100 protein-coding genes, 1 pseudogene and 1 riboswitch are annotated in these 113,921 nt (G+C 63.8%); of the genes and pseudogenes, 50 read left to right on the forward strand and 51 right to left on the reverse strand.

Annotation, left to right across the window (positions count from 1 at the left end; all coding sequences use genetic code 11):
- The 12 genes from hutU to DQ397_RS18335 all read left to right on the forward strand — a co-directional run.
- Nucleotides 1-730 (forward strand): urocanate hydratase (gene hutU / locus DQ397_RS18280; RefSeq protein WP_148921593.1); only part of this gene is annotated, 730 nt, incomplete at its 5' end.
- An 86-nt stretch (nt 731-816) separates the two neighbouring features.
- Entirely contained in the window at nt 817-2,349 is a 1,533-nt protein-coding gene (gene hutH, locus DQ397_RS18285) for a histidine ammonia-lyase (RefSeq protein ID WP_043207115.1), read from the forward strand.
- Between the two features lie 144 nt (nt 2,350-2,493).
- A complete protein-coding gene (locus tag DQ397_RS18290; RefSeq protein WP_043207117.1) occupies nt 2,494-3,891 on the forward strand; it encodes an amino acid permease in 1,398 nt (465 codons plus the stop codon).
- Nucleotides 3,892-3,906: 15 nt separating this feature from the next.
- Nucleotides 3,907-5,112, forward strand: a complete 1,206-nt coding sequence (gene hutI / locus DQ397_RS18295; RefSeq protein WP_043207118.1) for an imidazolonepropionase — start codon at nt 3,907-3,909, stop codon at nt 5,110-5,112.
- Nucleotides 5,113-5,122: 10 nt separating this feature from the next.
- Complete coding sequence (gene hutG, locus DQ397_RS18300; protein ID WP_043207120.1) at nt 5,123-5,926, forward strand: N-formylglutamate deformylase; 804 nt, start codon at nt 5,123-5,125, stop codon at nt 5,924-5,926.
- Nucleotides 5,927-6,105: 179 nt separating this feature from the next.
- Nucleotides 6,106-7,077, forward strand: a complete 972-nt coding sequence (pip, locus tag DQ397_RS18305) for a prolyl aminopeptidase (protein WP_043207123.1) — start codon at nt 6,106-6,108, stop codon at nt 7,075-7,077.
- Nucleotides 7,074-7,511 carry a D-aminoacyl-tRNA deacylase gene (gene dtd, locus DQ397_RS18310; protein ID WP_043207126.1) on the forward strand — a complete coding sequence of 146 codons (438 nt, stop codon included), beginning with the start codon at nt 7,074-7,076 and terminating at the stop codon, nt 7,509-7,511. The genes pip and dtd overlap by 4 nt, the downstream gene beginning before the upstream one ends.
- 264 nt (nt 7,512-7,775) lie before the next feature.
- On the forward strand, nt 7,776-9,497 hold the full coding sequence (locus DQ397_RS18315) for a glucan biosynthesis protein G (RefSeq protein WP_043207342.1): 1,722 nt from the start codon (nt 7,776-7,778) through the stop codon (nt 9,495-9,497).
- Nucleotides 9,490-12,063 (forward strand): glucans biosynthesis glucosyltransferase MdoH, encoded by a 2,574-nt coding sequence (gene mdoH, locus DQ397_RS18320; protein ID WP_043207128.1) that lies wholly within the window; start codon nt 9,490-9,492, stop codon nt 12,061-12,063. The genes DQ397_RS18315 and mdoH overlap by 8 nt, the downstream gene beginning before the upstream one ends.
- A gap of 247 nt (nt 12,064-12,310) precedes the next feature.
- Nucleotides 12,311-13,108 carry a transporter substrate-binding domain-containing protein gene (locus tag DQ397_RS18325; RefSeq protein WP_043207344.1) on the forward strand — a complete coding sequence of 266 codons (798 nt, stop codon included), beginning with the start codon at nt 12,311-12,313 and terminating at the stop codon, nt 13,106-13,108.
- 109 nt (nt 13,109-13,217) lie between these two features.
- Complete coding sequence (locus DQ397_RS18330) at nt 13,218-14,180, forward strand: amino acid ABC transporter permease (protein WP_043207130.1); 963 nt, start codon at nt 13,218-13,220, stop codon at nt 14,178-14,180.
- Nucleotides 14,173-14,907, forward strand: a complete 735-nt coding sequence (locus tag DQ397_RS18335) for an amino acid ABC transporter ATP-binding protein (RefSeq protein WP_043207132.1) — start codon at nt 14,173-14,175, stop codon at nt 14,905-14,907. Before DQ397_RS18330 ends, DQ397_RS18335 begins: the two co-directional genes overlap by 8 nt.
- Nucleotides 14,908-15,005: 98 nt before the next feature.
- Here the strand turns inward: DQ397_RS18335 and DQ397_RS18340 are convergent, their stop codons facing one another.
- The 10 genes from DQ397_RS18340 to ubiE all read right to left on the reverse strand — a co-directional run bounded on the left by DQ397_RS18340 (nt 15,006) and on the right by ubiE (nt 22,820).
- Complete coding sequence (locus DQ397_RS18340; protein ID WP_043207133.1) at nt 15,006-16,610, reverse strand: methyl-accepting chemotaxis protein; 1,605 nt, start codon at nt 16,608-16,610, stop codon at nt 15,006-15,008.
- Nucleotides 16,611-16,707: 97 nt separating this feature from the next.
- Complete coding sequence (locus DQ397_RS18345; protein WP_043207137.1) at nt 16,708-17,415, reverse strand: 16S rRNA (uracil(1498)-N(3))-methyltransferase; 708 nt, start codon at nt 17,413-17,415, stop codon at nt 16,708-16,710.
- Nucleotides 17,412-18,203 carry a twin-arginine translocase subunit TatC gene (tatC, locus tag DQ397_RS18350; protein WP_043207138.1) on the reverse strand — a complete coding sequence of 264 codons (792 nt, stop codon included), beginning with the start codon at nt 18,201-18,203 and terminating at the stop codon, nt 17,412-17,414. Before tatC ends, DQ397_RS18345 begins: the two co-directional genes overlap by 4 nt.
- Nucleotides 18,200-18,577, reverse strand: coding sequence for a Sec-independent protein translocase protein TatB (tatB, locus tag DQ397_RS18355; RefSeq protein WP_043207140.1), 378 nt, complete (start codon nt 18,575-18,577; stop codon nt 18,200-18,202). Before tatB ends, tatC begins: the two co-directional genes overlap by 4 nt.
- A gap of 3 nt (nt 18,578-18,580) precedes the next feature.
- Nucleotides 18,581-18,853, reverse strand: coding sequence for a twin-arginine translocase TatA/TatE family subunit (locus DQ397_RS18360; protein ID WP_043207142.1), 273 nt, complete (start codon nt 18,851-18,853; stop codon nt 18,581-18,583).
- A gap of 163 nt (nt 18,854-19,016) precedes the next feature.
- Nucleotides 19,017-19,352 carry a phosphoribosyl-ATP diphosphatase gene (locus DQ397_RS18370; RefSeq protein ID WP_043207145.1) on the reverse strand — a complete coding sequence of 112 codons (336 nt, stop codon included), beginning with the start codon at nt 19,350-19,352 and terminating at the stop codon, nt 19,017-19,019.
- Between the two features lies 1 nt (nt 19,353).
- Complete coding sequence (hisI, locus tag DQ397_RS18375; protein ID WP_027592414.1) at nt 19,354-19,746, reverse strand: phosphoribosyl-AMP cyclohydrolase; 393 nt, start codon at nt 19,744-19,746, stop codon at nt 19,354-19,356.
- A gap of 73 nt (nt 19,747-19,819) precedes the next feature.
- Nucleotides 19,820-21,430 carry a ubiquinone biosynthesis regulatory protein kinase UbiB gene (gene ubiB / locus DQ397_RS18380; protein ID WP_043207148.1) on the reverse strand — a complete coding sequence of 537 codons (1,611 nt, stop codon included), beginning with the start codon at nt 21,428-21,430 and terminating at the stop codon, nt 19,820-19,822.
- Nucleotides 21,427-22,050: an SCP2 domain-containing protein gene (locus DQ397_RS18385; protein WP_043207151.1), complete on the reverse strand. Its 624-nt coding sequence runs from the start codon at nt 22,048-22,050 to the stop codon at nt 21,427-21,429. The genes ubiB and DQ397_RS18385 overlap by 4 nt, the downstream gene beginning before the upstream one ends.
- On the reverse strand, nt 22,050-22,820 hold the full coding sequence (gene ubiE / locus DQ397_RS18390) for a bifunctional demethylmenaquinone methyltransferase/2-methoxy-6-polyprenyl-1,4-benzoquinol methylase UbiE (protein WP_043207154.1): 771 nt from the start codon (nt 22,818-22,820) through the stop codon (nt 22,050-22,052). Before ubiE ends, DQ397_RS18385 begins: the two co-directional genes overlap by 1 nt.
- A 124-nt stretch (nt 22,821-22,944) precedes the next feature.
- Here ubiE and DQ397_RS18395 point away from each other — a divergent pair, with 124 nt between their 5' ends.
- The 3 genes from DQ397_RS18395 (at nt 22,945) to DQ397_RS18405 (ending at nt 24,616) form a co-directional block, all read left to right on the forward strand.
- Nucleotides 22,945-23,220 carry a polyhydroxyalkanoic acid system family protein gene (locus DQ397_RS18395; protein WP_043207157.1) on the forward strand — a complete coding sequence of 92 codons (276 nt, stop codon included), beginning with the start codon at nt 22,945-22,947 and terminating at the stop codon, nt 23,218-23,220.
- Between the two features lie 174 nt (nt 23,221-23,394).
- On the forward strand, nt 23,395-23,817 hold the full coding sequence (locus tag DQ397_RS18400) for a phasin family protein (RefSeq protein WP_043207160.1): 423 nt from the start codon (nt 23,395-23,397) through the stop codon (nt 23,815-23,817).
- Between the two features lie 10 nt (nt 23,818-23,827).
- Entirely contained in the window at nt 23,828-24,616 is a 789-nt protein-coding gene (locus DQ397_RS18405) for a phasin family protein (protein WP_043207162.1), read from the forward strand.
- A gap of 112 nt (nt 24,617-24,728) precedes the next feature.
- Here DQ397_RS18405 and DQ397_RS18410 read toward each other — a convergent pair whose 3' ends face one another.
- The 14 genes from DQ397_RS18410 to gshB form a co-directional block, all read right to left on the reverse strand.
- Nucleotides 24,729-25,343, reverse strand: coding sequence for a TetR/AcrR family transcriptional regulator (locus DQ397_RS18410; protein ID WP_043207165.1), 615 nt, complete (start codon nt 25,341-25,343; stop codon nt 24,729-24,731).
- A 4-nt stretch (nt 25,344-25,347) separates the two neighbouring features.
- Nucleotides 25,348-27,030 carry a class II poly(R)-hydroxyalkanoic acid synthase gene (phaC, locus tag DQ397_RS18415; protein ID WP_043207167.1) on the reverse strand — a complete coding sequence of 561 codons (1,683 nt, stop codon included), beginning with the start codon at nt 27,028-27,030 and terminating at the stop codon, nt 25,348-25,350.
- Between the two features lie 68 nt (nt 27,031-27,098).
- Nucleotides 27,099-27,956: a poly(3-hydroxyalkanoate) depolymerase gene (gene phaZ, locus DQ397_RS18420; RefSeq protein WP_043207169.1), complete on the reverse strand. Its 858-nt coding sequence runs from the start codon at nt 27,954-27,956 to the stop codon at nt 27,099-27,101.
- A 60-nt stretch (nt 27,957-28,016) separates the two neighbouring features.
- A complete protein-coding gene (gene phaC / locus DQ397_RS18425) occupies nt 28,017-29,696 on the reverse strand; it encodes a class II poly(R)-hydroxyalkanoic acid synthase (protein WP_043207173.1) in 1,680 nt (559 codons plus the stop codon).
- Nucleotides 29,697-30,047: 351 nt separating this feature from the next.
- Complete coding sequence (locus tag DQ397_RS18430) at nt 30,048-30,425, reverse strand: gamma-butyrobetaine hydroxylase-like domain-containing protein (protein ID WP_043207175.1); 378 nt, start codon at nt 30,423-30,425, stop codon at nt 30,048-30,050.
- A gap of 143 nt (nt 30,426-30,568) precedes the next feature.
- Nucleotides 30,569-31,912, reverse strand: coding sequence for an ATP-dependent protease ATPase subunit HslU (gene hslU / locus DQ397_RS18435; RefSeq protein WP_043207178.1), 1,344 nt, complete (start codon nt 31,910-31,912; stop codon nt 30,569-30,571).
- Nucleotides 31,913-31,988: 76 nt separating this feature from the next.
- Nucleotides 31,989-32,519 (reverse strand): ATP-dependent protease subunit HslV, encoded by a 531-nt coding sequence (gene hslV / locus DQ397_RS18440; protein ID WP_043207181.1) that lies wholly within the window; start codon nt 32,517-32,519, stop codon nt 31,989-31,991.
- Between the two features lie 192 nt (nt 32,520-32,711).
- Nucleotides 32,712-33,983, reverse strand: coding sequence for a dihydroorotase (locus tag DQ397_RS18445; protein WP_043207184.1), 1,272 nt, complete (start codon nt 33,981-33,983; stop codon nt 32,712-32,714).
- Complete coding sequence (locus DQ397_RS18450) at nt 33,980-34,984, reverse strand: aspartate carbamoyltransferase catalytic subunit (RefSeq protein ID WP_043207186.1); 1,005 nt, start codon at nt 34,982-34,984, stop codon at nt 33,980-33,982. Before DQ397_RS18450 ends, DQ397_RS18445 begins: the two co-directional genes overlap by 4 nt.
- Before the next feature lie 12 nt (nt 34,985-34,996).
- Nucleotides 34,997-35,515 (reverse strand): bifunctional pyr operon transcriptional regulator/uracil phosphoribosyltransferase PyrR, encoded by a 519-nt coding sequence (gene pyrR / locus DQ397_RS18455; protein ID WP_043207188.1) that lies wholly within the window; start codon nt 35,513-35,515, stop codon nt 34,997-34,999.
- 51 nt (nt 35,516-35,566) lie between these two features.
- Nucleotides 35,567-35,992 (reverse strand): Holliday junction resolvase RuvX, encoded by a 426-nt coding sequence (ruvX, locus tag DQ397_RS18460; protein WP_043207190.1) that lies wholly within the window; start codon nt 35,990-35,992, stop codon nt 35,567-35,569.
- Nucleotides 35,992-36,561 carry a YqgE/AlgH family protein gene (locus DQ397_RS18465; RefSeq protein ID WP_043207193.1) on the reverse strand — a complete coding sequence of 190 codons (570 nt, stop codon included), beginning with the start codon at nt 36,559-36,561 and terminating at the stop codon, nt 35,992-35,994. Before DQ397_RS18465 ends, ruvX begins: the two co-directional genes overlap by 1 nt.
- 119 nt (nt 36,562-36,680) lie before the next feature.
- On the reverse strand, nt 36,681-37,580 hold the full coding sequence (locus tag DQ397_RS18470) for an energy transducer TonB (RefSeq protein ID WP_043207195.1): 900 nt from the start codon (nt 37,578-37,580) through the stop codon (nt 36,681-36,683).
- A gap of 140 nt (nt 37,581-37,720) precedes the next feature.
- Nucleotides 37,721-38,674, reverse strand: coding sequence for a glutathione synthase (gshB, locus tag DQ397_RS18475; RefSeq protein ID WP_043207196.1), 954 nt, complete (start codon nt 38,672-38,674; stop codon nt 37,721-37,723).
- Nucleotides 38,675-38,913: 239 nt separating this feature from the next.
- On the opposite strand from gshB, the gene DQ397_RS18480 reads away from it, so the two are divergent.
- The 7 genes from DQ397_RS18480 (at nt 38,914) to DQ397_RS18510 (ending at nt 48,840) form a co-directional block, all read left to right on the forward strand.
- A complete protein-coding gene (locus DQ397_RS18480) occupies nt 38,914-39,315 on the forward strand; it encodes a PleD family two-component system response regulator (RefSeq protein WP_043207200.1) in 402 nt (133 codons plus the stop codon).
- A 49-nt stretch (nt 39,316-39,364) separates the two neighbouring features.
- Nucleotides 39,365-39,730, forward strand: coding sequence for a twitching motility response regulator PilH (pilH, locus tag DQ397_RS18485; protein ID WP_043207202.1), 366 nt, complete (start codon nt 39,365-39,367; stop codon nt 39,728-39,730).
- Nucleotides 39,727-40,281 carry a chemotaxis protein CheW gene (locus tag DQ397_RS18490; protein ID WP_043207204.1) on the forward strand — a complete coding sequence of 185 codons (555 nt, stop codon included), beginning with the start codon at nt 39,727-39,729 and terminating at the stop codon, nt 40,279-40,281. The genes pilH and DQ397_RS18490 overlap by 4 nt, the downstream gene beginning before the upstream one ends.
- Before the next feature lie 71 nt (nt 40,282-40,352).
- Nucleotides 40,353-42,356 (forward strand): methyl-accepting chemotaxis protein, encoded by a 2,004-nt coding sequence (locus tag DQ397_RS18495; RefSeq protein ID WP_232092099.1) that lies wholly within the window; start codon nt 40,353-40,355, stop codon nt 42,354-42,356.
- 10 nt (nt 42,357-42,366) lie between these two features.
- On the forward strand, nt 42,367-47,658 hold the full coding sequence (locus DQ397_RS18500) for an Hpt domain-containing protein (RefSeq protein WP_043207209.1): 5,292 nt from the start codon (nt 42,367-42,369) through the stop codon (nt 47,656-47,658).
- Nucleotides 47,651-48,112: a chemotaxis protein CheW gene (locus tag DQ397_RS18505; protein WP_043207211.1), complete on the forward strand. Its 462-nt coding sequence runs from the start codon at nt 47,651-47,653 to the stop codon at nt 48,110-48,112. Before DQ397_RS18500 ends, DQ397_RS18505 begins: the two co-directional genes overlap by 8 nt.
- Before the next feature lie 110 nt (nt 48,113-48,222).
- Complete coding sequence (locus DQ397_RS18510; RefSeq protein WP_043207212.1) at nt 48,223-48,840, forward strand: hemolysin III family protein; 618 nt, start codon at nt 48,223-48,225, stop codon at nt 48,838-48,840.
- Here DQ397_RS18510 and DQ397_RS18515 read toward each other — a convergent pair.
- Both DQ397_RS18515 and DQ397_RS18520 read right to left on the reverse strand, forming a co-directional pair.
- On the reverse strand, nt 48,837-49,556 hold the full coding sequence (locus tag DQ397_RS18515) for a 16S rRNA (uracil(1498)-N(3))-methyltransferase (RefSeq protein ID WP_043207214.1): 720 nt from the start codon (nt 49,554-49,556) through the stop codon (nt 48,837-48,839). The two genes, DQ397_RS18510 and DQ397_RS18515, sit on opposite strands and share 4 nt — an antisense overlap.
- Before the next feature lie 144 nt (nt 49,557-49,700).
- Nucleotides 49,701-51,107: an adenosylmethionine--8-amino-7-oxononanoate transaminase gene (locus tag DQ397_RS18520; protein WP_043207215.1), complete on the reverse strand. Its 1,407-nt coding sequence runs from the start codon at nt 51,105-51,107 to the stop codon at nt 49,701-49,703.
- 231 nt (nt 51,108-51,338) lie between these two features.
- Here DQ397_RS18520 and DQ397_RS18525 point away from each other — a divergent pair, with 231 nt between their 5' ends.
- The 3 genes from DQ397_RS18525 (at nt 51,339) to DQ397_RS18535 (ending at nt 54,612) form a co-directional block, all read left to right on the forward strand.
- A complete protein-coding gene (locus DQ397_RS18525) occupies nt 51,339-53,177 on the forward strand; it encodes a flavin monoamine oxidase family protein (protein WP_043207217.1) in 1,839 nt (612 codons plus the stop codon).
- A gap of 270 nt (nt 53,178-53,447) precedes the next feature.
- A complete protein-coding gene (locus DQ397_RS18530; protein ID WP_043207219.1) occupies nt 53,448-53,999 on the forward strand; it encodes a cytochrome b in 552 nt (183 codons plus the stop codon).
- Nucleotides 54,000-54,033: 34 nt separating this feature from the next.
- Nucleotides 54,034-54,612 (forward strand): YceI family protein, encoded by a 579-nt coding sequence (locus DQ397_RS18535; protein ID WP_043207221.1) that lies wholly within the window; start codon nt 54,034-54,036, stop codon nt 54,610-54,612.
- 65 nt (nt 54,613-54,677) lie between these two features.
- Here the strand turns inward: DQ397_RS18535 and DQ397_RS18540 are convergent, their stop codons facing one another.
- The 5 genes from DQ397_RS18540 to ahcY form a co-directional block, all read right to left on the reverse strand.
- Complete coding sequence (locus tag DQ397_RS18540) at nt 54,678-56,576, reverse strand: DEAD/DEAH box helicase (protein ID WP_043207224.1); 1,899 nt, start codon at nt 56,574-56,576, stop codon at nt 54,678-54,680.
- A 217-nt stretch (nt 56,577-56,793) separates the two neighbouring features.
- Nucleotides 56,794-57,582 (reverse strand): ABC transporter substrate-binding protein, encoded by a 789-nt coding sequence (locus DQ397_RS18545; protein WP_043207226.1) that lies wholly within the window; start codon nt 57,580-57,582, stop codon nt 56,794-56,796.
- 48 nt (nt 57,583-57,630) lie between these two features.
- A complete protein-coding gene (locus DQ397_RS18550; protein ID WP_043207228.1) occupies nt 57,631-58,707 on the reverse strand; it encodes a hypothetical protein in 1,077 nt (358 codons plus the stop codon).
- Between the two features lie 93 nt (nt 58,708-58,800).
- The gene (metF, locus tag DQ397_RS18555) at nt 58,801-59,646 is read right to left on the reverse strand and encodes a methylenetetrahydrofolate reductase [NAD(P)H] (RefSeq protein ID WP_043207230.1); all 846 of its coding nucleotides are present in this window, start codon (nt 59,644-59,646) and stop codon (nt 58,801-58,803) included.
- A gap of 157 nt (nt 59,647-59,803) precedes the next feature.
- Nucleotides 59,804-61,213: an adenosylhomocysteinase gene (gene ahcY, locus DQ397_RS18560; RefSeq protein WP_043207233.1), complete on the reverse strand. Its 1,410-nt coding sequence runs from the start codon at nt 61,211-61,213 to the stop codon at nt 59,804-59,806.
- A 21-nt stretch (nt 61,214-61,234) separates the two neighbouring features.
- Nucleotides 61,235-61,330: riboswitch (S-adenosyl-L-homocysteine riboswitch) on the reverse strand.
- A gap of 179 nt (nt 61,331-61,509) precedes the next feature.
- On the opposite strand from ahcY, the gene DQ397_RS18565 reads away from it, so the two are divergent.
- Nucleotides 61,510-61,911 carry an acyl-CoA thioesterase gene (locus DQ397_RS18565; RefSeq protein WP_043207235.1) on the forward strand — a complete coding sequence of 134 codons (402 nt, stop codon included), beginning with the start codon at nt 61,510-61,512 and terminating at the stop codon, nt 61,909-61,911.
- Between the two features lie 32 nt (nt 61,912-61,943).
- On the opposite strand, the gene DQ397_RS18570 is transcribed toward DQ397_RS18565, so the two are convergent.
- Entirely contained in the window at nt 61,944-63,179 is a 1,236-nt protein-coding gene (locus tag DQ397_RS18570) for a sodium:proton antiporter (RefSeq protein ID WP_043207237.1), read from the reverse strand.
- A 214-nt stretch (nt 63,180-63,393) separates the two neighbouring features.
- On the opposite strand from DQ397_RS18570, the gene DQ397_RS18575 reads away from it, so the two are divergent.
- Both DQ397_RS18575 and DQ397_RS18580 read left to right on the forward strand, forming a co-directional pair.
- Complete coding sequence (locus DQ397_RS18575) at nt 63,394-64,227, forward strand: EamA family transporter (RefSeq protein WP_043207239.1); 834 nt, start codon at nt 63,394-63,396, stop codon at nt 64,225-64,227.
- A 30-nt stretch (nt 64,228-64,257) separates the two neighbouring features.
- Nucleotides 64,258-64,644, forward strand: a complete 387-nt coding sequence (locus tag DQ397_RS18580; protein ID WP_043207241.1) for an MAPEG family protein — start codon at nt 64,258-64,260, stop codon at nt 64,642-64,644.
- A 109-nt stretch (nt 64,645-64,753) separates the two neighbouring features.
- Here the strand turns inward: DQ397_RS18580 and DQ397_RS18585 are convergent, their stop codons facing one another.
- On the reverse strand, nt 64,754-65,905 hold the full coding sequence (locus DQ397_RS18585) for a murein transglycosylase A (RefSeq protein ID WP_148921594.1): 1,152 nt from the start codon (nt 65,903-65,905) through the stop codon (nt 64,754-64,756).
- Between the two features lie 116 nt (nt 65,906-66,021).
- Here DQ397_RS18585 and DQ397_RS18590 point away from each other — a divergent pair, with 116 nt between their 5' ends.
- Nucleotides 66,022-66,468: a cytochrome c gene (locus tag DQ397_RS18590; RefSeq protein ID WP_043207244.1), complete on the forward strand. Its 447-nt coding sequence runs from the start codon at nt 66,022-66,024 to the stop codon at nt 66,466-66,468.
- Nucleotides 66,469-66,604: 136 nt separating this feature from the next.
- Here the strand turns inward: DQ397_RS18590 and DQ397_RS18595 are convergent, their stop codons facing one another.
- The 5 genes from DQ397_RS18595 to DQ397_RS18615 all read right to left on the reverse strand — a co-directional run bounded on the left by DQ397_RS18595 (nt 66,605) and on the right by DQ397_RS18615 (nt 71,620).
- On the reverse strand, nt 66,605-67,000 hold the full coding sequence (locus DQ397_RS18595) for a DUF1090 domain-containing protein (RefSeq protein WP_043207246.1): 396 nt from the start codon (nt 66,998-67,000) through the stop codon (nt 66,605-66,607).
- A 121-nt stretch (nt 67,001-67,121) separates the two neighbouring features.
- Nucleotides 67,122-67,517, reverse strand: coding sequence for a DUF1090 domain-containing protein (locus tag DQ397_RS18600; protein ID WP_043207250.1), 396 nt, complete (start codon nt 67,515-67,517; stop codon nt 67,122-67,124).
- 60 nt (nt 67,518-67,577) lie between these two features.
- Nucleotides 67,578-69,248 (reverse strand): NAD-dependent DNA ligase LigB, encoded by a 1,671-nt coding sequence (ligB, locus tag DQ397_RS18605; RefSeq protein ID WP_043207252.1) that lies wholly within the window; start codon nt 69,246-69,248, stop codon nt 67,578-67,580.
- Nucleotides 69,249-69,416: 168 nt separating this feature from the next.
- Nucleotides 69,417-70,607 (reverse strand): methionine adenosyltransferase, encoded by a 1,191-nt coding sequence (gene metK / locus DQ397_RS18610; RefSeq protein ID WP_043207253.1) that lies wholly within the window; start codon nt 70,605-70,607, stop codon nt 69,417-69,419.
- A gap of 20 nt (nt 70,608-70,627) precedes the next feature.
- Complete coding sequence (locus DQ397_RS18615; RefSeq protein WP_043207256.1) at nt 70,628-71,620, reverse strand: metalloregulator ArsR/SmtB family transcription factor; 993 nt, start codon at nt 71,618-71,620, stop codon at nt 70,628-70,630.
- Between the two features lie 249 nt (nt 71,621-71,869).
- Between DQ397_RS18615 and tkt the strand changes: the two genes are divergently transcribed.
- From tkt to DQ397_RS18655, 8 genes are all read left to right on the forward strand, one after another.
- Nucleotides 71,870-73,867 carry a transketolase gene (tkt, locus tag DQ397_RS18620; RefSeq protein WP_043207258.1) on the forward strand — a complete coding sequence of 666 codons (1,998 nt, stop codon included), beginning with the start codon at nt 71,870-71,872 and terminating at the stop codon, nt 73,865-73,867.
- Between the two features lie 148 nt (nt 73,868-74,015).
- Entirely contained in the window at nt 74,016-75,077 is a 1,062-nt protein-coding gene (gene epd, locus DQ397_RS18625) for an erythrose-4-phosphate dehydrogenase (RefSeq protein ID WP_043207260.1), read from the forward strand.
- Between the two features lie 12 nt (nt 75,078-75,089).
- On the forward strand, nt 75,090-76,253 hold the full coding sequence (locus DQ397_RS18630) for a phosphoglycerate kinase (protein ID WP_043207267.1): 1,164 nt from the start codon (nt 75,090-75,092) through the stop codon (nt 76,251-76,253).
- Between the two features lie 32 nt (nt 76,254-76,285).
- Nucleotides 76,286-76,501, forward strand: a complete 216-nt coding sequence (locus tag DQ397_RS18635; protein ID WP_043207346.1) for a hypothetical protein — start codon at nt 76,286-76,288, stop codon at nt 76,499-76,501.
- Between the two features lie 79 nt (nt 76,502-76,580).
- Complete coding sequence (locus tag DQ397_RS18640; RefSeq protein ID WP_043207270.1) at nt 76,581-76,910, forward strand: MliC family protein; 330 nt, start codon at nt 76,581-76,583, stop codon at nt 76,908-76,910.
- Between the two features lie 99 nt (nt 76,911-77,009).
- Nucleotides 77,010-78,074, forward strand: coding sequence for a class II fructose-bisphosphate aldolase (fba, locus tag DQ397_RS18645; RefSeq protein ID WP_043207275.1), 1,065 nt, complete (start codon nt 77,010-77,012; stop codon nt 78,072-78,074).
- A 104-nt stretch (nt 78,075-78,178) separates the two neighbouring features.
- Complete coding sequence (locus DQ397_RS18650; RefSeq protein WP_043207282.1) at nt 78,179-78,679, forward strand: M48 family metallopeptidase; 501 nt, start codon at nt 78,179-78,181, stop codon at nt 78,677-78,679.
- A gap of 12 nt (nt 78,680-78,691) precedes the next feature.
- Nucleotides 78,692-78,988, forward strand: coding sequence for a helix-turn-helix domain-containing protein (locus DQ397_RS18655; protein ID WP_043207283.1), 297 nt, complete (start codon nt 78,692-78,694; stop codon nt 78,986-78,988).
- Nucleotides 78,989-79,022: 34 nt separating this feature from the next.
- Here DQ397_RS18655 and DQ397_RS18660 read toward each other — a convergent pair whose 3' ends face one another.
- Complete coding sequence (locus DQ397_RS18660) at nt 79,023-79,475, reverse strand: GNAT family N-acetyltransferase (RefSeq protein WP_043207347.1); 453 nt, start codon at nt 79,473-79,475, stop codon at nt 79,023-79,025.
- A 224-nt stretch (nt 79,476-79,699) separates the two neighbouring features.
- On the opposite strand from DQ397_RS18660, the gene DQ397_RS18665 reads away from it, so the two are divergent.
- Nucleotides 79,700-80,437 (forward strand): ABC transporter substrate-binding protein, encoded by a 738-nt coding sequence (locus DQ397_RS18665; RefSeq protein WP_043207284.1) that lies wholly within the window; start codon nt 79,700-79,702, stop codon nt 80,435-80,437.
- Between the two features lie 47 nt (nt 80,438-80,484).
- Here DQ397_RS18665 and yccS read toward each other — a convergent pair whose 3' ends face one another.
- The 6 genes and pseudogenes from yccS to DQ397_RS18695 form a co-directional block, all read right to left on the reverse strand.
- Nucleotides 80,485-82,668 (reverse strand): YccS family putative transporter, encoded by a 2,184-nt coding sequence (yccS, locus tag DQ397_RS18670; protein ID WP_043207349.1) that lies wholly within the window; start codon nt 82,666-82,668, stop codon nt 80,485-80,487.
- Nucleotides 82,669-82,797: 129 nt separating this feature from the next.
- Nucleotides 82,798-84,012, reverse strand: a pseudogene (locus tag DQ397_RS18675) (NAD(P)/FAD-dependent oxidoreductase); the annotation flags it as partial.
- A gap of 88 nt (nt 84,013-84,100) precedes the next feature.
- Nucleotides 84,101-85,438: an ATP-dependent RNA helicase DbpA gene (gene dbpA / locus DQ397_RS18680; protein ID WP_238556595.1), complete on the reverse strand. Its 1,338-nt coding sequence runs from the start codon at nt 85,436-85,438 to the stop codon at nt 84,101-84,103.
- Nucleotides 85,439-85,550: 112 nt separating this feature from the next.
- On the reverse strand, nt 85,551-86,978 hold the full coding sequence (gene mdtD, locus DQ397_RS18685; protein ID WP_043207291.1) for a multidrug transporter subunit MdtD: 1,428 nt from the start codon (nt 86,976-86,978) through the stop codon (nt 85,551-85,553).
- A 92-nt stretch (nt 86,979-87,070) separates the two neighbouring features.
- On the reverse strand, nt 87,071-88,402 hold the full coding sequence (locus DQ397_RS18690; protein WP_043207295.1) for a TldD/PmbA family protein: 1,332 nt from the start codon (nt 88,400-88,402) through the stop codon (nt 87,071-87,073).
- Nucleotides 88,402-89,844 carry a TldD/PmbA family protein gene (locus DQ397_RS18695; protein WP_043207297.1) on the reverse strand — a complete coding sequence of 481 codons (1,443 nt, stop codon included), beginning with the start codon at nt 89,842-89,844 and terminating at the stop codon, nt 88,402-88,404. The genes DQ397_RS18690 and DQ397_RS18695 overlap by 1 nt, the downstream gene beginning before the upstream one ends.
- Nucleotides 89,845-90,047: 203 nt before the next feature.
- Here DQ397_RS18695 and DQ397_RS18700 point away from each other — a divergent pair, with 203 nt between their 5' ends.
- Nucleotides 90,048-90,440, forward strand: a complete 393-nt coding sequence (locus DQ397_RS18700) for a hypothetical protein (protein WP_052352384.1) — start codon at nt 90,048-90,050, stop codon at nt 90,438-90,440.
- Nucleotides 90,441-90,517: 77 nt separating this feature from the next.
- Here DQ397_RS18700 and putA read toward each other — a convergent pair whose 3' ends face one another.
- Nucleotides 90,518-94,471 carry a trifunctional transcriptional regulator/proline dehydrogenase/L-glutamate gamma-semialdehyde dehydrogenase gene (gene putA, locus DQ397_RS18705; protein ID WP_043207299.1) on the reverse strand — a complete coding sequence of 1,318 codons (3,954 nt, stop codon included), beginning with the start codon at nt 94,469-94,471 and terminating at the stop codon, nt 90,518-90,520.
- A 354-nt stretch (nt 94,472-94,825) separates the two neighbouring features.
- Between putA and putP the strand changes: the two genes are divergently transcribed.
- The 7 genes from putP (at nt 94,826) to DQ397_RS18740 (ending at nt 103,643) form a co-directional block, all read left to right on the forward strand.
- Nucleotides 94,826-96,304 (forward strand): sodium/proline symporter PutP, encoded by a 1,479-nt coding sequence (gene putP / locus DQ397_RS18710; protein ID WP_043207301.1) that lies wholly within the window; start codon nt 94,826-94,828, stop codon nt 96,302-96,304.
- A 161-nt stretch (nt 96,305-96,465) separates the two neighbouring features.
- On the forward strand, nt 96,466-97,302 hold the full coding sequence (locus DQ397_RS18715; RefSeq protein ID WP_043207307.1) for a 23S rRNA (adenine(2030)-N(6))-methyltransferase RlmJ: 837 nt from the start codon (nt 96,466-96,468) through the stop codon (nt 97,300-97,302).
- A 176-nt stretch (nt 97,303-97,478) separates the two neighbouring features.
- Complete coding sequence (locus tag DQ397_RS18720) at nt 97,479-99,236, forward strand: carbamoyltransferase (protein ID WP_043207308.1); 1,758 nt, start codon at nt 97,479-97,481, stop codon at nt 99,234-99,236.
- Nucleotides 99,220-100,350, forward strand: coding sequence for a glycosyltransferase (locus tag DQ397_RS18725; protein WP_043207309.1), 1,131 nt, complete (start codon nt 99,220-99,222; stop codon nt 100,348-100,350). The genes DQ397_RS18720 and DQ397_RS18725 overlap by 17 nt, the downstream gene beginning before the upstream one ends.
- Entirely contained in the window at nt 100,350-101,246 is an 897-nt protein-coding gene (locus tag DQ397_RS18730) for an antimicrobial resistance protein Mig-14 (RefSeq protein ID WP_043207311.1), read from the forward strand. Before DQ397_RS18725 ends, DQ397_RS18730 begins: the two co-directional genes overlap by 1 nt.
- Nucleotides 101,243-102,658 carry a PIG-L deacetylase family protein gene (locus DQ397_RS18735; protein WP_043207313.1) on the forward strand — a complete coding sequence of 472 codons (1,416 nt, stop codon included), beginning with the start codon at nt 101,243-101,245 and terminating at the stop codon, nt 102,656-102,658. Before DQ397_RS18730 ends, DQ397_RS18735 begins: the two co-directional genes overlap by 4 nt.
- A gap of 28 nt (nt 102,659-102,686) precedes the next feature.
- Complete coding sequence (locus DQ397_RS18740; RefSeq protein WP_043207315.1) at nt 102,687-103,643, forward strand: glycosyltransferase; 957 nt, start codon at nt 102,687-102,689, stop codon at nt 103,641-103,643.
- 128 nt (nt 103,644-103,771) lie between these two features.
- On the opposite strand, the gene DQ397_RS18745 is transcribed toward DQ397_RS18740, so the two are convergent.
- Nucleotides 103,772-104,377 carry a toluene tolerance protein gene (locus DQ397_RS18745; RefSeq protein WP_043207317.1) on the reverse strand — a complete coding sequence of 202 codons (606 nt, stop codon included), beginning with the start codon at nt 104,375-104,377 and terminating at the stop codon, nt 103,772-103,774.
- Between the two features lie 224 nt (nt 104,378-104,601).
- On the opposite strand from DQ397_RS18745, the gene msbA reads away from it, so the two are divergent.
- Nucleotides 104,602-106,410 carry a lipid A export permease/ATP-binding protein MsbA gene (msbA, locus tag DQ397_RS18750; RefSeq protein ID WP_043207321.1) on the forward strand — a complete coding sequence of 603 codons (1,809 nt, stop codon included), beginning with the start codon at nt 104,602-104,604 and terminating at the stop codon, nt 106,408-106,410.
- 130 nt (nt 106,411-106,540) lie between these two features.
- Nucleotides 106,541-107,962, forward strand: a complete 1,422-nt coding sequence (hldE, locus tag DQ397_RS18755) for a bifunctional D-glycero-beta-D-manno-heptose-7-phosphate kinase/D-glycero-beta-D-manno-heptose 1-phosphate adenylyltransferase HldE (protein WP_043207322.1) — start codon at nt 106,541-106,543, stop codon at nt 107,960-107,962.
- 90 nt (nt 107,963-108,052) lie between these two features.
- Here the strand turns inward: hldE and DQ397_RS18760 are convergent, their stop codons facing one another.
- The 4 genes from DQ397_RS18760 to DQ397_RS18775 all read right to left on the reverse strand — a co-directional run bounded on the left by DQ397_RS18760 (nt 108,053) and on the right by DQ397_RS18775 (nt 111,592).
- A complete protein-coding gene (locus tag DQ397_RS18760) occupies nt 108,053-109,003 on the reverse strand; it encodes a hypothetical protein (protein ID WP_043207323.1) in 951 nt (316 codons plus the stop codon).
- Nucleotides 109,004-109,040: 37 nt separating this feature from the next.
- Complete coding sequence (locus DQ397_RS18765; protein ID WP_043207324.1) at nt 109,041-109,853, reverse strand: aldo/keto reductase; 813 nt, start codon at nt 109,851-109,853, stop codon at nt 109,041-109,043.
- On the reverse strand, nt 109,850-111,025 hold the full coding sequence (locus DQ397_RS18770; RefSeq protein ID WP_102081291.1) for an FAD-binding oxidoreductase: 1,176 nt from the start codon (nt 111,023-111,025) through the stop codon (nt 109,850-109,852). The genes DQ397_RS18765 and DQ397_RS18770 overlap by 4 nt, the downstream gene beginning before the upstream one ends.
- A gap of 234 nt (nt 111,026-111,259) precedes the next feature.
- Complete coding sequence (locus DQ397_RS18775) at nt 111,260-111,592, reverse strand: multidrug efflux SMR transporter (RefSeq protein WP_043207325.1); 333 nt, start codon at nt 111,590-111,592, stop codon at nt 111,260-111,262.
- Between the two features lie 88 nt (nt 111,593-111,680).
- Here DQ397_RS18775 and DQ397_RS18780 point away from each other — a divergent pair, with 88 nt between their 5' ends.
- Entirely contained in the window at nt 111,681-112,571 is an 891-nt protein-coding gene (locus DQ397_RS18780) for a LysR family transcriptional regulator (protein ID WP_043207326.1), read from the forward strand.
- Between the two features lie 51 nt (nt 112,572-112,622).
- Nucleotides 112,623-113,891 (forward strand): lipid IV(A) 3-deoxy-D-manno-octulosonic acid transferase, encoded by a 1,269-nt coding sequence (waaA, locus tag DQ397_RS18785; protein WP_043207327.1) that lies wholly within the window; start codon nt 112,623-112,625, stop codon nt 113,889-113,891.
- Nucleotides 113,892-113,921: the final 30 nt, after the last annotated feature.

A 113,921-nucleotide genomic window follows, 5' to 3' on the forward strand; every position in this document is an offset into this window, starting at 1 on the left:
AATGGGCGTGCCGACCTTCGACTACGGCAACAACATCCGCCAGATGGCCAAGGAAGAAGGCGTGGCCAATGCCTTCGACTTCCCAGGGTTCGTGCCGGCTTACATCCGTCCGCTGTTCTGCCGCGGTGTCGGCCCGTTCCGCTGGGCGGCGCTGTCCGGCGACGCCGAGGACATCTACAAGACCGACGCCAAGGTCAAGGAACTGATCCCGGACGACGCCCACCTGCACCGCTGGCTGGACATGGCCCGCGAGCGCATCAGCTTCCAGGGTCTGCCGGCACGTATCTGCTGGGTTGGCCTGGGCCTGCGCGCCAAGCTGGGCCTGGCGTTCAACGAAATGGTCCGCAGCGGCGAGCTGTCGGCACCGATCGTCATCGGCCGCGACCACCTGGACTCCGGCTCGGTCTCCAGCCCGAACCGCGAAACCGAAGCCATGCGTGACGGCTCCGACGCCGTCTCCGACTGGCCACTGCTCAACGCCTTGCTCAACACCGCAGGCGGCGCCACCTGGGTTTCGCTGCACCACGGCGGTGGCGTGGGCATGGGCTTCTCCCAGCACTCGGGCATGGTCATCGTCTGTGACGGTACCGACGAAGCGGCCGCGCGTATCGCTCGCGTGCTGACCAACGACCCAGGGACTGGTGTGATGCGTCACGCCGATGCCGGCTACCAGATCGCCATCGACTGCGCCAAGGAGCAGGGCCTGGACCTGCCCATGATCACGGGCTGATCGACGTTCCTTTGGTAATTGCCGAACAACGTTGATACTGAAAACAAGAAGGGGCCTGCGGGCCCCATGCGAATTGGAGTAGCGAAGTGACCGAACTGACTCTCAAGCCCGGCACCCTGACCCTGGCCCAACTACGGGCCATCCATGCAGCGCCCGTGCGCCTGCAACTGGATGCCAGCGCCGACCAGGCCATCGACGCAAGCGTTGCCTGCGTCGAGCAGATCATTGCCGAAGACCGCACCGCCTACGGCATCAACACCGGTTTCGGCCTGCTGGCTTCGACCCGCATCGCCAGCCATGACCTGGAAAACCTGCAGCGCTCGCTGGTGCTGTCCCACGCCGCCGGTATCGGCGCGCCGTTGGACGACGACCTGGTGCGTCTGATCATGGTCCTGAAGATCAACAGCCTCAGCCGCGGCTTCTCCGGCATCCGTCGCAAGGTCATCAACGCGCTGATCGCCTTGGTCAACGCCGAAGTCTATCCACACATCCCGCTCAAGGGCTCGGTCGGCGCCTCTGGCGACCTGGCACCGCTGGCGCACATGTCGCTGGTCCTGCTGGGTGAGGGCAAGGCACGTTACAAAGGTCAGTGGTTGCCTGCCACCGAGGCTCTGGCCGTCGCCGGCCTGGAGCCGCTGACCCTGGCTGCCAAAGAGGGCCTGGCCCTGCTCAACGGCACTCAGGCGTCCACCGCCTACGCCCTGCGCGGCTTGTTCCATGCCGAAGACCTGTACGCCGCAGCCATCGCCTGTGGCAGCCTGACCGTCGAAGCGGCCCTGGGCTCGCGTTCGCCGTTCGACGCACGTATTCACGAAGTCCGTGGCCAGCGCGGCCAGATCGACACCGCGGCCTGCTTCCGTGACCTGCTGGGCGACTCCAGCGAAGTGTCCCGCTCCCACGAAAACTGCGGCAAGGTCCAGGATCCGTACTCCCTGCGTTGCCAGCCGCAAGTCATGGGCGCCTGCCTGACCCAACTGCGCCAGGCCGCCGAAGTGCTGGCGATCGAGTCCAACGCTGTGTCGGACAACCCGCTGGTCTTCGCTGCCCAGGGTGACGTCATTTCCGGTGGCAACTTCCACGCAGAACCTGTGGCCATGGCCGCCGACAACATCGCCCTGGCCATTGCGGAGATCGGCGCGCTGAGTGAACGCCGCATCTCGCTGATGATGGACAAGCACATGTCCCAGCTGCCGCCGTTCCTGGTGGAAAACGGCGGCGTCAACTCCGGCTTCATGATCGCTCAGGTCACCGCGGCCGCCCTGGCCAGCGAGAACAAGGCCCTGTCGCACCCGCACAGCGTCGACAGCCTGCCGACCTCCGCCAACCAGGAAGACCATGTGTCCATGGCGCCGGCCGCCGGCAAGCGTCTGTGGGAAATGGCCGAAAACACCCGTGGCGTCCTCGCCATCGAGTGGCTGGGCGCCTGCCAGGGCCTGGACCTGCGTGAAGGCCTGAAGACCTCCGCCAAGCTGGAGCAGGCCCGTCTGGCCCTGCGCCGTGAAGTCCCGCACTACGACCGTGACCGCTTCTTCGCGCCGGACATCGAAGCCGCTGCCGAGCTGCTGGCCAAGGGTTGCCTGACCGGCCTGCTGCCAGCTGGCGTACTGCCCAGCCTGTAATACCCTCGGGGCCGCTCGCGGCCCATCGCAGGCTTCGCCAGCGCCCGCAGGATCGCAACTGCCTGGAGGCGCTGGCGAAGCCTGCGATGGGAGGCGAAGCGGCCCTTGTAGCCATCACCGGCAGAACAATAATAAGGGTGCGAAATGCAAGAAGGTCTCAAGCGCGGGCTAACGGCTCGGCACATTCGTTTCATGGCGCTCGGTTCCGCGATCGGTACCGGGCTGTTCTACGGTTCGGCATCGGCCATCCAGATGGCCGGCCCGGCAGTGCTGCTGGCCTACTTGATCGGTGGCGCGGCGGTCTTCATGGTCATGCGGGCCCTCGGCGAGATGGCCGTGCACAATCCGGTGGCCGGCTCCTTCGGTCACTACGCCAGTACCTACCTCGGCCCCATGGCGGGCTTCATCCTCGGCTGGACCTACGCCTTCGAGATGGTCATCGTCGCCATCGCCGATGTCACCGCGTTCGGGATCTACATGGGCTTCTGGTTCCCGGAAGTAGCCCGCTGGATCTGGGTGCTGGGCATCGTCTTCATCATCGGCGGCCTTAACCTGTGCAACGTCAAGGTTTTCGGTGAGATGGAGTTCTGGCTATCGCTGCTCAAGGTCGGCGCCATCGTGGCGATGATCCTGGCAGGTTTCGGCATCATGATCTTCGGCATGGGCCAGGCCAGCACTGGTGCCACTGTCGGTGTGAGCAACCTGTTCAGCCACGGCGGCTTCATGCCCAACGGCATCAGCGGTCTGATCGCCTGTTTCGCGGTGGTGATGTTCGCCTTTGGCGGCATCGAGATCATTGGCGTCACCGCCGGTGAGGCGAAAGATCCTCAACGCGTCATTCCCAAGGCGATCAACGCTGTACCGCTGCGTATCCTACTCTTCTACGTGCTGACCCTGTTCGTACTGATGTGCCTTTACCCGTGGCCGCAGATCGGCAGCCAAGGCAGCCCGTTCGTGCAGATCTTCAGCAACCTGGGCATCGGCTCGGCGGCCGCGGTGCTGAACATCGTGGTGATTTCGGCGGCCGTCTCGGCCATCAACAGTGACATCTTCGGCGCTGGCCGCATGATGTATGGCCTGGCCCAGCAAGGCCATGCGCCTCGCAGCTTCGGCAAGCTGTCCAAGCACGGCGTGCCGTGGATGACCGTGCTGGTGATGGGCGCTGCGTTGCTGATCGGCGTGGTGCTCAACTACGTGATCCCAGAGAACGTGTTCCTGCTGATCGCCTCGATCGCCACCTTCGCCACCGTGTGGGTATGGCTGATGATCCTGATGAGTCAGGTGGCCATGCGCCGCAGCATGACACGCGAGCAGATCGCCGAGCTGAAATTCCCGGTACCGTTCTGGCCTTATGGGCCGGCAATGGCCATTGCCTTCATGTTGTTCATCTTTGGTGTGCTCGGTTACTTCCCGGACACTCAGGCCGCGTTGATCGTCGGCGTGATCTGGGTGGTATTCCTGGTGGCCTCCTACCTGCTGTGGTGCAAGCCACGGGCAGGGCAGGGCCAACGGGTTCGCGAGCCGGCCGAGCTGCACCGCTAGTCAAGGAGAACGCTTATGAGAACCCTCTGGCAGCACTGCCACGTGGCGACAATGGCCCAGGGCCTTTACTCGATCATCGAGGACGCCGCGATCGTCACCAACGCCGGGTTGATCGAGTGGATCGGCCCGCGTGGCGAGGTGCCCGTGGTCGATGCCGAGCGCACGGTGGACCTGGGCGGCGCCTGGGTCACCCCGGGCCTGATCGACTGCCATACCCATGCGGTGTTCGGCGGCAATCGCAGCGGTGAGTTCGAGCAGCGCCTGCAGGGCGTCAGCTATGCCGAGATCGCGGCCAACGGCGGCGGTATCGCCAGCACCGTACGGGCGACCCGCGCGGCCAGCGAAGACGAGCTGCTGGCCAGTGCTCGTCAGCGGGTCAAGGCGTTGATGCGCGATGGCGTGACCACCTTGGAGATAAAATCCGGCTACGGCCTGGACCTGGCCAACGAGCGCAAGATGCTCAGGGTCGCTCGGCGTCTGGGTGAGGAGCTGCCATTGACCGTGCGCAGCACCTGCCTTGCCGCCCACGCCCTGCCGCCAGAATATGCTGGCAGGGCGGATGACTACGTTGCGCATATCTGCGACGAAATGCTCCCGGCCCTGGCCGAAGAGGGCCTGGTGGACGCCGTCGATGCCTTCTGCGAACACCTGGCGTTCTCGCCGGCCCAGGTCGAAAAAGTCTTCATCAAGTCACGTGAACTGGGCCTGCCGGTCAAGCTGCATGCCGAGCAGTTGTCGTCGCTGCACGGCTCGAGCCTGGCGGCACGCTACCAGGCGCTGTCGGCCGACCACCTGGAGTTCATGACCGAGGAAGACGCCATCGCCATGGCCGAGGCCGGCACTGTCGCCGTGCTGTTGCCGGGCGCGTTCTACTTCCTGCGCGAAACCCAGTTGCCGCCGATGGATGCCTTGCGCCGCCATGGCGTGAAGATCGCCCTTGCCAGCGACCTCAATCCGGGCACCTCGCCCGGGCTGTCGTTGCGCTTGATGCTGAACATGGGTTGCACCTGCTTCCGTATGACGCCTGAAGAAGCCCTGGCGGGCGTGACCGTGCATGCGGCCACGGCCTTGGGGTTGGGCGAAAGCCATGGCTCGCTTGAGGTGGGCAAGGTCGCGGATTTCATCGCCTGGCAGATCGAGCGCCCGGCGGATCTGAGCTATTGGCTCGGCGGCGACCTGCCCAAGCGGGTGGTGCGCCTGGGTCATGAGATATCCAACTGAGTGAGGGCACATGGACAAGGTATTGAGTTTTCACCAGGGCCAGCTGCCGCTGCTGATCAGCATGCCTCACGCAGGCCTTGGCCTGACCGACGCCGTGCGTGACGGCTTGGTCGAGCAGGCGCGCAGCCTGCCAGACACCGACTGGCACATCCCACGTCTGTACGATTTCGCCAGGGACCTGGGTGCCAGCGTGGTGGCCGCCCAGTATTCGCGGTTCGTCATCGACCTGAACCGCCCGGATGACGACAAACCGTTGTACGCCGGCGCCACCACAGGCCTGTACCCGGCGACGCTGTTCGAGGGTGAGCCGTTGTTCAAGGCGGGCCAGGAACCCTCAGCTGATGAGCGCAAAGGCTACCTGGAGCACATCTGGCGTCCTTACCACGATACGATCCGCCAGGAGCTCGCGCGCCTGCGCGAGATTCACGGCTATGCCCTGTTGTGGGATGCCCACTCGATCCGCTCGGTCATCCCACACCTGTTCGACGGCAAGCTGCCGGACTTCAACCTGGGGACCTTCAGCGGCGCCAGCTGTGACCCGGTCCTGGCCGAGCGTCTGCTGGGTGTCTGCGCGCAGGCCCAGGGCTATACCTGCGTGCTCAACGGGCGCTTCAAGGGTGGGCACATCACCCGTCATTACGGCGAACCGTCGAACCACATCCATGCGGTGCAACTGGAGCTGGCGCAGAGCACCTATATGGAAGAGGTCGAGCCGTTCAAGTACCGCGAGGACCTGGCCCAGCCGACCCAAGTGGTGCTCAAGCAGTTGCTCGAGGCCGTCCTGGCCTGGGGCAGGGAGCGCTACGGGCGGTAAGTCCGCTGTCCTGTTCGCCGGTCTACCCGCTTCCACAGGTTCATCGCCAGAGCCGTGGAAGCGGGGATTCCCGCGAACGGCCCCGCACACATCCACCTGTTTCACCGTGACACATGCTCAAAGCGCAATTCAGGTTTATGATGCCAGGCGGCAGATTAAATCCTCACACGGAGTGCGCAATGCAGACCCTGTACCCGCAGATCAAACCCTACGCCCGGCACGATCTGGCCGTGGAAGCACCGCATGTGCTGTATGTAGACGAAAGCGGATCGCCAGAAGGTCTGCCGGTGGTATTCATCCACGGTGGCCCCGGCGCGGGCTGCGATGCCCAGAGCCGTTGCTACTTCGACCCTACCCTCTACCGCATCATCACCTTCGACCAGCGCGGCTGTGGCCGATCGACTCCGCATGCGAGCCTGGAAAACAACACCACCTGGCACCTGGTCGAGGACCTGGAGCGCATCCGTGAGCACCTGGGCATCGACAAGTGGGTGCTGTTCGGCGGCTCCTGGGGCTCCACCCTGGCCCTGGCCTATGCCCAGACCCACCCCGAGCGGGTCCATGGCCTGATCCTGCGCGGCATCTTCCTGTGCCGCCCGCAGGAGATCCAATGGTTCTACCAGGAAGGCGCCAGCCGCCTGTTCCCCGATTATTGGCAGGACTACATCGCGCCGATTCCGCCGGAGGAGCGGGGCGACTTGGTCAAGGCCTTCCACAAGCGCCTGACCGGCAACGACCAGATTGCCCAGATGCACGCGGCCAAGGCCTGGTCGACCTGGGAAGGCCGGACCGCGACCCTGCGTCCCAACCCTCTGGTGGTCGATCGCTTCTCCGAGCCGCAGCGCGCGCTGTCCATCGCGCGTATCGAGTGCCACTACTTCATGAACAACGCCTTCCTCGAGCCGGACCAGTTGATCCGCGACTTGCCGAAGATCGCCCATTTGCCGGCAGTGATCGTCCATGGTCGCTATGATGTGATCTGCCCGCTGGATAACGCCTGGGCGTTGCACCAAGCCTGGCCCAACAGCGAGCTGAAGGTGATCCGCGACGCAGGCCACGCCGCCTCCGAGCCGGGGATCACCGACGCCTTGGTGCGCGCTGCCGACCAGATGGCCCGGCGCCTGCTCGACCTGCCTCTGGAAGAAGCATGAAAGGGCTGCTGCAGCGCGTACGCGGTGCGCGCGTCGAAGTAGAGGGCCAGATCGTCGGCTCGATCGATCAGGGCCTGCTGGTGCTGGTGGCCGTCGAGCCGGGAGATACCCGTGAGCACGCCGACAAGCTTCTGCACAAGCTGCTCAACTACCGGGTATTCAGCGACCCCCAGGGCAAGATGAACCTGTCCCTTAAGGACATCGGCGGCGGCCTGCTGCTGGTGTCCCAGTTCACCCTGGCCGCCGACACTCGCAATGGCATGCGTCCCAGCTTCTCCACCGCTGCGCCGCCTGCGCTCGGCGTCGAGATATTCGACTATCTTCTTGAGCGGGCCCGCGCCGCCCATGGCGATGTCGCCAGCGGCCGATTCGGGGCGGACATGCAGGTGCATTTGGTCAATGATGGCCCCGTAACATTTATGTTACAAATATGAGGTTAAAAAAACCCCTTGTTTGAAGGAAAACAAGTGGGTTTGTACGATAAATAGTTGTTTCAGCCTGATGCGTTGTAACGCGCCCTGCTGGATAATCGCGCGCTGCGTGAGCCTACGTTCGTAGGCTCGTTTCACTCTGACTCGAGCACTGTCTGGAACCGTTTGGGGAATCATTAGGCCCTTACGGGGTCCGAACAGTGCTCGCCAACCCGGCATTGGTCGCTGGCCGTTGGTTTCATGATCTGTTTTCGGCGAGGGTTGCTCGTGATTGTTAGTCCCTGTATTGCACAAAGAATCCCCGGAAATCGGCTTCGCAAGGCCCTGGCGGCAGGCGTCGCGCTGGTTGGCCTGATGAGCGCTGGCCAGCTTTGGGCATTCAATCTTGACGATGTTGCAGCCAAGGCAAAGGATCTCGCCGGTCAGAAGTACGAAGCACCGAAGAGCAACCTGCCAGCGGTCTTCCGTGACATGAAGTTCGGGGACTACCAGAAAATTCGTTTCATCCAGGAAAAGGCCGAGTGGGCCAAGGACAAGACGCCGTTCAAACTGTCCTTCTACCATCAGGGCATGCACTTCGACACGCCGGTGAAGATCAACCAGGTCACCGCCACCAAGGTCGAAGAAATCAAGTACGACCCGAGCCGCTTCGAGTTCGGTGACGTCCCGCACGACCCCAAGACCGTCGAAAACCTCGGCTATGCCGGTTTCCGCGTGCTCTATCCGATCAACAAGGCCGACAAGCAGGACGAGATCATGACCCTGCTTGGCGCCAGCTATTTCCGCGTCGTCGGCAAGGGCCACGTGTATGGCCTGTCCGCCCGTGGCCTGGCCATCGACACCGCGCTGCCGTCGGGCGAGGAATTCCCGCGCTTCACCGAGTTCTGGGTCGAAAAGCCAAAGCCGACCGACAAGCACCTGGTGATCTACGCCCTGCTGGATTCGCCACGCTCCACCGGCGCCTACAAGCTGACCCTGCGTCCAGGCAGCGATACCCTCCTGGACGTCAAGTCCAAGGTCTTCCTGCGTGACCATGTCAGCCGCCTGGGCGTTGCCCCGCTGACCAGCATGTTCCTGTTCGGCGCCAACCAGCCGTCCAAGGTCCTCAATTACCGCCCGGCCCTGCACGACTCCGAGGGCCTGTCGATCCACGCGGGCAACGGCGAATGGCTGTGGCGCCCGCTTAACAATCCCAAGCATTTGGCCGTGAGCAGCTTCAGCGTGGAGAACCCCCGTGGTTTCGGCCTGCTGCAGCGCCAGCGTGAGTTCAGCGCCTACGAAGACCTCGACGACAACTACCAGAAGCGTCCAAGCGCCTGGGTCGAGCCGCGTGGCGACTGGGGCAAGGGCACCGTCGACCTGGTCGAGATCCCGACCGCCGACGAGACCAACGACAACATCGTGGCCTTCTGGAGCCCAGAAAAGCTGCCTGAGCCTGGCAAGCCGATGGAGTTCGAGTACCGCCTGCGCTGGACCATCAACGAGTCCCAACTGCACTCGCCAGAGCTGGGCTGGGTCAAGAAGACCATGCGCTCCACTGGTGATGTGAAACAGTCCAATTTGATCCGCGAAGCCGATGGCAGCGTGGCTTTCCTGGTCGACTTCGAGGGGCCGACCCTGGCCGCCCTGCCGGAAGACACCGCCCTGCGCAGCCAGGTCAGCGTCGGCGACAACGCCGAGGTGGTCGAGAACAACCTGCGCTATAACCCTGAAACCAAGGGCTGGCGCCTGACCCTGCGACTGAAGGTCAAGGATCCGAGCAAGTCCACCGAGATGCGCGCCGCACTGGTGCGTGACGTTCCGGTGGAACCGGCCAAACCGGCCAAGGAAGGCAAGCAGGACAAGGCCGCAGCCAAGCACGCCAAGGCCGAGAAAGCCGCCAAGGCTGAACAACCTGCCGCCGATGCGGCACCCACCAACGGGGCACCGGCCACCACCGAAAAAGTGATGACCGAGACCTGGAGCTATCAGTTGCCTGCCGATGAGTAACTCAAGCGCACGGCCAGAATCGCTTGGCGAATACCTGGCCCACCTTCCCCTGAGCGATGAGCAGCGCGCGGAACTCGCCAGCTGCCAATCGTTCAGTGAGCTGCACCAACGCCTGGCGGCCCGACCGGCCGCCAACCCCGCCGAGGCCGTGCAGGCCTCGGTGGGCCCACGCCTGACCGTGGGTAGCGCCGCCGAGCTCGAGGACGCCGAAATGCTCGGCGTCGACGGCAGCGGCCGGCTGTGCCTGAAGATCGCACCGCCGATCAAGCGTACCCGCGTAATCCCCGAGCCATGGCGCACCAACATCCTGGTGCGCATGTGGCGCCGGCTCACTGGGCGCACCAATGCACCGCAACCGCCCAAGCGCGAGTTGCCACCGGCCCGCTGGCGCCGGGTCGGCTCCCTACGCCGCTATATTCTCCTGGCCTTGATGATCGGGCAGACCCTCGTTGCCGGCTGGTACATGAAGGGCATCCTGCCGTACCAGGGCTGGTCGTTCGTTTCGCTCGACGAAATCATGGCCCAGTCGCTCTGGGAGTCGGTGGTGCAGGTCTGGCCCTATGCTTTGCAGACGAGCATCCTGATCCTCTTCGGCATCCTGTTCTGCTGGGTGTCGGCGGGCTTCTGGACCGCGCTGATGGGCTTTCTCGAATTGCTCACCGGTCGTGACAAGTACCGCATCTCCGGCAGCAGCGCCGGCAACGAGCCGATCGCGCCCCAGGCGCGTACCGCGCTGGTCATGCCGATCTGCAACGAAGACGTGCCACGGGTGTTCGCCGGCCTGCGTGCGACCTTCGAGTCGGTGGCCGCCACGGGCGACCTGGACCGGTTCGACTTCTTCGTGCTCAGCGACACCAACGACACTGACATCGCCGTGGCCGAGCAACAGGCCTGGCTGGACGTGTGCCGTGAGGCCAAGGGCTTCGGCCGTATCTTCTATCGCCGCCGCCGTCGTCGCGTGAAGCGCAAGAGCGGCAACCTGGACGACTTCTGCCGTCGTTGGGGGGGCGAGTACAAGTACATGGTCGTGCTCGACGCCGACAGCGTCATGAGCGGTGAGTGCCTGACCAGCCTGGTACGCCTGATGGAGGCCAACCCGGACGCCGGCATCATCCAGACCGCGCCCAAGGCCTCGGGCATGGATACCCTCTATGCGCGCCTGCAGCAGTTCGCCACCCGCGTCTATGGGCCGCTGTTCACCGCCGGCCTGCACTTCTGGCAACTGGGCGAATCGCACTACTGGGGCCATAACGCGATCATTCGCATGAAGCCCTTCATCGAGCATTGCGCCCTGGCGCCATTGCCGGGCAAGGGTGCGTTCGCCGGTGCGATCCTCTCCCACGACTTCGTCGAGGCCGCGCTGATGCGCCGTGCCGGCTGGGGTGTGTGGATCGCCTATGACCTGCCGGGCAGCTACGAAGAACTGCCGCCGAACCTGCTCGATGAACTCAAGCGCGACCGGCGCTGGTGCCACGGCAACTTGATGAACTTCCGACTGTTCCTGGTCAAGGGCATGCACCCGGTACACCGCGCGGTGTTCCTGACCGGTGTCATGTCGTACCTGTCGGCGCCATTGTGGTTCTTCTTCCTGGTGCTCTCGACCGCGCTGCTGGCGACCAACACGCTGATGGAGCCGCAGTACTTCATCGAGCCGTTCCAGCTCTACCCGCTGTGGCCGCAATGGCATCCGGAGAAGGCCATCGCGCTGTTCTCCACCACCGTCGTGCTGCTGTTCCTGCCCAAACTGCTCAGCGTCATCCTGATCTGGGCCAAGGGCGCCACGGAGTTCGGGGGGCGCATCAAGGTCACCGTGTCGATGCTGATCGAGATGCTGTTCTCCATGCTGCTGGCGCCGGTGCGGATGATTTTCCACACCCGCTTCGTCCTGGCCGCGTTCCTCGGCTGGGCGGCGACCTGGAATTCGCCGCAGCGTGACGACGACTCCACGCCGTGGAGCGAGGCAGTCCGTCGCCACGGTCCGCAGACGCTGCTGGGCATCGCCTGGGCGGCCTTGGTGGCTTGGCTGAACCCAAGCTTCCTGTGGTGGCTTGCGCCGATCGTGGGCTCGCTGGTGCTGTCGATTCCGGTCTCGGTGATTTCCAGCCGTACGCGCCTGGGCCTGGCGGCCAAGGACGAGAAGCTGTTCCTCATCCCCGAGGAATACGCGACGCCGCAGGAGCTGCTGGCGACCGACCAGTACACCCATGAGAACCGCTGGCATGCCCTGCACGACGGCTTCGTTCGTGCGGTGGTCGACCCACGGCAGAACGCCCTGGCGTGCGCCATGGCTACCGCACGCCATGGTCAGGCCGCGCCGATCGAGGCGTTGCGCATCGAGCGTGTGGCCAAGGCCCTGGAAGTCGGGCCCAAGGGCCTGGATGGCAACACCCGCCTGGCGCTACTGAGCGACCCGGTGGCGCTCTCGCGCCTGCATGAGCAGGTATGGGCATCGAACAACGAGGCCTGGATCGGGGTATGGCGCAGCTCCATCACCAACGATCCACACTCGCCGCTGCTGCCGTTGCACCCGGAAAACCAGGCCCAGCCTTCACTGGTCGGCGCCTGATTCCCCAAGGGCCGCTTTGCGGCCCTTTTCCCAGGCTTCGCCAGAGTCCTCCGGTGTCTTCACCGAACCTGTGGAGGCTGCTGAAGCCTGCGGCCAGGGCCTGTGTCTCTATTTTGGCCAACAATGTCCCCCCCGGCTCTAGGTCCTAGGCCGCGCATGCGTTAGCATCCCTCTCGATATTGCGTATCGGTCTATCGACCTTTCCAACAATAAAATTCGCAACACTTTGCTAGGGGACTTGGTAATGATGAAGAAATACCTGTCGCGACTGCTGGTCGGTGTCACCGCACTGGTCGCCGTCACCGCCGCCCAGGCGGGCGCCATCGAAGACGCCGTCAAACGCGGTACCTTGCGGGTCGGTATGGACCCGACCTACATGCCCTTCGAAATGACCAACAAGCGTGGCGAGATCATCGGTTTCGAGGTGGACATCCTCAAAGCCATGGCCAAGTCCATGGGCGTCAAGCTGGAAACCGTCTCCACCGCCTATGACGGCATCATCCCAGCCTTGCTGACCGATAAGTTCGACATGATCGGCAGCGGCATGACTCTGACCCAGGAGCGCAACCTGCGCCTGAACTTCAGCGAACCCTTCATCGTCGTCGGCCAGACCCTGCTGATCCGCAAGGAACTCGCGGGCGAGATCAAGTCCTACAAAGACCTGAACAACGAGAAGTACCGCATCACCTCCAAGCTCGGCACCACCGGCGAGATGGTTTCCAAGAAACTCATCAGCAAGGCCAAGTATCACGGTTACGACAACGAGCAAGAGGGCGTGATGGACGTGGTCAACGGCAAGGCCGATGCTTTCGTCTACGACGCCCCGTACAACGTGGTAGCGGTCGAGAAGGCCGGTGCCGGCAAGCTGCTGTTCCTCGAAGAGCCGTTCACCTACGAGCCGCTTGCCTTCGGTCTGAAGAAGGGCGACTACGACAGCATCAACTTCATCAACAACTTCCTGCACCAGATCAAGAACGACGGGACCTACGATCGTATTCACGACAAGTGGTTCAAGAACAAAGACTGGCTGAAGGACATGGAATAAGCAGTAGCTACAAGCCGCAAGCTGCACGCTGCAAGATGAAACAGAGCCTACGCTTGGCCTGTTCTTGCCGCGTGTTGCTTGCGGCTTGCCGCTTTCTGGAGTACCCCAATTGATCAAGCACAAGAAAGCCCAGTGGCCCTGGCACGGGTTGACCGCGCTGGTCCTGGTGGGGCTGGCGTTCAGCCTTTACCTGGCCACCTCGATGATTTCCTACGAGTGGCGCTGGAACCGCGTTCCCCAATATTTCGCCTACCAGGCCGAAGAAGCGCAGCGCGCCGCTGAAAACGGCTCTGTCGAAGACATCACCCTCTCGGGCGACACCGCCCGCGTGACGCTCAAGGATGAAGGCGGCGGTCAGCAGGTCGTCACCGTCGCCAAGGACAGCCTGCTGCTGAGCCGTGGCGATGACGTCGCCGAGGGCGACCAGATCGGCGTGACCCGCCAGTGGGCCATTGGCCCCTTGACCTGGGGCCTGTGGACCACCCTATGGATCTCGGTAGTGTCCGGCGCCTTGGGCTTGGTGATCGGCCTGTTCGCCGGTTTGTGCCGGCTGTCGAACAACCCGACCCTGCGCGATCTTTCCACCGTCTATGTCGAGCTGGTACGCGGCACACCGCTGCTGGTGCAGATCTTCATTTTCTACTTCTTTATCGGCACCGTGCTCAACCTGTCCCGGGAGTTCGCGGGGGTGGCGGCGTTGGCGTTGTTCACCGGCGCCTACGTAGCCGAGATCGTGCGCGCCGGTGTGCAGTCGATCGCCAAGGGGCAGAACGAAGCGGCACGCTCGCTGGGCCTGAACGCCAGCCAGTCGATGCGTCACGTGATCCTGCCCCAGGCGTTCAAGCGCGTGCTGCCACCGCTGGCCGGCCAGTTCATCAGCCTGGTCAAGGACACCTCGCTGGTCTCGGTGATCGCCATCACCGAACTGACCAAGAGCGGCCGCGAGGCTATCACCACCTCGTTCTCGACCTTCGAGATCTGGTTCTGCGTGGCAGGCCTGTACCTGCTGATCAACCTGCCGCTGTCGCACATGGCCAGCCGGCTCGAGCGGAGGCTTGCGCAAAGTGATTGAAGTCCGTGATCTGGTAAAAGTCTTCGACACCCGTGGCCAGGTGGTGCGCGCGGTGGACAACGTCTCCACTCGCGTGGCCAAGGGCGAAGTGGTGGTGGTGCTTGGGCCGTCAGGCTCGGGCAAGTCGACCTTCCTGCGTTGCCTGAACGGCCTGGAGCATTTCGACGATGGCCATGTGTCCATCGACGGCCTGCAGCTGGATGATCCGAAGACCGACATCAACGCCTACCGCCGCGAAGTCGGCATGGTGTTCCAGCATTTCAACCTGTTCCCGCACATGACGGTGCTCGAGAACCTGTGCCTGGCCCAGAAGGTGGTGCGCAAACGTGGCAAAGCCGAGCGCGAAGCCAAGGCGCGCGCGCTGCTGGAGAAGGTCGGCATTGCCCAGAAAGCCAACGAATACCCTTCGCGCCTTTCCGGTGGCCAGCAGCAGCGCGTGGCCATCGCCCGAGCCCTGGCGATGGAGCCGAAGGTGATGCTGTTCGATGAACCCACCTCGGCGCTGGACCCGGAAATGGTCGGCGAGGTACTGGATGTCATGAAGACCCTGGCCCAGGAAGGCATGACCATGGTCTGCGTGACCCACGAAATGGGCTTTGCCCGTGAAGTGGCCGACCGCGTGCTGTTCTTCGACCACGGCAAGCTCCTCGAAGACTCCCCGCCCCAGCAGTTCTTCGCGGCTCCCAAAGACCTGCGCGCCCAGGCCTTCCTGCGTCAGGTGCTGTAGAGCGGGGAGCAAGCTTCACGCGGCATGAAAAAAGCCGAACCGAGATGGTGAACTCATCTCCGTTCGGCTTTTTCTTGTGCTTGCAGCTTGCAGCTGTTTTACAGCCGGAAGCGTGCTACCAGCCCCTGAAGGTGTGTCCCCAGGCGCGCCAGTTCGACGCTGGAGCTCGCGGTTTCCTCACTGGCTGCCGATGTCTGGTCGGAAATGTCACGTACGTTCATCACGCTGCGGTTGATCTCCTCAGCCGTGGCGCTCTGTTGCTCGGCTGCTGTGGCGATCTGCTGGTTCATCGCCTGGATCGACGAGACGGTGCGGGTGATGGTTTCCAGAGAACCTCCGGCGCGACGGGTCAATTCGACGCTGCTGTCGGTCAGGGCGCGGCTGCCATCCATCACCCCCGCCACGCGCTGGGTGCCGCTTTGCAGGCTGGCGATCAGTTCCTCGATTTCCTCGGTCGATTGCTGGGTGCGCTGGGCGAGGCTGCGCACCTCGTCTGCGACCACGGCGAAACCACGACCGGCTTCACCTGCACGAGCGGCCTCGATGGCCGCGTTGAGCGCCAACAGGTTGGTCTGCTGGGCCACCGACTTGATGACGTCCAGCACGCTGCCGATCTTGTCGCTCTCGGCCTTGAGCTGGTTCATGGCCTCGCTGGAATTGACCACTTCGCTGGCCAGGCGCTCGATCTGGGCGATGGCTTCACCGACCACGCGATCGCCTTCACGGGCCTGCTGATCGGCCATCAGCGCCGCCTCGGAGGCCTGCTCGGCGCTGCGGGCGACCTCATGCACGGTGGCGGTCATTTGGTTCATGGCAGTGGCGACCTGATCGGTCTCGACCTTTTGATTGTTGACCCCGGCGCTAGTCTGTTCGGTCACCGCCGACAGCTCCTCGGCCGCGCTGGCGATCTGGGTGACGCCGTCACCGATGCCGCTGATCAGCGTCCGCAGGCCTTGGTTCATGCGTTTCATGCTCGCTTGCAGCTGGCCCAGCTCGTCGCGGCGCTCGATCGATTGGTCGTCCTGGCTGAGGTCGCCATTGGCCACGCGCTCGGCGGCCGCGAGGATCTGGCGCAGCGGCACGATGATCTGCCGGGTGATGGTCCAGGCGGCCAGCAGACCCAGCAACAGGGCGAGGGCGGTGGCGGCGGCCAGCATACGCTTGGCTTGGCGGGTACCTTCGTCGCGTACCTTGGTTTGCGAGACTGTCATGGCCGCGCTGGACTCGAGCAGCACGTTGCCTTGCGTGGCCATGTGCTGCAGCGCCTGTTCGATTGCGGTTTGCGCGCTGTCAGGTTGTGTCGCGCGGCGCTGGTCGGCCTGCTGGAGCTGCTCGTAGCCTTGGCGGTACTGGCGCACAGCTTCCAGCTGCTGCTCTAGGCGCTGGTGATCGACAGGTTGTTCGATTTGCCCGAGCATCGCCTGCACTTGCTGCTCGAGCTTGTCCAGGGTCTTGTCCAGCTCGGTGAGCGAGGCTTGGTCGTGACGGGTCGTATAGTTCAGGCGGGCGATACGCAGCTCCTGGGTGGTCTGGTAGATCAGCGAAATGTTGCCCAGCTTGTCGCCGCGGTTGGTGACGTTGTCGATACCTGTCCAACCTGTGGCAGTGATCGCCAGGGTCAGCAGCAACACCAGGCCAAAGCCAAAGCCCAACTTGCGATTGACGCTCATGTTCCCCAGAAAATGGGCAAACCCTTGATACATGCTTCACTCCCCCGTCGGCTTGGTCGCATTTTTGTCATGCTTCCAAGGCCATCGGCTTGCCGGGGGGAAACTTGATGGGAGGTGTTTGACCCGCTCGTCAGAAAATGCGCGACAGCAATGCCGTCACGGCGGTCTCCACACGCAGGATACGATCGCCCAGCTGCACCGGCGCCAAGCCTGCTTTGCCCAGCAGATCGACCTCATAGGGGATCCACCCGCCTTCCGGGCCGATGGCCAGGGTCACAGGCGACTCCACGGCGCGTGGACAGGCCGGGTAGGGGCCTGGATGAGCGACCAAGCCAAGCGTACCGGCCGCGATGGCAGGCAGACGGTCTTCGACGAACGGCTTGAAGCGCTTCTCGACGATCACCTCGGGCAGCACGGTGTCACGGGCCTGCTCCAGGCCCAGGATGAGGTTCTCGCGGATCGTCTCGGGGTTCAGGAAGGGCGTTTGCCAGAAGCTCTTCTCGACCTTGTAGCTGTTGACCAGGATCAGCCGTGGAACCCCCAGGGTGGCGACGGTTTGGAACAGGCGACGAAGCATTTTCGGGCGTGGCACGGCCAGCACCAGGGTCAGCGGTAGCTTGGCCGGGGGCGGCTGGTCGAAGGCCACCTGCAGCTCGGCTTCATGCCCTGCCAGGCGCAGCACCGTGGCCTTGCCCATCAAGCCATTGACCTGACCGACGCGCAGGGTATCGCCCACTTCGACGCCGTGGATCTCCTGCATGTGAGTGAAGCGCCGGTCAGCCAGCACCACGCGATCGGCCGCGATGAAGTCGGCCTCTTCAAGTAACAGCAGGTTCACGGTTGGGTCGCTGGCGGCTGGTCGTTGTGGTCATCCGAGGCCGCTTCTTCGGCCTGGCTGCGCTTGCGGATCAGGCTGCCGCACAGCACGCCGACCTCGAACAGCATCCACATGGGCACGGCGAGCAGGGTCTGGGAGAAGATGTCCGGTGGGGTCAGGATCATGCCGACCACGAAGCAGCCGATGATGACGTAGGGGCGGATCTTCTTCAGGTACTGCACATCGACTACGCCGATCCACACCAGCAGCACCACTGCCACCGGGATCTCGAAGGCGACGCCGAAGGCGAAGAACAGGGTCATGACGAAGTCCAGGTAACTGGAGATGTCCGTCATCATCGACACGCCCTCGGGCGTGGCGCTGGCGAAGAAGCCGAAGATCAGCGGGAACACCAGGAAATAGGCGAACGCCATACCGGCATAGAACAGGATGATGCTCGAGACCAGCAGCGGAATGGCGATGCGCTTTTCATGGCGGTACAGCCCCGGTGCAATGAAGCCCCAGATCTGCTGGAGGATGAACGGGATGGCCAGGAACAGCGAGACGATCATCGTAAGCTTGAACGGCGTCAGGAACGGCGAGGCCACGTCTGTGGCGATCATCGTCGCGTTGGCCGGCAAGTGTGAGCGCAGCGGCGCCGAGACCAGGGTGTAGATCTGCTGGGCGAAGGAGAACAGCCCGGCGAAGATCAGGAAGATGGCGGCTACGCAGCGCAGCAGGCGGGTACGCAGTTCGGTCAGGTGCGAAACCAGCGGCATCGGCTGGTCGTGTTCCGGTCTATCGCTCATGGGGCTCGTGGCGGCTGCGGCGGCTCAGTGGGGGCGGCAGGGGATACCGGGGCGCTGCTGCCGGGAGCGGCAGGGGTGGTCGATGGCGCCGGTGTTTCGCTGTTGCCGATGGATGGCGTGGCTGGCCTGCTCGGATCGAGGATGCGCTTGGCTTGTTCCTCCATCTGCAGGATGTGCTCATTGTGCAGTTGGCGGCGGATCTCGTCGGCACCGATCTCGCGCTCGACTTCCGTCTTGATGGCGTTGAAGCTGCGCTTGAGTCGGCCGATCCACAGGCCTGCGGTACGCGCGGCACCAGGCAGGCGCTCGGGACCGAGCACCAGCAGGGCGACCAGACCGACGAGCAGCAGCTCGCTGAAGCTGATGCCGAACATGGGTCAGTCTTTCCGCTGCGGCTCTTGGACCGGCTGGGCCTGGCCTTCGATAGTCTGGCCCTGGGGCTGCTGGGCGGTGTTCTGCACGGGGGCTGCGGGCTGGGCCGGCGGCGGGGTCTGCTCGGCCGGTTTGTTTTCTTCCTCGTTCATCGCCTTGCGAAAGCCCTTGATCGATTCGCCCAGGTCGCTGCCCAGGTTCTTCAGCTTCTTGGTGCCAAAGACCAGGATTACGACGACCAGCAGGACGATCCAGTGTTTCCAGTCAAAAATACCCATTTCGTACTCCTGAAATTTACAGGTACAGCGAATTTTTCTGACAGCGCGGCCCCTGTAGGAGCGGGTTCACCCGCGAACACCGGCCAAGCCAGTGCTCTCTACCGCGTTGCATTCTTCGCGGGGAAACCCGCTCCACAGGGACGCGCTGCGCCCCGGGAATACATCAGTTGGAAGGCTGGCGTGCGGCCTTCTCGTCATGCCCGGAGAGCCCGAAGCGGCGCTCCAGTTCATCGAGCACGGCCTGTGGGTGTTGGCCCAGCGCGCTGAGCATCACCAAGCTATGAAACCACAGGTCGGCGGTTTCGTAGATGACATCGCCGTAATCCTTGCTGATGGCGGCATCCTTGGCGGCGATGATGGTTTCGACGGACTCTTCGCCCAGTTTCTCGAGGATCTTGTTCAGACCCTTGTGGTACAGGCTGGCCACGTAGGAGCTGTCGGGCGCCGCTTGCTTGCGTTGCTCGAGTACTTCGGCAAGGCGGTTGAGGGTGTCGCTCATGTCAGTGTCCTGCGCTGTAGATGGCATCCGGATCCTTGAGGACCGGGTCGACGGTTTTCCACTGGCCGTCTTCGAAGACGCGATAGAAGCAGCTTTCGCGGCCGGTGTGGCAGGCGATATGGCCCAATTGCTCGACCATCAGGATGATCACGTCGGCGTCGCAGTCCAGGCGCATTTCGTGCAGCTTCTGCACATGGCCGGACTCCTCGCCCTTGCGCCACAGTTTGCCACGTGAGCGCGACCAATAGATGGCGCGTTGCTCGGCAGCGGTCAGGGCCAGGGATTCGCGGTTCATCCAGGCCATCATCAATACGCGTCCGGTCTTATGGTCCTGGGCGATCGCCGGCACCAGGCCATCGCTGTTCCACTTGATCTCGTCCAGCCAGTCTTTCATCGTCGACTCCAAATCCGGACCCACGCCTGTGTCGGGCCCCTTGCGCTAGTGTGCCAGCCAGCCGCGCGGCTGGCTATTGGCGCACGATCAGGTAGAGCCCGGCCGCCAGCATCAGCCACGCTGGCCAGGCCGCCGGGGCGCTGAGGCTGGCCGCCCCGGCCGCCAGGGTGGCACCGCCGCCGAGCAGGCCGGCACCGAGCAGACGTAGAGCCCAGCGGTCGCCCTGGCGGCGGCGTTCCGGCAGTTGCGGATCGTTCAGGTGCGGCTGCGACAGACGCTCGAGCAGGTCGCGGGTCATGTCGGCCAGGTGCGGCAGTTGCTCTACCTGGCTTTGCAGGTTGCCGAACACTGCCTTGGGGCTCATGCGATCACGCATCCAGCGCTCCAGGTACGGCTTGGCGGTGCTCCACAGGTCGAGGTCGGGGTAAAGCTGGCGGCCCAGGCCTTCGATGTTGAGCAAGGTCTTCTGCAGCAGGACCAGCTGCGGCTGGACTTCCATGTTGAAGCGTCGGGCCGTCTGGAACAGGCGCATCAGTACCTGACCGAAGGAGATGTCCTTGAGCGGTTTCTCGAAGATTGGCTCGCACACGGTACGGATAGCCGCCTCGAACTCATTGACCTTGGTCTGCGCCGGTACCCACCCCGAATCGATGTGCAGTTGGGCGACGCGGCGGTAGTCGCGCTTGAAGAAGGCGATCAGGTTACGCGCCAGGTAATCCTGGTCCTCCGAGGTGAGGCTGCCGACGATGCCGCAGTCGATGGCGATGTACTGCGGGCTCCAGGGCTTGACCGTGCTGACGAAGATGTTGCCCGGGTGCATGTCGGCGTGGAAGAAACTGTCGCGGAACACCTGAGTGAAGAAGATCTCCACACCACGCTCGGCGAGCAGTTTCATGTCAGTGCGCTGGTCGGCCAGGGTCGCCAGGTCGGTGACCGGCACGCCGTAGATGCGCTCCATCACCAGCACCTTGGGGCGGCACCAGTCCCAATACACCTGGGGTACGTACATCAATTCCGAGCCTTCGAAGTTGCGGCGCAGCTGGCTGGCGTTGGCTGCCTCGCGCAGCAGGTCGAGCTCATCGAAGATGGTCTTTTCGTAGTCGCTGACCACTTCCACCGGGTGCAGGCGTCGGGCGTCGGCCGAGACCCGCTCGGCGCCCTTGGCGATCAGGAACAGCCAGGCCAGGTCCTGGGCGATCACCGGCTTGAGGCCAGGGCGCACCACCTTGACCACGACCTCTTCACCGCTCTTGAGGCGTGCGGCATGCACCTGGGCCACCGACGCCGAGGCCAGGGGCTCGACGTCGAAGCGGCTGAACACTTCGCCGACCTTGGCGCCCAGCTGCTCCTCGATCAGCGCCACGGCCTGCTTGGGGTCGAATGGCGGCACGCGGTCCTGCAGCAGCATCAGCTCATCGGCGATGTCGGTGGGCAGCAGGTCGCGGCGGGTGGACAGCAGTTGGCCGAACTTGATGAAGATCGGCCCCAGGTCCTGCAGGGCCATGCGCAGGCGTGCACCGCGGCTGAGCTCGGACGGTTTGCGCGGGAGCCAGCGCCAGGGCAGCAAGGCGCGCAGGCTCATCAGCCACCAGGGCAGGGGAAGGTCGAACAGCAGGTCATCGAGGCGGTAGCGGATCACGACGCGCTGGATGCGCAACAGACGGCGGACGGCGAGCAGCTTCATGCGTTATCGCTGGTATCAAGGGATCGGGCGAGGCGGCGCAGGCGCGCCTCGAGGCGTTCAACGTCGACCTTCAGGGCATCGAGCTCACTGAAGGCCGCTTCGGCTTCGCGCCGGCCGACCAGGGTGCGGGACTCTTCGGCCAGGTACTCGGAGAGGTTCTGGCTGAAGCGTGAAAGGCCCTGGCGGGTCCAGCGGGCGCGCAGGCGGATATGCCCGGCGAGCAGTGCAGTGGCGACCGGCCCCAGCCAGCGCGACAGCTCGTATTCCCAGTCCAGTTCCAGGTCCTGGAGCACACCGACCAGGTCCAGCAGCACGGCGCTGTCGCCATGCAATTCGACCTGAGGGCTGTGCAGCACGGCGGTCTTGTCCTTGGCGAAGGCCAGTTGGGCGAGGCTGCCGGCCGGCGCGCGCAGGCTGCAATCGACCTCGCCTTCCCAGTGAGCAGCGAGCATCAGGCCTTGTTCATCGGGCAGGATGTACAGCTGCAAGGCCGGCTGGCGGCAGTCGATCTCGATCACCTTGCCTTCGAGCGCAGCCAGGCGCGGCAAGGCCGTGCTGTCCATGCGCAGGACCCGGTTGAGCCCATGCTCGACGCTGGCGAGCAGGCCGGCCAGGAGCATCAGGGTTTGATTCCCCGGTGCACGGCAACGATGCCGCTGGTCATGTTGTGGTAGGTGACGCGGTCGAAGCCGGCCTCGACCATCATGGCCTTGAGGGTTTCCTGGTCGGGGTGCATGCGGATCGATTCGGCCAGGTAGCGGTAGCTTTCCGAGTCGTTGGTGATCAGCTTGCCGGCCAGTGGCATGAAGGCGAACGAGTAGGCGTCGTAGGCCTTGGACATGAGCTTGTTGGTGGGTTTGGAGAACTCCAGCACCAGCAGGCGACCGCCGGGCTTGAGGACGCGCAGCATCGAGCGGATGGCTTCGTCCTTGTGGGTGACGTTGCGCAGGCCGAAGGCGATGGTCACACAGTCGAAGTGGTTGTCCGGGAAAGGCAGCTTCTCGGCGTCGGCCTGGACGAACTCAATATTGCCGGCCACGCCACGGTCGAGCAGGCGGTCACGGCCGACCTTGAGCATCGACTCGTTGATGTCGGCGAGCACCACTTGGCCGGTGGGGCCTACCAGGCGCGAAAACTTGGCGGCCAGATCGCCCGTGCCACCGGCGATGTCCAGCACCCGGTTGCCGCTGCGCACGCCCGACAGCTCGATGGTGAAGCGCTTCCACAGGCGGTGCATGCCCCCGGAAAGCACATCGTTCATCAGGTCGTACTTGGCGGCTACCGAGTGGAAAACCTCGGCGACTTTCTTCGCTTTCTGGCTCTCGGGTACGTTTTGGTAGCCGAAGTGGGTGGTGGGTTCGGCGTGGTCGCCTTTGCGCTGGTCGTTCATATCGCTTCACCGAAAAAAATTACGGCCATTCTAGGGGCAACGGGCGGATTTGTCTTGGCGGGGTGCTCCGTGGAATGGGCGCGGGCATAATGGCGTCATTGTGTTGATATCCAGGATTGCCCGCATGACCCAGATCAGCGTTGAACGCAAACACTCCCTCGGCCGCGAGGCCGCCCGCGCCAAGGCCGAGGTGCTGGTGGACCGGCTGACCCGCGAGTACGACCTCAAGGCAAGCTGGCAGGGCGACCGCGTCGATGTGTCGCGCAGCGGTGCCAATGGCAGCGTGCATATCGGCGAGGACACCATCCGCGTGGAGCTCAAGCTTGGGATGATGCTGTCGATGATGAGCGGCACCATCAAGGGCGAGATCGAGCGAGCGCTGGACAAGGCCCTGGCCTGACGGCCCTCCGAGTACCAAGCTGCAAGAAAAAGCAGAATCGCGTACGGCGGGATTTTGCTTTCTCTTGCAGCTGCGCTCTTAGGGTGAGGATTCTAATTTTCCGCCCTACCTTATGCTCAAGCCCGCGTTCCATGGGCAGTTCCTCCATTCCCTCAAGCGAGTGAGGTGCAGAGCATGGCCAAAGTGAACCTGAAGAAAAAAGACGACGCCCCAGGCAGCACCTTGGGCGAGGTGCGCGGCTACGCGCGCAAGATCTGGCTGGCGGGCCTGGGTGCCTATGCCCGTGTCGGCCAGGAAGGCTCGGACTACTTCAAGGAGTTGGTCAAGGCCGGCGAAGGCGTCGAGAAGCGTGGCAAGAAACGCGTCGACCAACAGCTCGACGCCGCCAACAACCAGATCGACGAAGCGACCGTGCAGGTAAGCCGTGTTCGGGGCAAGGTCGAGATTCAACTCGACAAGATCGAGAAAGCTTTCGATGCACGGGTCGCCCGCGCCTTGAATCGCCTCGGCATACCGTCTAAACATGACGTTGAAGCGTTGTCCATCAAACTCGAACAGCTGACCGAGTTGCTCGAGCGTGTCGCGCGCAAACCATAAGGAGAGCAGGATGGCTGGCAAGAAGAACACCGAGAAAGAAGGCAGCTCCTGGGTCGGCGGGATCGAGAAGTACTCCCGCAAGATCTGGCTGGCTGGCCTGGGTATCTATTCCAAGATCGACCAGGACGGCCCGAAGCTGTTCGAGTCGCTGGTCAAGGATGGTGAAAAGGCCGAAAAACAAGCCAAGAAGAATGTCGATGACGTGAAGCAAAGCGCCAAGTCGTCCACATCCTCTCGTGTCTCCGATGTGAAAGAGCGCGCGTTGGGCAAGTGGAGCGAGCTGGAAGAAGCCTTCGACAAGCGCCTCAATAGCGCCATCTCGCGCCTGGGCGTACCAAGCCGCAACGAGATCAAGGCCCTGCACCAGCAGGTCGATAGCCTCACCAAGCAGATCGAGAAACTCACCGGTGCTTCGGTGACGCCAGTGTCCAAGGCTGCTGCCAGCAAGACCGCCGCCAAGCCTCTGGCGAAAGCGGCTGCCAAGCCTGCGGCGAAGACGGCTGCGGCGAAACCGGCCGCCAAGCCGGCTGCGAAGCCTGTAGCCAAGGCGGCTGCCAAGCCTGCGACGAAGAGCGCTGCGGCAAAACCGGCTGCCAAGGCGACTGCCGCCAAACCTGCGGCCAAACCCGCTGCGGCGAAGAAGCCCGCGGCGAAAAAAGCACCCGTCAAGCCCGCGGCAGCCAAGCCAGCCGTGCCGGCCGCCAGCGCCGCCCCCGCTGCAACCGCCGCTCCGGCACCCGCCGCTGCGCCGGCCAGCAGCACGCCATCGGCACCGGTGAACGCCGCTACCCAGGCCTAATACCGCGTCGCCCCTTTCGCGGGTAAACCCGCTCCCACAGGTTCAGCGTCGAACCTTGTGGGAGTGGGTTTACCCCCGAATGCGTCAGGCCAGGCAACGCATCGCGTGCGCCTTACCCCTCCAGGTATCTCCCCGCCAGCTGTTCGGCAGCCCCGCGTGCAGGGCCTACCAGATGTGGCGCCACCAGCATCATCACTTGATACACCACGATGCCCACGTCCCCTTCACGCCCAAGCACCCGCTGGTAATCGAGCGAAAACATCAGGGTCAGGGTGATCTGCTCCACCAGTTGCCCCAGCGCTTGCGTGTCGCTGCTCACAAGGCCTTGGCTCTTGAGGCTGGCGAGCAGGGCCGCCAGTGTGCGCTTGAGCGCATTGATCAGGCTGCGCATGCCGCGGGCCAGCTTCGGCAGGCGTCCGGTCAGGTTCGACAGGTCTTGGAACAGAAAACGGTACTGGGCCATGTGCTCGACGATCAGGTGCAGGAACAACCAATAATCCTCGGCGTCCAGGCGCACGCCCAGGGGTGGGTCCAGCAGCGGCATGAGCGCTTCCTCGAAGCGCTCGAAGAGCCCCAGCACCAACGGCTCCTTGCCATGAAAGTGGTAATAGAGGTTGCCCGGGCTGATGCCCAATTCGTTGGCGATCTCCAAGGTCGAGACGTTGGGTTCGCCCTGGCGATTGAACAAGTGCAAGGCGCATTCGAGGATACGGTCGCGGGTCTTCATCGTGTCAGCGTGCCCTGACATAGCTGCCCGGAGCCGGGCCCAGCGGTGGATAGCTGGCGTTGCCCAGCTCGGTCGCGGGGGCTTTCAGGCGCCCGGAGCGCTGGCCGATCCACTCCAGCCATTGGGGCCACCAGCTGCCTTCGTGGCGTGTGGCGTCGTGCACCCAGGCACGTGGGTCGCTCGACAGCGTGGGGTTCTCCAGGAAATGCGCCTTCGGGTTGCCAGGCGGGTTGATGATGCTCTGGATATGGCCGCTGTTGGCCAGCACGAAACGGCGTTTGCCACCGAGCAGCAAGGCCGAGCGGTACACCGCGTCCCACGGGGTGATGTGATCGTTGTTGCCGGCAACGGTGAAGCTGTCCAGGGTGACCTGGCTCAGGTCGATCGGTGTCCCGCACACCTGCATGCCGTTCGGGTAGGTCAAGGGGTTGAGCTTGAAGAAGTCCAGCAGCTCGCCATGAAACGCCGCGGGCAAACGCGTGTTGTCGGCGTTCCAGTAAAGGATGTCGAAAGCCGGTGGTGTCCTGCCCAGCAGGTAATTGTTGATCCAGTAGTTCCAGATCAGGTCGTTGGGCCGCATCCACGCGAAGATCCGCGCCACCTCGCCGCCATCGAGCACACCGCGCTGGTACGAGCGGCGCTTGGACGCCTCGATGGTCTGCTCGTCGGCGAACAGGCTCGCCGGGCTGTCGAATTGGCTGTCCAGCAGGCTGACCAGGTAGGTGGCGCTGCGTACCCGGCGCAATTGGCCCTTGGCCTGCAAGTGGCCCTGCAGGGCGGCCATGGTCAGGCCACCGGCGCAGGCGCCCATCAGGTTGGGGTCGCGGCTGCCGCTGATGCTGCGGCAGGCGACGAGGGCCTCTTCCAGCGCTTCCACGTAGCTGGACAACCCCCATTCGCGATGGCGTGGATCGGGGTTGCGCCAACTGACCATGAACACCTGCAGGCCGTTCTTGAGCATGTACTGCACGAAGCTGTTGGTCGGCCCAAGGTCGAAGATGTAGTACTTGTTGATCTGCGGCGGAATGACCATCAGCGGTCGGGCGTACTGTTTTTCGCTCATCGGCTTGTACTGGATCAGCTCCAGCAGCTCATTGCGAAACACCACGGCGCCAGGGGTGGCGGCGAGATTCACGCCCACCTCGAAAGCGCGCTCGTCCACCTGGCGCGGCAGGCCGTCGTTATGACGCAGGTCGTCGAGCAGGTGGGCCACGCCGCGGACCAGGCTCAGGCCGCCGGTGTTGAAGATTTCCTTGACCGCCAGAGGGTTGAGCAGCGAGTTGCTCGGAGCCAGGGCATCGTTGAGCAGGTTGAACAGAAAGTGGACACGAGCGCGGTCATCGTCGTCCAGCGTACTTTCCTCGATCCATTGGCGAGTTTGTTTCTGCCAGGCCAGGTAGGCCTGCAGCCCGCGACGGTAGAAAGGGTTCTGGCTCCAGGTCGGGTCGCTGAAGCGGTTGTCGCGCGGGTGGGGCTGGTGCGGGCTGTCGCCGAGCATCACCCGGGTCAGTTGACCGCCCAGGGCAAGCAGATGATGGGCGGTGTGCAAGGGGTTGCGCAGGCCAAGACGGCCGACATTGCGCAGTGTCGAGAACAGATCGCGCCCGCGCAGGCCGGTGATCGCGTTCTGTACATTGATGCTCGTGGCGGGGACCGGTGTCGTCCCTTTTACCGGTTTATCTGTCATCCCACACTCCGTCGTAAGGCCTCATCCACGTTCGTCTCGCGTAACCATCACCACCGGTGGGGCAGGGTTCAGCCGCCAGGGCCAGGGGCCGGGCGAGGATGCATGACCGCGCGCTGGCGCTCCTGCTGAAGGAATTTCATGATGATCGGCGCCACGGCTTCGGCCCGGGTAATCAGGAACAAATGCCCGTCGTCGATGATGTGCAGCTGTGCGTTGGGAATACGCCAGGCCAGCAGACGCATGTTGATCAGCGGAATCAACGGGTCATCGTCGCCGGCCAGTACCAGTGTCGGCTGCTGGAGCTTGTGCAGCCAGTGGATACTGGTCCAGCCAAGGCCAGCGAACAGTTGCCAGTAATAACCGGTCTTGCCGCCCGAGCGCACCTTGGCCGCGTGGTGCAGGGCCAGGTCGGGGTCGCGGCGAAAACCACCGCCATAGATCAACGGCGCGATGCGGATCACATGGGAGGGCTGCACATAGCGCCGGGGGCTGGCCATCATCATCAGCACCTTGGGCTTGCCCGGCACCATGAAGGCCCCAGCAGCGGTCGCGGCGAGGATCAGCTTCTTGCAGCGCTCGGGGTAATCGTGGGCGAACTGCTGGGCCAGGGCGCCGCCCCAGGACACGCCGATGACATTGACCTGGCCATAGTCGAGGTAGTCGAGCATGCGCGCAGTCAGCTTGGCCAGGCCTGGGAAGCGGTAAGGGCGGCTGGGCGTGGACGAGCCGCCGACACCCGGCACATCGAAGGCGATGACCTCGATGTCCGGGTCCAGCGCCTCGATGAACGGGAACACCAGCTCCAGGTTGGCGCCGATGCCATTGAAGATCAACAAAGGCGTCAGATGCGGCTTGCCGGGGCGGACCGCGGTGCGGATGGACTGGTTGTCCAGCTCGACTGTCCTGAATATGTAGGGTTGCGGCATGCACGGAACTCTAGGTCAAAAAGACGCCATGACGCGACCAAGCGGCCATGGCGACAGGTCTCATCGTTCGTGGACGTACGTCCCCGGTGCGGCTTCGCCTGCGGTGTAGGCGCGATTGCCCAGGCGGGTCGGCGCCTTTTTCAGCTCACCTGCGCGTTCACCCAGCCAGGCTTGCCAGTGTAGCCACCAGGAGTCGGCGTGCTTGATCGCGTTTTCCTGCCAGGCCACGGGATCGTCCGGGCGGTCTTCACCGGTCATGAAGCGCGCCTTGGGATTGCCGGGCGGGTTGAGGATGCTCTGGATATGCCCGCTGTTGGACAGCACGAACTCGATCTTGCCGCCGAACAGGTGCGCCGAGCGGTAGCAGGACTGCCACGGGGTGATGTGGTCGGCAGTGCCGGCGACGCTGTAGATGTCGCAGTGGACCTTCTTCAGGTCGATGGCGGTACCGCACACTTCCAGGGCGTCGGCGCGGGTCAGCGGGTTGTTCTTGAACATCTCGATCAGGTCGCCGTGGAAGGCGGCGGGCAGGCGCGTGGTGTCGTTGTTCCAGAACAGGATGTCGAAAATCGGCGGCTCGTTGCCGAGCAGGTAGTTGTTGACCCAGTAGTTCCAGATCAGGTCGTTCGGGCGCATCCAGGCGAACACCTTGGCCATGTCGCTGCCTTCGAGCACGCCGGCCTGGTAGGAGTGGCGCTTGGCGGCTTCGAGGGTCTGCTCGTCGACGAACAGCGCGACCTGGGTGTCCATGGTGGTGTCCAACACACTGACCAGCAGGGTCAGAGCGTTGACTTTGTTCTCGCCCAGCGCCGCGTAGTGGCCGACCAGCGCGGTGCAGGTGATGCCGCCGGAGCAGGCGCCGAGCATGTTCAGGTCCTTGCTGCCGGTGATCGACAGCACCGCGTCCACGGCTTCCTTGAGTGCATCGATGTAGGTCGACAGGCCCCATTCGCGCTGAGCCTTGGTGGGGTTGCGCCAACTGATGATGAAGGTTTGCTGGTTCGAGCGCAGGCAAAAGCGCGCCAGGCTTTTTTCCGGGCTCAGGTCGAAGACATAGAACTTGTTGATCTGTGGCGGCACGATCAGCAGCGGACGGGCGTGCACCTGTTCGGTGATGGGGCTGTACTGGATCAGCTCCAACACGTCGTTGCGATACACAACGGCCCCTTCGCTGGTGCCCAGGTTCTTGCCCACTTCGAAGGCGTCCATGTTCACCTGGCTGGGCATGCCACCGTTGTTGACCAGGTCCTTCGCCAGGTTGGACAGGCCATCGAGCAGGCTCTTGCCGCCGGTCTCGAAGAAGCGCTTGACCGCTGCCGGGTTGGCCAGGGTATTGGTCGGGGCCATGGCCTCGGTCATCAGGTTGATGACGAACTGCCCGCGGCTGACATCCTGAGGGGAGAGGTCGCTGTTGCCGATCCAGTCCTGCAGCTCCTTGCGCCAGGCCAGGTAGGTCTGCAGATAGCGGCGATACAGTGGGTTCTGGCTCCAGGCCGGGTCATTGAAGCGGCGGTCATCGCCACTGGGCTGCAGGCTGGACTTGCCCAGCAGCACGTTCTTGAGTTCCAGGCCAAAGTGCGCCACGTGCTTGGCGCTGTGCAGCGGCTGGCGAACGGCCTGGCGCAAGACGGTGCGCGCCGATGTCAGCAGATCCTTGCGACGAATGCCGATGACCGGGTTCAGGCCCAGGGTGTTCTCCGAGGCCTGCCGCTGCAACTCATCGTTGTTCTTGTTACTCATCTACGACGCTCCGTTGTCCTGAGACGAGTACCGGTTGGCTGTGGCGGGTACACAGACGATTGCCCGGTACTGCTGCTCGGGTGACCAGTGATAAGAAACAGCGGTGCTGCGACCGGATGCGTCAGGCGATGAGCTGCGGGATTTTCTGCGTGTGAAGACAGCCTGCTTTCGCTCGCGACCTCTACATACCGGCCCGACCCTGCCCGCGCGTTCGACGATGCAGGGAACTTGCCAGCTCCATTGGTTACCCGACTTTCATGTAATGCGCAAGACAGCTCGTGCATGAGCTGTCTGTAGGGCATTCAAACAGATGAGATTAGAAAACGCGCTCTAAAGCGTGGAAGTCTTGCACTAGAGCATGAGTTTGACGACGGATTCGGCCGGGTCGCGGGATTTGCCGGCTTTGTGCAACTCATCGAGGTACTCGGTCCACAGCTGCTCCTGGCGTAGGCACAACTGCTCGAGGTACTCCCAGGTGAACAGGCCGCTGTCGTGGCCGTCATCGAAGATCAGTTTCAGGGCGTATTGCCCGGCAGGTTCCAGGCCCGTAAGGCCGACGTTGATCTTGCCGAACTGCAGGATGGGATTGCCGTGGCCCTGGACCTCGGCGGAGGGGGAGTGCACCCGCAGGAATTCGGCGGGCAGGTGATAGACCTCGCCGGGGGCGTAAGTGAGGCTGAGGGTCTTGGAGGCTTTGTGCAGGTTGATGGCGGTGGGCAGGCGGGCCATGGGGGAATCTCTCGGGAGCTGATAAGGCAAGCTTCCAGCTTCTTGTGGAGGGATTCAAGGGCCCATTCGCGGGTGAACCCGCTCCCACAAGGTCACTGCAATCCTTGTGGAGCGGGTTACCCGTGAAGAAGGCGACGCTGGGCTTACAGGATGTAGCGCGACAGGTCTTCGTTCTGCGCCAGCTCACCGAGGTGGCTGTTCACGTAGGACGCGTCGATGCGGATCGGCGCTTCGTCATGGGCGCTGGCCAGGTCGCCCGCGCTGAACGACACCTCTTCGAGCAGGCGCTCGAGCAGGGTGTGCAGGCGGCGGGCGCCGATGTTCTCGGTCTTTTCGTTGACCTGATAGGCGATCTCGGCCAAGCGCTTGATGCCGTCGGCGGCGAACTCGATGTTCAGGCCTTCGGTCTTGAGCAGCTCGCGGTATTGCTCAGTGAGCGAGGCGTGCGGCTCTTGCAGGATGCGCTCGAAGTCTTCCGGGGTCAGCGCCTTGAGCTCAACGCGGATCGGCAGACGGCCTTGCAGCTCAGGTACCAGGTCGCTTGGCTTGCTCAGGTGGAACGCGCCGGAGGCGATGAACAGGATATGGTCGGTCTTGACCATGCCCAGCTTGGTGTTGACGGTGCAACCTTCGATCAGCGGCAGCAGGTCGCGCTGCACGCCTTCGCGGGAGACATCGGCGCCGCCGACGTTGCCGCGCTTGGCCACTTTGTCGATTTCGTCGATGAACACGATGCCGTGCTGCTCGACCGCTTCCAAGGCCTTGGCCTTGAGCTCTTCCTCGTTGACCAGGCGGCTGGCTTCCTCGTCACGTACCATCTTGAGCGCTTCCTTGACCTTGAGCTTGCGCGCCTTGCGCTTGCCCTTGCCCATGTTGGCGAACAGGCTTTGCAGCTGGTTGGTCATTTCTTCCATGCCGGGTGGCGCGGCGATCTCGACACCCATGGACTCGGCCACTTCGATCTCGATTTCCTTGTCGTCCAGCTGGCCTTCGCGCAGGCGCTTGCGGAACAGCTGGCGGGTGTTGGAGTCGCTGCTCGACTGGGAGGCTTCCTCGGCGAAGCTGCTGACCCGGGCCTGGGGCAGCAGGGCGTCGAGGATGCGGTCCTCGGCAGCGTCCTCGGCGCGGTGGCGCACGCGGATGATCTCCTGCTCGCGGAGCATCTTCAGCGCGGCATCGGCCAGGTCGCGGATGATCGATTCGACGTCACGGCCGACATAGCCCACTTCGGTGAACTTGGTGGCTTCGACCTTGAGGAATGGCGCGTTGGCCAGTTTGGCCAGGCGACGGGCGATCTCGGTCTTGCCCACGCCGGTTGGGCCGATCATCAGGATGTTCTTGGGGGTGACTTCTGCGCGCAGCTCGGCCGGCAGCTGCATGCGGCGCCAGCGGTTGCGCAGGGCAATGGCCACGGCGCGCTTGGCGTCGTCCTGGCCGATGATGTGGCGGTTGAGTTCGTGAACGATCTCGCGGGGGGTCATGGACATGATGAAAATGGTCCTTGATCAGAGTGGGTCAGCGTGGAAAAGCCCTGTCACCGGGACCGGGCGCCAAAACAGCTGATCACTCGGCCAGGTCCTGCTCCTCGATGGTCAGGTTGTGGTTGGTGAACACGCAGATGTCACCGGCGATGTTCAAGGCGGTCTCGGCGATCTCGCGAGCCGAGAGGTCGGTCTTGTTCAGCAGGGCGCGCGCAGCGGCCTGGGCGTAGGCACCGCCGGAACCCATGGCGATCAAGCCGTCTTCGGGCTCGACCACGTCACCGTTGCCGGTGATGATCAGGGAGGCATCCTTGTTGGCCACGGCGAGCATGGCTTCCAGGCGGCTCAGGGAACGGTCGGTGCGCCACTCCTTGGCCAGTTCGACGGCGGCACGGATCAGGTGGCCTTGGTGTTTTTCCAGCTGGCCTTCAAAACGCTCGAACAAGGTGAAGGCATCGGCGGTGGCACCGGCGAAGCCGGCGATGACCTGGCCGTGGTACAGGCGACGGACTTTCTTCGCGTTGCCTTTCATCACGGTATTGCCGAGGGAAACCTGGCCGTCGCCGCCCATGACGACTTTGCCGTGGCGGCGGACTGAAACGATGGTAGTCAAGGGAGAGTCTCCACGCAGCGGGGCGAAAATGCCTGTTGCAGACTCATATGGGGGTGGGGGGAAGGATTTCAACCGGGGGGGATGAATGGTCGTGCCGGGCAGGGCCATCGGTGTTGCCCATTCGCGGGTAAGCCCGCTCGCACAGGCGCTAGGATCCCTGTGGAGGCGGGCTTACCCGCGAAATGGATTCGCTCAGGCCTCGTGGCAGACGTGCCCGTCGACCAAGGTATAACGCACCGCGCCCGGCAGGCAGTGGCCGATGAACGGGCAGTTCTCGCCGCGCGAGAACCATTGCTCGCCCGCGACCGTGGAAGCGTTCGGGTCGAACAGCACCAGGTCCGCCGCTGCGCCGACCTTGAGCTCGCCGGCCGGCAGACGCATGGCCGCCGCCGGGCCGCTGCTCAGGCGGGCCAGCAAGGTCGGCAGGTCGAGCAGGCCGTCTTCGACCAGCGTCATGGCCAATGGCAGCAGCAGCTCGACGCTGCTGATCCCAGGCTCCGTGGCACCGAACGGTGCCAGTTTGGCGTCACGCTCGTGGGGTTGGTGGTGGCTGGAGATCGCCTGGATCACACCCGATTTGACCGCCTCGCGCAGCCCATCGCGGTCGGCGGCGGTGCGCAGCGGCGGTTGCACGTGATAAAGGCTGGAGAAGTCGCGCAGCGCCTCGTCGGTGAGAATCAGCTGGTACAGCGCCACATCGGCGGTGACCGGCAGGCCAAGCTGCTGGGCCTGGGCGATCAGTCGTGCACCGCGGGCGCTGGTGATCTGGCTGAAGTGCGCGCGTACGCCAGTTTGTTCGACCAGCAGTAGGTTTCGCGCCAGGGCCACGGTCTCGGCAGTCTCGGGGATGCCCGGCAGGCCGAGGAAGCTCGCCATCGGGCCTTCGTGGGCCAGGCCGCCCTGGGCCAGGTCGCGGTCCTGGGAGTGGAAAACCACGGTCAGGTCGAAGGTGGCGGCATATTCCAGCGCGCGGGCCAGGGTGCGGTTGTTCGGGATTTCCTTCAGGCCGTTGCCGAAGGCCACGCAGCCGGTGTCGCGCAAGGCGACCAGCTCGGCCAGTTGCTCGCCTTCCAGGCCCTTGGTCAAGGCGCCGATCGGGTAGACCTTGCTGTTGGCCGCTTCACGGGCGCGGTCGAGGATCAGTTCGGCCACGGCCGAGGTGTCCAGCACCGGTTTGGTCTGCGGCGGGCAGCACAAACTGGTGACACCACCGGCGACCGCAGCGCGGGTCTCGCTGGCGATGTTGCCCTTGCGGCTGTATCCCGGCTCGCGCAGGGAGACGCCGAGGTCGACCAGGCCCGGGGCTGCCACCAGGCCGTCGGCCTGGATCGTGCGGTTGGCAGTGAAGCCGGCGGGTGCTGCACCGATGGCCGCGATGCGACCGCCGTCGAGGTGCAGGTCAGTGATGGTGTCCAGGCCGCTGGCAGGATCGATGACCCGGGCGCCGATAATGCTGATGGTCACTGGGCGTTCTCCTGGTCGAATTGACGTTGCGCGGTCTGGCCGCTCATGGCCATGGACAGCACGGCCATGCGCACGGCGATGCCGTAGGTCACCTGGTTGAGGATCACCGAGTGCTGACCGTCGGCTACCGCCGACTCGATCTCCACCCCACGGTTGATCGGACCGGGGTGCATGACGATGGCATCGGGCTTGGCGCCGGCCAGGCGTGCGGTGGTCAGGCCGAACAGGCGGTAGAACTCGCCCTCGCTGGGCAGCAGGCCGCCGGCCATGCGTTCGCGCTGCAGGCGCAGCATGATCACCACGTCGACATCTTTCAGGCCCTGGGCCAGGTCGGTGTAGACCTTCACTCCGTACTGCTCGATACCCACCGGGATCAGAGTCTTGGGGCCGACCACGCGGATGTCGGGGCAACCGAGGGCCTTGAGCGCCAGCATGTCGGAGCGGGCCACGCGCGAGTGCAGGATGTCGCCGACGATGGCCACCGAGAGGTTCTCGAAGCTGCCTTTGTGGCGACGGATGGTCAGCATGTCGAGCATGCCCTGGGTCGGGTGCGCATGGCGGCCGTCACCGCCGTTGATCACGGCGACTTCCGGGCAGACATGCTCGGCGATGAAGTGGGCGGCGCCCGAGTCGGAGTGGCGCACGACGAACATGTCGGCGGCCATGGCTTCGAGGTTACGCAGTGTGTCGAACAAGGTCTCGCCCTTGCTGGTCGAGGAGGTCGACACGTTCAGGCTGATCACGTCCGCCGACAGGCGCTGGGCGGCCAGCTCGAAGGTGGTGCGGGTACGGGTGGAGTTTTCGAAGAACACGTTGCAGACGGTCTTGCCGCGCAGCAACGGGACTTTTTTCACGGCCCGGGCGCCGACTTCCAGGAAGGAGTCGGCGGTGTCGAGGATCTCGGTCAGCAGTTCGCGGGGCAAACCGTCGAGCGAGAGAAAGTGGCGCAGCTGGCCCTGGTCATTGAGCTGCAGCGGGCGCTTGGCGTCGAATGGCGTCATCGCGAGGGACTCTTAAAGGGCGGAAGCGGTGGCGAGGTCCTGGCGCTCGAGGACGAGCGGTGCCGGTCCGGTCAATTTTACCCGTTCAGTGGGCGCCAGTTGCAAGGTGGCGCCCAGCACGTTCGGGCGGATCGGCAATTCGCCGGCGTCCAGGTCCAGCAGGCAGACCAGGGTGACGCTGGCCGGGCGGCCATAATCGAACAGTTCATTGAGCGCGGCGCGGATGGTGCGACCGCTCATCAGCACGTCGTCCACCAGCACCAGGTGCTGGCCTTCGATTTCGAAGGGCAGCTCGGACGGACGCACTTGCGGGTGCAGGCCGTTCTGGCTGAAGTCGTCGCGGTAGAAGGACACGTCCAGGGTGCCCAGCGGGCTGCTGTCGCCCAGCTCCTGCTGCAGGGCCTGGGCTACCCATACGCCGCCGGTGCGGATGCCGATGAAGCGCGGCTCGGTGATAGTGCGACGGGCCAGGTGGGCGCGAAGGTCGACGGCCATCTGCCGGATCAGGTCGGCGGGATTGGGTAGGCTCATTGCGTGCTCCTCGGAAGGGGGGCGCCGGGCTGGGCCGGCGGCGAAGCGGATTTAAGTATTGGCCTCCAGCCAGCCCTGCAGGAGCAGGGCGGCGGCAATGGCATCGACCGGGTTGTCGCGGTAGCTGCCATGGCGCATGCCTCGGGCCATCTGCTCGCCCTTGGCTTCGAAGGTGGTCAGACGCTCGTCATGAGTGTGCACAGGCAGGTTGTAGCGGCCATGCAGGCGCCGGGCGAACTTCTCGGCCCGGGCGCTCATTTCGCTGGGCGTGCCGTCCATGTTCAGCGGCAGGCCGACGACGATGGCGTCGGGCTTCCATTCGGTGATGAGCTTTTCCACCTGGGCCCAGTCCGGGACGCCGTTCTGGGCTTTAAGCGTGCACAATTCGCGGGCCTGGCCGGTGACCACCTGGCCGACGGCCACGCCGATCTGTTTGCTGCCATAGTCGAAGCCCAGCAGCAGGCGCAGCTCGGCCATCAGGCGTGACCCGCTTGGCTGGTCAGCAGGCTGAGGTTGATCCCCAGGCTGGCGGCGGCTGCCTCGAGGCGCTGCTCGCTGGCCAGTCCGAAGATGATCTCGGCGTCGAAGGGGCAGTTGAGCCAGGCGTTGTCGGCAAGCTCGGCTTCCAGTTGGCCGGCTTCCCAACCGGCATAACCCAAGGTGATCAGGCTCTGCTTGGGCCCTACGCCTTCGGCGATGGCGAACAGCACGTCCTGGGAGGTCGAGAGCGACAGCCCCTGCAGCTCCACCGTGGCCTGATAACTGCAGTCGCTGCTGTGCAACACGAAGCCGCGATCGGTCTGCACCGGGCCACCCTGGTAGATCGGCACCTGCAGGGTGCTGGCCGGTGGCTCCTCATCCGGGCGTAGCTGCTCCAGGATGTCGGCCAGGTTCAGCTCCTGCGGGCGGTTGATCACCAGGCCCATGGCGCCGTTGGCGTTGTGCTCGACAATATAGGTGAGGGTCTGGGCAAAGTTCGGATCGACCATGTGCGGCATGGCGATCAGGAACTGATGCTTGAGGTAGCTCGGGCTGAGGGTTTTCATGAGTGATAGTGTGGCGTCAGCTGGGCTCGGCTTCAAGCTGCAAGCTTCAAGCGGCAAGAAAAAGCACGGCTGTGCATGCCCGCGCTTTTTTCTTGCCGTTTGAGGCGTGTGACGTGCGGCTAGTTACTGGACAACCGGTCCCCGCGGGCGAAGCGCCAGGTACGGATGATCTCCAGGCGGTCGAACTCCGCCAGGTCGCCTGTGAACGGTGCAAACGGCGCAGCCAGACGGACGATGCGTTGGGCCGCCTGGTCGAGCACCGGCTGACCAGAGGATTCGAGCACCAGCACTTCGTACAGCGAGCCGTCGCGGTTGATCGAGACCATCATCCGCAAGTTGCCGTAGATCTGTTGGCGTCGCGCTTCTTCGGGATAATTGAGGTTGCCCACGCGCTCCACCTTCTTGCGCCATTCTTCCTTGTACCAGGCGCCTTTGTCGCGCATGGTCGAGGCTGCGTTGAGGCGATGGATGCGCGGGCGCTTGGCATACATCTGCTGTTCGTTGGACAGCTCCGCCTCGAGGCTGGCGATCTGGCTGGAGAGCTGCGAACTGTCGAAGTCCGGCACCGCTGCCTGGGGCTTGGGCTGCGCCTTGCTTTCCTTGGGCTTGGGCTCGACCTTCTGCACCTTGGGCGCCTTGGTGGCCACCGCGGACTTCTGCGGCGGGGGCGGGGTTTCCTGGCGAGCGGCTGGCGGTGGGGTGATCTTGTTGATCTTGCTGTCCTGGAAGGGCGCGACCTCGGTGGTCTTGGGTACGGCTTTCTTTTCCAGGGTGCCGCTGCCTTGCTGGTTGTCCTGGGCCTGGAAGTCGGCCTTCTCGGGCGGCTTCTCGCTCTTGAAGGTGGCCAGGGTGATGTCCATCGTGTGGCGGATTTCGCTGGGCTTGCTGATGGTGAAACCCACGCCGAGGATCAGCGCCAGGTGCACCAAGGCAGCCAGGAACAGGGTGAAGCCAAGCCGGTCCACCGGGCGGACGCGGGGTGGGAGCAGGTCGGCAGGGATGTCGGCAGGCAGCGTCATCAGGTATCCAAGGGCAGCTTCGAATCACAAGCTGCAAGCTTCAAGTAAAAGCGGCCCGGTGCAGGCCTGCCCGTACGTGCAGCTTGCAGCTTGAAGCTGCGCATCATACCCCACTGCGTGGCATTGCCACGTGTCCTCGGTCAGCGCGCCTTGAGCTTGCGATCAATGGCGTCCATCAGCTGGGCCCCGATGTGGGTGTCGTAGGCGGCGTCGATTTCGCGAATGCAGGTCGGGCTGGTGACGTTGATCTCGGTCAGGTAGTCGCCGATCACGTCCAGGCCGACGAACAGCAGGCCCTTCTCGCGCAGGGTCGGGCCAACTTGGGCGGCGATCCAGCGATCGCGCTCGGTCAGCGGGCGGGCTTCGCCTCGACCGCCAGCGGCCAGGTTGCCACGGGTCTCGCCGCTGGCCGGGATGCGCGCCAGGCAGTAGGGCACCGGTTCGCCGTCGATCATCAGGATGCGCTTGTCGCCGTCCTTGATCTGCGGGAGGTATTCCTGGGCCATGATCTGCTGGGTGCCATGCTGGGTGAGGGTCTCGAGGATCACCGACAGGTTGGGGTCGTCCTTGCGGTGGCGGAACACCGAGGCACCGCCCATGCCGTCCAGCGGCTTGAGGATCACGTCGCCACGGCTGTCGGCGAACTCACGCAGGATGTCCACGCGGCGGCTGACCAGCGTGGGCGCCATGCACTGCGGGAACTGGGTGGCGAACAGCTTCTCGTTGCAATCGCGCAGGCTCTGCGGGCGGTTGACCACCAGCACGCCTTCGCGCTCGGCCTGCTCCAGCAGGTAGGTGCTGTAGACGAACTCCATGTCGAAGGGCGGATCCTTGCGCATCAGGACCACATCCAGCTCGCTCAGGGCGCTGTCCTGCTCCTCGCCCAGTTCGAACCAGCGGGCCGGATCGGCGAACACCTTCAGGGGGCGCATCTGGGCCCGGGCCTGGCCCGCGCCCAGGTAAAGGTCGCGCTGCTCCATGTAGAACAGGCTCCAGCCACGTTCCTGGGCCGCCAGCAGCATGGCCAGCGAGCTGTCCTTTTTGTAGGAGATGGACGCGATAGGGTCCATGACAATCCCGAGGCGAACGCTCATGGGGTGGTTCCTCTTGGCGGCGCGGGGCCGCGGTGATTCGAAAGAAAAGTGGCTCAGGGTGGCGCCGGGAGCGCCGATGGTCAAGGGGTTCGGCGGATGGAATGGCTATCCGGAGTGTGCTAAAAGTGCAGCTGCAAGCCTTGAACTACAAGCCTTGAGAAAAACCAGCCATGCGTCGGCGCGCTTTTTCTCGCAGCTTGATGCTTGCAACTGCAGCTAATTCCCACTGGTAGGCAACTATGGAACAACCCCTGAAGGTGATGGTGATCGACGATTCGCGCACGATCCGCCGCACCGCACAGATGTTGCTCGGCGAGGCCGGCTGCGAGGTGATCACCGCCAGTGATGGTTTCGATGCCCTGGCCAAGATCGTCGACCACAAGCCCCAGGTCATCTTCGTCGATGTACTGATGCCTCGCCTGGATGGCTACCAGACCTGCGCGGTGATCAAGCAGAACAGCACCTTCAAGGATACCCCGGTCATCCTGCTGTCCTCGCGCGACGGCCTGTTCGACAAGGCCCGCGGTCGGGTGGTCGGCTCAGACCAGTTCCTGACCAAGCCATTCAGCAAGGAAGAACTGCTCGATGCGATCAGGGCTCATGTGCCCGGTTTCGTCGTGCAAGAACAACACGCACCCTGACACCGCCGCGCCTGGCGGCGTCTTCTTTTCCTTTAAATGGGGAAACAGCATGGCCCGAGTTTTGATCGTCGACGATTCGCCGACAGAGATGTACAGACTGACCGCCTGGCTGGAGAAGCATGGCCACCAGGTGCTCAAGGCCGACAACGGCGCCGATGGCGTGGCCCTGGCCCGTCAGGAGAAACCCGACGCGGTGCTGATGGACATCGTCATGCCGGGCATGAATGGTTTTCAGGCTACCCGTCAGCTGAGCAAGGACCCTGAGACCCGCGCCATTCCGGTGATCGTGGTCACCACCAAGGACCAGGAAACCGACCGGGTCTGGGCCACACGCCAGGGCGCGCGCGACTTCCTGACCAAGCCTGTGGAAGAGGCGGCCCTGATCAGCAAACTCAAAGAAGTGCTCGGGGCTTGACCACCCGCCCCCATGGCGCGTCGCTGACCGCCTTCGAGTTGTTGCTGGACATCGACCGGCGTTGTCGCCTGTTGGTAGCGGACCAGCCCTTGCAAGACACCCGCTTGCAGCAATGGAGCGGCATTGGGTTTCGCATTGCCGGGCAGTGGTTCGTGGCCCCCATGGGCGAAGTCGCCGAGGTCCTGCATGAGCCGCGCACTAGCCGGGTCCCCGGCGTGCAGCCCTGGGTCTGCGGTGTGGCCAATCTGCGTGGCCGGCTGCTGCCGGTTATGGACTTGAGCGCCTTCTTCGGCCTAGGCCCTGCGGCGGCGGGCAAGCAGCGGCGTGTGTTGGTGCTGGACCACGAAGAACTGTTCGCCGGCCTGTTGGTGGACGAAGTCCTGGGCCTTCAACACTTTGCCCTGAGCAGTCTGGAGCTGTCGCCACCGCAGCCCTTGCTGCGTGCCGCGGCGCCCTTCGTCCAGGGGCATTTTCCCCGTGAACGCAATTGGGCGATCTTCAGCCCGTTCGCCCTGGCCCAGGCGCCAGGCTTTCTCGACGTGGCGTTGTAGAGGATGCTTCGACCGTGAACAAACCCGCCACCCCCGTCGCTCCGGTTGCCGAAAGCCAGCGCAGCCGCAGTATTGCGCAGATCACCGCACTGTTTTTGGTGCTCATCCTGGCGATCATCCTGCTGTTCGCCAACTTCGCGTACCTCAATACCCAGTCCAACTACGACAAACAGTACATCGGCCACGCCGGCGAGTTGCGCGTGCTGTCCCAGCGCATCGCCAAGAACGCCACCGAAGCGGCGGCCGGCAAGGCCCTGGCGTTCAAGCTGCTGTCCGATGCGCGCAATGACTTCGAGCGGCGCTGGCGTTATCTGCGCGAGGGCGACAAGGCCACCGGGCTGCCGCCGGCGCCGCTGACCGTGCGGGACGAGATGGACGCGGTCCGTCAGGACTGGGACAACCTGCGCAAGAATACCGACACCATCCTGGCCAGCGAGCAGACCGTGCTGTCGCTGCACCAAGTGGCGGCAACGCTGGCCGAGACCGTGCCTCAGTTGCAGGTCGAATACGAAAAAGTAGTGGAGATCCTCCTGCAGAGCGGAGCGCCGGCGAGCCAGGTGGCGGTGGCCCAGCGTCAGTTGCTGTTGGCCGAGCGCATTCTGGGTTCGGTCAATACCGTGCTGGCCGGCGATGACACCTCGGTACAGGCCGCCGATGCCTTTGGCCGCGACGCCAGCCGTTTCGGCCAGGTGCTCGAAGGCATGCTCGGCGGCAACCCGGCGATTCACGTGACCAAGGTCGAGGACGCCGATGCTCGCGCCCGCCTCGCGGAGATCGCCGAACTGTTCCAGTTCGTCTCCGGGTCCGTGGACGAGATCCTCGAAACGTCGCCTGAACTGCTGCGCGTGCGCGAGGCGGCCGGCAATATCTTCAGTCTGTCGCAAACCTTGCTCGATGAAGCCTCGCACCTGGCCAACAGCTTCGAGAACCTGGCCAGCGGGCGCACCCTGGCTACTGTCGGTGGCTATCTGCTGGGGTTGGTGGCGCTGGCTTCGATCATCCTCATCGGCCTGGTGATGGTGCGCGCCACCCACCGCCAGTTGCGCGAGACCGCCGAGAAGAACGAGCGCAACCAGCAAGCGATCATGCGTCTGCTGGATGAGATCGAGGAGCTGGCCGATGGCGACCTCACCGTCACGGTGTCGGTCACTGAGGACTTCACCGGCGCCATTGCCGATTCGATCAATTATTCGGTCGACCAGTTGCGCGACCTGGTGGCCACCATCAATCACAGTGCCGAGCAGGTCGCCGCCGCCGTGCAGGACACCCAGAACACAGCGCGCCAGCTGGCCAAGGCCTCCGAACACCAGGCCGAGCAGATCAGCGAGGCGTCCCTGGCGGTCGGCGACATGGTCGAGTCGATCGACCGTGTGTCCTCCCACGCCTACGAATCGGCCAAGGTGGCCGAGCGTTCGGTGGCCATTGCCAACAAGGGCAACGAGGTGGTGCACAACACCATCCACGGCATGGACAACATCCGCGAGCAGATCCAGGACACCGCCAAGCGGATCAAACGCCTGGGCGAGTCTTCCCAGGAGATCGGCGATATCGTCAGCCTGATCGACGACATTGCCGACCAGACCAACATCCTTGCGCTCAATGCCGCGATCCAGGCCTCCCTCGCTGGCGAGGCCGGGCGTGGTTTTGCGGTGGTCGCCGACGAAGTTCAGCGCCTGGCCGAGCGCTCCTCGTCGGCTACTCGGCAAATCGAGGCGCTGGTGCGGACCATCCAGGTCGACACCAACGAGGCGGTGATCTCCATGGAGCAAACCACCGCCGAGGTGGTGCGCGGTGCGCGCCTGGCCCAGGACGCCGGGGTGGCGCTGGCCGAGATCGAAGGCGTATCGCAGACCCTCGCCGAGCTGATCCACAGCATCTCCGACGCAGCCCAGTTGCAGACCTCCTCGGCCGGGCAGATCTCCCACACCATGGCGGTGATCCAGCAGATCACCGCCCAGACCTCGGCCGGTTCCAGCGCCACCGCCGACAGCATCCGCCACTTGGCGCGCATGGCCAGCGAGATGCGTCGTTCGGTCTCCGGTTTTACCCTGCCGGCACCCGCCGAGCGGCGTTGAGGAGCGACAGATGGCTGCTTCAGCAGTGAGCCCCGAGCGCCACGACACCGTCGCCCTGGCGTGGGTCAAGGCGCCGATCCTCGATTGCCTGGGCCAGGCCCGTCAGGCCCTGGAGCGATTCGCCAGCGAACCGGGCGATCCGGCGATGCTGGCTTTCTTCGTCGACAACCTGCATCAGGTCCAGGGTTGCCTGCGCATGCTCGAACTGCGCGGTGCAGCGCACCTGGCCGAGGAGCTGGAGCTGCTGGGCCGGGCCATGGCCGATGGTCAGGTCAGCCCCCGAGGCGATTGTCTGGGTGCGCTGTTCCGCGGGCTCGAGCAATTGCCGCCGTATCTGGAACGGCTGCGCGGCTCGCGACACGACCTGCCGTTGGTGGTGGTGCCGCTGCTCAACCAACTGCGCGGCTGCCGTGGCGTCGAGCCGTTGCCCCAGGGCAGCCTGGTCGGCGGCGTGGCGCAGCGTCTGGCTGGGGCGGCGGACCTGGCGGATTTGGACCTGTCCCTGGGCAACTGGCGCGAACATTTGCAGGCCGGCCACGGACGCGACGCCCTGCGCTCGGTGGTGACGGCACTGTGCGATGACCTGATGCGCATCAAGGACCGACTCGATCAGTACATGCGCGGCGATCGTGAGCAGCGTGAGCAACTGGAGGCCCTGCTGGCGCCGTTGCGCCAGGTCGCCGATACCTTGGCGGTGCTCGCCTTCCAGCAGCCGCGTCGGGTGATCATCGACCAAGTACTGGTGCTGCAGGCCCTGGCCCAAGGCGAGCAGGCGGTGGACGACGCCGTGCTGATGGATGTGGCCGGCGCCCTGCTGTACGTGGAGGCCACCCTCAACGGCATGGTCGGCCCGCTGGAGGAAACCGGCCAGGGCGGCCTGCCGGGCGCGGACCTGACGGAGATCCGCCAGCTGGTACTCAATGAGTCCCTGGCGGTGCTGCAACAGGCCAAGGACTTGATCGGCGATTGCCTGGAGTCGGGCTGGCCGGCAGAACGCTTGCAGCCGCTGCCGGGGCTTTTGCACCAGATCCGTGGCGCGCTGACGATGCTCATGTGGCCGGAGGCCGCCGAGGTGTTCGGTGGCTGCGCAGGTTATGTGCAGGGTTGGCTGTCGCATCTGGAGCAGCCGCCACCTGCAGACGAGCTGGCGCATCTGGCCGAAGCCTTGAGCGCTGGCGAGTGCTATGTGCAATGGCGGGTGGCCGATCCGCTGGTCGATGCCCAACCATTCATCGACAGGGCGCGGGCCAGCCTGGCGGCGCTGGGTGTGTCGTGCGGGCAGGCCGAGGCTCGCGTCGAGTTCGAAGCGGTCGATGAAGAATTGCGGGATGTCTTCCTCGAAGAGGCCGGCGAGCTGCTTCCGGAAATCGAACGCCACTGGCTGCGTTGGCGCGCCGACAATGCCTTGCGCGAGGCCCTGGTCGAGGTGCGTCGAGCCCTGCATACCCTCAAAGGCAGTGGTCGCATGGTCCATGCCGAGGCGCTGGCCGAGCTTGCCTGGGGCGCCGAGCACTTGCTCAACCGTGTACTGGAAGGGCGGATCACCCTTGGCGCCGAAGGGGTGCTGGCCCTGCAACAGGTGTTCGTCCGGCTCCCGGACTTGCTCGCCGACTTCGCGGTGGGCCATCTGCCGTCGCGGGTCGAGGTCGAGCCGTTAGCCGGCCACTTGCATCATCTGGCGATCAATGATGTGCCGGCGCCGGCGCCGGCGCAGGTCGACGGGCTCGACCCACAATTGTTGGCGATCTTCGGCAACGAGGCCCAAGGCCATCTCGCCAGTCTGGAGACGTTCCTGCGCGATGCCGATGGCCATGGCACGCCCGTCAACGACAGCCTGCAGCGCGCACTGCATACCTTGAAGGGCAGCGCGGCGATGGCGGGCGTCATGCCGATCGCCGAGCTGGCCACCGCCTTCGATCGACTGGTGCGTGAGTACAAAGGCCACGAACTGCCCTTGCAGGTGGCGGAGCTGGAGTGGCTGGAGGCGGCCCGCGCCTTGTTCCACCTCGGCCTTGCGCAACTGGGTAGCACGCCGTTGGCCCCTATCCCGGGGGCGGCGCAGTTGATCGAGGAGGTCGGGCAGTCGGTGGATGTGCGCCTGGCCTTCCTGCAGCAGGACCCACAGCACAGCCATCGACCCAAGCGCGATCCGCAGCGAATCGCCGCGTTCCTGACCCAGGGTATGGATATCCTGCTCGAGGCCGAGGCGCTGCTGTCGCGTTGGCAGGCGCAACCCGGCGACCGCTCGGTCTTGGAAACGCTGCTGGACGAGTTGACCACCCTCGGCCAGTCGGCGTACCTGGCCGAGTTGTGGCAGGTGGATGAAGTCTGCGAGGCGTTGCTTGACCTGTATGGCGCGGTGGAAGAGGGCAGTCTGGCCGCCAGCCCGCGATTCTTTGCCCTGGCCCAGCAGGCCCATGAGGCGCTGCTCGACATGTTCGACGAAATAGCTGCCGGCCAGGCGCTCAGCGCCCGCGTCGATTGCATCGCGGCCATGCGCGGCCTGTTGGACGACGCCCTGGACCCCGGGATCATGGGCGTGGTGGGCCAGGATGCGGTGGCACCGCTGGCGGTCTACCCGACAGCGAACGATCCTGCATTGGTGCAACTGTTCCTCGACGAGGCGGGCGATATCCTCGATGGCGCCGACCAGGCATTGGCGCAATGGGCTCAAGACCCGGACAACCACTCGGCACTGTCGACCCTGCAGCACGACCTCCAGACCCTCAAAGGCGGTGCGCAGATGGCTGGCGTGGGTGCGGTGGAGGTGTTGGCCCACGCGCTGGTCGCGCTTTACGAGGGCCTGGTGGACCGCCGCCTGGGGGCTACTGCCGAGCTGCTCGATCTGTTGCGGCGCGGCCACCAGACCCTCGGGCAGATGCTGCACGCGCTGCGCGAAGGGCAGGCGCCGGCTTCGGCAACGGCGCTCCTGGGCGAGCTGCGCGAGTACCGCCATGCCCCACCTGCGCCTGCTGCCGCCGAGGCAGCGGCGGACGAAGCCCAACGCTCGAGCGATAACGAACTGCTCGAGGTCTTTCTCGAAGAAAGTTCGGATATCGTCGAAAGCGCCGCTGCGGCCCTGGCGCGCTGGCAGGCCGATCCGCGTAACAGCGTCGAGGTGGAGAACCTGCTGCGTGATCTGCATACCCTCAAGGGGGGCGCGCGGATGGTCGAGATCGCCGCTATCGGCGATCTGGCCCATGAACTGGAATTCTTGTACGAACTGCTCGCCGCCGGCCGCTTGCCGCCGAGCCCGGCGCTGTTCTCCTTGCTGCAAAACTGCCATGACCGTCTGGCACACATGCTCGACGCCGTGCGCCTCGGCCAGCCCCTGCACGCAGCCACGGCGCTGATCGACTATATCCGCAACTTCAGCAGTGCCGCGTTGACCGACAGCGCGGCCGGCCAGGTCCCGGTCGAAGCGCCGTCGCCGGAGGCGCCGGCCGCCGCGCCGGAGCGCGCGCCGGGCGACATGGTCAAGGTGGACGCCGAGCTGCTGGACGATTTGGGCAACCTGGCCAGTGAGCACTCTGTTATTCGCGGGCGCATCGAGCAGCAGGTCAACGATGCCCAATTCGCCCTCAACGAGATGGAAACAACGCTCGAGCGCATGCGCGACCAGCTGCTGCGCCTGGATATCGAGACCCAAGGACGGATGTCCAGCCGCTACCAGGCCGAGGGCGATGCGTACGAGGATTTCGACCCGCTGGAGATGGACCGCCATTCCCAGTTGCAGCAGTTGTCCCAGGCGTTGTTCGAGTCGGCTTCGGACCTGCTCGACCTCAAGGAAACCCTCGCCCAGCGTGCCCAGGAAGCCTACAGCCTGCTCCAGCAGCAGGCGCGGGTGAACAGTCAATTGCAAGAAGGTCTCACGGCCACCTTGATGGTGCCCTTCGAACGCTTGGTACCGCGTCTGCAGCGGGTGGTCCGCCAGGTGGCCAGCGAGCTGGGCAAGCAGGTCGAACTGGTGGTGGGCAACGCCGAGGGCGAGCTGGACCGCAGCGTGCTCGAGCGCATGGTGGCGCCTCTGGAGCACATGCTGCGCAACGCCGTGGACCACGGCCTGGAGTCGCGCGAAGCGCGTCTGGCGGCGGGCAAGCCGGAACAGGGCACCATCCATCTGAACTTGCTGCACGAAGGCGCCGATATCGTCATCGAGATGAGCGACGACGGGGCCGGAGTGCCCCTGGAGGCGGTGCGCAACAAGGCCATCAAGCGTGGCCTGCTGGACCCGCAAGCATACTTGAGCGATCACGAGATCCTGCAATTCATCCTGCGTCCGGGCTTTTCTACCGCTGAGAAGATCACCCAGATCTCTGGCCGAGGCCTGGGGATGGACGTGGTGCATGAGGAGGTCAAGCAGTTGGGCGGCTCGATGAGCATCGAGTCGAGCCCGGGCAAAGGCGCGCGATTCTTGATCCGCTTGCCGTTCACCGTGTCGGTGAACCGAGCGCTGATGGTGCACCTGGGCGAGGAGCAGTACGCAATCCCGCTCAATACCATCGAAGGCATCGTGCGCGTGCCGCCCGCTGAGCTTGAGGCTTGTTACCAGCTGAGCGCACCGCGCTATGCCTATGCCGGTCACGAGTACGACCTGCGCTATCTCGGGGAGGTGCTCCAGGGCGGTGTGCCTCGGCCAAGTCTGCTGGGGCAAAGCGTGCCATTGCCTGTGTTGCTGGTGCATTCCCAGGAGCAGTCGTTCGCCATCCAGGTGGACAGCCTGTCGCCAAGCCGAGAGATCGTGGTCAAGAGCCTGGGGCCGCAGTTCGCGGCGGTGCCTGGGCTGTCCGGCGCGACCTTGCTGGGGGATGGCCGGGTAGTGCTGATTCTCGATTTGCTCGGCCAGTTGCGCGGGCAGCAGCGGCGTCTGGCGCGCCTGCCGGGTGGCTACGGGGGGCCGCGTCCGGTGTTTGGCCCGGCACCGCGTCAGCGTCTGCTGGTGATGGTGGTGGACGACTCGGTCACCGTGCGCAAAGTCACCAGTCGTCTACTGGAGCGCCACGGTATGAGTGTGCTGACGGCCAAGGACGGTGTGGATGCCATGGCCTTGCTGGAGGAGCACCGCCCCGATGTGCTGCTGCTGGACATCGAGATGCCGCGCATGGACGGCTTCGAGGTGGCCACGCGCATCCGCCGCGATGTCCGTCTGAAGGATCTGCCCATCATCATGATCACCTCGCGTACCGGCCAGAAACACCGCGACAGGGCCATGGCCATCGGCGTCAACGACTACTTGGGCAAGCCTTATCAGGAGTCGGTCCTGTTGCAGAGCATCGCCCATTGGAGCCAACCCCATGCTTGAATACATCGCCGGCCAGCGCAGCAGCCTGACCGGTCTGCTACTGCCTTTGAGCGACCGCACCCTGGTGCTGCCCAATGTGGCGGTGGCCGAGCTGATCGGCCAGCGCACCTTCGCCTGCCAGGCGGGCGACCCGGCCTGGCACCTGGGCTGGATCGACTGGCGTCAGCAGCGCTTGCCGCTGATCGGCCTGGAGGCCGCCTGTGGCGGCGAGACCGTTTGTGGCGAGCGGGCACGGGTGGTGGTGCTCAACGCGCTGGGCGATACCGGCCTGCGCTACCTGGCGTTGCTACTGCAGGACATCCCACGCTCCTGCAAGCTGGACAGCCAGCTCAACTATGTGGATGTCCCCTTGGCGAGCCTGGAGCTGGCGGCGGTGCAGGTCGGCGAGCAGGTGGCGCGGGTACCTGACTTGGCGGCGCTGGAGCGCATGGTGCGTGACGCGGATCTTCACTAGCTTCAAGTTGTAAGCTTCAAGCGGCAAGCTAGCTGTGTCGGGGGCGTCCCCGTGCTTTGCTTGAGGCTTACAGCTTGAAACTTGAAGCTGTCAGGGAGGTCAGTGTTTGCATGTATTACGGTGAACGCTTCAACGCCTGGACGCACCTGGTCGGTGCCGTGCTGGCCTGTATCGGTGCCATCTGGCTGATCGTCGTGGCCGGATTGCAGGGCGATCCGTGGAAGATCGTCAGCTTTTCCATCTACGGCAGCACTCTACTGCTGCTCTATAGCATCTCAACGCTCTACCACAGCACCCGTGGGCGGGCGAAGGTGATCATGCGCAAGCTCGATCACCTGTCGATCTACCTGCTCATCGCCGGCAGCTACACGCCGTTCTGTCTGGTCAGCCTGCGCGGCCCCTGGGGCTGGAGCCTGTTCGGCGTGGTCTGGGGGCTGGCCTTGATCGGCATGCTCCAGGAGATCAAGCCGCGCTCCGAGGCGCGGGTGCTGTCGATCATCATCTATGCGGTGATGGGCTGGATCGTCCTGGTGGCGGTCAAGCCGTTGCTGCAGAGCCTGGGCGGCGCCGGCTTCGCCTGGCTGGCGGCCGGCGGTGCGTTCTACACCATCGGCATCCTGTTCTTCGCCTTCGACAGCCGCTTTCGCCATTGGCATGGCATCTGGCACCTGTTCGTCATCGCCGGCAGTCTCATGCACTTCGTCGCGGTGTTCTTCTACGTGCGTTAGAAGTCGCCCCACAGCTGCTGGGCCACCGACAGCGCCACGACCGGCGCGGTCTCGGTGCGCAGTACCCGTGGGCCAAGGCGTGCGGCGTGGAAGCCGGCGGCCTTGGCCTGGTCGACTTCGGCGTCGCTCAAGCCGCCTTCGGGGCCGATCAGGAATGCCAGGCGGCCGGGGTGTGCATGGCTGGTCAGCGGTTCAGCGACCGGGTGCAGCACCAGGTTGAGGTCGGCCTCGGTATCCTTGAGCCATTCGGCCAGGGTCACCGGCGGGTGGATCACCGGCAGCGTCGAGCGGCCGCACTGTTCGCACGCGCTGATCGCCACTTGCCGCCAATGGGCCAGGCGCTTGTCGGCGCGTTCGTCCTTCAGGCGCACTTCGCAGCGTTCGCTGACGATTGGCGTGATCGCGTTGGCGCCAAGCTCGGTGGCCTTCTGGATCGCCCAGTCCATCCGCTCGCCGCGGGACAGGCCCTGGCCCAGGTGGACATGCAATGGGGACTCGGCCTGGCCGGGCAAGGCCTGGTCCAGGGTGACGCGCACGGATTTCTTGCCGACGTCGAGCAACTGGCCACGAAACTCCTGGCCACTGCCGTCGAACAGTTGCACAGCGTCTCCGGGCGCCATGCGCAGCACGCGGCCAATGTAGTGGGCCTGGGCTTCGGGCAACTCGTGCTCGCCGAGGCTCAGGGGGGCGTCGATGAAGAAGCGGGACAGTCTCATGGCTTTGCTCAGGAAATGAAATGGACATCGTCCCCGTGGAAGTGGCGTTGGGCCGCTGCGATTTACTGGCGAATGCGAGGGGAAATCCTCGATCCGCATTCGCAGATGAACCCGCTTCCACAGGGGGCGAGGCGAGCCTCAGGGTTAGCCCGGATCGCGGAAGTCGGGGTGGAAGTTGGCCGGCACCGCCACGCTGACGCTGTCGCGGGTGGCGATGTCGATGCCTTCGCTGGCCACTTCGGCGAGGAAGTCGATTTGCTCCGGGGTGATCACGTAGGGCGGCAGGAAATACACCACGCTGCCCAGCGGTCGCAGCAGCGCGCCGCGGGTCAGGGCGTGTTCGAAGACCTTCAGGCCGCGCCGCTCCTGCCAGGGGTAGGCAGTCTTGCTGGTTTTGTCCTGGACCATCTCGATGGCCAGGACCATACCGGTCTGGCGGATCTCGGCGACATGGGCGTGGTCGGCCAGGTGCGCAGTGGCGCTGGCCATGCGTGCCGACAGGGCCTTGTTGGCCTCGATCACGTTGTCTTGCTCGAAGATGTCCAGCGTCGCCAGGGCCGCGGCGCAGGCCAGCGGGTTGCCCGTGTAGCTGTGCGAATGGAGGAACGCCCGCAGGGTCGGGTAATCGTCGTAGAACGCCTGGTAGACATCATCGGTGGTCAGGCAAGCGGCCAGCGGCAGGTATCCGCCGGTCAGGGCCTTGGATAGGCACAGGAAGTCCGGGCGGATCCCGGCCTGTTCGCATGCGAACATCGTCCCTGTGCGGCCGAAGCCTACGGCGATTTCGTCGTGGATCAGGTGCACACCATAGCGGTCGCAGGCCTCGCGCAGCAGCTTGAGGTATACCGGGTGGTACATGCGCATTCCGCCAGCGCCCTGGATCAGCGGTTCGACGATCACGGCGGCGATGCTGGCGTGGTGCTCGGCCAGGGTCTGTTCCATGAGCGCGAACATGTTGCGTGAGTGCTCTTCCCAGCCCATGCCTTCGGGGCGCAGGTAGCAGTCCGGGCTCGGCACCTTGATGGTGTCGAGCAGCAACGCCTTGTAGGTCTCGGTGAACAGCGGCACGTCGCCCACCGACATGGCGGCGATGGTTTCTCCGTGATAGCTGTTGGTCAGGGTGACGAAGCGCTTCTTGTTCACCTGGCCTTTGTTCTGCCAGTAGTGGAAGCTCATCTTCAGCGCCACTTCGATGCACGACGAGCCGTTGTCGGCATAAAACACCCGGTCCAGCCCCGCCGGTGTCATGGCCACCAGGCGTTCGGACAGCTCGATTACCGGCTGGTGGCTGAAGCCGGCCAGGATCACGTGCTCGAGCTGATCGACCTGGTCCTTGATGCGCTGGTTGATGCGCGGATTGGCGTGGCCGAACACATTGACCCACCAGGAACTGACGGCGTCCAGGTAGCGCTTGCCTTCGAAGTCCTCCAGCCACACGCCTTCACCACGGCGGATCGGGATCAGCGGCAGCTGCTCGTGGTCTTTCATCTGGGTGCAGGGGTGCCAGAGGACCTTGAGGTCACGTTGCATCCACTGTTGGTTGAGGCCCATGGGCAGATCTCCTGGCGGGGCGTGCTGAGGCCGACAAGCCTAAGCAATGGGGCCGCGCAGGACAACCGACGCGCAGCGCATGATTGCGCCGAAAATTAAATTTCCTGTGCTGGCAAGCACTTGATGTCACTACGCTGGCAGGGTCTGGAGACCTGACGTATTCTTAACGCATCTCGTCCCAGGGGCACTCTCCCCCTCTTTTCTGTCACTTCTGATCCGGAGTTCGCCAACATGGCTGCTGCTTGGGTGCGCCTGTGCGCGTTGGTATTGATTGGTGTCTCCAGCGGTGCCGCGCTGGCCAAGGACACGAGCCCCACGGCGATCGTCGTGGGTGGGGGCCTGGCAGGCCTGACCGCGGCCTATGAACTGCAGAACAAAGGCTGGCAGGTCACGCTGCTGGAGGCCAAGTCCGGCATGGGCGGCCGTTCGGGCCTGGCCACCAGCGAGTGGATCGGCAACGGCAAGAGCCAGCCGGTGCTCAACCAGTACCTGGACCGTTTCAAGCTTGAAACACTGCCCGCCCCTGAATTCGTACGCACCCCCGGCTACCTGATCGACGGCGAGTATTTCAGCGCCAGCGATCTGGCCACCAAGCAACCGGCCACCGCCGATGCGCTCAAGCGTTACGAGAAGACCCTCGATGATCTGGCCCGTTCGATCGAGGACCCGCTGAACCCGGCCGCCACCAGCACCTTGTTTGCCCTCGACCAGATGAACGTCTCCACCTGGCTGGACAAACTGCAACTGCCTGCCACGGCACGGCAATTGATCAACCAGCAGATCCGCACCCGTTACGACGAGCCGTCGCGTCTGTCGCTGCTCTATTTCGCCCAGCAGAACCGGGTCTACCGCGGTATCAGTGATCGTGACCTGCGCGCTGCGCGCCTGCCAGGCGGCAGCCCGGTGCTGGCGCAGGCCTTCGTCAAGCAACTCAAGACCATCAAGACCAGCTCGCCGGTCACCTCGATCGTCCAGGACAGCAAAGGCGTGACGGTCAAGGTCGGCAGCGTCGGCTACCAGGCCGATTATTTGGTCATGGCCGTGCCGCTGCGCGCCCTGGCGAAGATCCAGATGACCCCGGGGCTGGACAGCCAGCACCTGGCGGCCTTGAAAGGCACCAACTACGGTTGGCGCGACCAGATGATGCTCAAGTTCAAGAAACCCGTCTGGGAAAGCCGTGCGCGCATGTCCGGCGAAATCTTCAGCAATGCCGGCCTCGGCATGTTGTGGATCGAGCCGGCGCTCAAAGGCGGCGCGAATGTGGTGATCAACCTCTCGGGTGACAATGCCCGACTGCTGCAGGCCTTTGGCGACAAGCAGATGGTCGATCAGGTGCTGATTCGACTGCACGCGTTCTATCCGCAGGCCCGGGGCGCGTTCACCGGCTACGAAGTGCGCCGCTACAGCACCGACGCCGGTACTGGCGGCGCCTATCTGGCCTATGGCCCAGGCCAGATCAGCAAGTACTGGCGCCTGTGGGAGCGTCCGGTGCAACGCATAGCCTTCGCCGGCGAGCACACCGATGCACTCTACCCTGGCACCCTGGAAGGCGCGCTGCGCAGCGGCCAGCGTGCTGCCAGCCAGGTGCAGGACCTGGCGGCCGGCAAGTCGTTCGATCCGGCCAAGGCTGCACCGGTTGCCGCCGCCGCAGCGGGCGCGGTTGCCGCCAAGGACAAAGGTGGATTCTTCTCCAACCTGTTCGGCGGATCGTCCGGCAAGGCACCTGCCAAGGCGGACGCGGTGAAGGCAGAGGAAGCCAAGCAGGACAAGCCAGGCTTCTTCTCGCGCCTGTTCGGTGGCGGCGACAAGCCCCAGGCCAAAGCTGCACCGATCGCCAAGGCTGACGAGGTCGCACCGGTGGTAGCGCCGGAACCTGAGCCTGCCCCAGCGCCAGTGGCCAAGGAGGAGCCCGTCAAGCCAGCGGCGAACAAGGTTGCACCTGCCAAGCCCGCCCAGGCCCACAAGCCGTCCGCCAAACAGGCCCACAAGCCCGCGCCGGTGAAAAAGACCACGGCCAAATCCGAGCCTGTGAAAAAACCACTGGCCAATACCCAGGCCAAGGCTGGCTGAGGACTCGGGCCCCTCGCGGTGAGCCGCTTCTTTTTGGGTAAACCCGCTCCCATTTGGATTGCGTTGTTTTAGGACATTGCAACCGATTGCGAGCGGGTTTACACCGCACTACGACAACCCGCCGCTGAACATCTATCGTTAATGTTTTCTTAATAGGAAACTTCCAAAATACCTATCGTATTTGTCGATAATCCCAAGCGAATTTTTCCGCTTTCTTTCGATACGTTACGCGTTAGTCTGTGCACAGCTTTCACGGAGAATCACGCCAACATGCAACTGCGCAACTCTGCTTCTCGCTACGGCCTGGTCAGTATCGTCATGCATTGGGGCGTGGCCCTGGCGGTCTTCGGGTTGTTCGGCCTCGGCCTGTGGATGGTCGGCCTGGACTACTACAGCCCCTGGCGCAAGTCCGCGCCCGATCTGCACAAGAGCATCGGCCTGGTGCTGTTGGCGGTGATGGTGCTGCGTGTACTTTGGCGTTTCGTCAGCCCGCCACCGCCGGCACCTGCCAACCATGGCGCATTCACCCGCCTGGCCGCGAAGCTTGGCCATGCGGTGCTGTACCTTGGGCTGTTCGCCGTGATGATTGCCGGGTACCTGATTTCCACCGCTGATGGGGTGGGCATCCCGGTATTCGACTGGTTCGAGGTTCCGGCGCTGGTCAGTGACCTGCCCGATCAGGCGGATACCGCCGGAGCCATTCACCTCTACCTGGCCTGGGGGCTGGTGATTTTTGCCATCCTGCATGCCTTGGCAGCTCTGAAACACCATTTCATCGACCGTGACGCGACCCTGAGCCGTATGCTGGGCCGCAAAGCTTGACTCTCTACCTCAATTGCATAGGAAGGAAGTAAGGATGTTCAAAAAGACTTTTGCCGCACTGGCGCTCGGTACCGCACTGCTCTCCGCCGGCCAGGCCATGGCTGCCGAGTACAAGATCGACAAGGAAGGCCAGCACGCGTTCGTCGACTGGAAGATCAGCCACCTGGGTTACAGCTTCATCCACGGTACCTTCAAGGACTTCGACGGCAACTTCACTTGGGACAGCGCCAAGCCTGAGGCCAGCAAGATCGCCGTCAATCTGAAGACCGCGAGCCTGTGGTCGAACCACGCCGAGCGTGACAAGCACATCGCCAGCGCTGACTTCCTGGACGTTAAGAAGTACCCGGAAGCCAAGTTCGTCTCCACCAGCGTCAAGTCGACCGGTGAAAAGACCGCTGACGTGACCGGCGATCTGACCATGCACGGCGTGACCAAACCTGTCACCTTCAAGGCAACCTTCAATGGCGAAGGCAAGGATCCATGGGGCGGCGAGCGTGCCGGCTTCAACGCCACCACCACGCTGAACCTGAACGACTTCGGCATCAAAGGCCCAGGCCCGTCCTCCCAGACCCTGGACCTGGACATCAGCGTCGAAGGCGTGAAGCAGAAGTAATTCGCTTTGCCCTGACGAAAAACGCCGCCCATTGGGCGGCGTTTTCGTTTGCGCGAGTGCTGGGCTCAGCCCTTGCGGGTCAGCAAAGCAGGACGCTCACCGCGTGGGCGGCTCGGCAAGTCATCGAGTTGCTCCGGTGTCGGATAGCGATCGAGCTTGGACTCCTTGCGGATGATCACCGGCTGATGGGTTTCACGCGGGCTGCGAACGGCTGGCTCTTGGCGGGAGAAGTCGTCACGGCTCGAGGAGCGGTTGCGGCCGCCGCCATTATTGTCGCGGCGTGCACCGCCGTTGTTGTTGCGGGTGCGTTTCTCGCCGGAACCTTGCCCCTGGCTCTGACCTTGGCCTTTGCGCTGGCCGCCGCCATTGTTGCGTGGCTGGCCGCTGCCGTTGCGTTGGCTCTGCCCTTGGCCTTGACCCTGGCCGCCTGGACGACGGTTACGGCCTTGGTTCTTGGCGTTTTGGTAGGGGCTGACGTAGTCGGCGCGGTTGCCGAAGTTGTCGATGTCGTCGTCCAGGAATTCTTCTGGATCACGGTCCACCGGAACCGACGGCATGCCGCTCTGGCCTTGGGCCGCTTGCTGCTGGCGGGGTTTCTTGTTGCGCGGCTTGCGCTGTTGCTGGGATTTCTCGCCTGACTTTTCCTGCTCGGCTGGCTTCTCGGCGGCGTGCTGCTTGGCCTTGCCTTTATCCTTGCCTTTGTCCTTGCGACCGCCGCTGCCGTCCTTGCTGCCTTCGGCGCGCTGCTGATTGCGGCCACCACGACCGTTGTTCTGCGGACGTTCGCGCACTTCCGGCTTCTCGGCTTCCACCTGGCTTGGGTCGAAGCCCATCAGGTCGCCGTCCGGGATCTTCTGCTTGGTGACCCGCTCGATGCTCTTGAGCAGTTTTTCTTCATCCGGCGCGACCAAGGAGATGGCTTCGCCCGAACGGCCCGCTCGACCGGTACGGCCGATGCGGTGGACGTAGTCTTCCTCGACATTAGGCAGCTCGAAGTTGACCACGTGAGGCAGTTGGTCGATATCCAGGCCGCGGGCGGCGATATCGGTGGCGACCAGCACGCGCACGGTGTTGGCCTTGAAGTCGGCCAGGGCCTTGGTGCGGGCGTTCTGGCTCTTGTTGCCGTGAATCGCGGCAGCGCTCAGGCCGTGCTTTTCCAGGTACTCGGCCAGGCGGTTGGCGCCATGCTTGGTACGGGTGAATACCAGCACCTGCTCCCAGGCGCCGAGGGTGATCAGGTGGGCCAGCAGGGCACGCTTGTGGCTAGCCGGCAGGCGATAGACACGTTGCTCGATACGCTCGACCGTGGTGTTCGGCGGCGTGACTTCGATGCGCTCGGGGTTGTGCAGCAGCTTGTCGGCAAGGTCAGTGATGTCCTTGGAGAAGGTCGCCGAGAACAGCAGGTTCTGACGTTTGGCCGGCAGGCGGGAAAGGACCTTCTTGACGTCGTGGATGAAGCCCATGTCGAGCATGCGGTCGGCTTCGTCGAGCACCAGGATTTCCACATGGGACAGGTCCACGCTGCCTTGGCCGGCCAGATCGAGCAGGCGGCCCGGGCAGGCGACCAGGACATCGACGCCCTTGGCCATGGCCTGGATCTGCGGATTCATGCCGACGCCGCCAAAGATGCAGGCGCTGATCAGGTTCAGATCACGGGCATAAACCTTGAAGCTGTCGTGTACCTGAGCTGCCAGCTCGCGGGTCGGGGTCAGCACCAGTACGCGAGGCTGACGCGGGCCGTGGCGCTGGGACTTGTCAGGGTGGCCACCGGGAAACAGACGCTCGAGGATCGGCAGTGCAAAACCGCCGGTTTTACCAGTACCTGTCTGGGCAGCGACCATCAGGTCGCGACCTTGCAACACGGCGGGAATGGCCCGCTGTTGCACCGGAGTGGGCTGGGTATAGCCCGCAGCCTCGATAGCGCGGACAAGAGCCTCGGAGAGACCGAGGGAAGCAAAGGACATGGGCAATCCTGTTCTCGTGGGGGCTGGGCCCGATGGGATGATCTGCCTGGCGCGACGGGCATCGGCGAGATGCGATCGCGTCCGGTCCAGCTGGGCATTCACTGCGCATCCGGGAGGCGGCGGGCGGCACTGGGTGCGTTGCCGACGGGTCGAGATGCCTGTTGCGAGGCCGAGCGTCCGGGCGTGAGCCGGGCGGGAAGGCCCGAGTATAACAGAGCTATCGCGCTCTGCTGTGTTCGTGCTGCTCAACGGCGTCAGGAATATTGCCGAGGTCGCTGTCGTAACGGGCATTGATGGCCGCATACGCAGGGTCTTGCTTGAAGCGTCGCAGCTCGTCGGCGAACGCCTGTGCCAAGCGTTCCCTTCCGGGTTTGTTCGCAAGTCCCAGGTATTGAGGGTGTCGGCTGATTACCAAGGGTAGCTCCTGAACCTGTCCCTCGAGCCCCAATTGCCGCCGCAACAGGCGCCCCGCACGGCGGTCTGTCACCAGTAGATCGATGCGCCCGAGCATCAACTTGCCGAAATTCGCCTCATGGGTGGGCGCCGGCTCTCGACGAAACAGGAAGGACTCGCTGAACGCCCGGCTGTAGGTGTAGCCCGGCGAGGTCCCTACGGTAAGGCCCGCAAGGTCTTTCAGGCGTTCGATGGCGTGAGGCCTGGCGTCGGCCTGGAACAGCACGAACTCAACCTCCGAGAGTGCCTCGTCCGGGTAGACCATGAACGGTTTGCGCGAATCGACCTGGAAGATGTCCAGCACACCGTCGGCCGCACCTTGCTCCACCATGGCGAGACAGCGTTTCCAGGGCAGCAGTTGCCAGTCGACATCGATGCCGAGTCGCTTGAGCACTTCGTTGGCGACTTCGTAGTCGATGCCTTTGGGCTGGCCTTCGTGCCAGTAGATATAGGGCGCCCAGTCATCGCTAACCAAGCGCAGGCGCTCCGCCTTGGCAAACGGGCTCAGGCAGACGAGCAGCAGGGCGCAAAGAAGGGGGGTTAAGTCAGGCATGGCGGCAGCGTACGTCCAATGTGTGTCCGAGGCCAGTGAAGCCTGTCGTCAGCCTTTGTCAGGCTTGAGCAGATGATCCCGCACGTCCTGATACTTGCTCCCCAAAGACAGACGTAAGCCAGGGTGGTGCAGCAATTGGTGCAGTTGTTCGCTGTTCAGGCGCCCTTGGCGTTGCTGAAGATTTTCCAGTGCCTTGTCCCACCAGGCGGAGGTACAGGCCCGATCGAATTCGTTGGCATAGGGGTAGCAGCCGTACAGCAACTCCCGAGCAAATTGGCGTTGGTGGCGGGGCAGTGTCAGGCTCAGGGCCTTGTATCCCAGGCGATGCAAGGTGGGCGGTTTTGGCAGGCGGTCGTTGACCAGGGCTACGTCGGCCAGGGCGGCCTCGCCCAGAGGGTCATCCCCGTGCTTGTGCAACCAGGCCTGGATCTTGGCGCGGAACAGGTCCTTGCGGCTCCAGTAGTGGTGGATGACGTCGGTGCAGTCGGTCAGCGTCAGCGTGCGATAGGCCGCCACGGCCAGACAGAACTCTTCGAGAGTATAGGCGTTGGGGACGATGGGGTGGAACTCGTCCATCAGCGCGATCGATTGGTCGAGTGCTCCTGAATCCTCTGCCGCAAGGCCGATGACGCCGGAGTTGACCAGGTTCATGTGGTCATCCGCCAGGCCGCGCGCGTGCAGGATGTTGCGCAGGCCTTGGTACAGGTCGGTGTTCGGGTTTTCGCCATAGCGTGCGCAGATGGCGTTGCACAGCAGATGGCCGGGCTTGACGCGACGCAGCAGTTCCATCGGCGATTGGCGGAAGAACGTGTCGGTGTCGATCAGCACCGCCTGGGAATGCTGCTCGAGGGCCTGGCGTAACAGAACATGCTTGCTGCGAAAATGGTAGCCATGGGGTTGGGCCCAGGCCGCGCGCGTGGCATCGCAAATAAGGTGAACGGTGACCGGGAGTTTCGCGTAGGGCGCGGGGTCGTCGGTATGGACCTGGATGTCCAGGGCTTGGCTGCCGGACTCTTTCAGCTGGGCGAGGGCGCTGATGATGCTGAAGCAAGCTTCCTGATGGTAGGTCTTTGCACCGAACGCTAGATAGATGAGCTGAGGTGCCGAGGAAGGCAAAGGCTGCATGGGCGGCTCGCTAACAGGTCTAAGGCTGGATGAAAGGTTTTAGCCTAATACCTAAGCCTTAAAGCTGCCTTAAGGACCTGTTAGCGAAATATGTCAGCGCGGCAGCTTCAGGTTGTTCCAGATCGCCAGGCTCGGCTCGGCCTGGTTCAACGTGTAGAAGTGCAGGCCCGGTGCGCCGCCTTGGAGCAACTGCTCGCACATGCGGGTGATCACCTCTTCGCCGAACGCCTGGATGCTGGCGGTGTCGTCGCCATAGGCTTCCAGCTGCTTACGAATCCAGCGGGGGATCTCAGCACCGCAGGCGTCGGAGAAGCGCGCCAGCTTGCTGTAGTTGGTGATCGGCATGATGCCGGGCACGACCGGGATGTCCACACCCATCTTCTGCACGCGCTCTACGAAATAGAAGTAGCTCTCGGCATTGAAGAAGTACTGGGTGATGGCGCTGTTTGCACCGGCCTTGACCTTGTGCACGAAGTTGGTGAGATCGGACTCGAAATTGCGCGCCTGAGGGTGCATCTCCGGGTAGGCCGCGACTTCCAGATGGAAGTGATCGCCGCTTTCCTGGCGGATGAACTCGACCAGGTCGCTGGCATAGCGCAGCTCGCCATAGGCCATGCCCATGCCCGACGGGAGGTCGCCGCGCAGGGCAACGATGCGCTTGATGCCTGCTGCCTTGTACTGGGCGATCAGGGCGCGCAGCTCTTCCTTGCTGTCACCGACGCAAGACAAGTGTGGCGCGGCAGGAATCTTCACTTCGCTTTCCAGCTGCAGCACCGTGTTCAGGGTGCGATCGCGGGTGGAACCACCGGCACCGTAGGTGCAGGAGAAGAAATCGGGGTTGTAGCCCGCCAGCTGGCGAGCGACCGCCATCAGCTTTTCATGGCCGGCATCGGTCTTGGTGGGGAAAAACTCGAAACTGTAGCGGCGTTCTTGTGACATCACTCGTTCCTCGTGCAGCCCGCCTCACGCGGCAAGCTGCAAGTAAAAGCCAGATCGGTGATGGCCGATCTGGCTTGGCATCGTTCAAGATTCCTTAGCCTGGGCTTCAAGCGGCATCGGCGCGCTCTGCCGCTGCTTGCCGCTTGAAGCTTGCCGCTTAGTAGCGGTAGGTGTCCGGCTTGAACGGGCCTTCGACGGTCACGCCGATATATTCGGCCTGCTGCGGGGTCAGCTGGGTGACCACGCCGCCGAAGCCGCGGACCATTTCCAGGGCCACTTCTTCGTCGAGTTTCTTGGGCAGTACTTCCACGGTCAAGCGCTCGGCCTTTTGTGCGGCAGGCAGTTGGGCGAACTTCTGCTCGAACAGGAAGATCTGGGCCAGCACCTGGTTGGCAAACGAGCCGTCCATGATGCGGCTTGGGTGGCCAGTGGCGTTGCCCAGGTTCACCAGGCGGCCCTCGGCCAGCAGGATCAGGTAGTCGTCGTTCTGCGGATCGAAGGTGCCAGCGCCGGTACGGTGGATCTTGTGAACCTGCGGCTTGACCTCTTCCCATGCCCAGTTCTTGCGCATGAAGGCGGTGTCGATCTCGTTGTCGAAGTGACCGATGTTGCAGACAACGGCGCGCTTCTTCAGGGCCTTGAGCATGTTGGCGTCGCAGACGTTGACGTTACCGGTGGTGGTGACGATCAGGTCGATGCGGCCCAGCAGGTCTTTGTTGATGCCGGCCTCGGTGCCGGTGTTGATACCGTCCTTGAACGGCGAGACGACTTCGAAGCCGTCCATGCAGGCCTGCATGGCACAGATCGGGTCGACTTCGGTGACCTTGACGATCATGCCTTCCTGACGCAGGGACTGGGCCGAGCCCTTGCCCACGTCTCCGTAGCCGATCACCAGGGCTTGCTTGCCCGACAGCAGGTGGTCGGTACCACGCTTGATGGCGTCGTTGAGGCTGTGACGGCAACCGTATTTGTTGTCGTTCTTGCTCTTGGTGACCGAGTCGTTGACGTTGATCGCCGGAACTTTCAGCTCGCCCTTGGCCAGCATGTCCAGCAGACGGTGCACGCCAGTGGTAGTTTCTTCGGTGATGCCGTGGATCTTCTCCAGCATCGCCGGGTACTTCTTGTGCAGGATTTCGGTCAGGTCACCGCCGTCGTCCAGAACCATGTTGGCGTCCCATGGCTGACCGTCCTTGAGGATGGTCTGCTCGATGCACCATTCGTACTCCTGCTCGGTCTCGCCCTTCCAGGCGAAAACCGGAATGCCGGCGGCGGCGATGGCGGCAGCGGCCTGGTCCTGGGTCGAGAAGATGTTGCACGACGACCAGCGCACCTCGGCACCCAGGGCGACCAGGGTCTCGATCAGCACGGCGGTCTGGATGGTCATGTGGATGCAGCCCAGGATCTTGGCGCCTTTGAGCGGTTGCTCAGCCTGGTACTTGCGACGCAGGCCCATCAGCGCGGGCATTTCCGATTCGGCGATGATGACTTCCTTGCGGCCCCAGTCGGCCAGGGAAATGTCGGCGACCTTGAAGTCGGAAAAACCTGCAGGCGTGTTTACAGCGCTCATCGAGAGCCTCCATTCGTAGTGTGCGAATGGGCGCCGTTGTGCGTTAGGCGTCCGCAGTGCGGACAACGCCCCAACCGAGCCTGACAGGCCGAGCCTGCTGCAGCGCCCCTCGGATGGGTGGCGGGATGGCCCCCGCGGCGGGTGGCCATGTGAATCGGCAGGGATTATAGCCGTGGCGTCGTGCCACGCCCAAGGTTTTCTGTCGCTTAATCGAGACGATAGTCGATGTTCAATGGAGAGGTGCCAAAGGCTCTGCCATCATTACCCTACGTTAGCCAAGCAGGTCAGGAGTACCGATGAATTTCCACACCCGCAAATGGGTAAAACCCGAAGACCTCAATCCCAACGGCACCCTGTTCGGTGGCAGCTTGCTGCGCTGGATCGACGAAGAGGCGGCGATCTACGCCATCGTCCAGTTGGGCAACCAGCGCGTGGTCACCAAGTACATGTCGGAAATCAACTTTGTCAGTGCCTCGCGTCAGGGCGACATCATCGAGCTGGGCATTACCGCCACCGAGTTCGGCCGTACGTCCATCACTCTCAAGTGTGAAGTGCGCAACAAGATCACCCGTAAAAGCATCCTGACCGTCGACAAGATGGTCTTCGTCAACCTGGGCGAGGACGGCCTGCCGGCCCCCCATGGGCGAACCGAGATCAAGTACATCCAGGACCAGTTCCCCGATACCGCGGTGGAATGACATCGGGGGCCGCGAAAGCAGCCCCAAAAGCCTCAAGGCTGTGCAGTAACCCCGCGCACCACCCGCCCGATGCTCAACCCCTGCACCAGGATCGAAGACAGCACCACGATGTAGGTGATCGACAGCAGCAGGTCACGCTCGGCGCCAGCGGGCAGCGACAGCGCCAGGGCCACCGACACTCCGCCGCGCAAACCTCCCCAGGTCAGTACGCGGACAGTCCCCTTGGGCACGCTGCGCCAGCGGCGCAGCAATACGATCGCAGGCGCCACGGTCAGCAGGCGCGACAGCAGCACTGCCACGGCCAGCACGCTCCCGGCGGCCAGGTGCAGCCAGTTGAACGGCAGTAGTAACAATTCCAGGCCGATCAGGGCGAACAGCAGGGCATTGAGCATGTCGTCGATCAATTCCCAGAAACCGTCCATGTAGCGACGGGTCATGTCGTTCATCGCTAGGTTGCGCCCCAGGTTGCCGATGATCAGGCCGGCCACCACCATTGCGATCGGCGCCGACACATGCAGCTCGTAGCACATGGCCGAGCCGCCGATCACCAATGCCAGGGTCAGCATCACCTCGACCTGGTACTGCTCGACGCTCTTGATCATGCGATAGGTGGCGTAACCAATCACACCGCCAAAGGCGATCCCGCCAATGGCTTCTCGGGCGAACAGCAAGGCGGTGTCGGCAAAGCTTGGCGCCTCGCCGAGCTGGACGATGCCCAGCAGGACGGTGAATACCACCACCGCCGTGCCGTCATTGAACAGCGACTCGCCCACGATCGTAGTCTTGAGTGGCTTGGAGGCATTGGCGGTACGCAGTGCGCCGAGTACGGCGATCGGGTCGGTGGGGGAGATCAGCGCGCCGAACAGCAGGCAGTAGATCAGCGGCACGTTCCAACCGAACATCGAGAAAACCCAATGGGCCAGATAGCCGATGACCAGCGTGGCGATCAGTACTCCGAAGGTGGCCAGCAGGCCGATCGGCCAGCGGTAGCTGCGCAAATCGGCAAGGTTGACGTGCAGCGCGCCGGCGAACAGCAGGAACGACAGCATCCAGTGCATCAACAGATCGTTGAAATCGATCTGGTTCATCAGCCCCTCGACGCGCGCTTCCAGGCCGGGGAAGCCGATCAGGCTCAGGCCTTGCAGGATCAAGGAGAACAGCAGGGCGGTGACCATCACGCCGATGGCCGGCGGCAGGCCGATGAAGCGGTAATTGACGTAGGTGAGGAGGGTGGTCAGGCAGATAAAAGCGGCAACAAGTTCAAGCATCCGAAATCCTGTGACAGTGGCTTCCAAGTCGTTACCCGAAATGCTCGGGCAGTTCTTTGATGGCCTGGTGAGCGTTTCGGGACACACCTTATGACCCGATCCGAAAGATTCGTTCCGCCGGACAGGGCGCTGATTCCTACATTAGGACTGGAAATAGATATAGTGTCGGACAATCAGGCCAACGAGGGCCTGGACTCTGTGCAAGGACCCTCCCGTGTTGGCAACTTCGCTGGTTTTGGTCGCGGCCCTGCTCCACGCGACTTGGAATACCCTGATCAAATTCAGTGGCGAGCGTTTGCTGGTGATTGCCAGCATGGACCTGGTAGCCCTCGCCTTCGCCGTGGCGGCGGTGGCGTTCGTAGACATTCCTCCGGCGCACATCTGGCCTTGGTTGCTCGCATCGGCGCTGGCCGAGCAGCTGTACCGCTTTTTGTTGATCCAGGCGTATCGGGTTGGCGATCTGGGGCTGGTCTATCCTCTGATGCGCGGCCTGTCGCCCTTGGTGGTGCTGGGGCTGACGCTGGCCTTTGCCGGAGAATCGCTCAGCGACAAGCAGATCATTGGCATCCTGCTGATTCCGTGCGGCATGGCCTGCCTGCTCTGGCAGGGCGGCGGCGGGGATCGGCTGCCGTGGTCGATGCTGCCAGTGGTCGCGCTGATCGGTCTGTGCATCGGTTGCTACACCTGGTTCGACGGCAGGGCCGTGCAAATCTGGGGCAAGCCGTTGGATTACCTGGTGTGGTTGACCTTGCTCAGTGCTTGGCCGTTTCCGTTGCTGGCAAGCGTGGCGCGGCGGGCGCCGTTCGTGTTGTTCTGGCGCACCCAGTGGCGCCTGGGGTTGGCGGTGGGGTTGTGCGTGTTGTTGAGCTATGCCCTGGTGCTATGGGCCATGCACCTGGGGTCGGTTGCCGAAGCGGCGGCATTGCGGGAGCTGAGCGTGATCCTCGTGGTGCTGCTGGGCATGCGCTACCTCAAAGAACCTTTTGGCGGGCCAAGACTCCTAGCTTGCGGGCTGGTCCTGGCTGGCATGCTGGTGATGAAGCTCTGAAACCGATCATTTGAACAAGGAGTCCTTTCCATGACCGTTGCCCTGTGGTGCATCCTGATTGCCATGATCCTGCCGCCGCTGTGTGGGTTGACGGCGAAACTGAGCAGTGGCCGTTTCGGCTTGCGTGAAAACCACGATCCGCGCGCCTTCCTCGATACCTTGTCGGGCCTGCCACGCCGTGCCCATGCCGCCCAGCAGAACGGCTTCGAGGCCTTTCCCGCTTTTGCTGCCGCGGTGCTCGTTGCCGATATCGTCGGTAACGCGGAGCAGGTGACGCAGGATGTACTGGCGGTGCTGTACATCACCAGTCGCCTACTCTTCATCATCTGCTACCTGGCCGACCTGGCCATCCTGCGTTCACTGGTGTGGTTTGCCGGGCTGGCACTGATCATTGCGTTTTTCGTGGTTTCCATCTGAAAGCGTGTCGCGCTCTTCGCGGTTAAACCCGCTCCCCCATGGCACTGTGGGTCTTGAGGTCTGTGCAGGCTTGTGGGAGCGGGTTCCGCCGCGAAGCATCCAACCCTGATCAAGGGACTTTCGGCACCTCAGGCAGCGCCGCGCCCTTGGGCCACAGCATCCAGATCTGCCCTGGCTGCTTCATGTTCCCTGCCAGTTCGCCGGCCTGCGGGCCAGTTCCCCAGAACAGGTCTGCGCGGACCTCGCCGGTGATGGCGCCGCCGGTGTCCTGGGCGCCCACCGGACGCACCACCGGGCTACCATCCGGACGGGTAGTGGACAGCCACAGCAGGCTGCCCAGGGGGATCACCTTGCGATCGATGGCGACGCTGTAACCGGCGGTCAACGGCACGTTCAACGAGCCGCGCGGGCCTTCATTGCTGTCTGGACGGGTGCCAAAGAATACGTAGCTGGGGTTGCTGGCCAGCAGCTCGGGAACCCGCTGCGGGTTGGCCTGGGCCCAGGCGTGAATGCTGCCCATGGTCACGTCTTCTTTCTTCAACTGGCCTTGCTCCACCAGCCAGCGACCGATGGGACGGTAGGGATGGCCGTTCTGGTCGGCGTAGCCCAGGCGCAGTTGGCGTCCGTCTTCTAGCTGAATGCGCCCGGAGCCTTGGACCTGCAGGAATTGCAGGTCCATCGGATCGGTCAGCCAGGCCAGTACCGGCGCTTTCACGCCGTCGCGGTTGATCACTTCAGCGGTGTCGTAGGGCTTGAGCACGCGGCCATCGAGGCGCCCGCGCAGGCGTTTGCCTTTTAGTTCCGGGTAGATGCTGGCCAAGTCGACCACGATCATGTCTTCGGGAATACCGTACACCGGCACGTGGGCGGTCTCGGTACGGCTGAGGCTTCCGGGGTAGACCGGTTCGTAGTAACCGGTGATCAGGCCGTGGGCGTTGTTCTGCGCTGAACGCAGGCCGTAGACCGATAGGTTCTGCTGTAGGAAGGCACGGATCTGGGCGGCGTCTTCAGGCATGCGGGCCGCGGCCTCGCAGGTAGCGGCCCAGACCGGGTCACGCTTGAGCTTTTCGCATCCATTGCGCCAGGCCTGGAAACCGGCCAACAGGTCGTCGTCGCTGACGCTTGGCAGGTCTTGCCAGGTGGCCGGGGCGTAGGTCGCCACGGCGTGGGGTTCGGGTTTGGCATTCTCGCCGCCGTTGCAACCGGCCAGCAGGGCCAGGGTGGGAAGCGCCCAGGCAAGGTGGCGCAGAGCAGATCTCATGGTTGAATCCTTGAATGGGCGGCCTGTACGGCTGCCCATGTTTTTCGTGGGGGTATTGGTCTTTGTCGAGCAGGCGAGGATACTGTCGGCCCTTTCCCTCTGCCAATGTGACCGTGATGTTGAAATGTTTCACCGTTCTGCTGTTGGTCGGCCTGTCCCTGGCGGCCTGTGACCGTGTCGATCCTAACTCACCACTGGGTCAGCGCAAGGCGATCTTCAAGCAAATGCTCAAGACCAGCGAGGATATGGGCGGCATGCTGCGGGGACGATTACCGTTTGACGGCGCCCGGTTCGCCGAGGGTGCGGTGAAGCTCGATGGTCTGTCCCGCGAGCCGTGGCAGCATTTTCCGCAGGTCAAGGATGAGGGTGACAGCAGCGCGCGGCCTGAGGTGTGGGAGCGTCAGGCGCGTTTCCAGGATTTGGCTCGGCAATTGGAAGGGGTGACGGGCGAGCTGGTCAGCGTGACCCGTGACCAGCCGCTGGAGGCGGCAAGCCTGAAGGTGCCAATGGACAAGGTCGAGGCCGCATGCAAGGCCTGCCACACGGAATTTCGCAATCATTGATTGCCCGCATGGCCGGGCTTGAGGCTGCTTCCCGCAATGCCTGCGGGAAACTGCGAAGGGCCGCGCAACGGCCCCGATATGCAGGGGCACAACTACCGTGCACTGCCCCTCTCAGCGGTAGCCCAGGGAGCCGATGTCACTTGTCCAGCTCCAGCTCGGCCTGCTTGAGTTCAGCCTGGGACTCTGCAAGCTTGCGCTCGCGCTTGGCGATCTTGTCCTTGTCGCCCTTGGCATGAGCCTCGGCGAGGTCTGCCTTGCGTTCAGCCACTTCCGCCTTGGCCTCGGCGACCTTGGCTTCACGCTCGTGTTTCAGGCCGGCATCGGTGCAGTGGGCGGCGTTTTCCTTCAAGGCTTTTTCCAGGCCACGGATTTGACCCCAATTGTTGTGCTTGCGGGCGTATTCGAGCTGGTTCTCGATGGCGCTGCGTTTGGCCGCGCAACCGGTCAGGCCTGGGGCGGGCTGCGCTGCCTGCGCAGTGCCAGCGGCCAGGCCGAGGATGGCCAGAATTGTCAGGGCGGAACGGGCTTTCATGAACACTTCCTTCAATAGCAACAAAATTTGTAGGGGATAGTGCCTACAACCGTTTGCCGAGTGAACCCTGGAAACGGGTGCTACATCGCTTTCAGAAAAAACCTACTCCGGCGTGACTGACTCAGCGCTCCAGTCCATCGACGGCTTCTTGCAGCTCCTTCTTGGCCTCGGCGAGCTTTTCCTTGCGCTTGTTGATCTTCTCCGGGTCGCCTTTCTTCATGGCCTTGTCCAGGTCCTTGGTGCGCTGGTTCACTTCGTGGCGGGCCTCGAGGACCTTCTGCTCACGCTCCTTGCGCAGGCTGGAATCGGTGCAGTGTTCGGTGACTTCGGCCAGGGCCTTTTCCAGGCCGGCCTGCTGCTCGCTGTTGCCATGGCTGCGCGCTTGTTCGAGCTGTTCGCTGATAGCCTGGCGCTTGGCCGCGCAGCCGGTCAGCCCAGGCTGCTCTTCGGCGGCCAGCAGAGGGCTGGCGGCGATGCTGAGCAAGGCGGACAGTGCAAGAGACGAAAGCAATTTCATCGGGGACTCCATTCGAAGGCAGGACAGCGGAAAACGAAATGCTGCCCTGATCTGACGAAATTAGAAACCCTGGATTGCGTGTGCGCGCAATTGCATGGCCAGCAGGGCCAGCGTTTCATCCGTGAAGAACGCCTCCAGTTGCGCGGCGCGACCAGGGCCGATACCGGGCTCGGCCAGCCATTGTTCACGGCGCTTGGCCGCGAGGGTCTGCCAATCCGGTCCCAGTGGGAGGTTGCGCGGAGCCGGGACACCGAGGGCCCGCAACCAGCGCTCGAACGGTTGCTGCCGAGCATTGGCAAAGGCTTGCAGCAACTGCCCTGCACGCGCCGTGCCGATGCCCGATATGCGCTGCAGGTCGTCGCGCTCCAAGGCCAGCCAGTCATGCAGGCTGCTCACGGCCCCGCTTTCCACCAGGCGCGCCCAGGTGGCGGAGCCAAGGTTGGGCATCTGCAAACCCTGGCGGCCGCTCAACCAGGCCAGGCGGGCGAGGAACTGCTCCTTGCAGGTGTCGTCGGGCCGCCAGCAACTGAGTGGATGGTGCTGTGTGGCGTCCGGCGGCGTCACAGGCTCCCGGTGCGTCGAGCGGTGCACCACGCTTTCCAGTCGCGGCACGGTCAGCCCGGCCAGGGTGATCGCCACTTGGTCACCAGGGCGTATGTCCAGCCGCTGCCAGCGGGCCAGCGAACCGAGGCTGACCAGGCTGATGCGGCGGTCATCCAATACGACCGGGTGCAGGTGCAGCATGGGCGTGATGCGACCGGTCCGTCCTACCCGAAAGCGCACCTCGCGCACCTCGGCCAGGGCTTGTTGGAATGGGTACTTCCAGGCCGCTATCCAGGAGGGCGGCTTGGCCCGCCAGCGTTTGGCCGGCGGCCGACTGTCCTGGCGCAGAATCACGCCATCGGTCGCGAAGGGCAGGGCTGAGCGGCACCAATGCTGGCGCCAGTGCGAGGCTTGGTCGAAGGTCTCGATGGCGACGCTGTAGCGCTGGCTATCGGCAAAGCCGAGCTGCGCCAGCCGTGACAGGCGGTCGGCCTGACGGGGCGGCCCATCGGGCCAATCCCAAACGAACAGACCGATGCCGCCACCTTGGGCATCATCCAGGCTCTTGCGCGCCAGGAGGCCTGCCACCGTACCGCGGGCGTTGGCGCTGCCGGCCAGAGCTTGCGTGTGATTGTCCCGACGCCAGTAGAGTTCGCCCTGCAGCACGAGGTCGATCGGCTCCGGCAGTTGCCGAGTGATGCCGCTCAGGTGGGGAATATGGCGACTCCAATCATGTCCCAGAAGGCCATCACCGCGGCTGAGCAACTGCACCAAGCGCCCTTCGCGGTACACCAACGACGCTGCGACGCCATCCACCTTCGGTTGTATCCAGACATCGCGCTTGCCTTGCAGCCAAGCTACCACTGCCTGTTCATCGGCCAGTTTGATCACGCCGGTGTGAGGTATCGGGTGAGGTAGGGCGCCGCGGGCGCTGGCCAGCGGATCATCGCTGCCTGGCAGGTCGAAGCAGATTTGCAACGCGTGCAGGCGCTGCCGGCTCTGGTCGTAGAGTTCGTCCGCCACGGGTGAATGGCCTTGGCGGTGGTACTGGTCGTCCCAGGTGGCCAGGGTTTCGCGCAGTCGGGTGATTTCCTCGTGGGCACGGGCCGGGGGCCAGGATGGACAGGCGTCGGCTTGACTGACGATCGGCAGAAGTATGAGCAATGCAGCGATGAGCATTGGGGGCATGGCCAGCATCCTTGCTTGGCAGGAGGGAATGCTCAGCCTAGGCAATCGCAGGCCAGGGCGGCGGGCGGAGTTGTCAGTCGATATGTCACGAAAAAGCCCCTGCCGATCACTCGGCAGGGGCTTTTTTTTGCAACCTGTGGCGTGCGGCATGCAATCAGCCGCTTACCCTTACAGGCCGGCTGCGGCGCGCAGGGCGTCGACGCGGTCGGTGCGTTCCCAGGTGAAGGTGGTGAAGGTGTCGTTGCCGACGGTCTTCTGCTGTGGGATACGGCCGAAGTGACCATAGGCAGCGGTTTCCTGGTACATCGGGTGCAGCAGGTCGAGCATGGTGGTGATGGCGTACGGGCGCAGGTCGAAGCACTCGCGGACCAATTGTACGATCTTGTCGTCGGCGATCTTGCCGGTGCCGAAGGTGTTGATCGAAATGGAGGTCGGCTGGGCCACGCCGATGGCGTAGGACACCTGGATCTCGCAACGGTCGGCCAGGCCTGCGGCAACGATGTTCTTGGCCACGTAGCGGCCGGCGTAGGCTGCCGAGCGGTCGACTTTGGACGGGTCCTTGCCGGAGAACGCGCCGCCACCGTGACGCGCCATACCGCCGTAGGAGTCGACGATGATCTTGCGACCGGTCAGGCCGCAGTCGCCCACTGGGCCACCAATGATGAAGTTGCCGGTCGGGTTGATGTGGAACTGGGTGTCCTTGTGCAGCAGCTCGGCAGGCAGGGTGTGCTTGACGATCAGCTCCATGACGGCTTCACGCAGATCTTTGTAGGAGACTTCCGGGTTGTGCTGGGTCGACAGGACCACGGCATCGATACCCACGACCTTGCCGTTTTCGTAACGGCAGGTGACCTGAGACTTGGCGTCCGGACGCAGCCACGGCAGCAGGCCGGACTTGCGCGCTTCGGCCTGGCGCTCGACCAGGCGATGGGAGAAGCAGATCGGGGCAGGCATCAGGACGTCGGTTTCGTTGCTGGCGTAGCCGAACATCAGGCCCTGGTCGCCCGCACCCTGGTCTTCCGGCTTGGAGCGGTCGACGCCCTGGGCGATGTCCACCGACTGTTTGCCGATGATGTTCATCACGGCGCAGGTCGCGCCGTCGAAGCCGACGTCGGAGCTGTTGTAGCCGATGTCGATGATGACTTTGCGCACCAACTCCTCCAGGTCGACCCAGGCGGAGGTGGTCACTTCACCGGCAATGATGGCGACACCGGTCTTGACCAGGGTTTCGCAAGCAACGCGGGCGTATTTGTCCTGGGCGATGATTGCATCAAGGACCGCGTCCGAAATCTGGTCGGCGATCTTGTCCGGATGCCCTTCGGACACGGACTCGGAAGTGAAAAGGGAGTATTCGCTCATCTCGACGGGTTCCTAAAAATTTACCGATGGTGAGTGTCGCCAGTCGTCCGCTGGAAATGGCGGACCTGAATCTGGAAACCGTTACGCAAGCCCACATAGAGGCTGTCCCCGGGTACTAGCCCCGCTACCCGGGCCCAACGGGCCAGGTCTTCCTGCTCGAAGCCCAACCAGAGATCGCCGCAGGCTTCCCGCGCCCAGCTCTGATCATGGCTACACAGCTCGGTGACCAGCAGGCTGCCGCCCGCTTTCACCCGTTTGGCCAGCAGGCGCAGGGCCAGGGCCGGGTCGCTGAAATGGTGCAATACCATGTTCAGCACTACGCAGTCGGCTTCCACATCCGTTGCACCCAGTGCATCGGCCAACTGCAGGTTTACATTATCCAGCCCTTCGCGCTCGCAGACCTGGCGGGCCAATTCGAGCATGGTCGAGCTGTTGTCCAGGGCCGTGACCTGATTGAAGCGCCGTGCCAGGTCCGGCAGGAAGCCGCCATCGCCTGGACCGACTTCCAGCGCGCTGGCCTCGGGGCCGAAACTCAGATTGTCGAGCAGAGCCAGCAGGCTGTCGCGGTACTGCGGCAGGCCGGCGATCAGGTCTTGCTGGGCGCGAAACTTTTCTTCCACGCGCAGGAAAAAGTCCTGGCTGGTGGCGGCGCGGCGTTGTTGCACCTGGGCGATACGGGCCTGCACGTCCTGCGTCAGGGCCAGGCCGTCCACCTCTTCGAGCAGGGCTGCGTGCAGGCGACCGCCCAAGCGCAGGCTGTCGGGCAAGGCGCGGCGGTAGAAGATCGCATTGCCCTCGCGGCGCGTGGCCACCAGTTCAGCTTGGGCCAGTACCTTGAGGTGATGGCTCATGCCCGATTGGCCGATGTCGAAAATCTGTGCGAGCTCCAGCACGCCAAACGAGTCGCTGGCCAGCGCGCGCAGCACGTTCAGGCGCAGCGGGTCGCCGCCGGCCTTGCACAGGGCGGCCAGCTCGTCGCTGCGTTGAGGGGTGATGGGCGCGCTTTGGTTCATGAGGCGGCAGTCTAGACAGGGGATGCTGTCGTAGCAATAGCAATATCAAAAAGTTTTGATATTGGCGATGAGCTGCGGTCTGCAGGGGGCAAGCTGCAAGGTTGGAGCAGATCGGGCGCCGATCTGCCTCTGCTTGCAGTGTCGAGCTTGTCGCCTGTGGCTGGAAAAGTTTGCCCCCGGCCCCGCCTGTGGGCGAAAATGGCGGCCTTTTTCGTTTCACTACCTTTTCAATCCCCAGGAGACTCAGCGATGCCCAGCCGTCGTGAACGTGCCAACGCCATTCGTGCCCTCAGCATGGATGCCGTGCAAAAGGCCAACAGCGGCCACCCAGGTGCCCCCATGGGCATGGCGGATATCGCCGAAGTGCTTTGGCGCGATTACCTGAAGCACAACCCGAGCAATCCGAAGTTCGCCGACCGCGACCGCTTCGTGCTGTCCAATGGCCACGGCTCGATGCTCATCTACTCGCTGCTGCACCTGACCGGCTACGACCTGTCGATCGACGACCTCAAGGCCTTCCGTCAACTGCACAGTCGCACGCCGGGTCACCCGGAGTACGGCTACACCGCAGGCGTCGAGACCACCACCGGCCCGCTGGGCCAGGGTATCGCCAACGCCGTGGGCTTCGCCCTGGCGGAAAAAGTCCTGGCGGCCCAATTCAACCGTGAAGGCCACACCATCGTCGACCACCACACCTACGTGTTCCTGGGCGACGGCTGCATGATGGAAGGTATCTCCCACGAAGTCGCGTCCCTGGCCGGCACCTTGGGCCTGAACAAGCTGATCGCCTTCTACGACGACAACGGCATCTCCATCGACGGCGAAGTGCACGGCTGGTTCACCGACAACACCCCGGCGCGCTTCGAGGCGTACAACTGGCAGGTGATCCGCAACGTCGATGGCCATGACGCCGACGAGATCAAGACTGCCATCGAGACCGCCCGCAAGAGCGATCGCCCGACCCTGATCTGCTGCAAGACCATCATCGGCTTCGGTTCGCCCAACAAGCAGGGCAAGGAAGACTGCCACGGCGCGCCGTTGGGCAACGATGAAATCGCCCTGGCCCGCAAGGAACTGAACTGGAACCACGGTCCGTTCGAGATTCCGGCCGACATCTACGCAGAATGGGACGCCAAAGCCGCCGGCGCCAAGCTCGAAGCCGACTGGAACCAGCGCTTCGACGCCTATGCCAAGGCCTACCCTGAGCTGGCCGCCGAGTTCAAGCGCCGTGAACGCGGCGAGCTGCCGGCCGACTTCGCCGAGAAGGCCCAGGCCTACATCAACGAAGTCGCCGCCAAGGGTGAAACCATCGCCAGCCGCAAGGCCAGCCAGAACGCCCTGAATGCCTTCGGCCCGCTGCTGCCTGAGTTCCTCGGCGGCTCGGCTGACCTGGCCGGCTCCAACCTGACCCTGTGGAAAGGCTGCAAAGGCGTCAGCGCCGATGACGCCAGCGGCAACTACGTGTTCTACGGTGTGCGCGAGTTCGGCATGACCGCCATCATGAACGGCGTCGCCCTGCACGGCGGCCTGGTGCCTTATGGCGCGACCTTCCTGATGTTCATGGAATACGCCCGCAACGCGGTACGCATGTCCGCCCTGATGAAGCAGCGCGTCATCCATGTCTATACCCACGACTCCATCGGCTTGGGCGAAGACGGCCCGACCCACCAGCCGATCGAGCAGCTGACCAGCCTGCGCAGCACGCCGAACCTGGACACTTGGCGTCCAGCCGACGCGGTGGAATCCGCCGTGTCCTGGAAGCAGGCCCTGGAGCGCAAGGACGGCCCATCGGCGTTGATCTTCTCCCGTCAGAACCTGCAGCACCAGGAGCGCGATGCCCAGCAGATCGCCAACATCAGCCGCGGCGGCTACATCCTCAAGGATTGCGCCGGCGAGCCTGAGCTGCTGCTGATCGCCACCGGTTCCGAAGTGGGGCTGGCGGTCCAGGCGCATGCCAAGCTGACCGAGCAGGGCCGCAAGGTGCGTGTGGTTTCCATGCCGTGCACCAGCGTGTTCGACGCCCAGGACGCCGCCTACAAGCAGTCCGTTCTACCGCTGGAAGTCGGTGCGCGTATCGCCATCGAGGCTGCCCACGCGGACTTCTGGTACAAGTACGTGGGCCTGGAAGGCCGCGTCATCGGTATGACCACCTACGGTGAGTCGGCGCCGGCCTCCGCACTGTTCGAGGAATTCGGCTTCACCCTGGAGAACATTCTGGGTACCGCTGAAGAGCTGCTGGAAGACTGATGTAAGGATCTGCGGGCGGTGTCGCCCCGATTCGCGGGCAAGCCCGCTCCCACGGTGGTCGTGTATCCCTGTGGGAGCGGGCTTGCCTGCGAATGCCACACCGCAATCCCGCAGGCTGCTGACAATAGATCTGTTCCGTGAGTATCGAATGCCCCATCCGCGTCCCTACAAAGTTGCACTCAACGGTTACGGCCGTATCGGTCGTTGTGTCTTGCGCGCACTGTTCGAGCGAGGAGCGGACGCTGGCTTCGAGATCGTCGCGCTGAACGACCTGGCCGATCAGGCCAGCCTCGAATACTTGACCCGTTTCGACTCCACCCACGGGCGATTCCCTGGCGAGGTGAGGGTTGACGGCGACTGCCTGCACATCAATGGCGACTGTGTGAAGGTCCTGCGCAGCGCCATCCCGGAGGGCATCGACTGGGCGGCGCTGGGCGTCGATCTGGTGCTGGAGTGCTCCGGGGCCTACAACACTCGTGCCGATGCCCAGCGCTTTCTCGATGCCGGCGCGCCGCGGGTGCTGTTCTCCCAGCCGATGTCCAGTGAAGCGGATGTCGACGCCACGGTGGTCTATGGCATTAACCAGGACTGCCTGAGCGGCGAGGAGCGCCTGGTGTCCAACGCCTCCTGTACCACCAACTGCGGCGTGCCGCTGTTGCGCGTGCTGGACCAGGCGTTTGGCATCGAGTATGTGTCGATCACCACCATTCACTCGGCGATGAACGACCAGCCGGTGATCGATGCCTATCACCATGAGGACCTGCGCCGCACCCGTTCGGCATTCCAGTCGGTGATCCCGGTGTCCACTGGTCTGGCGCGCGGCATCGAGCGCCTGCTTCCGGAACTTGCCGGTCGAATCCAGGCCAAAGCCGTACGCGTGCCGACCGTCAACGTCTCGTGCCTGGACATCACCCTGCAGACCGCCCGTGATACCAGCGCGGCAGAGGTCAACCGGGTGTTGCGCGAGGCTGCGCTGAACGGCCCGCTGAAAGGGCTGCTGGCCTATACCGAGCTGCCCCACGCCAGTTGTGATTTCAACCATGACCCGCATTCGGCCATCGTCGATGCCAGCCAGACCCGTGTTTCCGGCCCCCGCCTGGTGAACCTGCTGGCCTGGTTCGACAACGAATGGGGGTTCGCCAACCGTATGCTCGACGTTGCCGGTCATTTCCTGCACGTCGTCCACCAAACCCGCACCAAACAGCCCTGAAGGACTGCATTCATGACCGTGTTGAAGATGACCGACCTCGACCTGCAAGGTAAGCGCGTACTGATCCGCGAAGACCTCAACGTCCCTGTGAAAGACGGTGTGGTAGCCAGCGATGCGCGTATCCTGGCCGCGCTGCCGACCATCAAGCTGGCCCTTGAGAAGGGTGCTGCCGTCATGGTCTGCTCGCACCTGGGTCGCCCCACCGAAGGCGAGTTCTCCGCCGAGAACAGCCTCAAGCCGGTGGCTGATTACCTGAGCAAGGCCCTGGGCCGCGACGTGCCGCTGGTCGCTGACTACCTGGACGGTGTCGAGGTCAAGGCCGGTGATCTGGTGCTGTTCGAGAACGTGCGCTTCAACAAGGGCGAGAAGAAGAACGCCGACGAGCTGGCGCAAAAGTACGCCGCCCTGTGCGACGTATTCGTCATGGATGCCTTCGGTACCGCCCACCGCGCCGAGGGTTCGACCCACGGGGTTGCCAAGTTCGCCAAGGTTGCGGCTGCAGGCCCGCTGCTGGCGGCCGAACTCGATGCCCTGGGCAAGGCCCTGAAAGCCCCGGCCAAACCGATGGCCGCCATCGTCGCCGGCTCCAAGGTCTCCACCAAGCTGGATGTGCTCAACAGCCTGAGCACGGTCTGCGATCAACTGATCGTCGGTGGCGGCATCGCCAACACCTTCCTCGCCGCGGCGGGCCACAAGGTCGGCAAGTCGCTGTACGAACCTGACCTGGTCGACACCGCCAAGGCGATCGCCGCCAAGGTCAGCGTGCCGCTGCCGGTGGACGTAGTGGTTGCCAAGGAGTTCGCCGAGAGCGCCGAAGCCACCGTCAAGTCCATCGCCGATGTGGCCGATGACGACATGATCCTGGATATCGGCCCGAAGACTGCCGAACAGTTCGCCGAGCTGCTCAAGTCGTCCAAGACCATTCTGTGGAACGGCCCGGTCGGCGTGTTCGAGTTCGACCAGTTCGGCAACGGCACCAAAGTGCTGGCCAAGGCCATCGCCGACAGCGCCGCCTTCTCCATCGCCGGTGGCGGTGACACCCTGGCGGCCATCGACAAATATGGCGTAGGCGCTGATATCTCCTACATTTCTACCGGTGGCGGCGCGTTCCTCGAATTCGTCGAAGGCAAGGTCCTGCCCGCCGTGGCTATCCTGGAAGAGCGGGCCAAGGCCTGAGTATGGCGGCGCCTGGCAAAGGGAGCGACCTGATGGTCAAGCAATTGCCTGTGATGATCCTGGCCCTGTTGCTGGGCGCCTGCTCCAGCAAGTCTGCCGATACCGAGCCGTCGCAGCCGCCCAAGGGCGGCTGCTACCAGTCTCAGTGGCAGGCGGAAACCGCGCCGGTCATCAACAAGCGCATGGGCCCGGAGGGCCTGGAAAAGTACGACGACGAACACCAGCGCCAGGCGCCGGGCTGCCCTTGATCGGGCGCCAGGCAACCAAGGTTGGGTTTTGTGGTCTTGGATTAGGGGCCGCGTAGCGGATCCACGACGAGGTTTTTGGATGAAAGCGCTTCTGGCCGCATTGGCCCTGGCGACCCTGGCAGGATGCTCGCTGCTGCAACCGGCCCCATCCGCTCCGGCGGACAACTGGACCCGCTGGGTCTGCGACAGCCAGGCCGAAGTGCTCTGGCGATTCGCCGATGCGAGCCAGGATGCGGTCGACGTACGCCTAGGCGGCGGCGACCAGGTCTACCGGCTCAAGTCCGAGCCGGGCGCCTCGGGCGCGCTGTACAGCGACGGGGTACTTGCCTTCCACGCCAAGGGCGACGAAGGCCTGGTGTATTGGGTGGCGACCAACGATCTGATTGGGCGGGGCTGCAAGGCACCGTGACTGGCCGGGCCGCGACGGTGGCCCACACTACTTGAACAGCAACCGCCCCTGCGGCAGGCTTGCACGAAACAACGACGCTTGTCGGGAGAGAGATACACAATGGCACTCATTAGCATGCGCCAGATGCTGGACCACGCCGCCGAGTTCGGCTACGGCGTTCCGGCTTTCAACGTCAACAACCTCGAGCAGATGCGCGCCATCATGGAAGCTGCGGATGCCACCGACTCCCCGGTCATCGTCCAGGCCTCGGCCGGCGCCCGCAAGTACGCTGGTGCCCCGTTCCTGCGTCACCTGATCCTGGCGGCGATCGAAGAGTTCCCGCACATCCCGGTGTGCATGCACCAGGATCACGGCACCAGCCCTGACGTCTGCCAGCGTTCCATCCAGCTGGGCTTCAGCTCGGTGATGATGGACGGCTCGCTCAAGGAAGACGGCAAGACCCCGTCCGACTACGAGTACAACGTTCGCGTCACTCAGCAGACCGTGGCATTCGCCCACGCCTGCGGCGTGTCCGTCGAAGGCGAACTGGGTTGCCTGGGCAGCCTGGAAACCGGCCAAGCCGGTGAAGAAGATGGTATCGGCGCCGAAGGCACTCTGGATCACAGCCAGATGCTGACCGACCCGGAAGAAGCCGCCGACTTCGTCAAGAAGACCCAGGTCGACGCCCTGGCCATCGCCATCGGCACCAGCCACGGCGCCTACAAGTTCACCAAGCCGCCAACCGGTGACATCCTGGCCATCGACCGGATCAAGGAAATCCACAAGCGCATTCCCAACACCCACCTGGTCATGCACGGTTCTTCCTCGGTGCCGCAGGAATGGCTGAAGGTCATCAACGAATACGGCGGTGACATCAAGGAAACCTACGGCGTGCCGGTCGAAGAAATCGTCGAAGGCATCAAGTACGGCGTGCGCAAGGTCAACATCGATACCGACCTGCGCCTGGCCTCCACGGGTGCCATCCGTCGCTACATGGCTCAGCACCCGAGCGAGTTCGACCCACGCAAGTTCTTCGCCGAGACCGTGAAGGCCATGCGTGATGTCTGCATCGCCCGTTACGAAGCCTTCGGTACCGCCGGCAACGCCTCCAAGATCAAGCCGATCTCCCTGGAGGGCATGTTCCAGCGTTACGCCAAAGGTGAGCTGGCCGCCAAGGTCAACTGATCCTGCCATGAACGAGGGGCCGTTTCGCGCTGGCGAAACGGCCCCTCGTTCATATTGGATGCGGATCGGATACACTCGCGGTTCTTCTCGCTGAACGCCGTGCAATGACCGCATTACGCTACCTGCAAGCCTACCCGCCTCACCTGCAAGAGCAGGTCCGCCAGATAATCGCCTCCGATCGCCTGGGCGATTACCTGCGCCAGCGCTACCCGGATCGACACGACGTACAGAGCGACAAAGCGCTGTACAGCTATGCCCAGGACTTGAAACAGCAATACCTGCGCAGTGCGCCGAATCTGGACAAGGTGCTGTTCGACAACCGCCTGGATCTGACCCATCGCGCCTTGGGCCTGAACACTGCTGTCTCCCGTGTGCAGGGCGGCAAACTCAAGGCCAAGATGGAAATCCGCATCGCCTCGCTGTTCAAGGACGCGGCGCCCCAGTTTCTACGCATGATCGTGGTGCACGAGTTGGCGCACCTGCGCGAGCGGGACCACAACAAGGCGTTCTACCAGCTCTGTCAGCACATGGAGCCGGACTATCATCAATTGGAATTCGACCTGCGCGTCTACCTGACCTACCAGGAGCTGCCGGGCACCACCTGAGGATCGAGCAGCATGGATGTGAGCAAGACCAAGAGCAGTTTCTACCGGCGTCTCTATGTGGCCTGGTTGATCGACAGCCAGACCGCAACCAGTGTTCCGGCGCTGATGGAGGCTACCGGCATGCCTCGTCGCACCGCACAGGACACCATCGCCGCACTGGCCGACCTGGATATCGTTTGTGAATTCGAGCAGCAGGCCGGGGCGCGTAATCACGCCGGGCACTACCGCATCCACGATTGGGGTGCCATCGACAAGCAGTGGATCATCCAGCACCTGCGCAAGATCAGGGACGTGCTGGGGTATCCATGACCTGAGCGCCCCAGCCGCTCGATGCCCTCTCGCCTCAAGCCTTGCGCATACCGATATGCGCAATGCCATCCTCCAGGTACTGCTCTCCCGCCACCTCGAATCCATGCCGCGCATAGTAGGCCTGCAGATGTGCCTGGGCCGACAGGTAGATCGGTGTCCCAGGCCAGCAGTGCTCGGCGCACTCCAGCCCCTTGAGCAACAGCTGATGGCCCAGGCCGCCACCGCGCGCGGCGGGGGCGGTTACCACCCGGCCAATGACCACGTCGCCGCCTTGGGATTGGGGGTCGAGCAGGCGCAGGTAGGCCACCAAGCGGTCTTGTTCCCAACCCATCAAGTGCAGCGTATCTGCGCAAAGGTCCTGGCCGTCGACCTCCTGGTAGGCGCATTGCTGCTCCACCACGAAGACTTCAGTGCGCAACTGCAGGATGGCATAGAGTTGCTCCTTGCCAAGGTCGGTATGGTGCTTGCAGATCCACTCGATGGACATGGGTATGAACTCTTTGAAGGGGCGGTCGATCATCGCAAATCCCGGCGCTGGCGACGAGTCAGACATTGCCCAAAAACGGCTTCAACTGCATTCGGCCAAAATAGAGGCTATTTGATGTCATTTGTCGGCTGCCGTCCGAGAGGGCTTTGTGTAATCTGCCCATCCTGTAGTAGTGCGGATCGCCACCATCAGAGTGGATCACCCACCTGCGAAAGGACTCGAGCATGCGGCCATTGCTTTGCGCGCTTGGTTTACTGTTGATCGTGCTGGTCACTCCCGCCGTGGCGGCCGAGAAGTTGCGTCTTGTGGCCGACAGTTGGCCGCCGTTCACAGACAGCGACTTGCCCGGCGGCGGCCTGGCCACCAACATCGTCACCGCGGCACTGACCCGTGCTGGCTACATCAGCAATGTCGAGCAGGTGCCCTGGGCCAGGGCCTTGATGGGTATCGGCGAAGGCCGCTACGACATCTTGGTCAACACCTGGTACAACGACTCGCGCACGCGTCTGGGCGCATTTTCCAAACCCTATCTGGTCAACCGCATCCGCCTGCTCAGGCCGCAAGATACGCCTTTGAGCTACCGTCAGCTGGCCGACCTCTACGACTATTCCATTGCCGTGGTACGCGATTACGCCTATTCCCCGGAATTCGACGCCGACGCCCGTTTGCACAAGGTGGCGGTGCGCAACTTCTCCTCGGCGGTGCGCATGCTGGCGGCGGGCAGGGTCGACCTGACGGTGGAGGACGAATTCGTCGCGCGCTACAGCCTGCAACGCGAGCCGAAGGAGGTGCGTGAGGCCGTGACCTTCGTAGAGCCCGCGTTGGGCGAAAACAACCTGCACATCCTCGTCAGCCTCAAGCATCCCCATCATCAGCAGATCATCGAGCGCTTCGACCGCGCCATCGCCGCGATGAAGGCCGATGGCAGCTATGCCCGTCTGTTGCGCCAACACGGGTTCTGATCCGCCTCAGCGCCCTCTGGCTTCAAGAGCGGGTTGGCCTGGGAGCGTCAGCCCGTTGGGCTTTCCTTGATCAGGTGCGCCGCCAGGGTACGCAGCGGCCCGAGTTGGCGGCAGATCAGCGCCAGTTGGGTTTGCACCAGACGCTGATGTTCGTCCAACTCTTCGGGCATCTGTTCCAAGGCGCCGGCCAGGGCTTCCTCGGCATCGCTGTGGATGGCCACGGGCAGGCGGGCGGCCAGTCCATTGGCGATCTCATCGAGGCTGTTGGCCAGGCTCTGGCCGGCGCCATCGATCAACTGCTCGTGAACCTCCGGCGGCAGCGCCGTGTCGCGGTGTGCACCGAGCCCGGAGAGGTAGCTGAGCAGGGTGTGCGAGAGCACCAGGAAGCGGAAGCCCACATCGGCTTCCTTACGGAAGTGCCCAGGCTCCATGAGCATGTTGGCCAGTGTGGTCGACAGTGCCGCATCGGCGTTGTGGGCGTTGCGCCGGGCCAGGCGATAGGCCAGGTCGTCGCGCTTGCCATGGGCATATTGCTGCATGATCTGGCGCAGGTAGGCACTGGCGCAGGTCAGCGTATTGGCCAGCACTTTGTTCAGGCGCCGCCCCTGCCAATCCGGCAGGAACAGGAACACCGCCAGGATGGCAATCAGGCTGCCCACGAGGGTATCGAACAGGCGTGGCAGGAACAGGCCGTAGCCATCGCCGATCTGGTTGAAGCAGAACAGTACCATCAGGGTGATCGCCGCCGTGGCCAAGGTATAGCGGGTGGTTCGGTTGACGAAGAACACCACCCCGGCGACCACCGCGAACATCGACTGGATGACCGGGCTGGGGAACAGGTCGAACAGCGCCCAGCCCACCGTGAGGCCGACAGCCGTGCCCACTACGCGCTGCACCAGCTTGCGGCGGGTCGCACCATAGTTGGGCTGGCAGACGAACAGGGTAGTCAGGATGATCCAGTAGCCTTGGGTCGGGTGGATCAGGTGCACCATGCCGTAGCCCACCGACAGCGCCAGGGACAGGCGCAGGGCATGGCGGAACAACAGCGAAGTGGGCGTCAGCTGCGTGCGCAGGCGGCTCCAGACATCCTTGAGGTTGCGTGGCGAGCGGTCGAGCAGGCTGCTGTCGCTGGCATCGGCCAGACTGTCGGGGTTGCTGGCGGCGCCCAGCAGGCGGTCCAGGGTCGCCAGGTTGCCGGCCAGCGCCCGCAAAGAGCGCAACAGGCCGCGCCAGGCTGGATTGCTTTGCTGGCGCAAGTGTTCCAGGGAGGCGTTGAGGTCTTCCAGCGCTTCGGCGAACCCGCCGCCGTAGACGAACGGCTGGCGCAGGCGGATCGAGTGGGACAGTTGCTGGCAGGCCGAGCCTTGCTGGCGCAGCAGGCGCTGGCAGCGGAACATCACATCGCTGTGGAAGAACGCTTCGGCCAGTGCGTTGTAGGGATAGTGCGAGGCACTGACCCGCTCATGGATGTCCTGAGCCAGAAAGTACAGCTTCAAATAACGGCTGACCTTGGCGTTCGGCTGGCTGTTGCCAACCCGGTGCAGGATGATTTCCTTGGCTGCGTTCAGCGCCGCCACTACTTTGCCATTTTGCTGGGCCAGTTCCAGGCGGCGGGCTTCCAGGTCCAGGTTGCGGATCGGCTCGAACAGGTTGGCCTTGAGCTTGAGGTAGCGGCCAAGCTCCATGAACAACTTCGCCAGGCTCTGCTGCACCGGCTGGTTGGAGAACAGCGCCTGCCACAGGACCGAGAGCAGGCCATACCACGCCGCACCGGCCACCAGCAGCAACGGTTCGTGCCAGAAATCGCTGACCTGCCCGCCGCGCTGGTCCACGCCGATCATGGTGTACACCGAGAGGATCAACGTCGCCGAGGCGATGGCGCCGTAGCGTTCGCCCAAGGCGCCGAGCATGGTCAGGGCGAAGGCTGCCAGGGCCAGTGCGCCAGCGAAGATCCAGGGGTAGGGGAACAGCAGCTCCACCGACAAGGCGGCGATGGCGAAACACACCAAGGTAACGGCCAGGGCGCTCAGGCGGCCTTGCCAGCCGTCGTCGGTCTCGGCGAGGGCGCTGGCGATGATGCCGAGGAACAGCGGGATCAACAGCGCCATTTCGTCCTGGTACCAGCAAAGCGCCAGGCTGCCGGTGAGTGCGATCGTTACCCTGATGCTGTAGCTGAACTTGTCTTGGCCCCACAAACGACGCAATGAATGGCGGAACGAGCTCGATGACATGATGGCCCTGGGCAGTGATCGAATGAATACCTTGGCGCCATTCATAGTGGGCCGCGCAGCAGCCCCAGAAAATCGGCACCTCAGCACAGACCAGCAAGAAGCGTTCCGTGCTGCTGAAAGGATTCTACTCTACACGAACTGCGCTGCAGCGTTGGCCGAGGCCCATGCCCACTGGAAATTGAACCCGCCCAGGTGGCCCGTGACATCGAGCACTTCGCCGATGAAGTACAGCCCAGGACTCTTGAGGGATTCCATGGTCTTTGAAGACACCTCGCGGGTATCGACGCCGCCGAGGGTCACCTCCGCGGTGCGATAGCCTTCGGTACCGGCCGGCACCAGTTGCCAGGCCGACAGCTTGTCCGCCACCTGGGCCAGTTCGGCCGGGGTGTACTGCTTCATCGGCTTGGACACGAACCATTGCTCGGCCAGCAGATTGGCCAGCTTGCGGGTGAAAACCTCGCCCAGCAGCGTCTTCAGCTCGCTGTTGGGGCGTTCGGCCTGCTGCTGTTGCAGCCAACTGAGGGCGTCTCGATCGGGCAACAGGTTGATCTCCACGGTATCGCCCGCCTCCCAGAACGAGGAAATCTGCAGGATCGCCGGGCCACTCAGGCCGCGGTGGGTGAACAACAGGTTTTCCCGAAAACTGGTGCCGTTGCAACTGGCGACGCAGTCCAGTGCGGTGCCGGAGAGCTCGGTGCACAGGGCCTTGAGTTGAGGCTCGGTGATGGTGAAGGGCACCAGACCCGCGCGGGTCGGCAGCAGGGTATGGCCGAACTGACGGGCGACCTGGTAGCCAAAGCCGGTAGCGCCCAGGGTCGGGATCGACAGGCCGCCGGTGGCGATCACCAGGGACTGGCAGGCGAACGGGCCTGCGGAGGTTTGCAGACAATAGCCTTCGGCGGTCTTCTCGATCTGCTCGATGCTGGTCTGCAGGCGTATCTGGGCCCCGGCCTCGTCGCATTCGGCGAGCAACATGTCGAGGATGTCGCTGGACTTGTTGTCGCAGAACAGCTGGCCAAGTTTCTTCTCGTGGTAAGGCACGCCGTGCTTGCACACCAGTTCGATGAAATCCCACTGGGTATAGCGGGCCAGGGCCGACTTGCAGAAGTGCGTGTTCTGCGAGAGGAAGTTGGCGGGCTCGGTGTACATGTTGGTGAAGTTGCAGCGACCGCCCCCGGACATGAGGATCTTCTTGCCCGGCTTGTTGGCGTGGTCGAGCACCAGCACCCGGCGTCCTCGGCGGGCGGTGAGCTGGGCGCACATCAGGCCGGCGGCGCCGGCGCCGATGATGATCACGTCGGTGGAATGCACGGTGTAAACCTTTTCTGAAATGACACACTGGCCCCCGTGGAAGCGGGTTTACCCGCAATGCGATGGTGGACTCACTGCCGCCTTCGCGGGTAAACCCGCTTCCACAGAGTCGTGCAGATCTTTAGATGATGCGGACTTTCAGGGACCGACCCTTGATCTTGCCGCTGTTCAGGCGCTGCATGGCTTGTTTGGCCACAGCGCGCTCCACCGCCACGAAGGCCTGGAAGTCGAAGATGGCGATTTTGCCCACCTGTTTACCGGGGATCCCTGCGTCGCCGGTCAGCGCGCCGAGAATATCGCCTGGGCGCAGTTTGTCCTTGCGGCCTGCGGCGATGCACAAGGTGGTCATCGCTGGCAGCAAAGGCTCACCCCCTTTGTGTTTGAGGTTGTCGAGCTGCTCCCAGCGCAGCGGGCGCTTCTGCAGGTCCTCGATGGCCTGTGCGCGGTGGCCCTCGGCAGGCGCGACCAGGCTGATGGCGATGCCTTTTTCGCCAGCGCGACCGGTGCGGCCGACGCGGTGTACGTGAATCTCCGGATCACGCGCCAGCTCGACGTTGATCACCATGTCCAGACCGTCGATGTCCAGGCCACGGGCCGCCACGTCAGTGGCCACCAGCACCGAGCTGCTGCGGTTGGCGAACATTGTCAGCACCTGGTCGCGGTCGCGTTGCTCCAGGTCGCCATGCAGGGCCTGGGCGACGATGCCCTTGGCGGTGAGGTGGGCTACCACGTCCTCGCACTGCTGCTTGGTGAAGCAGAACGCCACGCACGACTGCGGGCGGAAGTGGCCGAGCACTCGTGTGACGGCTTCCAGGCGTTGCTGCGGGTCGATCTCGATGAAGTGCTGTTCGATCTGGTTGTCGGCGTGCAGGCTTTCGACCTTGACTTGCTGTGGCTTGCGCATGAACTCGGCGGCCAACTGCTCGATGCCGGCCGGGTAGGTGGCCGAGAACAGCAGCGTCTGGCGGCGCGAAGGGGTCTTGCCGATGATGCTGGCGATGGCGTCGAAGAAACCCATGTCGAGCATGCGGTCGGCTTCATCCAGCACCAGGGTATTGAGCCCATCGAGCACCAAAGTGCCCTTGTCCAGGTGCTGCTGGATGCGCCCTGGGGTGCCGACGATGATGTGTGCGCCATGCTCCAGGGAGGCGATCTGCGGGCCCAGCGAAACGCCGCCGCACAGGGTGAGGATCTTGATGTTGTCTTCGGCACGGGCCAGGCGACGCAGCTCCTTGGCCACCTGGTCGGCCAGCTCGCGGGTCGGGCACAGTACCAGGGCCTGGCAGCCGAAGTAGCGCGGATTGATCGGGTTGAGCAGGCCGATGCCGAAGGCGGCGGTCTTGCCGCTGCCGGTCTTGGCCTGGGCGATCAGGTCCTGGCCCTTGAGGATGAACGGCAGGCTCTGGGCCTGGATCGGCGTCATCGAGGCGTAGCCGAGGGCGTCCAGGTTGGCCAGCATGGCGGCGGACAGCGGCAGAGTGGCAAAGGCGGTGGAGTCGGTGGTCACGAGGCGGGCCTGCGTTGCGAAGCGAAAAATGCCGCACAGTCTACCAGCCTCGTGGCCATTCGCCCTACGACTCCATGTGCGCTTCCTGACGACGGGCACGCCTTCCGTCTGTCGGCGACAACTGCAGGAAGATCGCTGCGGCCAGCATGGCCATCAAGCCGATGGTCAAGAAGGTCAGCTGGAAGGCGCCCAGGGTGCTTTCCACCCCCTCTGCGCTGCCCGCGGCGGTAAAGCCGCCAAGCAAGGCGCCGGCACAGGCCACCCCCAGGCTCAAGGACAGCTGCGCGACCACCGACAACAGGCTGTTGCCGCTGCTGGCGCTGGCGTCGTCCAGGTCGATCAGGGTCACGGTGTTCATGGCGGTGAACTGCATGGAGTTCACGGCGCCGAGCAGGGCCAGTTGCGCCAGCAGCAGGGCATACGGCGTGTCTGCGTCCACCAGTCCCAGACTGGCCAGCAGCAGGCCAAGCAACAGGGTATTGCCGGTGAGGATGATGCGATAGCCGAAGCGTTCGATCAGCGGCCGTGCGATGGACTTGGCGAGCATCGCCGCGGCGGCCAGAGGGATCATGCTCATGCCGGCCTCGGCGGGCGAATAGCCCAGCGCCACCTGCAGTAGCAACGGCACCAGAAACGGCAGAGCGCCGCTGCCCAGGCGGGCGAAGAGGTTGCCGAGGATGCCGATGGCGAAGGTGCGCACCCGGAACAGGCCCGGCGAGAACAGCGGCTGCGGATCGCGCCCGGCGCGCAGCCAATAGGCGGCCAGGCAGGCCATGCCGGCGAACAGCAGCAACATCACCCGCAAGTGCGGCAGGTGCAGCTCACCCAAGCCTTCCATGGCGATGGTGATCAGCACCATCGCGGCGCCGAACAGGATGAACCCCGGGCCGTCGAAGGTAGTGCGCTCGGCGCCGCGCAGATCAGGGATGAACTTCCATACCGCATAGCAGCCCAGTGCACCGACGGGCAGGTTGAGCAAAAAGATCCAGTGCCAGGTGAGGATCTCCACCAGCCAGCCGCCCAGGGTCGGTCCCAGCAGCGGGCCAAGCAGGCCGGGGATGGTGATGAAGCTCATGATCCGCACCAGCTCCGAACGCGGGTAGGCGCGCAGCACTACCAGTCGCCCGACCGGCAGCATCAACGCACCGCCCAGGCCCTGGATGACCCGGGCCAGGATCAGGAACGTGAGGCTGTTGGCCATGGCGCAGAGCAGCGAGCCCAGGCTGAAGAGCAGGATGGCGCTGAAGAAAATGCGCTTGGTGCCGAAGCGGTCGGCGATCCAGCCTGAAGCGGGAATCAACAGGGCCACCGTGAGCATGTAGGCGATGATCACACCCTGCATGCGCAGCGGGTCTTCGGCCAGGGAGCGGGCCATGGCCGGCAGGGCGGTGTTGAGGATGGTGCCGTCCAGGGACTGCATGAAGAAGGCGATGGCCACCACCCAGGGGATCCAGCGGGCGGTGACGGGGTCCAGCGGGGCGCGTTCGGGCATGAATACCTCGGCTTTGCTGCTTGATCGTGCTGGCCCGCCTCCACAGGGTTATCGTCCTGTAGGAGCCCTGTGAAGCAGCCAGCACAGACCCATTACAGGGTGAGGGTCAGGGCTTTGACCAGCGCTCCCGGCAAATGACTCGACCCGGTGCTGCGCTGGCCGTAGGTACTGGTCGACAGGATCAGCTCTCGCTCACGCGTCAGGTCTTCCAACTGACTGCCCAGCAGGTTGTACAGGCTGTCATCGAAGCGCATGGTGCCGACCGGCCCCTGGATGCAACCGTCCTGCACCCAGAAGGTGGCGAAACGGGTCAGGCCGGTCATGCGGGCGGCGGGCAGGTCCGAGTAGTTCAGGTACCAGAGATTGCTGATATACAGGCCCGTGCCGAGTCGCTCGAGGACCTGCGCCGAAGGTAGATGCCCCGGAGCCAGGCTCAGTGCACAGGGCGACTCGAAGCTGTCGGCACCGTTGGCCTGCAGGTCGAACTCCGCAGCGCTGCGCGCGCTGACCAAGCGCGCGTGTGCGCGGCCTTCGTGGATCAGGCGCACGTCCTGGCGCGGCGAGCCTTCGTCGGAGAAGGGCGGGCTAAGCGAGCCGCTGACCTGTTCATCGAAACCGACCTGCGGACTGAGGCTGGCATCGCCGGTGTACAGGCGCTGCAGCGCGCTGTTGCCTGTGGCCAGAGCCTGCGCGGAAAAACCACCCCAGCAGAGCATGCCGGCAATCTCGTCCATCGCCGCCGGGGCCAGGTAGGCGCGGTAGCTGCCAGGCTTGAGGATGATTGCCGGGCGGCCAAGGAAATCCAGTTGCTCGCGGGCCTGGCGCAGGCGCGCCACCAGGGCCGCACTGTCCCAGACCTGACCTGCATAATTGGCCTTGACCGCCTGGCCATTGGCGTGGAACAGGCTCCAGTCGAAGTTGAAACTGTTGGCCTGATGCCAGCCAAAGGCCCCGAAGGAGCTGGCGAACCCCCGGCAGATGGGGCCTGCGGCATAGATACCGACCAGGTCCAGATCGCCGGCTTCACGCTCGATCAGTCCAAGAACATCGGCGCAGTCCGGCAGCGCCGCTGCCTGCAGGTTGTGGCTGTGCCAGGCGCTTTCATCAAGACGCAGGTAAGGGTCGACAGGCAGCAGCGGCAGGATCTGACGCAGCTGGGCCAGCGCGTCGCGCAGGCGCTGGCGGTCCAGCTGTGGATCGTCGCCCAGCGTGAAGTGCTGCTCGGCCTGGCGCCCGTCGCGGATCAGGCGCAAGTGCGCGCTGGCCTGGGCGACTTCGCCGGCCTGGCGCACGCGGGCATGGTTGAAGCGGATGAACTGTGAATGCTCGGCACTGTAGCCGAGGGTGAACTGCTCGCCAGCCTGGAGTGCGTCGCGCAGGGCGCCTGTCAGGTCCTCGAAGCGTTGCTGGGGCGTGGCGCTCATCAAGCGTCTCCTCCGAATACGTCGATCTGGCGGAACACGCATGCCGGCGAGGCATGGCCAACCCGTACCACCTGGTTGGGTTCGCCCTTGCCGCAGTTTGGCGTGCCCAGTACCTGGAACGTGCTGCGATCGCCGACGGCGGCGAGATTGCCCCAGAACTGCGCGGAGATGCCGCGGTAGTTGGGGTTCTTCACTACGCCTTTGAGTTCGCCGTTTTCGATCAGTTGGCCCCACTCGCAGCCGAACTGGAACTTGTTGCGTGCGTCGTCGATGGACCAGGAGCGGTTGGTGCGCATGAGGATGCCATGCTCGATACTACCGATCAGCTGCGCCAACGACTGGTCGCCCGGCTCGATGTTGAGGTTGGCCATGCGATCGATCGGCGCGCGATTCCAGCCACAGGCCCGGCTGTTGGCCACGCCATCCAGTCCCGAGCGGTACTGCGACAAGGCGCCGCCCAGCGGGCGCAGCAGCAGGCCGTCGCGGATCAGGAACTGCTTGCTCGCCGCAGTGCCGTCGTCGTCGAAGCTGTAGCTGGCCAGCTCTTCGGCGATAGTCGGGTCGAAGGTCACGTTGAGCAGCTTCGAGCCGTATTGCAGGTGACCAAAGTCGCTTGCCTTGACGAAGCTGGTGCCGGCGTAGTTTCGTTCGTCGCCCAGGATACGGTCCATCTCCAGCGGGTGGCCGATGGACTCGTGGATCTGCAGCATCATCTGGTCTGGCATCAGCAGTAGGTCGCGCGGGCCGCTGGGGGTATTGGGCGCGAGCAGCAATTGCAGGGCCTCGTCGGCGATGCGCCTGGCCGCACCGACCAGGCCACAGCGTTCGATCACCTCGAAGCCGCCTTGCTGGCCGAAGTTCTCCCTGCCTAGGCTGCGGCTCTGGCTGTCCTGGCCATCGCTTGCGGTCACGCCCAGGCCCGGGAACAGGAAACGTTGGGCATGGCGCAGCTCGGCGCCTGCAGAATTGAGGTAGGTCTGCTCGACAAGGCTGATGCCCAGGCTCGCCTGCCAATCAACCAGGCGGCTGTCCTTGGGCACGCTGGCCGACTCGGCGGTGAGCAGCTCGAGGCACTCGGCAAGGCTAGGCAGGGGATGTTCGAAGTGGGGCGAAACATGGTCATGGCGCTCGCTGGCCACCGGTTGCCCGCTCAGGTCCAGCAGACTGTAGGCGGCGATCGTGCGAGCCAGCGCCTCGGCCTGTTCGAGGGCGCGTTGCAGACCGGCTTGGGACACGTCGGCGGTGGCAGCGTAGGCTTCCACGCCCTTGACGCGCACGGTGAGCATGGCGCCTTCGTCCTGGCTGAAGAATGGTGGCTCGGCCACATTGCGACGCACCGACAGACTCTGGTGCGACTGCTTCACATGGCGCAGGGAAAACACCTCGGCCGAACTGCGCAGCGCGGCAAAGCGCTGGCGTAGCAAGGCATTGGAATCGAACATGCGGGAACCTCCGGTGCGCGGTGGCTCCCCCTAGAACCACCCCCTCTTGCAGGCCCAGGCAGGCTATGTTGCCTGACTTGAGCGGTGCGAGGTCATTATGGCAGCCTCGCCCTTGGTCGGTGGAAGAAATAACGTGCGGCCTGAATCGTCAAAAGGTGAATTTTGTTGTGAACAGCAGACGGATCAGCTGGTGGTGCTGGGGCATGTTCGATGCCCTGTTGTTAATCGACTACATATTCAAAGCGATCGCCAGCGGCAGGATTCCATTCGTTTCCGACGTGTTGCGGATTCCTGTGATCGCCAGCGACGAAGGTACGGCGACCGCGGTGCTTTTTGCCTTGCGCTTGGGCCTGCTGGTGTCAGTGGGCATCAGTTGTGCGCTGTTTTTCACTCAGCGCAATGCCGTGAAATGGCTGGTGGGGTTGCAACTACCGCTCAGGCTGCTCTTTTTCATTCCCTCTGTTTCGATCTTCTATCTGTACGAGGGCTATCAAGCGTCAGCACATCCACTGATGTTCTTTTTGATCGTGCTGGCGTGTGAGCTGTTCAAAATCTGGACGCTCTGGTTCTTCGGTAGAAACCAGGTGTCCATCTGATTGGGTGAGCGGGAATCTGGCGTTGTAAACATAAAAAAGGAGAGCCGAAGCTCTCCTTTTTCGTTTACCGCGTTGGATCAGCCGATGGTCATGAGGCTGGCGTTGCCACCTGCTGCTGCGGTGTTGACGCTCACGGCGCGCTCGATTACCAGACGCTCCAGAGCGATCTGGTGGTCGCCGCTGGAGAGACCATGGACGCCGACGATGGCGCCGGCGCGCTTGGCCACTTGCTCGCACACGCCGCGCAGCTGGTCAGAGTCGCCGTGGTGGATGACGGCATCGAAGGCGACGTCGTCCTTCTGCCAGTCGGCCACCAGCTTGACCTTGGCCTGCAGCTCCTTCGGCAGGCGGGCACGCAGGCTCTTGCCGGGCTCTGCGTCGGCCCATACCGCCGAGCTGCCCACGGCCAGTACGGCAGCCAGTTGGGCCAGCAGGTCGGCATCGTTGTCGGCCAGGCAGAGCACGTGCTCACGTGGCAACACGGTATAGGTGTTGCGCTCGCCGGTCGGGCCGGGCAGCACGCGGCTGATACCGCTCTGGGACTGGGCGGCGAACTGGTCGCACAGGCTGGCCAGCTCACCCAGCTGGCTGCTGGCAGCCCAGGTCTTGAGGGTGTGCAGCGGCTTGATCAGTTGGTCGCGCAGGACAGTATCGACCTTGCCTTCGCCGTCGACACGCTGGAAGTGGCGGGCGATGGCGTCGGCCGGGCGGGTCGACAGCAGGCGGTACAGGTAGAGCGGACCGCCGGCTTTCGGGCCAGTGCCGGACAGGCCTTCGCCACCGAACGGCTGGACGCCGACCACGGCGCCGACGATGTTGCGGTTGACGTACATGTTGCCGGCATTGACGTTGTCCACCACCTTGGCGATGGTCTCGTCGATGCGGGTGTGCACGCCCAGGGTCAGGCCGTAGCCGGAGGCGTTGATCTGCTCGATCAGCTGGTCGAGGTCCTTGCGGTTGTAGCGCACCAAGTGCAGGACCGGGCCGAAGATCTCACGCTTGAGTTCGTCGAAGCTTTCGAGCTCGATCAGGGTCGGCATCACGAAGGTGCCGCGCTTGATCTCTTCACCTTCGGCGATGGCGACCTGGTAGACCGTACGACCTTTGTCGCGCATGCCCTGGATGTGCTTCTCGATGCCTGCCTTGGCTTCGGCGTCGATGACCGGGCCGATGTCCACGGACAGACGTTCCGGGTTGCCCAGGCGGCTTTCGGCCATGGCGCCCTTGAGCATCTCGATCACGCGGTCGGCGGAGTCTTCCTGCAGGCACAGCACACGCAGTGCCGAGCAGCGCTGGCCGGCGCTGTCGAACGCGGAGGACACCACGTCAATGACCACCTGCTCGGTCAGGGCCGAGGAGTCGACGATCATGGCGTTCTGGCCGCCGGTCTCGGCGATCAGCGGAATCGGACGGCCTTGGTTATCCAGACGGCCAGCAATGTTGCGTTGCAGCAGGCGAGCGACTTCGGTGGAACCGGTGAACATCACGCCTTTGACGCGCTCGTCACCGACCAGTCCGGCACCGACGGTTTCGCCGCGGCCTGGCAGCAGTTGCAGCACGCCTTCAGGGATACCGGCTTCCAGCAGCAGGCGCACAGCCTGGGCGGCGACCAGCGGGGTCTGTTCGGCAGGCTTGGCCAGGACCGGGTTGCCGGCGGCCAGGGCCGCGGCGACCTGGCCGGAGAAGATCGCCAGCGGGAAGTTCCACGGACTGATGCACACCACCGGCCCAAGCGGGCGGCAGCTGTCATTGCTGAAATCGTTGCGTGCCTGCACCGCGTAGTAGCGCAGGAAGTCCACCGCTTCGCGCACTTCGGCGATGGCGTTGGCGTAGGTCTTGCCGGCTTCGCGCACCAGCAGGCCCATCAGCGGCTGGATATCGGCTTCCATCAGGTCGGCGGCGCGTTCGAGGATCGCGGCGCGTTCGGCTGGCGGCGTGGCCTGCCAGATCGGAGCGGCGTTGAGTGCGCACTGGATGGCATTGTCGACGTCCTCGACAGTGGCTTCCTGCACGTGACCGACGACATCGCGGTGGTCGGCCGGGTTGAGCACTTGCACGGCAGGTTGCTCGCTGGCGGCGCAGGCCAGCAGCGGGGCCGCTTTCCAGTCATTGTGGGCAGTGGCCAGCAGTGCGCAGGACAGCGACGCCAGGCGGTGTTCGTTGGCCATGTCGATGCCGGCCGAGTTGGCCCGCTCGCTGCCATACAGTTCACGCGGCATAGGAATGCGCGGATGCGGCAGGCCGATGCTGCCCTCCTGGGTGCCCATGCGCTCGATGCTGGCGACCGGATCGGCGACCAGTTCCTGGATCGAGATCGAGTGGTCGGCGATGCGGTTGACGAACGAGGTGTTCGCACCGTTTTCCAGCAGACGACGGACCAGGTAGGCCAGCAGGGTTTCGTGGGTGCCGACCGGGGCGTACACGCGGCATGGACGATTCAGCTTGCCTTCGGAGACCTTGCCCACCACCTGCTCGTACAGCGGTTCGCCCATGCCGTGCAGGCACTGGAACTCGTACTGGCCTGGGTAGTAGTTCTGGCCGGCAATGTGGTAGATGGCCGAAAGGGTGTGGGCGTTGTGGGTGGCGAATTGTGGATAGATGGCTTCCGGTACCGACAGCAGCTTGCGAGCGCAGGCGATGTAGGAGACGTCGGTGTACACCTTGCGGGTGTAGACCGGATAGCCTTCCAGGCCCTCGACCTGGGCGCGCTTGATCTCGCTATCCCAGTAGGCGCCCTTGACCAGACGGATCATCAGGCGGTGGCGGCTGCGCTTGGCCAGGTCGATGACGTAGTCGATCACGTACGGGCAGCGCTTCTGGTAGGCCTGGATGACGAAGCCGATGCCGTTCCAGCCAGCCAGCGATGGCTCGAAGCACAGGCGCTCGAGCAGGTCCAGGGACAGCTCCAGGCGGTCGGCTTCCTCGGCGTCGATGTTCAGGCCGATGTCGTACTGCTTGGCCAGTTGAGTCAACGACAGCAGGCGCGGGTACAGCTCCTCCATCACGCGCTCGTACTGGGCGCGGCTGTAGCGCGGGTGCAGGGCGGAGAGCTTGATGGAGATGCCCGGGCCTTCATAGATGCCACGGCCGTGGGAGGCTTTGCCGATCGAGTGAATCGCCTGCTCATAGGAGGCCAGGTACTTCTGGGCGTCGTGCTCGGTCAGGGCGGCCTCGCCGAGCATGTCGTAGGAGTAACGGAAGCCCTTGGCTTCGAACTTGCTGGCGTTGGCCAGGGCCTCGGCGATGGTCTCGCCGGTGACGAACTGTTCGCCCATCAGGCGCATGGCCATGTCGACGCCCTTGCGGATCATCGGTTCGCCGCTCTTGCCGATGATGCGGGTGAGCGAGGAGGTCAGGCCGGATTCGTTGTGGGTGGAGACCAGCTTGCCGGTCAGCAGCAGGCCCCAGGTGGCGGCATTGACGAACAGCGACGGACTGTTGCCCAGGTGCGGCTGCCAGTTGCCGGTGCTGATCTTGTCACGGATCAGGGCGTCACGGGTGCCTTTGTCCGGGATGCGCAATAGCGCCTCGGCCAGGCACATCAGCGCCACGCCTTCCTGGGACGACAGGGAGAATTCTTGCAGCAGGCCCTGGACGATGCCGGCGCGGCCGCTGGCGCTCTTCTGGTTGCGCAGTTTCTCGGCGATGCCGGCCGCCAGCTTGTTGGTGGCCTCGGCCTGCTCGGTGGAGAGACGCGCCTGCTCCAGCAGCATCGGCACAACTTCAGGTTCCGGGCGACGGTAGGCGGCAGTGATGGCCGAGCGCAGGACCGATTGCGGCAAGATGCTTTCAGCGAATTCGAGGAAGCACTGGTGGCTGTGGTCGGGCTGGACGTCGCCGGCATCGTCGCCGAGGCTGGCGGCATGGCCGTTGAGTTCGTTCAGGGTGGCGCCACCCTCGAGCTTCTCCAGATAGTTGAAGATCGCTTGCTTGATCAACCAGTGCGGCGTGCGGTCGATGGACTGCGCAGCTGCTTTGAGTCGCTCACGGGTCGGGTCGTCGAGTTTGACCCCAAGGGTGGTCGTCGCCATTTCTTATCCTCGTTATTGCCACGGATGTGGCCTAAGCTGGCGGCAAGATTAGCTGTAGGGCAATCCGGGTGCAACCGGGTGCAACCCGTTTTTTGATCGGCGTAGGTGCAACTCGTCCGACGGCTCCATGGGTGGCAGGAAAATGTACTTTCTTGGTGCTTTTTCTTATGAAAAACCCGGTTTTTGAAACAAAAAGGTGCAAAGAAGCGGTTTTGTCTGAAAATGCAGGTGTAGGTGCAACTTGCAAATGAAAAATGGTTGCACCTCGTTCGTGTTGTTGCATAGGATGCGCCGCCTAGGTGCAACCGCCTTGCCGGCGGTCGCAAAACATAAAAACAACGCCAGGGCACAACCATGGGCAATCCACTCACGATCACCTTCGTGATCTACATTGCGGCAATGGTGCTGATCGGCTTCGCCGCCTATCGCTCCACCAAGAACCTCTCCGACTACATCCTGGGCGGTCGCAGCCTTGGTAGCGTGGTCACCGCGCTTTCCGCCGGCGCCTCCGACATGAGCGGCTGGCTGCTGATGGGCCTGCCGGGCGCTATCTATTTCGCGGGTCTTTCCGAAGCCTGGATCGCCATCGGCCTGACCGTCGGCGCCTACCTCAACTGGCTGTTCGTCGCCGGTCGCCTGCGTGTGCAGACCGAGTTCAATGGCGATGCCCTGACCCTGCCGGACTACTTCTCCAGCCGTTTCGAAGACAACAGCGGTCTGCTGCGGGTCATCTCGGCGATCGTCATCCTGGTGTTCTTCACCATCTACTGCGCCTCCGGCATCGTTGCCGGTGCCCGCCTGTTCGAAAGCACCTTCGGCATGCCTTACGAGACCGCCCTGTGGGCCGGCGCGGCCGCTACTATCGCCTACACCTTCGTCGGTGGCTTCCTGGCGGTCAGCTGGACCGACACCGTACAGGCTTCGCTGATGATCTTCGCGCTGATCCTCACTCCGATCATCGTGCTGATCTCCACGGGTGGCTTTGACACCACCTTCCTGGCCATCGAAGCGCAGAACCCTGCCAACTTCGACATGTTCCGCGGCGCGACCTTCATCGGCATCATCTCGCTGATGGGCTGGGGCCTTGGCTACTTCGGCCAGCCTCACATCCTGGCGCGTTTCATGGCCGCCGACTCGGTCAAGTCGATCGCCAAGGCCCGTCGCATCTCCATGACCTGGATGATCCTGTGCCTGGCCGGTACCTGCGCCGTCGGTTTCTTCGGTATCGCCTACTTCTCGGCTCACCCTGAGGTCGCAGGTCCCGTCACCGAGAACCATGAGCGTGTGTTCATCGAGCTGGCCAAGATCCTGTTCAACCCCTGGATCGCGGGTGTCTTGCTGTCGGCCATCCTGGCTGCGGTGATGAGTACCCTGAGCTGCCAGCTGCTGGTGTGCTCCAGCGCGCTGACCGAAGATTTCTACAAATCCTTCCTGCGCAAGAATGCTTCCCAGCGTGAACTGGTCTGGGTCGGCCGCCTGATGGTGCTGGCTGTGGCTCTGATCGCCATCGCCATGGCCGCCAATCCGGAAAACCGCGTACTGGGCCTGGTGGCCTACGCATGGGCAGGTTTCGGTGCCGCTTTCGGTCCGGTCGTGCTGATCTCCGTGCTGTGGAAGGGCATGACCCGCAACGGCGCACTGGCCGGTATCGTGGTCGGCGCCCTGACGGTGATTCTGTGGAAGAACTATGTTGGGCTGGGTCTGTACGAAATCATCCCGGGCTTCCTGTTCGCCAGCATCGCCATCGTAGTGGTGAGCAAGCTGGGTGCCCCGACCGGCAGCATGGTATCGCGCTTCGAGAAAGCCGACGCGGCGTATCACGCCGAGAAGTGATCCTGCGTTAGGACAGCTGCTTTGTTCGCGGCAAGCCCGTTCCCACAGGCTCCAGTTGCCTGGGGGCGGGCTTGACCGCGAGTGCAGCATGCGCCGATCGACAGCCAGGCCTGACTCCGCCTGCCTGACAAGGTAAACTTGTCGCCCCCGCAGGAGTTGCCATGAACTATCGTCACGCCTTCCACGCCGGCAATCACGCCGACGTCCTCAAGCACATCGTGCTGACTCGCCTCATCGCCCTGATGTCGCGCAAGGAGCAGCCGTTCGCCTACATCGATACCCATGCCGGCCTCGGTCTGTATGATTTGCAGGGCGACCAGGCGACCCGCACCGGTGAGTACCTCGAAGGTGTCGCCCGACTGTGGAATCGCGAAGACCTGCCGGCCGTCACCGCTGACTACCTGCGAATCATCAAACGCCTGAATCCGGACGGCGAGCTGCGCTATTACCCCGGATCCCCGGAGCTGGCGCGGCGCCTGATGCGTCAGCAGGATCGGGCGCTGCTCAACGAGAAGCACCCCGAAGACGGCCCGCTGCTCAAGGAAAACATGAAGAAGGACCCACGGGTGGTCGTGCACCTGGGCGAGGGCTGGCACGTGCCTCGGGCATTGCTGCCGGTGCAGGAGAAGCGCGCGGTGATGTTGATCGACCCGCCTTTCGAGCAGGCCGATGAGCTCAAGCGCTGCACCGTGGCGATGAAAGAGGCGATCGGCCGCATGCGCCAGACCGTCGCTGCGATCTGGTACCCGATCAAGGATCAGCGATCGCTCACGCGGTTCTATCAAGACCTCACCAGCACCGGGGCGCCCAAGCTGCTGCGGGTCGAGTTGTATGTCCATCATCAGGACAGCCCCCAGGGTCTCAATGGCTCGGGCCTGGCTATCGCCAACCCGCCGTGGGGTCTGGAAGAGGAGCTGCGCGAGTTGTTGCCGTGGTTGGCCAAGGAGCTGGCGCAAACGGCCGGCAGCTTCCGTATGGACTGGCTGATCGCCGAGTGACAAGGGCCTGTTGCGCAGCCATGCCAGGCTGCGAACTCGCTCGTGGTACAGCGCTGCTTCCTGTAGCCCCTTCCAGCAATCGCACCCCCTGCTGTTTGCGTTATAATTCCGCCCTTTAGCCGCCATCCGCCTGCAAGGCCGATGGCGCATCCCTACCGAAAGAAGAGGCTAGACCCTTGGCATTGACGATTCTTGGCCTGTCCGGCGCCCTTAGCCATGACCCTTCCGCGGCCCTGTACATCGACGGCAAACTGGTTGCCGCCGCCGAAGAAGAGCGCTTCGTGCGTGACAAGCATGCGAAGAACCGCATGCCCTACGAGTCGGCGAAGTTCTGCCTGGAGCAGGCCGGCATCAAGCCGTCCGACGTCGACGTAGTGGCCATTCCGTTCGCCCCCATCAGTCTGTTCGGCAAGGCGCGCTGGCACTATGCCAAGCGCTACTGGTACGCCCCGGACCGCGCCCTCGACGCGATCCTGATGGGCAACCGTCGCTACAAGCGTTACCGCAAGAAGATCGTCTGGTGCCTGGAGCAACTGGGCTTCGACCCGAAGAAGATCAAGATCGAACCGGTCGAACACCACCTGGCCCACGCCTCCAGCGCCTACCACTGCTCGGGCTTCAAGGAAAAGACCGCGATCCTGGGTATCGACGGCAAGGGCGAGTACGCCACCACCTTCTTCGGCTACGGCGAGAACGGCAAGATCCACAAGATCAAGGAGTTCTACGATCCGGACTCCCTGGGTGGCCTGTATGGCGCGATCACCGAGTTCCTCGGTTTCGAGATGCTCGATGGCGAATTCAAGGTCATGGGCATGGCGCCCTATGGCGACGCCAGCAAGTATGACTTCTCCCGTCTGGCCAGCTTCGAGAACGGCGAGCTGGTGATCAACACCGAGTACGCCAACGTCATTGGCCTGCGCCGCTATAAAGAGAAGGGCAAAGGTTTCTACTTCTCGCCCAAGCTGATCGAGTGGCTGGGGCCCAAGCGCGAAGGCGACATCGCCGACGAGCCATATATCCACTACGCCGCGAGCATGCAGGCGCTGTTCGAGAAGCTCGCGCTGCAAATGATCGACTACTACCTGGGCGACATCCTCAAGCAGGGTGGCAAACTCGCCTTCGCCGGCGGCTGCGCGCTGAACGTCAAGCTCAACCAGAAAATCATCGCCCGCCCAGACGTCAAGGAACTGTTCGTGCAGCCTGCCTCGGGCGATGCCGGTACCGCCGTCGGTGCCGCAGCGTATGTTTCCCACGCCCGCGGCGTGCCGGTCGAGAAGATGGAGCACGTCTACCTCGGCCCTTCGTACTCCAACGAAGACGTGATCGCCGCCTGTGCCCGTCATCCAAATGCACCGAAATGGCGCAAGATCGACGACATGCCGCAGCGCATCGCCAAGATCATGGTCGATGGCAACCCAGTGGCCTGGTTCCAGGGCCGCATGGAGTTCGGCCCGCGTGCGCTGGGTGGTCGTTCGATCATCGGTTGCCCGAGCGTGCCGGGCGTGGCCGACCGGATCAACGAGCAGATCAAGTTCCGCGAACGCTGGAGACCCTTCTGCCCGTCGATGCTCGACACTGTAGGGCCGCAGATGATCAAGGTCGATCACCCCGCGCCGTTCATGACCTTCACCTTCGAGGTCGCCGAGGAATGGAAAACCCGTGTACCAGAGGTGGTCCACGAGGACGGCACCTCTCGCGCCCAGGTGCTCAAGCGTGAATACAACCCGCGTTACTACGACATGATGAAGGCCCTCGAGGACCTGACCGGCAACGGCGTGTCGCTGAACACGTCGCTCAACCGCCGTGGCGAACCCATGATCTGCTCGCCGACCGATGCCCTGAACATGTTCTTCGGCTCGGACCTGCAGTACCTGATCATGGAGGACATCCTGGTAGTCAAGGACGGCGCGGCGCCTTATGACCAACCGCTCTGAACGGCGCGTCCTGCAGTTCTGCCACGGCTATGACGGGCCATTCCTCGATTGCGCCCGTCAATATGCCAGTCTGTTCCAGGGCAGCGGCTACAAGGTCACCACGGTCTTTCTCACCGGAAAGGCCGACCCCCAGGTAGCCGCAGGCTGCGCGTCGGACGAAGTGCTGTTTCTGGAGTTCAGCTCCAAGGCCGTACGTGGCCTGAAGCTGGGCGCGATCGCCGCGTTGCGCAAGATCGCCGCGGCCCGCGACTTCAGCTTCTGCATCGCCCACCGCTTCAAGCCGATCTATGTGGCTCTGCTGGGTACCCGCTTGCCGGTGATCGGCGTGCACCATGCGTTCGGTGACTACCAGCGCGGCGGTCGGCGCCTGTTCGCCAACCTGTTCAAAAAGCGTCTGAGCCTGCTCGGCGTTTCCGATGCGGTGCGTGACGACATGCGCCATTGCCTGGCGCAGTGGCCGGTCGAGCGAATCCAGACACTGTACAACCGCATCGATGTCCAGGGGCTGCAGGCCGGCCTGGTGCCTCGTGAGGAGGCGCGCCGGGCGCTGGGGCTCGATCCGCAGGCCTGGGTCGTCGGCAACGTCGGTCGCCTGCATCCCGACAAGGACCAGGCCACTTTGCTTCGCGGCTTTGCCGAGGCGCTACCCGATCTGCCAGCTGGCGCCCGTCTGGCGATCCTGGGAGAGGGCCGCCTGGAAGCTGCGCTCAAAGCGCAGGCGGCGCAGCTGGGTATTGCCGGTCAGGTGGATTTTCTGGGCCAGGTGCCCAATGCGCGGCGCTATTTCCAGGCGTTCGACGTGTTCGCCCTGAGCTCCGACCATGAGCCGTTCGGCATGGTTCTGCTGGAGGCGATGGTCGCCGGCGTACCGCTGCTCGCCACGGCGTGTGGTGGGGCCCTCGAGGTGGTTGAAGGCGTGGGCGTGCTGTTCCCGCTTGGGGATGCCGCTCAGCTGGCCCAAGGCCTGAAGCATATGGCCGGGCTGGATGCGGCGCAGCGCCAGGCGTGCGCCGAGCACATGCTACAACGCCTGCATGAGCGATTTTCCGACCAGGCCGTACGCGAGGCCTTCTGGGCCTTGCCGCAGGTGCGGGCATTGGTGGCGGAGGCGTGATGCTCAATCATATCCGGGCCCTGCGCGAGCGCGGCTGGTCCGTCATCGACGGTCAGGCCTACGCCGATGCCTGGCATCGTTTCGGCGGCAGTGTCGCCACCCATCCGCAGGTGGTCGAGCAATTGGCGGACCTGGCGCAGATCCCTGTGCGTTACCTGGGTTGGCACCACGCTGGCGAGCTCAAGGCTGCTATTCCAACTTGGGGGCGTCACCTGGCGCTGTCCAAGGACGTGCTCAAGCGCCACGGTAAGAAGGGCCTGTTCGACCTGGGCAATGCGGAAATCATCCTGCCCGCAGCTCCCGATGCCGGTGCGCCACTGCGCCATGCAGCGCGTTATCTTTCCGAGTTGAACCAAGGTCGATTCACTGGGCTCAAGGCGCAAGCCGAGCAGCTGGCCATGGCCCGTGCCCATGAAGACTTGTCGAAGAAGTTCCGTTACAACCAGCGCCGCGAGCTGCGCCTGCTGGAAGAGGCGGGCGGTGTGGTGCGGCCGATCAGCGACTTCAGCGCGACCGAAATTGCCGCCATCTACTGCGACCTGTTCATGCGCCGCTGGGGGTTCCCGGCCACGGGCGCGGCGCGTATGGCTGAGGTGCTGGAGCGCCTGCGTGACCTGTTGATCGGCTCGGTGTTGCTGCTCGATGGGGCGCCGATCGCGATCCAGCTGGTGTACCGGGTCGAGGCGCCGGAATGGATCAGCGTCGAATACATCAACGGCGGTGTCGACCCAGAGACCAAGGCCTTCAGCCCGGGCAGCGTCCTGAGCTTCCTCAATACCCAGGCTGCCTGGGAGGACGCCAGGGCGCGCAACAAACCGCTGCGATTCTCCTTCGGTCGCGCCGACCGCGAGTACAAGGACCGCTGGTGCAACCCTGTGCCGGTGTTCCAGTCGTGAGCCGCAAGCAGCAGTTGCTCAAACGCCATCGGCGCAACAAGCGCCTGGGGCTGCTGGCCGGGCTCATGGTGCTGGCCGCCCTGGGGGTATTGACTTGGTGGTGGCTGCCACTGGTGCTATTGCCGCTGGTGTGGATTGCCCACGAGGCCTGGTTCGCTGATCATCTGTTCTATTCGCCCTCCGAAGACTATGCCTACCGCTTCGGCGAATTGACCCGCCAGGCCGCTGCGCGGCTTCAGGGTGACCGGCTCCAGGTCGATGTGCCACTGGCAGGCGATGAGACGCTGATCCTCGAAGTACGGGTCAAAGCCAACTGGTTGGGGCGTTTTCTCGACCCGCAGGTGCTGCTTGATGGTGAGTCCGAGCAGGACTGCCAGACTTTCGAACGCGGCGTCGATGGTGTCCGCTTCCTGAACCTGACCGGTTTCGCCGCGCCCCTGATGGCGGGTGTCTTGCGTTTGCGCGGTCGCCACTGTCGGCTGGTCGGCGAGCCTCGCCTGTGGATAACCCCCTCGGTCGAATTGCACAAGCGCCGTGTGATGGTCATCGCACCCCATGCAGATGACGCTGAGCTTGCTGCCTATGGCCTGTATAGCCAGGCCGAAGAAGCCTGGGTGGTCACCCTGACCGCAGGTGAGATCGAGGCCGAGCACTATCAGCAGATGGGCCTGCCCAAGGCTGAGGCGGCGCGCCTGAAGGGCCGTCTGCGCGCCTGGGACAGCATCGCGGTGCCGCGCTGGGCGGGCGTGCCTGAGTCGCGCTGTGTGCAGTTGGGCTATTTCTGTCTGCAATTGCCGGCGATGCAAGCGGCGCCGGACATGCCGGTGGGCTCGCGTGAGGCGGACATGGCCGACATCCGCCCCTTCCGCCGATTCAACCCCTTCGACTTGCCAGGCGATGCTGATGGTGCACCGACCTGGAACAACCTACTGGCCGATCTGCGCGCCGTCCTGGAGCGGGCGCGGCCCCAGGTGCTGGTGATGCCACATCCACAGCTCGATCCACATCCGGATCACATCTGTGCCCAAGCGGCGGTGCTCGAAGCGTTGCAGGGCCTGGACTGGCAGCCCGAGACGCTGCTGTGCTACGCCAACCACCTGCACGACAATGACCGCTGGCCGATGGGTGACAGCGGCGACGGCGTTGCCTTGCCCCCGCAGTTGAGTGCCGACCAGGTCTGGGCACCCTGCAGCCAGGTATTGAGTCTTGCCATCCAGCGCGACAAGGCCATGGCCTTGGGCATGATGCATGACCTGCAGCCCAGCGCGCCGTTCAAGCGTCGCTTGCGGCGTGCCCTGCAACGCTGGCTGGCCGGACGCAAGCCATCGCCTTATGGCGAGAACGAATTCTTCCGCAAGGCGGTACGCCGCCACGAGCTGTTCTGGCGTCGCACGTTTGAGCGCGACGAATGATTGAAGGCGCAGAGGCCCAAGCAAAGCAATGAAAGTCCTATTTCTGGTGCAGAAGGAGCAACGGGCGATCCTCGACCGCCTGTACGATGGGGTGGCCGCCAATTGCGATTGCGACCTGCGCTGGCTGAGCAGCGAGGACCAGCGCAACCTGCGCCGCTACTTCAAGCGCGAGGTGGATGTCACGCGCTATGACCGGATCGTGTTCTTCCTACGCTTCAAGCAGGAGATCCGCCAGGTCCCGTTCATCCGCAGCGTGCCCAACCTGGTGATTCTCGAGCACGACGCCTACCAGAACTACATACCGTGCAAGTACACCGGCAAGTTCAGTGCGCATTATCGCCAGTTGCCGTGGGCTCGGGTGATCAGCTCCGGCTATATGGTCAGCGAGCGCCTGCGCCAGGAAGGTTTCGACGCAGTGTTCGTGCCCAAGGGTTACGACGAGCAATTGCTCACAGACCAGGGGCGCGAGCGCGATATCGAGCTGGCCTTCGTCGGCAGCACTGGAAGCGTCGCCTACAGTGGTCGCAAGGCGTTACTCGATGAGCTTGGTCAGGTGGAGAACCTGGTGGTCACCCGCACCAAGTCCGGCGAGGACTACTGCAATACGCTCAACCGTATTCGCTTCTTCGTCAGCGCCGATGTGGGCATGGGCGAATACATGATCAAGAACTTCGAGGCCATGGCCTGTGGCTGCGTGCTGCTGGCCTATGACCAGGGCGAGGCGGAGAACCGTGCACTGGGTCTTGAGGACATGCACAACGTGGTGCTGTACGACAGCATTCCGACCTTGCGGGAGAAATTGGCGGTACTGCGCAACGACCCCGAACTTGCCGAGCGCATCGCGCGTAATGGTCGTGAGCTTGCGGTGTCACGCTTTAGCTTCGCCCAGGTAGGACGCAGCATCGTCGAGCATCTGGTACCTGCGCTGCGTCCGCATCCGCCGCTGACCCGTTGGCAGCGTCTGCGCCTGGCACTGGGATTCTGACCGGCTTCTTTTACCTGGGGCTCGGCGGCGGCTTCCAGCTGCCGGGGCCGGTGTGCGGCCCAGCGCAGTCTTGGTAGGTGCTGGCGAAGCGGCCCCAGGGCCTGACAGCCGCTATCGATTAGAAGGCCTCAATGGGCCAGCAGGGCAGCCTCGAAATCGGCGACGGGGAACTGATTGGCGAGTTTTTCTCGCTCGATGTACCGCGCCATGTGCTGGACGTTGCGCCGAACCATTCGCGCCGAAAGCGGTGCACGCAGGAAGCGCATGTCCGCCACATCGATCAGCCCAAGGCGCTGGTCGGGTGTCATCACCACGTTACCCAGGTGCAACGAGCGGAAATAAATGCCCGAACGGTGCAAGTGACGGATCAACTCGATCAGTTGAGGCATAAGGGCGTCCCAACTGAACCCAGGTTTGCGCGACAGCTGCAGCAGTGTTTCGCCCGGCAGTGGGCGGTACAGCACGGCGGTGCGTCCTGGCAGTTCGAGCTTGTGGTGGCTGATCACCTGCAGGGTCGGGATCCCCAGTTGTGTCAGGCGTGCCGCATTCTCGACGAAGCGTTGCGAGTAGGGGCGCAACAATGCAGATGAAATCAAACGCTTGCGACGAAAGATTTTAAGGATATTGCCATTCCCTAGCAGGTAGACTTTGGCGCCGTAGCTATCTGCCTCTAGAACCTTGGCACCGAGTGTCAGCTGATCGAAGTCGACCTGGGAGAGCCGGGAGCATTGCATGGGTAGGGCCTTGTCGTCTGGCAAGCAAAATGACCGGCAATAATGCCGAAAATAACGCGCCAGTACCATGATGGTGGCGTTGGATTGTTTCAGGGATCGAAGCCAAGAAGCATTGCGCCGGCCTGCGAAGAGGCTGGTCATGTGGGTCTGGTGCTGCCCCGACGGGTACCCTAGACAAACCCTGTGTTAAAATTTCCGGTTCAACCTGAACAGCGAGCTCGATGATGGCCGAAACACCGCTACCGGCGGAGCAAACCTCCAGCCTGAAGATCTACTTCCGGCTGCTGAGCTACGTCAAACCCTATATCGGCATTTTCCTGCTGAGTATCGTGGGCTTCGTGATCTTCGCCTCCACCCAGCCGATGCTGGCGGGGATTCTCAAGTATTTCGTCGATGGATTGAGCGATCCACAGGCGGTCCTGTTCCCGGACGTGCCCTACCTCAAAGACATGCAGTTGCTGCAGGCCGTGCCGTTGCTGATCATCCTGATCGCAGCCTGGCAGGGCCTGGGCTCGTTCCTGGGCAACTACTACTTGGCCAAGGTCTCCCTGGGGTTGGTGCATGACCTGCGGGTGGAGTTGTTCAACAAGCTGTTGGTGCTGCCGAACCGCTATTTCGACAGCCACAACTCCGGTCACCTGATTTCCCGCATCACCTTCAACGTGACCATGGTCACCGGCGCCGCCACCGATGCGATCAAAGTGGTGATTCGCGAAGGCCTGACCGTGGTGTTCCTGTTCGCCTACCTGCTGTGGATGAACTGGAAGCTGACCTTGGTGATGGTTGCCATCCTGCCGGTCATCGCCCTGATGGTCAGCACCGCGAGCAAGAAGTTTCGCAAGCAGAGCAAGAAGATCCAGGTGGCCATGGGGGACGTCACCCATGTAGCCTCCGAGACCATCCAGGGCTATCGCGTGGTCCGCAGCTTCGGCGGCGAGGCGTACGAGCAGCGTCGCTTCAGCAACGCCAGCCAGAGCAATACGGACAAACAACTGCGCATGACCAAGACCGGCGCGCTGTACACGCCGATGCTGCAGCTGGTGATCTACAGCGCCATGGCCGCGCTGATGTTCCTGGTACTGTTCCTGCGTGGCGATGCTTCGGCGGGCGACCTGGTGGCTTACATCACCGCCGCGGGCCTGCTGCCCAAGCCGATCCGCCAGCTTTCGGAAGTCAGCTCGACCATCCAGAAGGGCCTGGCCGGCGCCGAGAGCATCTTCGAGCAGTTGGACGAGAAGCCCGAGGTGGACACCGGTACCGTGGAAAAGGACAAGGTGGAAGGCCGCCTGGAGGTGCGCAACCTCAGCTTCACCTACCCAGGCACCGAGCGCCAGGTACTGAGCGACATCAGCTTTACCGCCGAGCCTGGGCAGATGATCGCACTGGTTGGGCGTTCCGGCAGCGGCAAGTCCACGCTGGCGGCGCTGATTCCACGCTTCTATCACCATGATCAGGGGCAGATCCTGCTCGATGGCGTGGAGATCGAACAATACCGACTGCGCAATCTGCGTCGACATGTGTCCCAGGTGACGCAGCACGTCACTCTGTTCAACGATACCGTGGCCAACAACATCGCCTATGGCGACCTGGCCGGTGCGCCGCGTGAGGCGATCGAGGCGGCGGCTGCCGATGCCTACGCCAAGGATTTCGTCGACCAGCTACCCAAGGGTTTCGACACCGAAGTCGGCGAGAACGGCGTGCTGCTTTCCGGTGGCCAGCGCCAGCGCTTGGCGATTGCCCGCGCACTGCTCAAGAACGCACCGCTGCTGATCCTCGACGAGGCGACCTCGGCACTGGATACCGAATCCGAGCGGCACATCCAGGCGGCGTTGGACCACGTGATGGAAGGCCGCACCACCCTAGTGATCGCCCACCGCCTGTCGACCATCGAGAAGGCCGACCTGATTCTGGTCATGGACCAAGGCCGCCTGGTGGAGCGTGGCACCCACGCCGAGCTGCTCCAGGCCAATGGCCATTATGCCCGCTTGCACGCCATGGGGCTGGATGAGCCGGAAAAGGCCGATATCACCTGACCCCCCTGAATCGGGGCCCTCTCGGCCCCGATCATCATTGGTAACGCACAGATCGCAGCTGGCCATAAAGCCGTCGCCGACCCTGTGCTAATATCCTGCCCCTGTTCATTATTTTTCATATGGGTTGCCCATGAAGTTGTCCATGCCGCGTTTCGATCAAGCCCCGGTCCTGGTGGTCGGTGATGTCATGCTCGACCGCTACTGGCATGGCGGTACCTCGCGGATCTCTCCCGAAGCACCGGTGCCGGTGGTCAAGGTCGAGCAGATCGAGGATCGCCCCGGCGGCGCGGCCAACGTCGCACTGAACATCGCTGCCCTTGGCGCGCCTGCCTCGCTGGTCGGCGTGACCGGTCAGGACGAGGCTGCCGACAGCCTCGCCAACAGCCTGCAGGCTGCAGGTGTGCGCTCGGTCTTCCAGCGCATCGCTCATCAGCCGACCATCGTCAAGCTGCGGGTCATGAGCCGTCACCAACAGCTGTTGCGCATCGATTTCGAAGAACCGTTCGCCACCGACCCGTTGTCGTTGGGCGAGGAGGTCGATGAGCTGCTCGAAGGCATCAAGGTGCTGGTCCTGTCCGACTACGGCAAGGGGGCGCTGAAGAACCATCAGAGCTTGATCCAGGCGGCGCGGGCCAAGGGCATTCCAGTGTTGGCCGACCCCAAGGGCAAGGACTTCTCCATCTACCGTGGCGCCAGTCTGATCACCCCGAACCTCAGCGAGTTCGAGACGATCGTAGGTCGTTGCGCCGACGAGGCCGAACTGGTCGCCAAGGGTCTGCAATTGCTCCAGGATCTGGAACTGGGCGCGCTGCTCGTGACCCGTGGCGAGCATGGCATGACCCTGCTGCGCACCGGGCACCCGGCGCTGCACCTGCCCGCCCGGGCCCGTGAAGTGTTCGATGTCACCGGTGCCGGCGATACCGTGATCTCGACCCTGGCCGCAGCCATTGCCGCCGGCGAGGATCTTCCCCACGCTGTCGCGCTGGCCAACCTGGCTGCAGGTATCGTGGTCGGCAAACTGGGTACCGCTGCCATCAGCGCGCCGGAGCTGCGCCGGGCGATCCAGCGTGAAGAGGGCTCCGAGCGCGGCGTGCTCACCCTCGACCAGTTGCTGCTGGCCATCGATGATGCCCGGGCACACAACGAAAAGATCGTCTTCACCAACGGGTGTTTCGACATTCTCCACGCTGGGCATGTGACCTATCTGGAACAGGCTCGCGCTCAAGGTGACCGCCTGATCGTGGCGGTCAATGACGATGCTTCGGTCAGCCGTCTCAAAGGGCCGGGTCGTCCAATCAACAGTGTCGACCGTCGCATGGCCGTACTGGCTGGCCTGGGGGCTGTGGATTGGGTCATCAGTTTCCCTGAAGGCACGCCGGAAAACCTGCTCAGCCAGGTCAAACCGGACGTGCTGGTCAAGGGCGGCGACTATGGCATCGACCAGGTGGTCGGCGCCGATATCGTCAAGGCCTACGGTGGCACCGTGAAGGTACTGGGACTGGTGGAGAACAGCTCGACCACCGCCATCGTCGAGAAGATCCGCAAGCACTGATCTGCAACGTAGGTATCGCGTGACAATTCCCCCATAGCGCAATGCTTGTGGGGAGCTTGTCACGCGATTGGCCTGTAAGGCCTGCTGTCGTTACTTGTGCAGTGCGCGCTGCAACAGCGCCCGCGCCTTATCGCTGAATCGCTGCAGGTGCGAGGTCGGCACCTGCTCAAGGCCTTGTTGCTTGATCCACTCTTTCCAACGAATCCGCTCATCTTTCACCACCCAGCCTTCCTGTCGGGCAAAGCTTTCGGCCAGGTACAGGCCGCGGGTGCTTGCAGGCACCAGTTGGTCTTTCTTCAAGGTATAGAGCTCGGCCGTGGGCTGGCCATCGATCAGTGGCATCAGATACAAGTCAGGGCGCTTGCGGTTCAGGCGTGCGACCAGTTGGTCGCCTTCCAGCCGTTCGTCGACATGGAACAAACTGAGCGACTTGGCCTCCCGGGGGACCTGCAGGCGAAGGTCATAGATCAACTGCAGGGATGCCGTTGGCAGGTGCACATAGGCGCGTGGGCGTTCCAGCAGCATGAGGTTGTCGCAGTGAACCGGACGGGCTGCACCGGACTCGGGGGACAGAACAAACGGTAATGCCTCGCGGTAGTGCAGGGCGTCGGCGTAGGGGGCTGGCAGCCAGGTATCGTTGAAACGCCCACCGAGCCAGCCTTCGGGCGTCTCCATCAGGCACTCCTCGGCCACCTCCTGGATGGCGGTGTGCAGCGGCAGGTTCAGTTCCTGGGCCGGGACATAACCGGAAATAAGCTTGAGCACGACATCGCCGCGATCCTGGCGGCGCTGGCGCACCAGCACCCAGTAATCGCGATGCTGCCAATGCAAGGTCAGACGCACCGATACCCCGAGGTTGGCCAGTTCGACCACGAAACGCTCCGGGTTGCCCAGCTGAATGGCTTTGCGTCGCTGCTGCACCTGGGAGAAGTTCAACGGCATGCCGATGGGCTTGTAGGTCAGGCCGTCGGGCGTGGCTTCGACATGCAGCGGTAAAGTTTTGAAGTTGCTCGGGTTCTTGCGGATCAGCGTTCGCGGCACGAGGCTCCTCCTTGCGTTGGGCGCCCGTCTGGGCGATTCAAGGCCGTCCCAGGATTCGGGCGACGGTGGCCACGTTATGGGCCAGGTGCAACGGGTTTATGGTACCGACGATAGCACTGCTCACCCCCGGGTGGGAGAACAGCAGCTCGAAGCTGGCCTGCACCGGATCGACCCCGGGCGCGAGGCAGATGTGCCCGCTGGCCAAGGCCTTTTTCACCAGGATGGCCTTGCCGTGTTCGGCAGCGTAGTCCAGCACCGGGCGTTCTGCCTGCTCGTTGAGGTTGTAGGTGACCATGGCGCAGTCGCCTTGCTCCAGCGCCTTGAGTCCGCCGGCTACGGTCTTGCCGGACAGGCCGTAGCCGAGGATCTTGCCTTCCTGCTTGAGTTCGGCGAGGGTCTGGTAGACGCCTTGCTGTTCGAGGATTGCCAGGTCGTTGCCATCCGAATGCACCAGCACCAGCTCGATGCGGTCGGTCTCCAGACGACGCAGGCTGCGCTCCACCGACAGGCGAGTATGGGCGGCGCTGAAGTCGAATCGGGACTGGCCGTCCTCGAACTCCTCACCCACTTTGCTGACGATCACCCACTCGTCGCGCTGCCCGCGCAACAGCGGCCCCAGGCGTTCCTCGCTGCGGCCATAGGCAGGGGCGGTGTCGATGAGATTGATACCCAGCTCTCGCGCCTGGGCCAGCAACAGCCGGGCCTCGTCATCACCTGGAATGGTGAAACCGGTGGGGTACTTGACGCCCTGGTCCCGGCCGAGCTTGACGGTGCCCAGGCCCAGCGGCGAGACCTTCAGGCCGGTGCTGCCCAGCGGGCGATGGAGGTCGTGCAGGGTCGGCAGGCTCATGGCAGCAGTTGCTCCCAGGCAGGCACGCCAACCGGGGGGCGGGGCAAGTCGGCCAGGTCCGGTTGGGCGGTGGGGCGGATGCCGTCCCGATCCAGGCTCGCCAAGACGCGATCAGCAAAGTCCGGTGCCAGGGCCAGCTTCGTCGGCCAGCCCACCAGCAGGCGCTGCTGGTCAGCCAGGAAGGCGTTGTCCGGGCGTACCAGGCCTGATTGCGCAGGTTCTGCGCGGTCGACACGCAGGGTGGCCCAGCGAACTGGGCTCTGGTCGACCCATGGCAACAGGCTGGCGATTTCCTTTTGCGCCGCGGCGATCTGCGCCGCAGGCTCGCGGGCGACCCCCTCGGCTTCGGCCAAATCCCCCCCCAGGTACCAAACCCACTGCCCGTCCGCAGCCGGGTGGGTGGTGACGGTCACCCGAGGCTTGGGGCCGCCGCCCAGGCAGTGGGCGTAGAGCGGTTTGAGATTCGGCCCCTTGGCCATGACCATATGCAGCGGACGGCGTTGCATGGCGGGTTGGCTCAGGCCCAGGGCCTGGAGCAGCGCCTCGGTGCCCGCGCCGGCGCTGAGGACGATGCGTTGGGCACGAATTTCACGGTCATCGACACGCAAGCCGACGAGCTCGTCGCCTTCTTTCAAGGGTTCGATGCGCTCGCCGGCCAGTAGGCTGTCGCCGGCCAGTTCGGCCAGGTTGGCGAGCAGGCTGGGCACGTCGATGACCAGTTCGGCCAGGCGATAGACCTTGCCCTTGAAGGCACGATCCTGCAGAGCGGGGGGCAATTGATCGCCCTTGACCTGATCGACCCGACCGCGCACGGCTTTGCTGGCGAAGAAGCTGGTGAGGTTGCCGGCCAGGGTGCCAGGAGACCACAGGTAGTGGGCTTCGGAGAGAATGCGGGTCTTGCCGAGGTCGAGCTCGCCGTTGCCGGCCAGTGCTTCGCGCCAGCGGCGAGGCATGTCGGCGATGGCCTCCGATGCGCCGGTCAGGGCGCCATGCAGGGCGTACTTGGTACCGCCGTGGATGATGCCCTGGGACTTGATGGTCTGCTCGCCGCCGAGGCTGGCGCGCTCGACCAGCACGGTCGAGTACCCCAGGCGCTGCAGCCGGGCATTGAGCCAGAGGCCTGCGACCCCGGCGCCGACGATCAGCACGTCAGTGGAAATGGCAGATGGCATGCGGGCACCTCTAGTACTGGGACAGTTGCCCAGTATACAGGCTGTGGCGTGATGCTTGTCCGGGGAGAGATGCAGACCGTTTTGTCGCGTTCGCGGGTAAACCCGCTCACACCGTTACAGCGGCGTACCTATGAGCGCCGAAGAACCGGTGAGGGCGGGTTTGCCCGGTGAAGAGGGCACTACCACAGGGCAAGATGCTTGCCGCCCATGGGCGTGCATGAAATGCGCTGTCGCTCAGTGCCCCGCGGTCTTGGAGAACAGCTGGATCACCACCACGCCGCCGACGATCATGGCCATGCCCAGCATCGCCGGGAAGTCCAGCTTCTGCCCATAGATCACCAGCGCCACCGCGCTGATCAGCACGATGCCCAGGCCCGACCAGATGGCGTAGGCGATACCCACTGGAATGCTGCGCACCACCAGCGTCAGCATCCAGAACGCCACGGCGTAACCGCACACCATCAACAGCAGGGGCAGCGGTGTGCTCAAGCCCTTCACAGCTTTCATGGAAGCGGTGGCGATGACTTCTGCGCAGATGGCGATGGTCAGGTAGGTATATGCGTTCATGGTGCGAGTCTCCGTTGCCAGGCCTCGCATTCTAGGCCTAGGTGAAATGCGGTAAAGTCATTACCTATCTAACTTGGAGATAGGTTCAATGGCTGAGCAGTGGAGTCTGGATCAGCTGCGTCTGTTCCTGCGGGTGGCCGAGTTGCGGTCGTTTTCTGCTGTCGCACGGGAGCAGCGCAAGGCGCAGTCAGCCATCAGCAATGCAATCGCGCTGTTGGAGACGGACTTGGGCGTAACGTTGTTCGAGCGCAGCAGCGGGCGCCAGCCACGTTTGACCGAGAGCGGTGCGGCCCTGCTCGAGGATGCCCGCGAGCTGCTACGCCAGTGCGAGCGTCTGGACGGCCGGGCCTTGGCATTGATGCGGGGGCAGGAAGCACTGCTGCGGGTAGCCAATGACGAAGCCATGCCCTACCAGCCGGTCATCGACAGCCTGGACGAGTTGTCCACCCGCTTTCCGTTCCTCGAGGTGCAACTGGCCAGCGGTGCTCAGGGGGATGTGGCGCGCAAGCTGGTCGAGCGGCGCGCGGACCTGGGGTTGTTCTTCCATCACGAGCAGATTCCCGCCTCGCTGGAGCGTCGGGCGCTGGGCAGCGTCGAGATGGTCACGGTCTGCGCCGTGGGGCATCCGCTGGCCCGTGAGCAGCGGGTCAGTCGTCAGCAACTGGCGCGTCATCGGCAATTGCTGATCACGCCCCAGCAAAGCGGTTATCCGGGTGGCGAGGCGATCAGTCCGCAGGTGTGGCGCGCCGACAGCTTCTATTCAATGGCTGAACTGCTGATGCGTGGCCTGGGCTGGGCCTGGCTGCCGCGGCATGTGGTGCAGTATCCGACCTACCAAACGCACATGGTCGAACTGGACAGCGAGTGGCGCCCGCCGGCGCTGGTGGTCGAGCTGGCTTGGCGCCGCGACCAGCCGTTGGGGCCGGCGGCGCAATGGTTGGCCGAGCGCTTCGCCGTGCACCTGCGGGCGATTGGCTGAGGCTCGCCGCTTGCAGGCCTTTTCCTGCGGTTCCTTGTACACTGCGTCGCCATGAACAGAACCCTCTATACCTTGCTGTTTCACCTGGGCCTGCCGCTGGTCGCGCTGCGCCTGTACCTGCGCGCCCGCAAGGCCCCGGCCTACGGCCAGCGCATCGCCGAGCGCTTTGCCTGCAAGCTTGCGCCCATGCGCCAGGGAGGCATCTGGGTGCATGCGGTGTCGGTAGGCGAGAGCATCGCTGCTGCGCCGATGATTCGCGCTCTGCTCAAGGCCTACCCGGACTTGCCCATTACCCTGACCTGCATGACCCCGACCGGGTCGGAGCGGATCCGTGCGATGTTCGCCGAGGAGCCGCGCATTCAGCATTGCTACCTGCCATACGATCTGCCGTGGGCCGCCGGGCGTTTCCTCGATCATGTGCGGCCACGGCTAGGCATCATCATGGAAACCGAGCTGTGGCCAAACCACATTCACCAATGCACCAAGCGCGGTATCCCGGTGGCCTTGGCCAATGCTCGGCTGTCCGAGCGTTCGGCCCGCGGTTACGCGCGCTTTGCCGGGCTGACCGGTCCGATGCTCGCTGAGATGAGCCTGATCGCCGTGCAGACCGAGGTCGAGGCCGAGCGTTTCCGCAGCTTGGGCGCGCGCCCCGAGTGCGTGCAGGTGACCGGCTCGATCAAGTTCGACCTGAAGATCGACGAGCAACTGCAACCACGTGCCAAGGCGTTGCGCGAACAGTGGGGCGCCGAGCAGCGCCCCGTGTGGATCGCCGCCAGTACCCACGAGGGTGAGGATGCGCTGATCCTGGAGGCCCATCGGCAGTTGTTGCAGGTTCATGGTGATGCGCTGCTGATTCTGGTGCCGCGTCATCCGGAGCGCTTCGATGCGGTGTATGCCTTGTGCCGCGATCAGTTCGCCACGGTGCGACGCTCCCTGGGGACGCCGGTGAACGGCCAGACTGCGGTGCTGTTGGGCGACACCATGGGCGAATTGCTGTTCCTCTACGCATTGGCTGATATCGCCTTCGTCGGCGGAAGCCTGGTGGCTACCGGCGGGCACAACCCACTGGAGCCTGCTGCGCTGGCCTTGCCGGTGGTCATGGGACCGCATGTGTTCAATTTCCTCGAGATCACCGCCATGTTGCGTGAGGCCGGTGCCTTGCAGCAGGTGGATGATGCCGAGGGACTGGCTGGCGCTATACGCCGCTTGATCGAGCTGCCACAGGATGCCCGGCGCATGGGGCTGGCGGGCAAGGCCGTGATGCAAGCCAATCAAGGGGCCCTGGACCGGCTTGTGCAGGCATTGGCGAAATGGCTGTGATGACGCAAAAGGTGGCAAACAGATAGTTCA

The sequence above is a fragment of the Pseudomonas sp. CK-NBRI-02 genome, assembly GCF_008124495.1.
In the GTDB taxonomy this organism is placed as follows: domain Bacteria; phylum Pseudomonadota; class Gammaproteobacteria; order Pseudomonadales; family Pseudomonadaceae; genus Aquipseudomonas; species Aquipseudomonas guariconensis.

Excerpts from the sequence above, each read along its gene's own strand:
- DQ397_RS18700 (WP_052352384.1), top strand. The coding sequence starts at position 90,048 with ATGTTCGATGCCCTGTTGTTAATCGACTACATATTCAAAGCGATCGCC.
- phaC (WP_043207167.1), bottom strand. The coding sequence starts at position 27,030 with ATGACAGATAAACCGGTAAAAGGGACGACACCGGTCCCCGCCACGAGC.
- DQ397_RS18655 (WP_043207283.1), top strand. The coding sequence starts at position 78,692 with ATGGATGTGAGCAAGACCAAGAGCAGTTTCTACCGGCGTCTCTATGTG.
- DQ397_RS18395 (WP_043207157.1), top strand. The coding sequence starts at position 22,945 with ATGACCCAGATCAGCGTTGAACGCAAACACTCCCTCGGCCGCGAGGCC.
- DQ397_RS18510 (WP_043207212.1), top strand. The coding sequence starts at position 48,223 with ATGTATTACGGTGAACGCTTCAACGCCTGGACGCACCTGGTCGGTGCC.
- fba (WP_043207275.1), top strand. The coding sequence starts at position 77,010 with ATGGCACTCATTAGCATGCGCCAGATGCTGGACCACGCCGCCGAGTTC.
- DQ397_RS18640 (WP_043207270.1), top strand. The coding sequence starts at position 76,581 with ATGAAAGCGCTTCTGGCCGCATTGGCCCTGGCGACCCTGGCAGGATGC.
- mdoH (WP_043207128.1), top strand. The coding sequence starts at position 9,490 with ATGAGTAACTCAAGCGCACGGCCAGAATCGCTTGGCGAATACCTGGCC.
- DQ397_RS18570 (WP_043207237.1), bottom strand. The coding sequence starts at position 63,179 with ATGCTTGAACTTGTTGCCGCTTTTATCTGCCTGACCACCCTCCTCACC.
- DQ397_RS18540 (WP_043207224.1), bottom strand. The coding sequence starts at position 56,576 with ATGTCCTTTGCTTCCCTCGGTCTCTCCGAGGCTCTTGTCCGCGCTATC.
- pilH (WP_043207202.1), top strand. The coding sequence starts at position 39,365 with ATGGCCCGAGTTTTGATCGTCGACGATTCGCCGACAGAGATGTACAGA.
- DQ397_RS18725 (WP_043207309.1), top strand. The coding sequence starts at position 99,220 with ATGACCAACCGCTCTGAACGGCGCGTCCTGCAGTTCTGCCACGGCTAT.
- pyrR (WP_043207188.1), bottom strand. The coding sequence starts at position 35,515 with ATGAGCCTACCCAATCCCGCCGACCTGATCCGGCAGATGGCCGTCGAC.
- DQ397_RS18630 (WP_043207267.1), top strand. The coding sequence starts at position 75,090 with ATGACCGTGTTGAAGATGACCGACCTCGACCTGCAAGGTAAGCGCGTA.
- putP (WP_043207301.1), top strand. The coding sequence starts at position 94,826 with ATGGGCAATCCACTCACGATCACCTTCGTGATCTACATTGCGGCAATG.
- DQ397_RS18730 (WP_043207311.1), top strand. The coding sequence starts at position 100,350 with ATGCTCAATCATATCCGGGCCCTGCGCGAGCGCGGCTGGTCCGTCATC.
- DQ397_RS18780 (WP_043207326.1), top strand. The coding sequence starts at position 111,681 with ATGGCTGAGCAGTGGAGTCTGGATCAGCTGCGTCTGTTCCTGCGGGTG.
- DQ397_RS18385 (WP_043207151.1), bottom strand. The coding sequence starts at position 22,050 with ATGCTCCTGGCCGGCCTGCTCGCCAGCGTCGAGCATGGGCTCAACCGG.
- DQ397_RS18405 (WP_043207162.1), top strand. The coding sequence starts at position 23,828 with ATGGCTGGCAAGAAGAACACCGAGAAAGAAGGCAGCTCCTGGGTCGGC.
- dbpA (WP_238556595.1), bottom strand. The coding sequence starts at position 85,438 with ATGCTGGCCAACCTGGACGCCCTCGGCTACGCCTCGATGACGCCGATC.
- DQ397_RS18550 (WP_043207228.1), bottom strand. The coding sequence starts at position 58,707 with ATGCAGCCTTTGCCTTCCTCGGCACCTCAGCTCATCTATCTAGCGTTC.
- hutG (WP_043207120.1), top strand. The coding sequence starts at position 5,123 with ATGGACAAGGTATTGAGTTTTCACCAGGGCCAGCTGCCGCTGCTGATC.
- DQ397_RS18665 (WP_043207284.1), top strand. The coding sequence starts at position 79,700 with ATGCGGCCATTGCTTTGCGCGCTTGGTTTACTGTTGATCGTGCTGGTC.
- DQ397_RS18525 (WP_043207217.1), top strand. The coding sequence starts at position 51,339 with ATGGCTGCTGCTTGGGTGCGCCTGTGCGCGTTGGTATTGATTGGTGTC.
- metK (WP_043207253.1), bottom strand. The coding sequence starts at position 70,607 with ATGAGCGAATACTCCCTTTTCACTTCCGAGTCCGTGTCCGAAGGGCAT.
- pip (WP_043207123.1), top strand. The coding sequence starts at position 6,106 with ATGCAGACCCTGTACCCGCAGATCAAACCCTACGCCCGGCACGATCTG.
- tatC (WP_043207138.1), bottom strand. The coding sequence starts at position 18,203 with ATGAGCGATAGACCGGAACACGACCAGCCGATGCCGCTGGTTTCGCAC.
- ruvX (WP_043207190.1), bottom strand. The coding sequence starts at position 35,992 with ATGGCCGAGCTGCGCCTGCTGCTGGGCTTCGACTATGGCAGCAAACAG.
- DQ397_RS18325 (WP_043207344.1), top strand. The coding sequence starts at position 12,311 with ATGAAGAAATACCTGTCGCGACTGCTGGTCGGTGTCACCGCACTGGTC.
- DQ397_RS18765 (WP_043207324.1), bottom strand. The coding sequence starts at position 109,853 with ATGAGCCTGCCGACCCTGCACGACCTCCATCGCCCGCTGGGCAGCACC.
- DQ397_RS18465 (WP_043207193.1), bottom strand. The coding sequence starts at position 36,561 with ATGAAAACCCTCAGCCCGAGCTACCTCAAGCATCAGTTCCTGATCGCC.
- mdtD (WP_043207291.1), bottom strand. The coding sequence starts at position 86,978 with ATGCCCGAACGCGCCCCGCTGGACCCCGTCACCGCCCGCTGGATCCCC.
- putA (WP_043207299.1), bottom strand. The coding sequence starts at position 94,471 with ATGGCGACGACCACCCTTGGGGTCAAACTCGACGACCCGACCCGTGAG.
- dtd (WP_043207126.1), top strand. The coding sequence starts at position 7,074 with ATGAAAGGGCTGCTGCAGCGCGTACGCGGTGCGCGCGTCGAAGTAGAG.
- DQ397_RS18340 (WP_043207133.1), bottom strand. The coding sequence starts at position 16,610 with ATGTATCAAGGGTTTGCCCATTTTCTGGGGAACATGAGCGTCAATCGC.
- DQ397_RS18660 (WP_043207347.1), bottom strand. The coding sequence starts at position 79,475 with ATGTCCATCGAGTGGATCTGCAAGCACCATACCGACCTTGGCAAGGAG.
- yccS (WP_043207349.1), bottom strand. The coding sequence starts at position 82,668 with ATGTCATCGAGCTCGTTCCGCCATTCATTGCGTCGTTTGTGGGGCCAA.
- hslU (WP_043207178.1), bottom strand. The coding sequence starts at position 31,912 with ATGTCCATGACCCCCCGCGAGATCGTTCACGAACTCAACCGCCACATC.
- hldE (WP_043207322.1), top strand. The coding sequence starts at position 106,541 with ATGAAGTTGTCCATGCCGCGTTTCGATCAAGCCCCGGTCCTGGTGGTC.
- phaC (WP_043207173.1), bottom strand. The coding sequence starts at position 29,696 with ATGAGTAACAAGAACAACGATGAGTTGCAGCGGCAGGCCTCGGAGAAC.
- DQ397_RS18500 (WP_043207209.1), top strand. The coding sequence starts at position 42,367 with ATGGCTGCTTCAGCAGTGAGCCCCGAGCGCCACGACACCGTCGCCCTG.
- tkt (WP_043207258.1), top strand. The coding sequence starts at position 71,870 with ATGCCCAGCCGTCGTGAACGTGCCAACGCCATTCGTGCCCTCAGCATG.
- DQ397_RS18520 (WP_043207215.1), bottom strand. The coding sequence starts at position 51,107 with ATGGGCCTCAACCAACAGTGGATGCAACGTGACCTCAAGGTCCTCTGG.
- DQ397_RS18650 (WP_043207282.1), top strand. The coding sequence starts at position 78,179 with ATGACCGCATTACGCTACCTGCAAGCCTACCCGCCTCACCTGCAAGAG.
- phaZ (WP_043207169.1), bottom strand. The coding sequence starts at position 27,956 with ATGCCGCAACCCTACATATTCAGGACAGTCGAGCTGGACAACCAGTCC.
- gshB (WP_043207196.1), bottom strand. The coding sequence starts at position 38,674 with ATGAGCGTTCGCCTCGGGATTGTCATGGACCCTATCGCGTCCATCTCC.
- tatB (WP_043207140.1), bottom strand. The coding sequence starts at position 18,577 with ATGTTCGGCATCAGCTTCAGCGAGCTGCTGCTCGTCGGTCTGGTCGCC.
- DQ397_RS18695 (WP_043207297.1), bottom strand. The coding sequence starts at position 89,844 with ATGTTCGATTCCAATGCCTTGCTACGCCAGCGCTTTGCCGCGCTGCGC.
- DQ397_RS18370 (WP_043207145.1), bottom strand. The coding sequence starts at position 19,352 with ATGAGCGACACCCTCAACCGCCTTGCCGAAGTACTCGAGCAACGCAAG.
- DQ397_RS18530 (WP_043207219.1), top strand. The coding sequence starts at position 53,448 with ATGCAACTGCGCAACTCTGCTTCTCGCTACGGCCTGGTCAGTATCGTC.
- DQ397_RS18745 (WP_043207317.1), bottom strand. The coding sequence starts at position 104,377 with ATGCAATGCTCCCGGCTCTCCCAGGTCGACTTCGATCAGCTGACACTC.
- epd (WP_043207260.1), top strand. The coding sequence starts at position 74,016 with ATGCCCCATCCGCGTCCCTACAAAGTTGCACTCAACGGTTACGGCCGT.
- waaA (WP_043207327.1), top strand. The coding sequence starts at position 112,623 with ATGAACAGAACCCTCTATACCTTGCTGTTTCACCTGGGCCTGCCGCTG.
- hutI (WP_043207118.1), top strand. The coding sequence starts at position 3,907 with ATGAGAACCCTCTGGCAGCACTGCCACGTGGCGACAATGGCCCAGGGC.
- DQ397_RS18635 (WP_043207346.1), top strand. The coding sequence starts at position 76,286 with ATGGTCAAGCAATTGCCTGTGATGATCCTGGCCCTGTTGCTGGGCGCC.
- DQ397_RS18770 (WP_102081291.1), bottom strand. The coding sequence starts at position 111,025 with ATGCCATCTGCCATTTCCACTGACGTGCTGATCGTCGGCGCCGGGGTC.
- ahcY (WP_043207233.1), bottom strand. The coding sequence starts at position 61,213 with ATGAGCGCTGTAAACACGCCTGCAGGTTTTTCCGACTTCAAGGTCGCC.
- ligB (WP_043207252.1), bottom strand. The coding sequence starts at position 69,248 with ATGCCCCCAATGCTCATCGCTGCATTGCTCATACTTCTGCCGATCGTC.
- DQ397_RS18580 (WP_043207241.1), top strand. The coding sequence starts at position 64,258 with ATGACCGTTGCCCTGTGGTGCATCCTGATTGCCATGATCCTGCCGCCG.
- DQ397_RS18360 (WP_043207142.1), bottom strand. The coding sequence starts at position 18,853 with ATGGGTATTTTTGACTGGAAACACTGGATCGTCCTGCTGGTCGTCGTA.
- DQ397_RS18590 (WP_043207244.1), top strand. The coding sequence starts at position 66,022 with ATGTTGAAATGTTTCACCGTTCTGCTGTTGGTCGGCCTGTCCCTGGCG.
- DQ397_RS18400 (WP_043207160.1), top strand. The coding sequence starts at position 23,395 with ATGGCCAAAGTGAACCTGAAGAAAAAAGACGACGCCCCAGGCAGCACC.
- DQ397_RS18565 (WP_043207235.1), top strand. The coding sequence starts at position 61,510 with ATGAATTTCCACACCCGCAAATGGGTAAAACCCGAAGACCTCAATCCC.
- msbA (WP_043207321.1), top strand. The coding sequence starts at position 104,602 with ATGGCCGAAACACCGCTACCGGCGGAGCAAACCTCCAGCCTGAAGATC.
- DQ397_RS18410 (WP_043207165.1), bottom strand. The coding sequence starts at position 25,343 with ATGAAGACCCGCGACCGTATCCTCGAATGCGCCTTGCACTTGTTCAAT.
- DQ397_RS18600 (WP_043207250.1), bottom strand. The coding sequence starts at position 67,517 with ATGAAATTGCTTTCGTCTCTTGCACTGTCCGCCTTGCTCAGCATCGCC.
- DQ397_RS18480 (WP_043207200.1), top strand. The coding sequence starts at position 38,914 with ATGGAACAACCCCTGAAGGTGATGGTGATCGACGATTCGCGCACGATC.
- DQ397_RS18545 (WP_043207226.1), bottom strand. The coding sequence starts at position 57,582 with ATGCCTGACTTAACCCCCCTTCTTTGCGCCCTGCTGCTCGTCTGCCTG.
- DQ397_RS18615 (WP_043207256.1), bottom strand. The coding sequence starts at position 71,620 with ATGAACCAAAGCGCGCCCATCACCCCTCAACGCAGCGACGAGCTGGCC.
- ubiB (WP_043207148.1), bottom strand. The coding sequence starts at position 21,430 with ATGAAGCTGCTCGCCGTCCGCCGTCTGTTGCGCATCCAGCGCGTCGTG.
- DQ397_RS18715 (WP_043207307.1), top strand. The coding sequence starts at position 96,466 with ATGAACTATCGTCACGCCTTCCACGCCGGCAATCACGCCGACGTCCTC.
- DQ397_RS18505 (WP_043207211.1), top strand. The coding sequence starts at position 47,651 with ATGCTTGAATACATCGCCGGCCAGCGCAGCAGCCTGACCGGTCTGCTA.
- DQ397_RS18430 (WP_043207175.1), bottom strand. The coding sequence starts at position 30,425 with ATGGCCCGCCTGCCCACCGCCATCAACCTGCACAAAGCCTCCAAGACC.
- hisI (WP_027592414.1), bottom strand. The coding sequence starts at position 19,746 with ATGAAAGACTGGCTGGACGAGATCAAGTGGAACAGCGATGGCCTGGTG.
- DQ397_RS18515 (WP_043207214.1), bottom strand. The coding sequence starts at position 49,556 with ATGAGACTGTCCCGCTTCTTCATCGACGCCCCCCTGAGCCTCGGCGAG.
- DQ397_RS18595 (WP_043207246.1), bottom strand. The coding sequence starts at position 67,000 with ATGAAAGCCCGTTCCGCCCTGACAATTCTGGCCATCCTCGGCCTGGCC.
- DQ397_RS18690 (WP_043207295.1), bottom strand. The coding sequence starts at position 88,402 with ATGAGCGCCACGCCCCAGCAACGCTTCGAGGACCTGACAGGCGCCCTG.
- metF (WP_043207230.1), bottom strand. The coding sequence starts at position 59,646 with ATGTCACAAGAACGCCGCTACAGTTTCGAGTTTTTCCCCACCAAGACC.
- DQ397_RS18450 (WP_043207186.1), bottom strand. The coding sequence starts at position 34,984 with ATGACGCCATTCGACGCCAAGCGCCCGCTGCAGCTCAATGACCAGGGC.
- DQ397_RS18775 (WP_043207325.1), bottom strand. The coding sequence starts at position 111,592 with ATGAACGCATATACCTACCTGACCATCGCCATCTGCGCAGAAGTCATC.
- DQ397_RS18290 (WP_043207117.1), top strand. The coding sequence starts at position 2,494 with ATGCAAGAAGGTCTCAAGCGCGGGCTAACGGCTCGGCACATTCGTTTC.
- DQ397_RS18740 (WP_043207315.1), top strand. The coding sequence starts at position 102,687 with ATGAAAGTCCTATTTCTGGTGCAGAAGGAGCAACGGGCGATCCTCGAC.
- DQ397_RS18535 (WP_043207221.1), top strand. The coding sequence starts at position 54,034 with ATGTTCAAAAAGACTTTTGCCGCACTGGCGCTCGGTACCGCACTGCTC.
- ubiE (WP_043207154.1), bottom strand. The coding sequence starts at position 22,820 with ATGAACGACCAGCGCAAAGGCGACCACGCCGAACCCACCACCCACTTC.
- DQ397_RS18470 (WP_043207195.1), bottom strand. The coding sequence starts at position 37,580 with ATGACGCTGCCTGCCGACATCCCTGCCGACCTGCTCCCACCCCGCGTC.
- DQ397_RS18585 (WP_148921594.1), bottom strand. The coding sequence starts at position 65,905 with ATGAGATCTGCTCTGCGCCACCTTGCCTGGGCGCTTCCCACCCTGGCC.